At 51.6% G+C, this 99,093-nt stretch carries 91 protein-coding genes, 6 tRNA genes, 1 rRNA gene and 2 other annotated features; of the genes, 34 read left to right on the top strand and 64 right to left on the bottom strand.

What is annotated here, in order from left to right; all coding sequences use genetic code 11:
- Positions 1-106 precede the first annotated feature (106 nt).
- The 4 genes from hemG to pepQ are packed head-to-tail and all read right to left on the bottom strand — an operon-like array spanning position 107 to position 4,099.
- Positions 107-652, bottom strand: coding sequence for a menaquinone-dependent protoporphyrinogen IX dehydrogenase (hemG, locus tag A31E_RS03205; protein ID WP_000853977.1), 546 nt, complete (start codon positions 650-652; stop codon positions 107-109).
- Positions 653-663: 11 nt separating this feature from the next.
- Positions 664-2,115, bottom strand: a complete 1,452-nt coding sequence (gene trkH / locus A31E_RS03210) for a Trk system potassium transporter TrkH (protein WP_016249458.1) — start codon at positions 2,113-2,115, stop codon at positions 664-666.
- A gap of 38 nt (positions 2,116-2,153) precedes the next feature.
- Positions 2,154-2,768 carry an IMPACT family protein gene (locus A31E_RS03215; RefSeq protein ID WP_001517360.1) on the bottom strand — a complete coding sequence of 205 codons (615 nt, stop codon included), beginning with the start codon at positions 2,766-2,768 and terminating at the stop codon, positions 2,154-2,156.
- On the bottom strand, positions 2,768-4,099 hold the full coding sequence (gene pepQ / locus A31E_RS03220; protein WP_001517361.1) for a Xaa-Pro dipeptidase: 1,332 nt from the start codon (positions 4,097-4,099) through the stop codon (positions 2,768-2,770). The genes A31E_RS03215 and pepQ overlap by 1 nt, the downstream gene beginning before the upstream one ends.
- 188 nt (positions 4,100-4,287) lie before the next feature.
- Here pepQ and fadB point away from each other — a divergent pair, with 188 nt between their 5' ends.
- Positions 4,288-6,477 carry a fatty acid oxidation complex subunit alpha FadB gene (gene fadB, locus A31E_RS03225; protein WP_016249457.1) on the top strand — a complete coding sequence of 730 codons (2,190 nt, stop codon included), beginning with the start codon at positions 4,288-4,290 and terminating at the stop codon, positions 6,475-6,477.
- 9 nt (positions 6,478-6,486) lie between these two features.
- The gene (gene fadA, locus A31E_RS03230; protein ID WP_000438693.1) at positions 6,487-7,650 is read left to right on the top strand and encodes an acetyl-CoA C-acyltransferase FadA; all 1,164 of its coding nucleotides are present in this window, start codon (positions 6,487-6,489) and stop codon (positions 7,648-7,650) included.
- 148 nt (positions 7,651-7,798) lie between these two features.
- Here the strand turns inward: fadA and fre are convergent, their stop codons facing one another.
- Both fre and ubiD read right to left on the bottom strand, forming a co-directional pair.
- A complete protein-coding gene (fre, locus tag A31E_RS03235) occupies positions 7,799-8,500 on the bottom strand; it encodes an NAD(P)H-flavin reductase (protein WP_001517365.1) in 702 nt (233 codons plus the stop codon).
- Between the two features lie 45 nt (positions 8,501-8,545).
- Positions 8,546-10,039 carry a 4-hydroxy-3-polyprenylbenzoate decarboxylase gene (ubiD, locus tag A31E_RS03240; RefSeq protein ID WP_000339824.1) on the bottom strand — a complete coding sequence of 498 codons (1,494 nt, stop codon included), beginning with the start codon at positions 10,037-10,039 and terminating at the stop codon, positions 8,546-8,548.
- A gap of 166 nt (positions 10,040-10,205) precedes the next feature.
- Between ubiD and rfaH the strand changes: the two genes are divergently transcribed.
- Positions 10,206-10,694: a transcription/translation regulatory transformer protein RfaH gene (gene rfaH, locus A31E_RS03245; protein WP_001192396.1), complete on the top strand. Its 489-nt coding sequence runs from the start codon at positions 10,206-10,208 to the stop codon at positions 10,692-10,694.
- Here rfaH and tatD read toward each other — a convergent pair.
- The 9 genes from tatD to udp all read right to left on the bottom strand — a co-directional run bounded on the left by tatD (position 10,691) and on the right by udp (position 18,599).
- The gene (gene tatD / locus A31E_RS03250) at positions 10,691-11,473 is read right to left on the bottom strand and encodes a 3'-5' ssDNA/RNA exonuclease TatD (RefSeq protein ID WP_016249456.1); all 783 of its coding nucleotides are present in this window, start codon (positions 11,471-11,473) and stop codon (positions 10,691-10,693) included. The two genes, rfaH and tatD, sit on opposite strands and share 4 nt — an antisense overlap.
- 41 nt (positions 11,474-11,514) lie before the next feature.
- Positions 11,515-12,291 carry a Sec-independent protein translocase subunit TatC gene (gene tatC / locus A31E_RS03255; RefSeq protein ID WP_000109943.1) on the bottom strand — a complete coding sequence of 259 codons (777 nt, stop codon included), beginning with the start codon at positions 12,289-12,291 and terminating at the stop codon, positions 11,515-11,517.
- Between the two features lie 2 nt (positions 12,292-12,293).
- A complete protein-coding gene (tatB, locus tag A31E_RS03260) occupies positions 12,294-12,809 on the bottom strand; it encodes a Sec-independent protein translocase protein TatB (protein WP_000459603.1) in 516 nt (171 codons plus the stop codon).
- Between the two features lie 3 nt (positions 12,810-12,812).
- Positions 12,813-13,082 (bottom strand): Sec-independent protein translocase subunit TatA, encoded by a 270-nt coding sequence (gene tatA, locus A31E_RS03265; protein WP_016249455.1) that lies wholly within the window; start codon positions 13,080-13,082, stop codon positions 12,813-12,815.
- A 78-nt stretch (positions 13,083-13,160) separates the two neighbouring features.
- Positions 13,161-14,801 (bottom strand): ubiquinone biosynthesis regulatory protein kinase UbiB, encoded by a 1,641-nt coding sequence (gene ubiB, locus A31E_RS03270; protein ID WP_016249454.1) that lies wholly within the window; start codon positions 14,799-14,801, stop codon positions 13,161-13,163.
- Complete coding sequence (ubiJ, locus tag A31E_RS03275; RefSeq protein WP_001116105.1) at positions 14,801-15,406, bottom strand: ubiquinone biosynthesis protein UbiJ; 606 nt, start codon at positions 15,404-15,406, stop codon at positions 14,801-14,803. Before ubiJ ends, ubiB begins: the two co-directional genes overlap by 1 nt.
- Positions 15,407-15,419: 13 nt before the next feature.
- Entirely contained in the window at positions 15,420-16,175 is a 756-nt protein-coding gene (gene ubiE / locus A31E_RS03280; protein WP_000227958.1) for a bifunctional demethylmenaquinone methyltransferase/2-methoxy-6-polyprenyl-1,4-benzoquinol methylase UbiE, read from the bottom strand.
- A gap of 94 nt (positions 16,176-16,269) precedes the next feature.
- The gene (gene rmuC / locus A31E_RS03285; protein ID WP_000347690.1) at positions 16,270-17,697 is read right to left on the bottom strand and encodes a DNA recombination protein RmuC; all 1,428 of its coding nucleotides are present in this window, start codon (positions 17,695-17,697) and stop codon (positions 16,270-16,272) included.
- A gap of 140 nt (positions 17,698-17,837) precedes the next feature.
- Complete coding sequence (gene udp, locus A31E_RS03290; protein WP_000045177.1) at positions 17,838-18,599, bottom strand: uridine phosphorylase; 762 nt, start codon at positions 18,597-18,599, stop codon at positions 17,838-17,840.
- A 261-nt stretch (positions 18,600-18,860) separates the two neighbouring features.
- On the opposite strand from udp, the gene A31E_RS03295 reads away from it, so the two are divergent.
- From A31E_RS03295 to A31E_RS03335, 9 genes are all read left to right on the top strand, one after another.
- Positions 18,861-19,670 (top strand): dienelactone hydrolase family protein, encoded by an 810-nt coding sequence (locus tag A31E_RS03295; RefSeq protein WP_016249453.1) that lies wholly within the window; start codon positions 18,861-18,863, stop codon positions 19,668-19,670.
- A 256-nt stretch (positions 19,671-19,926) separates the two neighbouring features.
- Positions 19,927-20,595 (top strand): cysteine hydrolase family protein, encoded by a 669-nt coding sequence (locus A31E_RS03300; RefSeq protein WP_001517370.1) that lies wholly within the window; start codon positions 19,927-19,929, stop codon positions 20,593-20,595.
- 5 nt (positions 20,596-20,600) lie between these two features.
- Positions 20,601-21,461, top strand: a complete 861-nt coding sequence (locus tag A31E_RS03305) for an oxamate carbamoyltransferase subunit AllH family protein (protein ID WP_016249452.1) — start codon at positions 20,601-20,603, stop codon at positions 21,459-21,461.
- A 94-nt stretch (positions 21,462-21,555) separates the two neighbouring features.
- On the top strand, positions 21,556-23,115 hold the full coding sequence (fdrA, locus tag A31E_RS03310; protein WP_016249451.1) for an acyl-CoA synthetase FdrA: 1,560 nt from the start codon (positions 21,556-21,558) through the stop codon (positions 23,113-23,115).
- Positions 23,112-24,536 carry a YlbE family protein gene (locus A31E_RS03315; RefSeq protein ID WP_024193619.1) on the top strand — a complete coding sequence of 475 codons (1,425 nt, stop codon included), beginning with the start codon at positions 23,112-23,114 and terminating at the stop codon, positions 24,534-24,536. Before fdrA ends, A31E_RS03315 begins: the two co-directional genes overlap by 4 nt.
- The gene (arcC, locus tag A31E_RS03320; protein ID WP_000240541.1) at positions 24,529-25,485 is read left to right on the top strand and encodes a carbamate kinase; all 957 of its coding nucleotides are present in this window, start codon (positions 24,529-24,531) and stop codon (positions 25,483-25,485) included. The genes A31E_RS03315 and arcC overlap by 8 nt, the downstream gene beginning before the upstream one ends.
- A gap of 16 nt (positions 25,486-25,501) precedes the next feature.
- Positions 25,502-25,891 carry an allophanate hydrolase-related protein gene (locus A31E_RS03325; protein WP_000214035.1) on the top strand — a complete coding sequence of 130 codons (390 nt, stop codon included), beginning with the start codon at positions 25,502-25,504 and terminating at the stop codon, positions 25,889-25,891.
- 25 nt (positions 25,892-25,916) lie between these two features.
- The gene (locus A31E_RS03330; protein ID WP_016249449.1) at positions 25,917-27,140 is read left to right on the top strand and encodes a cytosine permease; all 1,224 of its coding nucleotides are present in this window, start codon (positions 25,917-25,919) and stop codon (positions 27,138-27,140) included.
- Between the two features lie 77 nt (positions 27,141-27,217).
- Positions 27,218-28,114, top strand: a complete 897-nt coding sequence (locus A31E_RS03335; RefSeq protein ID WP_000470721.1) for a LysR substrate-binding domain-containing protein — start codon at positions 27,218-27,220, stop codon at positions 28,112-28,114.
- Between the two features lie 93 nt (positions 28,115-28,207).
- On the opposite strand, the gene metE is transcribed toward A31E_RS03335, so the two are convergent.
- Entirely contained in the window at positions 28,208-30,469 is a 2,262-nt protein-coding gene (gene metE, locus A31E_RS03340; protein ID WP_016249448.1) for a 5-methyltetrahydropteroyltriglutamate--homocysteine S-methyltransferase, read from the bottom strand.
- A gap of 117 nt (positions 30,470-30,586) precedes the next feature.
- On the opposite strand from metE, the gene metR reads away from it, so the two are divergent.
- Entirely contained in the window at positions 30,587-31,540 is a 954-nt protein-coding gene (gene metR / locus A31E_RS03345) for an HTH-type transcriptional regulator MetR (protein WP_000573631.1), read from the top strand.
- Here metR and bioP read toward each other — a convergent pair.
- From bioP to pldB, 3 genes are all read right to left on the bottom strand, one after another.
- Positions 31,428-32,327 carry a biotin transporter gene (gene bioP / locus A31E_RS03350; protein WP_001196250.1) on the bottom strand — a complete coding sequence of 300 codons (900 nt, stop codon included), beginning with the start codon at positions 32,325-32,327 and terminating at the stop codon, positions 31,428-31,430. The genes metR and bioP overlap by 113 nt on opposite strands.
- A 75-nt stretch (positions 32,328-32,402) precedes the next feature.
- Positions 32,403-33,203, bottom strand: a complete 801-nt coding sequence (yigL, locus tag A31E_RS03355) for a sugar/pyridoxal phosphate phosphatase YigL (RefSeq protein WP_000285344.1) — start codon at positions 33,201-33,203, stop codon at positions 32,403-32,405.
- 15 nt (positions 33,204-33,218) lie between these two features.
- Entirely contained in the window at positions 33,219-34,235 is a 1,017-nt protein-coding gene (gene pldB, locus A31E_RS03360; RefSeq protein ID WP_016249447.1) for a lysophospholipase L2, read from the bottom strand.
- Positions 34,236-34,345: 110 nt separating this feature from the next.
- On the opposite strand from pldB, the gene rhtB reads away from it, so the two are divergent.
- Positions 34,346-34,966, top strand: a complete 621-nt coding sequence (gene rhtB, locus A31E_RS03365) for a homoserine/homoserine lactone efflux protein (RefSeq protein ID WP_000142511.1) — start codon at positions 34,346-34,348, stop codon at positions 34,964-34,966.
- Positions 34,967-35,025: 59 nt separating this feature from the next.
- Here rhtB and rhtC read toward each other — a convergent pair whose 3' ends face one another.
- From rhtC to pldA, 3 genes are all read right to left on the bottom strand, one after another.
- Positions 35,026-35,646: a threonine export protein RhtC gene (gene rhtC / locus A31E_RS03370; RefSeq protein ID WP_000928833.1), complete on the bottom strand. Its 621-nt coding sequence runs from the start codon at positions 35,644-35,646 to the stop codon at positions 35,026-35,028.
- 63 nt (positions 35,647-35,709) lie between these two features.
- Positions 35,710-37,539 carry an ATP-dependent DNA helicase RecQ gene (gene recQ, locus A31E_RS03375; RefSeq protein ID WP_024191924.1) on the bottom strand — a complete coding sequence of 610 codons (1,830 nt, stop codon included), beginning with the start codon at positions 37,537-37,539 and terminating at the stop codon, positions 35,710-35,712.
- A 131-nt stretch (positions 37,540-37,670) separates the two neighbouring features.
- A complete protein-coding gene (pldA, locus tag A31E_RS03380; protein ID WP_001259597.1) occupies positions 37,671-38,540 on the bottom strand; it encodes a phospholipase A in 870 nt (289 codons plus the stop codon).
- 165 nt (positions 38,541-38,705) lie between these two features.
- Here pldA and yigI point away from each other — a divergent pair, with 165 nt between their 5' ends.
- The 4 genes from yigI (at position 38,706) to A31E_RS03400 (ending at position 41,151) form a co-directional block, all read left to right on the top strand.
- The gene (gene yigI / locus A31E_RS03385) at positions 38,706-39,173 is read left to right on the top strand and encodes an acyl-CoA thioesterase YigI (protein WP_001277134.1); all 468 of its coding nucleotides are present in this window, start codon (positions 38,706-38,708) and stop codon (positions 39,171-39,173) included.
- A 217-nt stretch (positions 39,174-39,390) separates the two neighbouring features.
- Positions 39,391-40,281, top strand: a complete 891-nt coding sequence (gene rarD, locus A31E_RS03390; RefSeq protein ID WP_001517379.1) for an EamA family transporter RarD — start codon at positions 39,391-39,393, stop codon at positions 40,279-40,281.
- A 94-nt stretch (positions 40,282-40,375) separates the two neighbouring features.
- Positions 40,376-40,756, top strand: a complete 381-nt coding sequence (locus A31E_RS03395; protein ID WP_001517380.1) for a hypothetical protein — start codon at positions 40,376-40,378, stop codon at positions 40,754-40,756.
- 14 nt (positions 40,757-40,770) lie between these two features.
- Positions 40,771-41,151 (top strand): DUF2628 domain-containing protein, encoded by a 381-nt coding sequence (locus A31E_RS03400; RefSeq protein WP_016249446.1) that lies wholly within the window; start codon positions 40,771-40,773, stop codon positions 41,149-41,151.
- 42 nt (positions 41,152-41,193) lie between these two features.
- On the opposite strand, the gene corA is transcribed toward A31E_RS03400, so the two are convergent.
- Positions 41,194-42,144, bottom strand: coding sequence for a magnesium/cobalt transporter CorA (corA, locus tag A31E_RS03405; protein WP_000947160.1), 951 nt, complete (start codon positions 42,142-42,144; stop codon positions 41,194-41,196).
- Positions 42,145-42,295: 151 nt separating this feature from the next.
- Positions 42,296-42,352, bottom strand: a complete 57-nt coding sequence (ysgD, locus tag A31E_RS26280) for a protein YsgD (RefSeq protein WP_211180520.1) — start codon at positions 42,350-42,352, stop codon at positions 42,296-42,298.
- A gap of 191 nt (positions 42,353-42,543) precedes the next feature.
- Here ysgD and A31E_RS03415 point away from each other — a divergent pair, with 191 nt between their 5' ends.
- Entirely contained in the window at positions 42,544-43,278 is a 735-nt protein-coding gene (locus A31E_RS03415) for a phosphodiester glycosidase family protein (RefSeq protein ID WP_228943746.1), read from the top strand.
- A 156-nt stretch (positions 43,279-43,434) separates the two neighbouring features.
- On the opposite strand, the gene uvrD is transcribed toward A31E_RS03415, so the two are convergent.
- The 6 genes from uvrD to lptM form a co-directional block, all read right to left on the bottom strand.
- Positions 43,435-45,597 carry a DNA helicase II gene (gene uvrD / locus A31E_RS03420; RefSeq protein ID WP_001517382.1) on the bottom strand — a complete coding sequence of 721 codons (2,163 nt, stop codon included), beginning with the start codon at positions 45,595-45,597 and terminating at the stop codon, positions 43,435-43,437.
- Between the two features lie 82 nt (positions 45,598-45,679).
- Positions 45,680-46,396, bottom strand: coding sequence for a 5-amino-6-(5-phospho-D-ribitylamino)uracil phosphatase YigB (yigB, locus tag A31E_RS03425; RefSeq protein WP_001213593.1), 717 nt, complete (start codon positions 46,394-46,396; stop codon positions 45,680-45,682).
- Positions 46,396-47,292 (bottom strand): tyrosine recombinase XerC, encoded by an 897-nt coding sequence (gene xerC, locus A31E_RS03430; protein ID WP_000566225.1) that lies wholly within the window; start codon positions 47,290-47,292, stop codon positions 46,396-46,398. The genes yigB and xerC overlap by 1 nt, the downstream gene beginning before the upstream one ends.
- A complete protein-coding gene (locus A31E_RS03435) occupies positions 47,289-47,996 on the bottom strand; it encodes a DUF484 domain-containing protein (protein WP_001517383.1) in 708 nt (235 codons plus the stop codon). Before A31E_RS03435 ends, xerC begins: the two co-directional genes overlap by 4 nt.
- On the bottom strand, positions 47,993-48,817 hold the full coding sequence (dapF, locus tag A31E_RS03440; protein ID WP_001160644.1) for a diaminopimelate epimerase: 825 nt from the start codon (positions 48,815-48,817) through the stop codon (positions 47,993-47,995). Before dapF ends, A31E_RS03435 begins: the two co-directional genes overlap by 4 nt.
- 36 nt (positions 48,818-48,853) lie before the next feature.
- A complete protein-coding gene (gene lptM, locus A31E_RS03445; RefSeq protein ID WP_000799886.1) occupies positions 48,854-49,057 on the bottom strand; it encodes an LPS translocon maturation chaperone LptM in 204 nt (67 codons plus the stop codon).
- Positions 49,058-49,245: 188 nt separating this feature from the next.
- On the opposite strand from lptM, the gene A31E_RS03450 reads away from it, so the two are divergent.
- The 4 genes from A31E_RS03450 to cyaY all read left to right on the top strand — a co-directional run bounded on the left by A31E_RS03450 (position 49,246) and on the right by cyaY (position 52,811).
- Complete coding sequence (locus A31E_RS03450) at positions 49,246-50,715, top strand: hypothetical protein (RefSeq protein ID WP_016249444.1); 1,470 nt, start codon at positions 49,246-49,248, stop codon at positions 50,713-50,715.
- Positions 50,712-51,995, top strand: coding sequence for a hypothetical protein (locus A31E_RS03455; protein WP_016249443.1), 1,284 nt, complete (start codon positions 50,712-50,714; stop codon positions 51,993-51,995). Before A31E_RS03450 ends, A31E_RS03455 begins: the two co-directional genes overlap by 4 nt.
- Complete coding sequence (locus A31E_RS03460) at positions 51,983-52,408, top strand: hypothetical protein (RefSeq protein WP_001517387.1); 426 nt, start codon at positions 51,983-51,985, stop codon at positions 52,406-52,408. The genes A31E_RS03455 and A31E_RS03460 overlap by 13 nt, the downstream gene beginning before the upstream one ends.
- An 82-nt stretch (positions 52,409-52,490) precedes the next feature.
- On the top strand, positions 52,491-52,811 hold the full coding sequence (gene cyaY, locus A31E_RS03465; protein ID WP_001517388.1) for an iron donor protein CyaY: 321 nt from the start codon (positions 52,491-52,493) through the stop codon (positions 52,809-52,811).
- Positions 52,812-52,918: 107 nt separating this feature from the next.
- On the opposite strand, the gene A31E_RS03470 is transcribed toward cyaY, so the two are convergent.
- Entirely contained in the window at positions 52,919-53,287 is a 369-nt protein-coding gene (locus tag A31E_RS03470) for a hypothetical protein (RefSeq protein WP_001517389.1), read from the bottom strand.
- Positions 53,288-53,387: 100 nt separating this feature from the next.
- A complete protein-coding gene (gene cyaA, locus A31E_RS03475; RefSeq protein ID WP_001517390.1) occupies positions 53,388-55,934 on the bottom strand; it encodes a class I adenylate cyclase in 2,547 nt (848 codons plus the stop codon).
- A 385-nt stretch (positions 55,935-56,319) separates the two neighbouring features.
- Between cyaA and hemC the strand changes: the two genes are divergently transcribed.
- From hemC to aslA, 5 genes are all read left to right on the top strand, one after another.
- Positions 56,320-57,261, top strand: coding sequence for a hydroxymethylbilane synthase (hemC, locus tag A31E_RS03480; RefSeq protein ID WP_010377386.1), 942 nt, complete (start codon positions 56,320-56,322; stop codon positions 57,259-57,261).
- Positions 57,258-57,998, top strand: coding sequence for a uroporphyrinogen-III synthase (gene hemD / locus A31E_RS03485; protein WP_016249442.1), 741 nt, complete (start codon positions 57,258-57,260; stop codon positions 57,996-57,998). Before hemC ends, hemD begins: the two co-directional genes overlap by 4 nt.
- A gap of 21 nt (positions 57,999-58,019) precedes the next feature.
- A complete protein-coding gene (hemX, locus tag A31E_RS03490) occupies positions 58,020-59,213 on the top strand; it encodes a uroporphyrinogen-III C-methyltransferase (protein WP_016249441.1) in 1,194 nt (397 codons plus the stop codon).
- 2 nt (positions 59,214-59,215) lie between these two features.
- Positions 59,216-60,412: a protoheme IX biogenesis protein HemY gene (hemY, locus tag A31E_RS03495; protein WP_001517394.1), complete on the top strand. Its 1,197-nt coding sequence runs from the start codon at positions 59,216-59,218 to the stop codon at positions 60,410-60,412.
- Positions 60,413-61,091: 679 nt separating this feature from the next.
- On the top strand, positions 61,092-62,747 hold the full coding sequence (gene aslA / locus A31E_RS03500) for an arylsulfatase AslA (RefSeq protein ID WP_016249440.1): 1,656 nt from the start codon (positions 61,092-61,094) through the stop codon (positions 62,745-62,747).
- A 177-nt stretch (positions 62,748-62,924) separates the two neighbouring features.
- Here aslA and A31E_RS03505 read toward each other — a convergent pair whose 3' ends face one another.
- From A31E_RS03505 to trxA, 19 genes are all read right to left on the bottom strand, one after another.
- Positions 62,925-64,160: an anaerobic sulfatase maturase gene (locus tag A31E_RS03505; protein WP_001517397.1), complete on the bottom strand. Its 1,236-nt coding sequence runs from the start codon at positions 64,158-64,160 to the stop codon at positions 62,925-62,927.
- A 146-nt stretch (positions 64,161-64,306) separates the two neighbouring features.
- Positions 64,307-64,383: transfer RNA gene (locus tag A31E_RS03510), tRNA-Pro, on the bottom strand.
- Between the two features lie 42 nt (positions 64,384-64,425).
- Positions 64,426-64,512: transfer RNA gene (locus tag A31E_RS03515), tRNA-Leu, on the bottom strand.
- Positions 64,513-64,532: 20 nt separating this feature from the next.
- Positions 64,533-64,608: transfer RNA gene (locus A31E_RS03520), tRNA-His, on the bottom strand.
- A 58-nt stretch (positions 64,609-64,666) separates the two neighbouring features.
- Positions 64,667-64,743 (bottom strand) — tRNA-Arg (locus tag A31E_RS03525).
- A gap of 102 nt (positions 64,744-64,845) precedes the next feature.
- Positions 64,846-66,231, bottom strand: coding sequence for a bifunctional threonine/serine APC transporter ThrP (thrP, locus tag A31E_RS03530; protein WP_000774725.1), 1,386 nt, complete (start codon positions 66,229-66,231; stop codon positions 64,846-64,848).
- Between the two features lie 202 nt (positions 66,232-66,433).
- Entirely contained in the window at positions 66,434-67,174 is a 741-nt protein-coding gene (gene wecG / locus A31E_RS03535; protein ID WP_016249439.1) for a lipopolysaccharide N-acetylmannosaminouronosyltransferase, read from the bottom strand.
- Between the two features lie 2 nt (positions 67,175-67,176).
- Positions 67,177-68,529, bottom strand: coding sequence for an ECA oligosaccharide polymerase (gene wzyE / locus A31E_RS03540; protein WP_000055110.1), 1,353 nt, complete (start codon positions 68,527-68,529; stop codon positions 67,177-67,179).
- A complete protein-coding gene (rffT, locus tag A31E_RS03545) occupies positions 68,526-69,605 on the bottom strand; it encodes a TDP-N-acetylfucosamine:lipid II N-acetylfucosaminyltransferase (protein WP_001517399.1) in 1,080 nt (359 codons plus the stop codon). The genes wzyE and rffT overlap by 4 nt, the downstream gene beginning before the upstream one ends.
- The gene (wzxE, locus tag A31E_RS03550; protein ID WP_016249438.1) at positions 69,602-70,852 is read right to left on the bottom strand and encodes a lipid III flippase WzxE; all 1,251 of its coding nucleotides are present in this window, start codon (positions 70,850-70,852) and stop codon (positions 69,602-69,604) included. The genes rffT and wzxE overlap by 4 nt, the downstream gene beginning before the upstream one ends.
- A 1-nt stretch (position 70,853) precedes the next feature.
- Positions 70,854-71,984, bottom strand: coding sequence for a dTDP-4-amino-4,6-dideoxygalactose transaminase (rffA, locus tag A31E_RS03555; protein ID WP_016249437.1), 1,131 nt, complete (start codon positions 71,982-71,984; stop codon positions 70,854-70,856).
- Positions 71,985-71,988: 4 nt separating this feature from the next.
- Complete coding sequence (gene rffC, locus A31E_RS03560) at positions 71,989-72,663, bottom strand: dTDP-4-amino-4,6-dideoxy-D-galactose acyltransferase (protein ID WP_001517401.1); 675 nt, start codon at positions 72,661-72,663, stop codon at positions 71,989-71,991.
- Positions 72,664-72,703: 40 nt separating this feature from the next.
- The gene (gene wecC, locus A31E_RS03565) at positions 72,704-73,966 is read right to left on the bottom strand and encodes a UDP-N-acetyl-D-mannosamine dehydrogenase (RefSeq protein WP_000006637.1); all 1,263 of its coding nucleotides are present in this window, start codon (positions 73,964-73,966) and stop codon (positions 72,704-72,706) included.
- Complete coding sequence (gene wecB / locus A31E_RS03570; RefSeq protein ID WP_001517404.1) at positions 73,963-75,093, bottom strand: non-hydrolyzing UDP-N-acetylglucosamine 2-epimerase; 1,131 nt, start codon at positions 75,091-75,093, stop codon at positions 73,963-73,965. The genes wecC and wecB overlap by 4 nt, the downstream gene beginning before the upstream one ends.
- A 55-nt stretch (positions 75,094-75,148) precedes the next feature.
- A complete protein-coding gene (wzzE, locus tag A31E_RS03575; RefSeq protein WP_000193465.1) occupies positions 75,149-76,195 on the bottom strand; it encodes an ECA polysaccharide chain length modulation protein in 1,047 nt (348 codons plus the stop codon).
- Between the two features lie 11 nt (positions 76,196-76,206).
- A complete protein-coding gene (gene wecA, locus A31E_RS03580) occupies positions 76,207-77,310 on the bottom strand; it encodes a UDP-N-acetylglucosamine--undecaprenyl-phosphate N-acetylglucosaminephosphotransferase (protein ID WP_001050950.1) in 1,104 nt (367 codons plus the stop codon).
- 239 nt (positions 77,311-77,549) lie between these two features.
- Positions 77,550-78,809 carry a transcription termination factor Rho gene (gene rho, locus A31E_RS03585; protein WP_001517407.1) on the bottom strand — a complete coding sequence of 420 codons (1,260 nt, stop codon included), beginning with the start codon at positions 78,807-78,809 and terminating at the stop codon, positions 77,550-77,552.
- An 84-nt stretch (positions 78,810-78,893) separates the two neighbouring features.
- Positions 78,894-78,995, bottom strand: a complete 102-nt coding sequence (gene rhoL / locus A31E_RS0123230; protein WP_001445787.1) for a rho operon leader peptide RhoL — start codon at positions 78,993-78,995, stop codon at positions 78,894-78,896.
- A gap of 139 nt (positions 78,996-79,134) precedes the next feature.
- On the bottom strand, positions 79,135-79,464 hold the full coding sequence (trxA, locus tag A31E_RS03590) for a thioredoxin TrxA (protein WP_001280776.1): 330 nt from the start codon (positions 79,462-79,464) through the stop codon (positions 79,135-79,137).
- 130 nt (positions 79,465-79,594) lie between these two features.
- Here trxA and rhlB point away from each other — a divergent pair, with 130 nt between their 5' ends.
- Together rhlB and gppA are read left to right on the top strand one after the other, a co-directional pair.
- Positions 79,595-80,860, top strand: coding sequence for an ATP-dependent RNA helicase RhlB (rhlB, locus tag A31E_RS03595; RefSeq protein ID WP_000047512.1), 1,266 nt, complete (start codon positions 79,595-79,597; stop codon positions 80,858-80,860).
- Between the two features lie 135 nt (positions 80,861-80,995).
- Complete coding sequence (gene gppA / locus A31E_RS03600) at positions 80,996-82,480, top strand: guanosine-5'-triphosphate,3'-diphosphate diphosphatase (RefSeq protein WP_001517408.1); 1,485 nt, start codon at positions 80,996-80,998, stop codon at positions 82,478-82,480.
- A 62-nt stretch (positions 82,481-82,542) separates the two neighbouring features.
- On the opposite strand, the gene rep is transcribed toward gppA, so the two are convergent.
- Positions 82,543-84,564: a DNA helicase Rep gene (rep, locus tag A31E_RS03605; RefSeq protein ID WP_001238901.1), complete on the bottom strand. Its 2,022-nt coding sequence runs from the start codon at positions 84,562-84,564 to the stop codon at positions 82,543-82,545.
- 86 nt (positions 84,565-84,650) lie between these two features.
- Between rep and ppiC the strand changes: the two genes are divergently transcribed.
- Positions 84,651-84,932: a peptidylprolyl isomerase PpiC gene (ppiC, locus tag A31E_RS03610; protein WP_001140258.1), complete on the top strand. Its 282-nt coding sequence runs from the start codon at positions 84,651-84,653 to the stop codon at positions 84,930-84,932.
- A 131-nt stretch (positions 84,933-85,063) separates the two neighbouring features.
- Here the strand turns inward: ppiC and ilvC are convergent, their stop codons facing one another.
- The gene (gene ilvC / locus A31E_RS03615) at positions 85,064-86,539 is read right to left on the bottom strand and encodes a ketol-acid reductoisomerase (protein WP_001517409.1); all 1,476 of its coding nucleotides are present in this window, start codon (positions 86,537-86,539) and stop codon (positions 85,064-85,066) included.
- A gap of 149 nt (positions 86,540-86,688) precedes the next feature.
- On the opposite strand from ilvC, the gene ilvY reads away from it, so the two are divergent.
- Entirely contained in the window at positions 86,689-87,582 is an 894-nt protein-coding gene (ilvY, locus tag A31E_RS03620) for an HTH-type transcriptional activator IlvY (RefSeq protein ID WP_000365754.1), read from the top strand.
- 51 nt (positions 87,583-87,633) lie between these two features.
- On the opposite strand, the gene ilvA is transcribed toward ilvY, so the two are convergent.
- The 7 genes from ilvA to ilvL form a co-directional block, all read right to left on the bottom strand.
- On the bottom strand, positions 87,634-89,178 hold the full coding sequence (gene ilvA / locus A31E_RS03625) for a threonine ammonia-lyase, biosynthetic (protein WP_000785507.1): 1,545 nt from the start codon (positions 89,176-89,178) through the stop codon (positions 87,634-87,636).
- 2 nt (positions 89,179-89,180) lie between these two features.
- Positions 89,181-91,031: a dihydroxy-acid dehydratase gene (gene ilvD / locus A31E_RS03630; protein WP_001127407.1), complete on the bottom strand. Its 1,851-nt coding sequence runs from the start codon at positions 91,029-91,031 to the stop codon at positions 89,181-89,183.
- Between the two features lie 63 nt (positions 91,032-91,094).
- The gene (gene ilvE, locus A31E_RS03635; protein WP_000208520.1) at positions 91,095-92,024 is read right to left on the bottom strand and encodes a branched-chain-amino-acid transaminase; all 930 of its coding nucleotides are present in this window, start codon (positions 92,022-92,024) and stop codon (positions 91,095-91,097) included.
- 19 nt (positions 92,025-92,043) lie between these two features.
- A complete protein-coding gene (gene ilvM, locus A31E_RS03640) occupies positions 92,044-92,307 on the bottom strand; it encodes an acetolactate synthase 2 small subunit (RefSeq protein WP_000983255.1) in 264 nt (87 codons plus the stop codon).
- Positions 92,304-93,950 carry an acetolactate synthase 2 catalytic subunit gene (ilvG, locus tag A31E_RS03645; RefSeq protein ID WP_016249436.1) on the bottom strand — a complete coding sequence of 549 codons (1,647 nt, stop codon included), beginning with the start codon at positions 93,948-93,950 and terminating at the stop codon, positions 92,304-92,306. Before ilvG ends, ilvM begins: the two co-directional genes overlap by 4 nt.
- A gap of 2 nt (positions 93,951-93,952) precedes the next feature.
- On the bottom strand, positions 93,953-94,003 hold the full coding sequence (gene ilvX / locus A31E_RS25900) for a peptide IlvX (protein ID WP_001387183.1): 51 nt from the start codon (positions 94,001-94,003) through the stop codon (positions 93,953-93,955).
- 86 nt (positions 94,004-94,089) lie between these two features.
- Positions 94,090-94,188, bottom strand: a complete 99-nt coding sequence (gene ilvL, locus A31E_RS0123225; RefSeq protein WP_001311244.1) for an ilv operon leader peptide — start codon at positions 94,186-94,188, stop codon at positions 94,090-94,092.
- A gap of 350 nt (positions 94,189-94,538) precedes the next feature.
- Between ilvL and A31E_RS03650 the strand changes: the two genes are divergently transcribed.
- Positions 94,539-96,059, top strand: coding sequence for a YifB family Mg chelatase-like AAA ATPase (locus A31E_RS03650; RefSeq protein ID WP_000059010.1), 1,521 nt, complete (start codon positions 94,539-94,541; stop codon positions 96,057-96,059).
- A 25-nt stretch (positions 96,060-96,084) separates the two neighbouring features.
- Here A31E_RS03650 and maoP read toward each other — a convergent pair whose 3' ends face one another.
- A complete protein-coding gene (gene maoP, locus A31E_RS03655) occupies positions 96,085-96,423 on the bottom strand; it encodes a macrodomain Ori organization protein MaoP (protein ID WP_000841001.1) in 339 nt (112 codons plus the stop codon).
- Between the two features lie 118 nt (positions 96,424-96,541).
- Here maoP and hdfR point away from each other — a divergent pair, with 118 nt between their 5' ends.
- The gene (gene hdfR / locus A31E_RS03660; protein ID WP_000379233.1) at positions 96,542-97,381 is read left to right on the top strand and encodes an HTH-type transcriptional regulator HdfR; all 840 of its coding nucleotides are present in this window, start codon (positions 96,542-96,544) and stop codon (positions 97,379-97,381) included.
- Positions 97,382-97,476: 95 nt separating this feature from the next.
- On the opposite strand, the gene A31E_RS03665 is transcribed toward hdfR, so the two are convergent.
- The 3 genes from A31E_RS03665 to rrf all read right to left on the bottom strand — a co-directional run bounded on the left by A31E_RS03665 (position 97,477) and on the right by rrf (position 97,807).
- Positions 97,477-97,552, bottom strand: a tRNA-Trp gene (locus tag A31E_RS03665).
- Between the two features lie 8 nt (positions 97,553-97,560).
- Positions 97,561-97,637: transfer RNA gene (locus tag A31E_RS03670), tRNA-Asp, on the bottom strand.
- A gap of 54 nt (positions 97,638-97,691) precedes the next feature.
- Positions 97,692-97,807, bottom strand: a 5S ribosomal RNA gene (gene rrf, locus A31E_RS03675).
- 107 nt (positions 97,808-97,914) lie between these two features.
- Positions 97,915-98,787 (bottom strand) — a sequence feature (23S ribosomal RNA rRNA prediction is too short).
- Positions 98,788-98,817: 30 nt separating this feature from the next.
- Positions 98,818-99,051, bottom strand: a sequence feature (23S ribosomal RNA rRNA prediction is too short).
- Positions 99,052-99,093 lie beyond the last annotated feature (42 nt).

The following is a 99,093-nucleotide window of genomic DNA, read 5'->3' as shown; positions in this document are numbered from 1 at the left end:
TTGCCGTTGTTCCGTGTCAGTGGTGGCGCATTATAGGGAGTTATTCCGGCCTGACAAGAGGAAATTTAAAATAATTTTCCGAATGCGTGTTTTTTATTCTTTATGCTTATTTCATCATCGGTTTGTTGGTTAAATGGGCGATTTCTCGGGCAAAATTCGCTACCTGTTCCCAATCGGTATAGACAACTTCTTTGCGCGTATCCGTTTCTCCGCCAGACATCTTCATAATCAGCTTGATCATAAAGCGGTCGTACCAACGGTAGCGTGGATAACGCAGCGCCCCAGCGATAACCGCGCAGCGATCGGGACGCCATTGTGAATTCATCAAAAACTTCCGCGCGTAGCTGTTGGTCTGCACAGTACGCTTCTCCGGTTTGCGCGCCACCAGGTTCACCGAGTAAAAGGCGCTCGGCATGGAGTTCAGGCGTGTGGCATGCGTTTTGACAAACTCCTGGAACGCAGAATGGTAATGACCGTAGCGAATAGATGCACCAATTACCACGCAGTCGTAGTTTTCCCATTCTGGTTCTTCGGTGCGATGCAAGTTGACAACATCCGCCTGGCTCCCCAGTTCTTTCAATTCCGAAGCCAGATACGAGGCAATCTCGCGCGTTTGTCCATCCCTTGTTGAGAAAAGAATTAATGTTTTCACGTATTACTCCATCATTCACGCCAGAAAGTCGGGGTAAAGAGCACCAGCAATGTAAAGACCTCGAGACGACCAAATAGCATATTGGCAATCAGGATCCATTTAGCCACCGGATTCATGCTGGTAAAGTTATCAGCAACCACACCAAGCCCTGGCCCCAGGTTATTCAATGTCGCAACAACCGACGCAAAGGCAGAAAAGTCATCCACGCCAGTGGCGATAATCGCCAGCATACTGACAATAAAAACTAACGCATAAGCAGAGAAGAATCCCCACACGGCTTCAAGGATGCGTTCCGGCAATGCGCGGTTCCCTAGCTTAATGCTATAAACAGCATTCGGATGCACCAGACGTTTCAGCTCACGGTTCCCCTGTTTGAACAACAGCAGAATGCGGATCACTTTCAGGCCACCGCCCGTTGACCCGGCGCAACCACCGATAAATGCAGAGCACAACAGTAGTACCGGCAAAAAGAGCGGCCAGCGGGCAATGCTGTCGGTCGTAAACCCGGCGGTCGTCGCCATCGACACTACCTGGAAAAATGCCTGGTTAATCGTCATCAGCGCCGAACTGTAGACATTATGAAACCACAGTACGAGTGTACAAATAACCACCAGCGTAAACTGTACGCCGATAAACATGCGAAATTCCGGATCGCGCCAGTAAACCTTCAGACTACGCCCACTTAACAGCGAGAAGTGCAGACCGTAGTTACAGCCGGAGATCAGCAAGAAAATAGCAATAATAGTGTTAATGGTCGGGCTATCGAAATAGCCAACACTAGCATCATGTGTCGAGAAACCACCAATAGAGATTGTCGCAAAGCTATGACCGATGGCATCAAAGGCATCCATTCCAGCAAACCACAGCGCCAGCGCACAGGCGACGGTCAACAGAACATAAATCAACCACAAAGTTTTTGCCGTTTCCGCAATACGCGGGCGCATTTTGTTATCTTTCAGCGGGCCGGGCATTTCCGCGCGATAGAGCTGCATTCCACCTACACCGAGAATAGGCAGTATCGCGACTGCTAACACGATGATCCCCATCCCGCCAAACCATTGCAGCATCTGGCGATAAAAGAGGATGGCATGAGGGAGTGAGTCCAACCCCACCAGCGTCGTTGCGCCTGTGGTGGTCAGACCGGAGAAGGATTCAAAAAACGCATCTGTAATGGTGAGGTTCGGGCTTTCCGAGAAGATAAAAGGGAGCGCACCGACACTACCCAGCACGGTCCAGAACAGCACCACAATCAGAAACCCTTCGCGGGATTTCAGCTCGCCCTTCTCTTTACGGTTCGGCCACCACAGCATGGAGCCAATCGCGAGGGCGACAAAAAAGGTCTGGGTAAATGCGCGGCCCGCCCCATCCCGGTAGATGAGCGCTACCAGCCCAGGGATAATCATGGTCCCTGAAAATAAGATGACCAGTAGTCCAACGATTCGGGTTATAGCGCGAAAATGCATCTCTGCCGCTTCCTTAGTTCTGCAAAATGAAGTGGGGATTATTCTTCAATCGCTAACAATTGCAATGAACCACGGCTAAAATCCGCCAGCTTTGCGGAAAATTCAGCCACTTTCGCCGCCGGAAGCGCCACCCGCAGCAGAACGAATGCCTGATAATCGCTGGTAATAACTTTGCCGTCACACTGCCCCAGCAACGCTTCAATACCGGTTAACTGACTATATTCACATTGCAAAGTATATTCGGTTAATGGCGTCTTGCGTTGGGTCGTTAGCTGGCGCAGTGCCTGATTCACGCCGCCGCCATAAGCTTTCACTAACCCACCGGTGCCCAGCAATATGCCGCCGTAGTAGCGCACCACCACGGCGGTAATTTCCCCGACGCCGCTGCCCATCAGTTGGGCGAGCATCGGTTTACCTGCCGTTCCCGCCGGTTCACCGTCATCGGAGAAGCCCAGTTGTTGTGAATCGTCAGGCGCCCCCGCCACCCACGCCACGCAATGGTGGCGAGCATCGGGGTGTTCTGCCCGTACTGATTCAACAAACGCTTTCGCCGCCTCGACGCCATCGGTATGTGCCAACAGCGTAATGAAGCGGCTTTTTTTGATCTCTTCAACGACCGTGACCGGTGCCGCAGGAATTAACCAGCTTTCCATCACGCCAGCTTCAAATCCCGGGTCATGTTTTCCACGTTATTTTCGTGGATCACCACGTTGTCTTCGATACGAATGCCGCCGAACGGTTTCAGTGCTTCAATTTTCTGCCAGTTGAAGTGTTTGCTGAACTGCCCTTCACGCCACGGAGCCAGCAGCGATTCGATGAAGTAGATACCCGGTTCGATGGTTAACACCATCCCCGGCTGGAGAATACGAGTGCAGCGCAGGTACGGATATTTTGCCGGTGCCGCGAGATGCGTACCACTATCATCCTGCATAAAACCGGCTACGTCATGCACCTGCAGGCCAAGCGGATGCCCGATACCGTGCGGCATAAACGGCCCGGTAAGATCGTTTTCGACCATCGCTTCTTCACTCATATCAGTGATGATTTGGTGTTTACGCAACAGTTTAGCGATGCGCTGATGGAACTGGATGTGGTAATCCACATAGCTGACACCCGCCTTCATGGTGGCGATCAGCGCCAGTTGTTCATCATTAACGTCTTTCACCAGTTGCGCATAGTCATTGTCGCTTTTTGCCGACCAGGTACGAGTCAGGTCAGCCGCATAGCCGTTATATTCGGCCCCGGCGTCCAGCAGGAAGCTGCGCATCTCTTCCGGCGCCTGATGATCCAGTTTGGTGTAATGCAACACCGCAGCATGTTCGTTAAGCGCCACAATGTTGCTGTAAGGTACGTCGGTATCACGATGGCCGGTCGCGGTCAGGTAGGCGATGTTGATATCGAACTCGCTCATACCGGAACGGAAGGCTTCTTCTGCCGCGCGATGACCATTGACCGCCATTTTCTGCGCTTCACGCATACAGGTCAGTTCGTACTCGGTTTTGAAAGAACGGTAGTAATGCAGGTAGTCAATGACCCCTTTCGGGTTGATGTTGCTGGCCTCAATGCCCAGTTGCAGCGCACGTTCCGGCACCGGACCAATATAACCGATATTGCCGCGCGCGGCAGGCAGTTGGCTACCAATACCATCAGCTTTCGGCAGCGCGATCACTTCCACATCTTCAGTCCAGAAGGAGGTCGGCAGCGGTTCAACGTTGTGCCAGTAATCAACCGGCAGATAAAACCACAGTTTCGGTTTGTTCACGCCATCCACCAGCAACCAGCAGTTTGGCACCTGAGTTACCGGCACCCATGCTTTGAATTGCGGGTTCACTTTAAACGGATAGGGATGATCGTCGAGAAAAACGTTGAACAGCTCGCCAGAGTGAATAAGTAATGCATCCAGCTTGAAGCGCGCCAGCGCATCGCGAGTCCGTTCTTGCAAGGTAGCTATATGATTTTTATAAAGCGAGGCCAGTGATTCCATTTTTTACCCTTCTGTTTTTTGACCTTAAGTCTCCGCATCTTAGCACAACGTTCATACAGAGCGTGATTTCTGCCGAGCGTGATCAGAACGGCATTTCTTTAATCTTTTATTTGCATATTTTTAACATAAAACACACACTTCAAGCCATCTGGTACGACCAGATCACCTTGCGGATTCAGGAGACTGACATGCTTTACAAAGGCGACACCCTGTACCTTGACTGGCTGGAAGATGGCATTGCCGAACTGGTGTTCGATGCCCCAGGCTCAGTTAATAAACTCGACACTGCAACCGTCGCCAGCCTCGGTGAGGCCATCGGCGTGCTGGAACAACAATCAGATTTAAAAGGGCTGCTGCTGCGTTCGAACAAAGCAGCCTTTATTGTCGGTGCCGATATCACCGAATTTTTATCGCTGTTTCTCGTTCCGGAAGAACAGTTAAGCCAGTGGCTGCATTTTGCCAATAGCGTGTTTAATCGACTGGAAGATCTGCCGGTGCCGACCATTGCCGCGGTCAACGGCTACGCGCTGGGCGGTGGCTGCGAATGCGTGCTGGCGACCGATTATCGTCTGGCGACGCCGGATCTGCGTATCGGGTTGCCGGAAACCAAACTTGGCATCATGCCGGGCTTTGGCGGCTCCGTGCGTATGCCACGAATGCTGGGCGCTGACAGTGCGCTGGAAATCATTGCCGCCGGTAAAGATGTCGGGGCCGAACAGGCGCTGAAAATCGGTCTGGTTGATGGCGTAGTCAAAGCAGAAAAACTACTTGAAGGCGCGATGGCAATTTTACGCCAGGCCATTAACGGCGACCTCGACTGGAAAGCGAAACGTCAGCCGAAGCTGGAACCGCTGAAACTTAGCAAGATTGAAGCCACCATGAGCTTCACCATCGCTAAAGGGATGGTCGCACAAACAGCGGGGAAACATTACCCGGCCCCCATCACCGCAGTAAAAACCATTGAAGCCGCCGCCCGTTTTGGTCGTGAAGAAGCCTTAAACCTGGAAAACAAAAGCTTTGTTCCGCTGGCGCACACCAAAGAAGCCCGCGCACTGGTCGGCATTTTCCTTAACGATCAATATGTAAAAGGCAAAGCGAAAAAACTTACCCAAGACGTTGAAACACCGAAACAGGCCGCTGTACTGGGCGCGGGCATTATGGGGGGCGGCATTGCTTATCAGTCCGCGTGGAAAGGCGTGCCGGTTGTCATGAAAGATATCAACGACAAGTCGTTAACCCTCGGCATGACCGAAGCCGCGAAACTGCTGAACAAGCAGCTTGAGCGCGGCAAGATCGATGGTCTGAAACTGGCTGGCGTGATCTCCACGATTCACCCAACGCTCGACTACGCCGGGTTTGACCGCGTGGATATTGTGGTAGAAGCGGTTGTTGAAAACCCGAAAGTGAAAAAAGCCGTGCTGGCAGAAACTGAGCAGAAAGTACGTCCGGATACCGTGCTGGCTTCTAACACTTCAACCATTCCTATCAGCGAACTGGCCAACGCGCTGGAACGCCCGGAAAATTTCTGCGGGATGCACTTCTTTAACCCGGTGCACCGGATGCCGTTGGTAGAAATTATTCGCGGTGAGAAAAGCTCCGACGAAACCATCGCAAAAGTTGTCGCCTGGGCAAGCAAGATGGGCAAGACGCCGATCGTAGTTAACGACTGCCCGGGCTTCTTCGTTAACCGCGTGCTGTTCCCGTACTTCGCTGGTTTCAGCCAGTTACTACGTGACGGCGCGGATTTCCGCAAGATCGACAAGGTGATGGAAAAACAGTTTGGCTGGCCGATGGGTCCGGCATACCTGCTGGATGTCGTGGGGATTGATACCGCGCATCACGCCCAGGCAGTGATGGCAGCGGGCTTCCCGCAGCGGATGCAAAAAGATTATCGCGACGCCATCGATTCATTGTTTGATGCCAACCGCTTTGGTCAGAAGAATTGTCTCGGTTTCTGGCGCTATAAAGAAGACAGCAAAGGCAAGCCGAAGAAAGAAGAAGATTCCGCCGTTGACGGCCTGCTGGCAGAAGTCAGCCAGCCAAAGCGTGATTTCAGCGAGGAAGAGATTATCGCCCGCATGATGATCCCGATGGTCAACGAAGTGGTGCGCTGCCTGGAAGAAGGCATTATCGCCACTCCGGCAGAAGCGGATATGGCGCTGGTCTACGGCCTGGGCTTCCCTCCGTTCCACGGCGGCGCGTTCCGCTGGCTGGACACCCTCGGCAGCGCGAAATATCTCGATATGGCGCAGCAATATCAGCACCTCGGCCCACTGTATGAAGTGCCGGAAGGTCTGCGTAATAAAGCGCGCCATAACGAACCATACTATCCCCCGGTTGAGCCAGCCCGTCCGGTTGGCGACCTGAAAACGGCTTAAGGAGTCACAATGGAACAGGTTGTCATTGTCGATGCAATTCGCACCCCGATGGGCCGTTCGAAGGGCGGTGCTTTTCGTCACGTGCGCGCGGAAGACCTCTCCGCTCATTTAATGCGTAGTCTACTGGCGCGTAATCCGGCGCTGGAAGCAGCGGCTCTCGACGATATTTACTGGGGTTGTGTGCAGCAAACGCTGGAGCAGGGTTTCAACATCGCCCGTAACGCGGCGCTGTTGGCAGAAGTGCCGCATTCCGTCCCGGCGGTTACCGTCAATCGCTTGTGTGGTTCATCCATGCAGGCATTGCACGACGCGGCACGAATGATCATGACTGGCGATGCGCAGGCATGTCTGGTCGGCGGTGTGGAACATATGGGTCATGTACCAATGAGCCACGGTGTCGATTTTCACCCGGGTCTTAGCCGCAATGTTGCCAAAGCGGCGGGCCTGATGGGCTTAACGGCAGAAATGCTGGCGCGTATGCACGGTATCAGCCGTGAAATGCAGGATGCCTTTGCCGCACGGTCACACGCTCGTGCCTGGGCCGCCACGCAGTCGGGCGCATTTAAAAATGAAATCATCCCGACAGGTGGTCACGATGCCGACGGTGTACTGAAGCAGTTTAATTACGACGAAGTGATTCGCCCGGAAACCACCGTGGAAGCCCTCGCCACGCTACGTCCGGCGTTCGATCCGGTCAGCGGTACGGTAACGGCGGGCACGTCTTCTGCGCTTTCCGATGGTGCTGCAGCCATGCTGGTGATGAGTGAAAGCCGCGCCCGTGAATTAGGTCTTAAGCCACGCGCCCGCGTGCGTTCGATGGCGGTTGTCGGTTGTGACCCGTCGATTATGGGTTACGGCCCGGTTCCGGCCTCGAAGCTGGCGCTGAAAAAAGCGGGGCTTTCTGCCAGCGATATCGGCGTGTTTGAAATGAATGAAGCCTTTGCCGCGCAGATCCTGCCGTGTATTAAAGATCTGGGGCTGATGGAGCAGATTGACGAGAAGATCAACCTCAACGGTGGCGCGATCGCACTGGGTCATCCGCTGGGCTGTTCCGGTGCGCGTATCAGCACCACGCTGCTGAATCTGATGGAACGCAAAGATGCCCAGTTTGGTCTGGCGACGATGTGTATCGGTCTGGGTCAGGGCATTGCGACGGTGTTTGAGCGGGTTTAAACACTTGCCGGATGCGGCGTGAACGCCTTATCCGGCCTACGGTTCAGGACTCTTTGTAGGCCGGATAAGACGCGACATAGAGTAATGCCACTGAATAAAGCTTTAGTTGCCGTTTTTCCCGCCTGTCAGGGGCGGGTTTTTTTAACCCTTAGATAAACGCAAACGCATCGCCAAACAGGCGATCTTCCCGCGCATTACGCTCATTGCAGAACAGGTCTCGGGCGATTTTCGCCATCTCAAAACGTCCAGCGATATAGATATCATGCTCTGCTAACGTACCGTGATCCTGCAACACCGCCGTTAATACCGTACCGGTACGCCCTCGCCAACCCGCTTCCGGCTGTTCAACCACCGGCACCACTTGTAAACCAGGATGCTTAAGCGAAAGCGCCTCAAGCTCAGAAAGATCGTACAGATGTTGCTGCTCACGCCCGCCCCAGTAAATAGTGATATTACGATTGGGATTACGCGCCAGCGCCGTCAGCAAAATAGAACGGGCATAAGAGAAGCCCGTGCCGCCGGCAATAAGAATCATTGGACGCTCTTCATCATCGCGCAGCCAGGCTTCACCGTGGGGGATATCGACTACGATTTGATGATCTTTAAGGATGCGGTCCATGACAGCTTTCGCGTAAAGATTGATTTCAGAAGCACCGATATGCAACTCGATAAATCCTTTTTCATCAGGCGTTGAGGCCATTGAAAATGGGCGTTTATCGCGCTCGTCCATCACTACCATCAAATACTGACCTGCACGGAATGAAAAGGCCGCATCTGGCACGATTCGAACACGGTATACGGTATCCGTGATAGCTTCTACCGAGGTCACTTTACAGCTTAAGGTTGTCATGCGCTTTCTCTGTCGGATCAATAAATAGGGCAAAACAAACGCGCATCAGGCGCTTTTACCGTTGTTAAAGATGGCCAGTTCATCCCAGATTGCGTCAATATGCGCAACAACATCCGGATCTTTTTTGATAGGACGCCCCCACTCACGCTGGGTTTCCCCTGGCCATTTATTCGTGGCATCCAGCCCCATTTTTGAACCCAGCCCGGAAACAGGCGAGGCAAAGTCCAGATAATCAATAGGCGTATTTTCAACCAGCACCGTATCCCGCGCCGGGTCCATGCGGGTAGTAATCGCCCAAATCACATCGTTCCAGTCGCGTGCGTTGACATCATCATCGCAGACGATCACAAATTTAGTGTACATAAACTGACGTAAGAACGACCAGACGCCCATCATGACGCGCTTTGCGTGTCCAGCGTACTGTTTTTTGATCGTCACTACCGCCAGTCGATAAGAGCAGCCTTCCGGCGGCAGATAAAAATCAACAATTTCCGGGAACTGTTTTTGCAGAATCGGCACGAACACTTCGTTCAGCGCCACGCCCAACACCGCAGGTTCATCTGGCGGACGACCGGTATAGGTGGAGTGGTAAATCGCATCTTCACGCTGGGTAATGTGCGTTACGGTAAAGACAGGGAAGCTATCAACTTCATTATAGTAACCCGTGTGGTCACCATATGGGCCTTCTGCAGCCATCTCACCCGGGTCGATATACCCTTCCAGCACGATTTCTGCACTGGCAGGTACTTCGAGGTCATTAGAAATGCACTTCACCACTTCGGTTTTGGTGCCACGTAACAATCCGGCAAAGGCGTATTCCGACAACGTATCCGGCACTGGCGTCACCGCGCCGAGAATCGTCGCAGGATCAGCCCCCAGAGCAACAGAGATCGGAAAACGTTCACCCGGATGCGCCGCGCACCACTCCTGATAATCCAGCGCACCGCCGCGGTGCGACAGCCAGCGCATAATCAGCTTGTTTTTACCAATCAACTGCTGGCGATAAATGCCAAGATTTTGCCGCTCTTTGTGCGGCCCCCGCGTCACCGTCAACCCCCAGGTAATCAACGGAGCAGCATCTTCCGGCCAGCAGGTCATAATGGGAATGCGGTTGAGATCGACATCATCACCAGAAACAATTTTTTGCTGACAGGGCGCACCACGTAACCGTTTCGTCGGCATGTTCAACACCTGCTTAAACTGCGGCAGCTTATCAAACAGATCGCGAAAGCCTTTTGGCGGCTCCGGTTCTTTCAGAAACGCTAATAATTTACCGACTTCCCGCAACGCCGAAACATCCTCTTGCCCCATACCCATAGCGACACGTTTCGGCGTACCAAACAGGTTGCACAGCACCGGCATTGAATAACCTTTAGGATTTTCAAACAACAGCGCAGGTCCACCGGCACGCAATGTGCGGTCGGCTATTTCAGTCATTTCCAGATGCGGATCCACCGGGAGCGTGATACGTTTTAGCTCACCCTGCTGTTCAAGCAAGGTCAGGAAGTCGCGTAAATCGTTATATTTCATGGCGTCCATTGTAGCCTCTTAATCTGCGCACATTATACGGCGTTCATCTTTACGATGCTGTAAATTTGTTAAATTAGCGTGAACTCAGGCGGTATAACGCAAACCCGGGAATATAATTAACTTAACGCATCGCTTTTGCTATTCTTGCGCCCCGATTAAACGGATAAGAGTCATTATGCAATCCTGGTATTTACTGTACTGCAAGCGCGGGCAACTCCAACGTGCCCAGGAACACCTCGAAAGACAGGCGGTTAATTGCCTGGCGCCGATGATCACCCTGGAAAAAATCGTACGAGGCAAACGTACTGCAGTCAGTGAGCCATTGTTCCCCAACTACCTGTTTGTGGAATTTGATCCAGAAGTGATTCATACCACCACCATCAACGCCACTCGGGGTGTCAGCCACTTTGTCCGTTTTGGCGCATCGCCAGCGATAGTCCCATCGGCGGTGATTCATCAGTTATCGGTGTATAAACCGAAAGACATTGTCGATCCGGCAACGCCATATCCAGGTGATAAGGTGATTATTACCGAAGGTGCTTTCGAAGGTTTTCAGGCCATTTTCACCGAACCCGACGGTGAGGCACGCTCTATGCTCTTGCTTAATCTTATCAATAAAGAGATTAAGCACAGTGTGAAGAACACCGAGTTCCGCAAACTCTAGAACGCAATCCCAAATAACTTTTTGACATTGGCATCCGTGGTGGCAGCCAGCCATGCGGCATCTTCCCCACGCCAGTGCGCAATACGTTGCAAAATATGGGGCAAACAGGCTGGCTCGTTGCGCCGGGAGGATGGCTTCGGCGTGAGATCGCGTGGGAGCAAATACGGTGCATCAGTTTCAATCAGTAGTTTATCTGCCGGAATCAACGGCAACAGTTCTCGCAGTTCCAGTCCGCGTCGTTCATCGCAAACCCAACCAGTAATGCCAATATAAATGCCTCGCGCCACACATGCCTGCATCTCTTCGCGTGTGCCAGTAAAACAGTGCAACACCGCGCCAGGTAGTTTATCCAGCCACGGCTCCAGCAATGTAATAAACCGCTCATGGGCATCGCGACAGTGCATAAACACCGGCATGTTTAATTCTGCGGCAATACGCAACTGGGCAACAAAGGCACGTTCCTGTTCTTCTGGCGTAGAAAAGTTGCGGTTAAAGTCGAGGCCACACTCACCCATCGCCACCACTTCTGGCTGCGAGGCCAGCTCCACAAGCACTTCTTCTGTTGCATCTTGCCACTGGCTGCTGTCGTGAGGATGCACGCCTGCCGTTGACCAACAGTGCAGATACTGACGCGCCAGTTTTTGCGCCTGTTGGCTTTCGTGCAGGTTAGTGCCGGTGACGAGTAGCCCATCAACACCCGCAGCAAAAGCGCGTGCCACAACATCATCGCGGTCTTTCGCAAATTGCGAACTGGTCAAATTAACGCCGATATCAAACATCCTGCTCTCCATATGACAACCGCCCTGACGGGCGGTTGAATTTATTCTTCAGTTTTTTCGCTTTCTGCTTCAGCGTCGTTTTCTTCTTCCCGGTTTCGGCCTTTACCAACGTAAAAGCGTGAGAAGAAGACACCGATTTCAAACAGGCAGTACATCGGGATCGCCAGCAGCGTTTGCGAGAAGACATCCGGCGGCGTCAGTAGCATCCCGACAACAAATGCGCCAACCAGCACATACGGGCGTTTTTTGCGTAAGTCTTCTGGAGAGGTAATCCCCATCCAGCACAGCAGCACAATTGCCACCGGTACTTCGAAGGAGACGCCAAACGCCATAAACAACGCCATAACGAAGCTTAAGTAGCTGGCGATGTCGGTGGACACCTGTACCCCTTCTGGCGCGGTATTGGCAAGGAAGCCAAATGCCAGCGGGAAGACCACAAAATAGGCAAACGCCATACCGATATAAAACAGCAGAGAGCTGGAAACCAGCAACGGCACCACCAGACGACGTTCGTGCTTATACAGCGCGGGAGCGATAAACGCCCACACCTGATAGAGAATCACCGGCGCTGACAGAATCAGCGACACCATAAAGGTCAACTTGATCGGCGTAAAGAACGGCGAGGCCACGTCGGTGGCGATCATCGTTGAACCTTGCGGCAACTGCTTGATCAACGGCGCGGATACCAGGTGATAGATATCATTGGCGAAATAGACCAGGCACAGAAATATCACGATCACCGCGATAATGCAGTTCAGCAGACGCTTACGCAGCTCAATCAGATGCGTGATAAGCGGTTGAGTATCTTCTACAGACATGTTTACGGTTTATCACTCGATGAAGGGGAAGATGCAGCGGTTTTCGGTTCAGCGTCCGCAGCAGGTTTTACCACCGGCTCTGGCGTGGCTTCTGGCTTCTGTTCCGGCGAGCTGGCCTGAGTTTCCGCAGCGGCAGGCGTGACGCCTTCATGCGCAGCCTCATTGTCTTTCACCACCGGGTTATGGATGGTGTGCGCTTCATCACTCACCTTTTCAGGATCGTTTGCGACGTAGGAACGTTTCATCGACTCCGCGGCCTGGCGCAGTTCATCCATCGACGCTTTCAGTTCGGGCGTCAGGTTAGTGAGACTCGCCTTTTCAACCTTTTTCAGGCTGTCCTGAAACTCCTGGAGTTTTAACTCCTGGGTCAGTTCGTTCTGCACCGTTGTCGCCAGTGAACGCAACGCACGAATCCAGCCCGCTACCGTTTTTACCGCCACAGGCAGTCGTTGCGGCCCCAGAACGACGAGGCCGATGATGAATACCAATAGCAGTTCGCTAAAACCGATATCAAACACGGATTACACCTGCTCTTTATCGTGGCGCTTCGCGTCTTCTGTTTTAGCCTGTTCCTGGTTCGTATCCGCCTTCTTATCGACGATAGTTTTCGCAGTAAAATCAGCATCCTGACTGGTTTTATCCTGCTTTGGTTCATCATCGCTCATTGCTTTTTTAAAGCCTTTGATCGACGCACCAAGATCGGAACCGATGGAGCCGAGCTTTTTGGTGCCAAAAAGCAGTACAACGATGACGGCAATAATCAATAACTGCCAAATACTGATACCACCCATACATGTTCCTCTGTGGTAGATGATGATTAAACAAGGCCGCATTATACGTTACACGGCCCGCCTTGAGCGATGAAAAAATCAGCGTGTTTTGCGCCAACCGACAAACCAGGCGCTCAGCCCCCCCGCCATTAACCAGGCGGGCATCAACCCAAATTCAGGTCGGCTGACCAACAAGAATGTGCCACTTAATACTAATGTCGCACCAATTCCGAGAAAATAACGGGATTGTCCCTGACGCACATGATTCGACTGTAACTCGCGCGCAATCTTATCAACACTGTGCTGTAAATACTTGCCCTGGCGCAAACTGTCATAAACCAATTCAGGCAGTTCTGGCATTTTTTCGATCCAGAACGGCGCTTTTTCCTTAAAGGCTCTCACCAGCGCAGGAATACCAACCTGATCTTTAATCCACGATTCAAGGAAGGGTTTTGCAGTTTTCCATAAATCGAGCTGTGGATAAAGTTGCCGTCCAACGCCTTCGATATAGAGCAACGTTTTCTGAAGTAACACCAGTTGCGGCTGCACTTCCATGTTGAATCGACGCGCCGTATTAAACAGATTTAACAGCACATGTCCAAACGAAATTTCCGCCAGCGGTTTTTCAAAGATAGGCTCGCACACGGTACGAATGGCAAATTCAAAATCTTCCACGTTGGTATCTGGCGGCACCCAGCCTGAATCAACGTGCAACTCCGCCACTTTGCGATAGTCACGGTTAAAGAAGGCGATAAAGTTTTCCGCCAGATAGCGTTTATCTTCTTTGTTTAGCGAGCCAACAATCCCGCAATCAATACCGATATACTTCGGGTTTTCCGGGTGTTCGAAGCTTACGAAGATGTTGCCTGGGTGCATGTCGGCATGGAAAAAACTGTCACGGAAGACCTGAGTAAAAAACACCTGCACGCCGCGTTCCGCCAGCAATTTCATGTTGGTGCCGTTTTTCTCCAGCGCCGCGACATCAGAAACCGGAATGCCGTAGATGCGCTCCATCACCATCATCCCTTCGCTGCAATAGTCAGGGTAAACTTCCGGAATGTAGAGCATCGGGCTGTTTTCAAAATTGCGCCGCAACTGGATTGCGTTAGCGGACTCCCGCAACAAATTCAGTTCGTCGATCAACGTTTTCTCGTACTCGCGAACCACTTCAGTTGGGCGCAGACGACGTCCATCCGGCAGTAAGCGCGGCACCCAGCGGGCGAGACGATAAATAAGTTTCAGATCCGCTTTAATAACCGGCAAAATATCCGGGCGGATAACTTTAATCACCACCTCTTTGCCATTCGATTTCAGCCGCGCAGTATGTACCTGCGCAACGGAAGCCGATGCCAGGGGCGTAATGTCAAAATCATCAAACCACGCTTCCACCGGCAAGCCGCCCATCGCCGCTTCAATTTGTGCTTTCGCCAGTTTGCCATCAAACGGTGCGACTTTGTCCTGCAATAACGCCAGTTGGTCGGCAATATTCGGCGGGAAAAGATCGCGGCGGGTCGATAACATCTGCCCAAACTTGATCCATACAGGACCCAGTTCTTGCAGCGCCAGTCGTAGCCGCTCGCCTAATGGTTTATCTTTATGCCGATTCGGCATCCAGAACAATGAGTATCGCCATAACCGCAGCAGCAAAGTGATACGCATTTTAGGAATCAGTTCATCAAGTCCGTAGCTTAAAAAAGTGCGAATGATGAAATACAGGCGCCGTACTTCACCTGGCGTCATTAAACTGCCTCCAGTTTTTCCAGCCGTTTGGTTAGCGCATCAACGGCACGTTCAACGGCGGCTGTCTCTTCCGCAAACCAGGCCACTTCAAGCGGACCTGGCGCCATACGCCACTCTTCGGTAATTGCTTCAGCCACATAACGTTGCTGGCGTTTAATACCGTGATGCAGGAACTTCGCGCCACCACGCAGGGCTTTGCTGATGCCTTCGGCAGCGATATCACCAGTATAAGGAGCCAGCAGCTCCGCTGGGTCAAACTCCGCGAGATCTGCCAGTGCAACGAAGTTCTGTACTACCTGAATATCGCCCTGCACTTCCAGCTCGCCGCTGCGGATTAACGCGGCAAGCTGCTGGCGATCGCGGAGTTTCGGTAACACGCTGGCATAAGCAATGACGGTGCAATCAGCATCACCCGCCCATTCTCCCAGAACATCGACCTGACGTTCGCTAAATACCAAAATCAGCGAGGTCGAAAAGCCTTTTACCTCTATGCGCAATACTTTGCCCAACAGACGCGAGCGGGCAGTTTTCAGCGCGGGTGAGCGATACAGGAAGGTGTTGAGCAGACTTTCTATTCCTGCCGTCACTAAAGGTTTAAAAGGCATAGTCGTACTCCTGTCAGAACTTATAACCACGGTGCAGCGCCACAACGCCAGCCGTCAGGTTGTAATAATCGACACTTTCGAATCCGGCATCTTGCATCATGGCTTTCAGGGTATCCTGATCGGGATGCATACGGATGGATTCTGCCAGATAACGGTAGCTGTCGGCGTCATTCGCCACCAGCGAGCCAATACGCGGCAACACATGGAAGGAGTAAGCGTCATAAGCTTTGCTTAGCGGCTCGATAATCGGCTTCGAGAACTCAAGCACCAGCAGACGACCGCCGGGTTTCAGCACGCGATACATCGAACGCAGCGCTTTATCTTTGTCAGTGACGTTACGCAGACCAAACGAAATGGTGATGCAATCAAAGGTGTTATCCGGGAACGGTAGAGCCTCGGCATTTGCCTGAACATACTCAACGTTGCCAATCACGCCGATATTACGCAGCTTCTCGCGCCCCATTTTGAGCATGGATTCATTGATATCAGCGAGGACCACTTTGCCAGTTTCACCGACCAGGCGGGAGAATTTCGCCGTCAGATCGCCAGTGCCGCCAGCCAGATCCAGCACGGTCTGCCCACGGCGTACGCCGCTACAATCGATCGTGAATCGCTTCCACAAACGATGAATACCAAAGGACATCAAATCGTTCATGACATCGTATTTCGATGCCACGGAATGGAAAACGTGGGCGACCATGTCCGCTTTTTGTTCCTTCGCGACGGTCTGAAAACCAAAGTGCGTCGTTTCTTGTGACTTATCCACCATCTCAATGCCTGCTCATCAAAAAATTGTTCCAGAAGTGTAACAGATTGGGCGTCGTTGCCCTAGATTTCTACCCGGCTTAGCTACCCCTAATGGGCTAACGCGATTGCTGATTATATTCATCATCACGTTGATAAGCTTCACCATTCGGCTGCTCCGGAACCGACCGCAATCGGTACTCTTCGTCCTGGCTTACCGCCTGATCGGCCAAATCCGGATTAATCTCGCGTTTAATTTCTACCCCTAAACCACGAAACGCTTCTGCCTGCGCCAGCACATTTCCGCGACCTGAAGAAAGTTTTTTCATCGCCTGCCGATAGTTATCCTGCGCTTTATCCAGACTTTGACCAATCGCAGACATATCATCAACAAACAGGCGCATTTTGTCGTACAGCTTGCTGGCACGATCAGCGATTTGCTGAGCGTTACGGCTTTGATGCTCATAACGCCACAGGTTGGCGATAGTACGCAACGCCACCAGCAGCGTGGTGGGGCTAACCAGCATAATATTGTTTTTCAACGCTTCGGTGATTAGCTCCGGCTGCCTGTCCAGCGCCAGTAAGAATGCCGGTTCGACGGGGATAAACATCAGCACGTAATCCAGGGTTCTTAGCCCCGGAAGCTGCTGATAATCTTTACGCCCCAACAAGCGGATATGGTTACGCACCGACGCGATATGTTCCTGCAATGCGCTTTCGCGGGTGTAGTCGTCTTCCGCATTGAAGTAGCGTTCATAAGCGACCAGCGTCATTTTGGCGTCGATAACCACATCTTTCCCCTGTGGTAAGCGCACGATGACATCTGGTTGCATCCGCGAGCGGGCGTCATTTTCGATGCTGACCTGGGTTTCATATTCATACCCCTCACGCAACCCGGAAGCCTCCAGTACTCGCGTTAATACCACTTCGCCCCAGTTACCCTGGGTTTTATTGTCGCCTTTTAGCGCCCGTGTCAGGTTGATTGCTTCCTGGGCCATTTGGGCGTTGAGTTGTTGGAGATTGCGAATTTCGTGGGTCAGGGTATGGCGTTCTTGTGCTTCTTTACCAAAACTGTCCTGAACCTGACGGCGAAAACCATCCAGTTGTTCACGCAGCGGCGACAAAAGGCTGTTCAGACTCTGGCGATTTTGTTCATCAACCCGGCGATTGCTGTGTTCAAAAATACGGTTAGCGAGGTTTTCAAACTGCTCGCTTAAACGCTGTTCGCTGTTGATCATCTGGCGAATTTTATCGTCAGCATGTTGCTGTGCGGCTTCCATCCGCGTGGTCACTTCACGCAGATCGGCCTCCAGCGAGGTGTTAATACTTTGCAGGCTGCGCACTTCGTTATTGAGTAGTTCACACTCTTCACGCCAGTGCTCACTTTGGGTAATTTGTTGTTTTGCCGCACTTAACTCCGCAACCATCTCTTCACGTTCGGCTAGTTGCTCGGCTTTTTGCTGTGCATGTTGATAACTGGCAAACAGCCAGCCGATGGCCACACTGACCAGTGCAATAATGGCATAAACAATGATTGAGAAATCCACAAAGCCTCCTGACGCAACAACTTACCCGCACAAAATAGAATTGTGCTGTACAAACGTCCAGTTGGAAAGGCATTTCCTGCGAGGCGCTACGCAAAAATACAAAAGGCCGAACGTATCGGCCTTCAGACAGGAGAAGAGAATTACAGCAGACGACGCGCCGCTTCCACCACGATTTTCACCGCATGGCTTTCGGTTTGTTTCATCGTCTCAGCATTCGGGATCTCTTGCTGGGTGCGGTTAACAATAACGCCAGCTACCATACCGGCACGCAGACCCTGGCTTGCACACATGGTCAGCAGAGTTGCAGATTCCATCTCATAATTCATTACGCCCATCGCCTGCCACTCTTCCATAGAGCCTTTAAAGTGACGGACTACACGGCCAGAATAAGTGTCGTAACGTTCCTGGCCCGGGTAGAAAGTGTCAGAAGAGGCAGTCACACCCACGTGAGTGGTTGCACCAATAGACTTCGCTGCTTCAACCAGCGCGGTAGTACATTCGAAATCAGCCACTGCCGGGAATTCCAGCGGTGCGAAATGCAGGCTCGCGCCATCCAGACGAACAGACGCCGTAGTAACCAGTACATCACCAACATTAATATGCGGCTGAATAGCGCCAGTCGTACCGATACGCAGGAAAGTGCGAATGCCAAGCTGTGCCAGTTCTTCAACGGCAATAGAAGTCGACGGACCACCGATACCGGTAGAACAAACGATAACAGGTTTACCATCCAGCTCTGCACGCCAGGTGGTGAATTCGCGGTGAGATGCCAGTTTAACCGGCTTATCCATTAGCGCGGCGATCTTTTCCACACGATCCGGGTCGCCAGGAACGATGGCTAGCGTAGCCCCTTGTAAATCGTTTTTAGTGAGGCCGAGATGAAAAACATCAGACTTGGACATATACAACTCCTCTGTGAATCGGTTTAGTCAGAAGAAGCAAAAAGATACTTTACCGAAGGGATTAACATTTTTTCGTGATAATCATCACTATGATGCAAATGTGTTGCATACATTTACTCATCAAAGGTGACTTAAATCACATAATTTGCTCTTAAGTCAGTAAGGCTGCTTAAAAGATGAGCCATTTGAGGCAATGTGAATTGTTGCACGCTGACTATAGTTAACATTGCGCAAAATTTTCATAAGGGTACGGAGAATCCCATGACAACAACACAACAATCCGGATTTGCACCTGCTGCATCACCCCTCGCCTCAACAATTGTTCATACCCCGGACGATACGATTGTGGCAGGGTTCACCTCTATCCCTTCACAAGGGGATAACATGCCTGCTTATCATGCTCGTCCAAAGCAGAGCGATGGCCCACTACCTGTGGTCATTGTAGTGCAGGAAATTTTTGGTGTGCATGAACATATCCGCGACATTTGTCGCCGTCTGGCGCTGGAGGGGTATCTGGCTATCGCACCAGAACTTTACTTCCGCGAAGGCGATCCGAATGATTTCACCGACATCCCGACGCTATTAAGTGGTCTGGTAGCAAAAGTACCTGACTCACAGGTGCTTGCCGATCTCGATCACGTCGCCAGTTGGGCGTCACGCAATGGCGGTGATGTGCATCGCTTAATGATCACTGGATTTTGCTGGGGTGGGCGAATGGCCTGGCTGTATGCCGCGCATAACCCGCAACTGAAAGCGGCAGTAGCGTGGTATGGCAAACTGACGGGCGACAAAACATTAAATTCACCGAAACAGCCTGTTGATATCGCGACTGACCTTAATGCCCCGGTTCTCGGGTTGTACGGCGGTCAGGATAACAGCATTCCGCAGGAGAGCGTTGAAACCATGCGCCAGGCGCTGCGGGCAGCGAACGCGAAAGCGGAGATTATCGTTTACCCGGATGCCGGACATGCATTCAACGCCGATTATCGCCCGAGCTATCATGCCGAGTCTGCGCAAGACGGCTGGCAGCGAATGCTGGAATGGTTTACGCAGTATGGTGTTAAAAAGTAACGCCATTGCCGCTAAATCTGATGATTAAGCTCACACAATTTCAACGATTTTTTTAATCTCAAAAACATACAGCATCAAAAAATTTGTTGCTGTATGCCACTATTTGACCCCCTTCACATTCGTCATCACACCACCTGCTGAATGCAAAAATTTCGTTGCTGTGCGGCAAACTTTTTTCCTGTTTTATACCGCTTTTCTCCTGAATACTCGCTCTCAGAACAACCGGATCGTTTAAACATCAGACAGGAGATTTACCATGACGCAATCCATTTTTCAGGCCCAACCCTTTGAATTACCTTTTGATCCGTGTACGACTGCACTGGTCATGATCGACATGCAGCGTGACTTTGTCGAGGCAGGAGGCTTCGGTGAGGCATTGGGTAATGATGTTTCGCTGGTTCGCACGGCTATCGCGCCATGTACAGAGGTGCTGGCAGCCGCACGTCAGAAAGGAATTATGGTTATTCATACCCGTGAAGGCCATCGCGCTGACTTAAGCGACTGCCCACCAGCCAAACTGACACGCGGTGGTAAAACCTTTATTGGTGAACCAGGACCGATGGGACGCATTCTGGTCAGAGGTGAAGCAGGTCATGACATCATTCCTGAACTGTACCCGGTAGCAGGCGAACCGGTGATTGATAAACCTGGCAAAGGCGCTTTTTATCAAACCGACTTACATCTGATTTTGCAAAACCACGGTATCAAGACGCTGATTGTTTGTGGTGTGACTACCGAAGTTTGCGTAACCACCACCGTGCGCGAAGCAAATGACCGTGGCTATGAATGCATCATCCCGGAAGATTGTGTTGGCTCCTATTTCCCGGAATTCCAGAAATACGCCCTGGAAATGATCAAAGCACAAGGTGCCATTTTCGGTTGGGTAACTGATTCCAAAGCCATTATTGCAGGTCTGGAAGGCTAACACCGATGGTACAGGTTACGCTTTGCGCATCGTCGTTGGGGTATCTTTTTCCGCGGAATGAAACGCAAAATTTACGTCTGCATAGTGCTTTTAAGCATGCGGTAAATCTGTCTTCAGAAGCGGGAACATTCATCACCCTGCTGTGTGCGCAAACGTATCTGAATCTCCCTGATGCCGCCAGAGTCATCCTGCCTGAGCGTTGGGACTGGCGAAGAGAGATCGCCCGTTCAGATCCTGTTCAGTTAACCCCTGGCTTGCTACAAACACCTCGCTTTTACGTGGTGCTTCATAACACAACACTCTGGCAGCCGCCATTTGTGGGGGGGATGTTGACACTTGAGGCGTTCCCTTTGGTTTTACAGCACTACCCAACAATGGCATCGCAACGGCTTTTATTTTGTCTGGAGCATAACGTTCAAAGCACATTGCACCTGCCGGATAGCCTCATGCACGAGGGATTAGAGATTATGGAACATCCAGATGCGCTGGAACGCCAGGTGCCACAACTGATCGGCTTTGGCAAAGGCTTAACGCCCGATGGTGATGACTATTTGCTGGGCTATCTGGCGGCGCTCTGGTTATGGCAACTACCTGCACCACTTGCCGATCATCAATACCGGTTGCAGCAGGCAATTAACCAACATGCACACAACACCACGGATATTAGTCGTCATTATCTGGAGCGTGCACTTCAGGGACATTTTTCAGAACCGATTTGCCAGTTACTCGCACAACTGGTTGGGGGCGCATCGGCAATGACCATCGCATCTTGTGCTGAACGGGTCATGCAATTTGGCGCAACGTCAGGAGTGGACTGCCTTGCAGGAATGCTGCATGGCTTTCGAACCCTGAACACCATGAATTGATTTCAACCTTTTCTCCCGTAGCCCGTTTATGGCGCTACACGGGGATGCTTTGCCCGAATTTTGCTATCGGGCGGAATGAAACAGGCATAACAGCATGAAAGTTAAATATAAAGTTTTCAGCAATCTTTATCAGGACTCAGTGTCTCTGATGCAGATTTCCGCGCAAATCAGCAAGTTGCCCGGTATTCAACAGGCCTCGGTCGTCATGGGAACGCCCAATAATCTCGAACAATTGCGCGATGCGGGTCTGGGCGACGAAATCAACGCCAGCCCCAATGATTTAGTGATCGCGGTTATGGGTGAAGAAGAGATTTGCAATGAAGCACTGGTGCTGGCCCAACAACGTCTGACCAGCAAGCCTGATGATGAAACGGATAGTGGCATTAAAACACCGGAAAAGGTCAGTCTGGAAATGGCACTGGAAGCCGAACCCGAAGCCAACCTGGCACTCATTTCTGTACCGGGAGACTACGCCGCCGCCGAAGCGATTAAAGCGTTAAACCTCGGAATGAACGTGATGATGTTCAGCGATAACGTCAGTATCGAGCAGGAAAAATCCATCAAAACTCTAGCCCGGGAACGTCAGCGCATCGTAATGGGGCCGGACTGTGGAACCGCCATTGTTAACGGAATTCCGTTAGGCTTCGCCAATGTGGTGAAACGCGGAGCAATTGGTGTTATCGGTGCATCCGGCACCGGGTTACAGGAAGTGACTTGCCGAATCGACCGGCTCGGAGCAGGCATTTCTCAGGCTCTGGGAACAGGTGGGCATGATCTCCGTGAAGAGATTGGTGGAATATCGATGCTCTTTGCTTTAGATGCACTGGCGCAAGATGATGAAACGCGCGTGATTGTGCTGATTTCAAAACCGCCGTCACCCATCGTTGCCCAAAATATTCTGGAGCGTGCCGAGGCTTGTGGAAAACCCGTGGTAGTGAATTTCCTCGGTGCAAATCCGCACGATCTGGCACGCCCCAATATCACCGCTGCCACCACGCTGGCCAGCGCTGCGGATATCGCCGTGGCGTTGCTAAATGCTCAGCCTCTTCCGGCTGTTGAGACAGAGGTTTCCTCTGCCGATCTCGCAATGTTAGAACACGCCAGCCAACATCTGTCAGCCCATCGCCAGGCGATACGCGGAGTTTTCGCCGGAGGAACCTTCTGTTACGAAGCGCAACTTATCTGCCAACAAAAGGGATTCAGCGCAGCCTCCAATACGCCAGTTGCGGGTAATCGCACACTGGCAAATATCTGGCAAAGCGAAGAACACACGCTGATCGATATGGGCGACGATGATTTCACCCGTGGCAAACCGCATCCAATGATCGACCCGACTCTGCGCAATCAACGTCTGCTCAACGAACTCAACGACTCACACACTGCCGTCGTGTTATTCGACCTGGTACTTGGTTATGGCGCTTCCGCTATGCCTGCCAGCGAATTACTGGAGCAACTTTCACACATCAACATGAATAACGCACCGTTGCTGATTGCGCACGTTTGCGGAACAGAAGCTGATCCACAAGTACGCAGCCAACAGATAAGTGCGCTGCAAAACGCAGGCGTCATCATCGCCAGCAGTAATGCACAGGCGGCGCTATGGGCCAGCACCGTTGCGCAGACTCAGTTGCAGAAAAAGGGGCTAAACGCATGAACACCTTATTTAATCAGCCTTTGAAGGTCGTGAACGCGGGACTACACAGTTTTGCTGACAATATTCAACACGCCGGGGGAAGCGCAATTGCCCTCAACTGGCAGCCACCAGCACAAGGCGATATTGACGCTGGATTGGATCTGGCATCGTTGCTACGTCATCCACTGGTAGAAAATGCCAACCAAATCGCCATGACACGTTATCTCGAAGCACAACCTGTGCTGGTGGATGTCATGCTCGCTAAAGAGGCCATTCCAGCAATGGCTGAACAAAAACGTATTTTGCACTCTGGTCCGCCGATTGCCTGGGAAGAGATGTGTGGTCCGGTAAAAGGAGCGATTATTGGTGCCATGCTGTACGAAGGTTGGGCCACCAACCAGCAAGATGCAGAAAACCAGATAACCGCAGGCGATATCGACCTTGCCCCTTGTCATCATTATCACGCGGTTGGCCCAATGGCAGGCATCATCAGCCCGTCAATGCCGTTATGGGTGGTAGAAAACAAAACCAACGGCCACCGTACTTTTAGCAATTTCAATGAAGGTCTGGGTAAGGTTCTCCGTTTTGGTGCCAATAACGACGAAGTTCTCAATCGTCTGGCCTGGATGCGCGATGAGCTGGCTCCGGCAATGAAAGCAGCAATCGCACAACACGGCGAGCTGGAACTCAAGCCATTAATGGCGCAGGCGCTGCATATGGGGGATGAAGTTCATAATCGCAATGCCGCTGCTACCGGTTTGCTGATTAAGCGTCTTCTTCCGGCATTGCTGGCCAGCTCTCTTCCACAAGAACATATCCAGCGCGCCGTGGCATTTATCACCAGTAACGATCACTTCTTCCTTAATCTGTCGATGGCTGCCTGCAAAGCGATGATGGATGCCGCCGCCAATGTACCGTTCAGTTCAATGGTTACGGTAATGGCGCGTAACGGGGTGAATTTTGGTATTCGGCTTTCCGGTACTGGCGATCGCTGGTTCCAGGCTCCCGCCAATGCAGTTGAAGGTCTGTTCTTCCCCGGATTTGGCGTTGACGACGCCGCTGCTGACCTGGGCGATAGCGCAATTACCGAAACCGCAGGTGTGGGTGGCTTCGCGATGGCGTCATCTCCGGCGATCGTCAAATTTGTGGGAGGCACCCCTGCCGATGCCACCAATAACAGCCGCCGGATGCAGGCAATCACCCTCGGCGGCAATCCCGCATTTACACTTCCGGCTCTCAATTTTGCCCCCACCGCAGCAGGGATTGATGCGCGTAAAGTGACCGACCGCGGCATTTTACCGGTCATCAATACGGGTATCGCCCACAAACAAGCGGGGGTCGGGCAAATTGGTGCCGGGATCACCACTGCGCCAATGGCCTGTTTTGTCGCCGCTGTACGTGCACTGGCTGAGATCGTCGCAAAGGAGAATCATCATGGTTAAGCCTCTGGCTGTTGTCGCGGTTGGCGGCAATGCGCTCATCCAAGACGATCAGCACAATAGTATCCCCGATCAATATGTTGCAGTGATGGAAAGCGTGCAGCATATCGTTGATATGGTTGAAGCCGGATGGGATCTGGTGCTAACCCACGGTAATGGGCCGCAGGTGGGCTTTATTCTGCGCCGCTCAGAACTTGCCAGTAACGAAGTTTCTCCGGTTCCGCTTGATTACGCCGTGGGTGATACACAAGGTGCTATTGGCTACATGTTCCAGAAGGCACTGCATAACGAACTGGCTCGCCGTGGCATAAACAAACCGGTAATTGCGCTGGTGACACAAACGCGAGTCAACCCACATGACGATGCTTTCACCAGCCCCAGTAAACCGATTGGCGCATTTCTCGATGAAGTAACGGCTCAACAACGCCAACAACAACTCGGCTGGACTCTGATGGAGGATGCCGGGCGCGGATGGCGGCGTACGGTTCCCTCTCCTGCGCCACTGGAAATTATTGAACATGGCACCATCGCTCATCTGGTGCGCCAGGGATATCTGGTCATTGCCTGCGGCGGTGGTGGTATTCCGGTGGTGCGAGACGGGCAACAACTGAAAGGTGTGGAAGCTGTGATCGATAAAGATCTGGCCTCCGCGCTGCTCGCCAGTCAGTTGGCCGCGGATCTACTGGTGATCCCCACCGGTGTAGAAAAAGTGGCGATTAACTTTGGTACACCACAACAACAGTGGCTCGATGCTATCAGCGTTGCCGAAGCACAAACGCTGTTGCGGGAAGGTCAATTTGGTATCGGCAGTATGCAACCAAAAGTGGAAGCCATTGTTGATTTCATCAATACCAGCCTGCAACAAGGCAAACAGGCCAGCGGCCTGATTACTTCACCGCAAACCATAAAAGCAGCCCTTTCGCATCAGAGCGGCACATGGATAACCCTTTAATTCTCTGGAGAACTCAATGACTACAACACTTTTAGCCGTTAACGGAACGCTGATGCGCGGCCTGGAACTCAACCCAAATATGCAAAAAGCGGGCGGCATTTTTGTCCGTGAAGACCGAACTGACGCCCATTACCGGTTGTGGAGTATTAACGATCGCCATCCGGGAATGATTCGCGTGAATGAAGGGGGAACACACGTCGACGTAGAAATTTGGCAACTGCCACTGGCCAGTTTTGCCGCTCTATTAATGAGTGAACCTGCCGGACTGGCAATTGGCAAAATCAAACTTGCCGATGGTAGCGAAGTGCTGGGCGTACTGGCAGAAAACTGGCTGACGGAAGGCCAACGGGAAATTACAGAACTGGGTAGCTGGCGCAAATACACCGGGCATTTTCATACTGTGTAACGCGCATTTATAAAGGGAACATACTATGCGTAAAAAAGAAGAGAATCTGAATACGGCATCAGGATTGCGTATTGCCATGATTTTGCTGGGTATTGCCGTCACACCTGTGCTGTTGTCATCCTCAAGCCTCGGCAATCAACTTTCCAGCGGCAGTTTAATTAGCGTCGTATTGTTAGGCGGCGTCATTCTGACCTTACTTTCTACCATCACCATTAGCGTTGGAGAAAAAGCCCGCCTGCCAACGTATGGCATTGTGAAATATTCGTTTGGCGAAAAAGGGGCCATTGCCATTAACATGTTGATGGCGATAAGTCTGTTCGGCTGGATTGCCGTTACCGCCAATATGTTTGGTCATTCGGTACATGACTTACTGGCCCAGCATGGGCTGGAAGTTCCACTGGCACTGTTAGTGGCGCTTGGTTGTGTCATTTTTGTCGCCTCTACGGCATTTGGTTTTGCCGTTCTGGGAAAAATTGCCCAGATTGCCGTGCCAGTTATCGCGCTGGTGCTGTGTTACATCCTCTATGTGGCAACCCATACCGAAGTAGCAGCACCAGCAGCGATAGTGGAGATGAATACGGGTGTCGCCGTTTCCACCGTTGTTGGTACGATTATTGTACTGGTTGCCACACTGCCTGATTTCGGTAGCTTTGTGCATAACCGCAAACATGCGCTGATTGCCGCAGGCGTGACGTTTCTGGTTGCCTACCCTCTGCTCTACTGGGCGGGTGCAACGCCGAGCGCCATTAGCGGTCAGGGATCTTTACTGGGTGCAATGGCGGTATTCGGTGCGGTTCTGCCCGCGGCGCTGTTATTGATTTTCGCCTGCGTCACCGGTAACGCGGGCAATATGTTCCAGGGCACGCTGGTGGTTTCCACGCTGCTTACCCGCTTTCCAAAATGGCAGATTACCGTGGCGCTGGGTATCCTTTCCGCCATCGTAGGCAGTCTGGATATTATGGCGTGGTTTATTCCGTTTCTACTGTTCCTCGGTATCGCCACGCCACCCGTTGCCGGAATTTATATCGCTGACTTTTTCCTTTATCGCCGTAATGGCTATCAAGAGTCAGTATTAGCCCAGGAGTCACAGATTAAAGTGCTGACATTCGCAGCCTGGATCATAGGCGCTGCGGTTGGCTTTATGACGGTAAAAGGCTTATTCACCCTGACGACGATCCCTTCGGTGGACTCTATTCTGGTGGCATGCATCGCGTATGCGATTCTCAGTCGGGTAAGTCAACACCGCTAATTCCTGGGTATACTCAAGCAATGATTACGGCTGAATCTGGAGTGATTCAGCCACTTTACCACTGACCAGGGAGCCTTATGTTCATCTCAGACGAAACGCTTCGTGTTATTCATCTGGTCGCCAGACACCAGAGCATTACCACCGCAGCCGAGCAGTTAAATAAAGTTCCTTCCGCCATCAGCTACACCATTAAGAAAGCAGAAGAGAGTCTGGGCGTTGAACTGTTCATTCGTAAGGGACGCTATATTGAATTATCTCCGGCTGGGAGTTACTTCATCGAACATAGCAAAACTATTCTGGGCGACCTGGAAGCATTAAAGCGCAACACAGTGCTGATTCACGATGGTATTGAACGTGAACTGACAATTGCGGTGAACAATATTATTCCTGGTGATTTGCTGGTGGCATTCATTCGAGATTTTGAACGGCAATTCACATCAACAACACTGACGGTAGATCTTGAGGTATACAACGGCTGCTGGGATGCGCTGTACAGTAAGCGTGCCGATCTGGTCTACGGTGCTCCTCATGCAGTGCCAAGCAGTGAAGGCATCATTAGCGAACCGGTCGGACAAATGGAATGGGATTTTGTCGTCAGCCCACTCCACCCACTGGCAGCGAAGCGGCATCCATTAGAAAACAGTGAATTGCGTCATTATCCGGCGGTTTGTATCCGCGATACCTCCGTTAATTTCCCCCCGATGCAAGCCTGGCTACTGGAAGGACAAAAACCCATTTTTGTTCCTGACTTCACTACGGCAATCGCCTTAATAGAACAAAACGTCGGTATTGGTTATATTCCACATCATCTGGCATTGCCGTTATTAAATAGCGGTAAATTACTGAAAAAGCCGATGCGCGAACATAAACACGCCACCAAGTTATTTCTTGCCGCTCGTTCCGATGGTATGGGCAAAGCCTGTCAGTGGTGCATTGAGTATTTAAGAAATCCGCAATTAATTTTCTGCTCCTGAAGATCCACTTAATACCAAGCACACATAGCAAAATGGCTTCCAGTGCTGGAAGCCATCATCGTACTGCAATTTACAGTGACTCGTTAATACTCATCACCCCCGACGCAAGTTCTGCGCCGCCTGCACCATGTTCGCCAGTGCCGCGCGGGTTTCTGGCCAACCACGCGTTTTCAGGCCGCAGTCCGGGTTGACCCACAGGCGCTCTGCCGGAATACGTTGTGCCGCTTTCTTCAGCAGGGATTCAATCCATTCCACGCTCGGTACGTTTGGCGAGTGAATGTCATAAACGCCAGGACCGATTTCATTCGGATAATCAAACTCTTCAAACGACTCCAGCAACTCCATGTCGGAACGCGAGGTTTCAATGGTAATGACGTCTGCGTCCAGCGCCGCAATCGAATCCATGATGTCGTTGAACTCGCAATAACACATGTGGGTGTGAATTTGCGTTTCATCCTTCGCCACGGCGGCGTTGATACGGAAGGCCTCTACGCCCCACTGGAGATAGGCATCCCAGTCGCTGCGACGCAGCGGTAAACCTTCGCGCAGTGCCGGTTCGTCAATCTGGATGATGCCAATTCCAGCGGCTTCCAGATCCGCCACTTCATCACGCAGCGCCAAAGCGATCTGTTTAGCGATGGTTTCACGGCTGACATCTTCACGCGGGAACGACCAGCAGAGAATCGTCACCGGCCCCGTCAGCATCCCTTTCACCGGTTTGTCAGTCAGCGATTGCGCATACTTTGCCCACTCAACGGTAATCGGCGCCGGACGGCTAACGTCACCAATGACAATCGGCGGCTTAACGCAGCGGGAACCGTAGCTCTGTACCCAACCGTTTTGTGTGAAGACAAAACCGTCGAGATGCTCGCCAAAGTATTCCACCATGTCGTTACGTTCAGCTTCGCCGTGCACCAGCACATCCAATCCCAAACGTTCCTGCTCAACAATGGCCTGCTTGATATGTTCCGCAATACCCGTGCGGTAGTTGTTGGCGTCAAGATTGCCCTTTTTGAAATCCAGACGCAGGGTACGAATTTCCGTGGTTTGCGGGAAGGAACCAATCGTGGTGGTCGGCCATGCGGGCAGTTTAAAACGCGCACGCTGGGCTTCAGCACGCACTTCATAGACATTCGCACGCTGACTGTCCTGGGCGGTAATGGCTGCCAGACGTTTTTCTACCGCCGGATTATGTACGCGGGTTGAGTGACGGCGCGCCTGAATCGGTGCGCTCCACTCTGCCAGAGCTGCCGTGTCACCACTGTTCAACGCATCGCGTAGCAGTGCCAGTTCATGACATTTTTGCAGGGCGAAGGCAAACCAGCTTTTCACTTCTGCATCAAGGCGCGTTTCCACGCTCAGGTCGATAGGGCTATGAAGCAGTGAGCAGGAAGATGCCACCCATAAATCACGTTTACCGACAATGTCCTTAATTTGCGCATATTTCTCGGTGAGATCGGCGCGCCAGACGTTACGACCATTGACCAGTCCGGCAGACAGCAGCCAGTCAGAAGGCAGGCGCTTGTGTAGTTCTGCTACATCATCTTTGCCATGTACGAGGTCGACATGCAGACCCTGAACAGGCAGCGCAGTAATCGTGTCGAGGTTCGGTGTTACGCCTTCAAAATAGGTGGTCAACAGCAGTTTCACCTGCCCCTGCAGTGCATCGTAAGCAGGTTTATACGCGTCCAGCCACGCCTGCGGCAGTTCCAGTACCAGCGCCGGTTCGTCGATCTGTACCCACTCAATGCCACGTTTTGCCAGTTCCGCCAGAACTTGTTGATAAACCGGCAGAATGTCATTCAGCAGACTCAGGCGATCAAACTGTTCACCTTTCACTTTACCCAGCCACAGGTAGGTGACCGGTCCCAGTAGCACAGGTTTCACCTTGTGACCCAGCGCCTGCGCCTCATCCACTTCATCCAGCAACTGCGTCCAGGTCAGTTTGAATTGCTGCCCTTTAACGAACTCCGGCACCATGTAGTGATAGTTGGTGTTAAACCATTTGGTCATTTCCGCCGCCGCCGCAGGTTCGCCAGTTGGCGCACGTCCACGACCAATACGGAAAAGGGTGTCGATATCTACAGAACCATCTTTGTTCTGATGACGCGCCGGAACGTTACCCAGCAACAGGCTGGTGGTCAGAACATGATCGTACCAGGCAAAGTCGCCCACCGGCAGCAAGTCGATACCGGCCTGCTTTTGTTGATCCCAGTGACGGGCACGCAATTCACGCCCCACCGTCAGTAATTCTTCACGCGTGGAGTTCCCCGCCCAATAACTTTCTTGTGCTTTTTTCAGCTCGCGACGCAGGCCAACGCGAGGAAAACCGAGGGTGTGATTAAGAATTGTCATTATATGCCCCTTATGGAATTTTTAGTATTTAGACGTCCAGATGTTTACACATCCATAATTGGCGGTTACTGTATATTCCTCAAGCGCAAATTATTCATGCCGAAGTGAAGGACTTTCATGATCGAAGTAAAACACCTGAAAACGCTACAAGCGTTGCGGAACTGCGGCTCGCTCGCAGCCGCTGCGGCGACGTTGCATCAGACGCAATCCGCCCTGTCTCACCAGTTTAGCGATCTGGAACAACGTCTTGGCTTCCGGCTATTTGTGCGTAAAAGCCAGCCGCTACGCTTTACGCCGCAGGGAGAAATCCTGTTACAACTGGCAAACCAGGTACTGCCGCAAATCAGTCAGGCACTGCAAGCCTGCAATGAACCGCAGCAGACTCGCCTGCGTATCGCCATCGAATGTCATAGCTGTATTCAGTGGCTGACGCCCGCGTTAGAAAACTTTCATAAGAACTGGCCGCAGGTCGAGACGGATTTTAAATCGGGCGTAACCTTTGACCCGCAGCCCGCGTTGCAACAGGGCGAGCTGGATCTGGTGATGACATCCGATATTCTGCCGCGCAGTGGCCTGCATTACTCGCCAATGTTCGATTATGAAGTGCGTCTGGTGTTAGCACCTGACCATCCACTGGCTGCGAAAACGCGGATCACGCCGGAAGATCTCGCCAGCGAGACGCTGTTAATTTATCCGGTGCAGCGTAGCCGACTGGATGTCTGGCGGCATTTTCTTCAGCCCGCAGGCGTCAGTCCGTCACTGAAAAGCGTCGATAACACCTTATTGTTGATTCAGATGGTTGCCGCGCGGATGGGTATTGCCGCCCTGCCGCATTGGGTGGTGGAGAGCTTTGAACGCCAGGGTTTGGTAGTGACTAAAACCCTTGGCGAAGGATTGTGGAGCCGACTGTACGCCGCCGTTCGCGATGGCGAGCAGCGTCAGCCGGTTACGGAAGCGTTTATTCGCTCAACGCGCAATCACGCCTGCGATCATCTGCCGTTTGTGAAGAGCGCGGAGCGACCCACTTACGATGCACCCACAGTGAGGCCAGGATCACCAGCGCGCCTGTAATAAACGTTGGCCAGTGCGGCTGTTGGTGCCAGATTGCCAGGTTAACCAGCAGCCCTGCCGGAACATGCATATTATTCATAATACCCAGCGTTCCGGCGTCCACCTGAGTCGCGCCGTAGTTCCACATAAAGTAACCAATCCCGGAGGCCACCACGCCAAGAAACACCAGAATGCTCCATTGCAGCGTAGTTTCCGGCATTTTCTGCGTATTGCCCAGCAAGAACCATGCAATCACCGCCACCAGGAACGCGCCGAGATAGAACCACGCAAAGGCGTTATGCTGCGGCATCGGGCGGGTTTCCATCAGGCGTTTATAGCCCACCATACCAATCGCGAAAGTGATATTGGAGAGTTGCACCAGCAGCAGGCCAGTCCAGAAATGGTCAGTGACCTGATCGTAACGAATAATACCGGCACCAATAACTGCAAGCAAGGCGCTAAAAGCGTAGCCCCAGCGCAGACGGCGCTTACTCATGATGTCATAAATCAGCGTGATGTAGAGCGGCGTCAGGACGGTAAATAACAGCAGTTCAGAGACAGTCAGGTAAAGATAGGCACGGAAACTAAGCATATACATAATGCCAAGCTGCATCGCGCCCACCAGCATATACAGGCCAATGGTTTTCAGGCTATTGCCTCGGGTACGCAGGAACGGCAGGAAAACGAGCGCCGCCAGGCCAACGCGTACCAGCACCGAAAAATAGCTGTCGACGTGCCCCGCAAGGTACTCGCCGTAAAAGCTAAAGGAGAAGGCCCACAGAATAGTGGTGATGATTAGTAGCGCCACAATGGAAAACTCTTTGATTAACGAGTATCCATTGTAGCGAAGTATCAGGTTGACAACTGAACAAATAAAGAACGATTACGATAAATAGAGCTTACGCAGATAATGCGGCACCGCGTCTTCGGCATTAGTCCCAATGACTTCCAGTTCCGGATGCAGATCTTTCAGACGCTGGTGCGCGCTGCCCATAATGCAACCTTTCCCCGCCATCGACAGCATTTCGGCGTCGTTCATCCCGTCGCCAAAGGCAATGCAATCCTTCAGACTGTAACCCAGTTTCTTCGCCACCGCTTCCAGCGCATGGCCTTTAGAAACACCGCCAGCCATCACTTCCAGACAGGTGAGCGTGGAGAAGCTGACGTTGACGCGATCGCCCCAGCGAGCATTGATTGCTTGCTCAAGTGGTAACAATTTTTCATGAGAATCGCAGGTGAAGAATACTTTGCTGACGCCTTCCGGCTCCAGCAATCCCGGCTCATACAGAGCATATTTGAATACCGCTTCTTTAAAAAAGCGCATCTCTTCCGGGCGGTGGCGGTTCATAAACCATTCATCATCACGATAAACGTTAGTAATGATGTCCGGGTTGTCGTTGACCACGCCAAACAGATCGCTGGCAATGTCATGATCCAGGTTATGAGCAAAAATCAGATTGCCATCGAGGTCGTGAACGCGCGCGCCATTGGAGGTGATCATGTACGACTTAATCTCCAGATTATCGCGAATTTGCCCCACATCGACGTGGTGGCGACCGGTCGCAAACACAAAGTTGATACCGCGCGCAGTGAGCAATTTCAGCGTTTCTTTGGCGTAAGGGGACAACGTATGGTCGGGGGAAAGTAACGTACCATCTAAATCAGACGCAACAACCTGATACATAAGAAATTTAAACCTCTATAACGAGCGACTTCCGCTGGATGTGTTATGCCGGTCGAAAAATTCGACGATGGCGTGGAGCGCGACTGAGCGCATTGCGTCCTTTTCAAAAAGGATCTCGTGGTACGCACCTTTAATTACCAGCGGTCGCTCCCCTTCTACAGGATGACCCGCTGCGGCGCGGAGTTCACAAAAACGGTCGTGCATACGGTTATCTACCACACGTTCTTCTTCGGCCTGCAAGAGAAGCGTTGGTGTGGCGTCATCACCCGCACCGGCTAACACCTGTTCGCCAGCCAGAATACTTTCGCGTACCCAATGGTAGGTCGGCCCACCGACGCGAATCGTTGGATCATCAGCATAGAAGCGTAAATTACGTCGATATCGCTGTCTGCTGTGGGTCAGTACATTGATGGCAAACGGCAGCGCGCGCCAGCGACCGGTGCCTATTGCATAGCCATCACGAAAACGTGGGTGCGCTTCAGCCCAGTTAAGGATTTTCCGCGCCATAAATGACGGCATACGAATCACAATACCGAACATTGGTGCAGTTAGCGCAATGGCGTCACATACACCTGGATGGCGTTGCAGAAATAATGTGGAGATCGCGCCGCCCATCGAATGTGCCAGTATATAGCGTTTACGCCACGGGCCTGGCTGGATCTCTTGTTGCCAGAATGCCGCCAGGTCATCGACATAATCATTAAACTGGTTCACGTGTCCGAGATGCGGATCGGCTAACAGACGACCGGAGCGTCCCTGCCCTCGATGGTCGATGATTAACACATCAAACCCCAGATGGAACAGGTCATAGGCTAGTTCGGCATACTTTACATAGCTCTCAATGCGCCCCGGACAAACGACGACTACCCGGTCATGTTGCGGAGCGCAAAAACGGACATAGCGCACCGGAATATCATCCACGCCAATAAACTCTGCCTCGTCCCGCTGACGCCAGAAGTCAGTCAGTGGCCCCATCGTAAAAGCAGCAAACGCTTTTTCTCTTGTTTCCCAGTCTTTTTGCTGCTGAAACATCGGGTAATCTGCCTCTTAAACCACGTAAAATCGTTTTTTTAAGCGTGTCTGACACAACGCCGCGACAGTAGCGTATTGTGGCACAAAAATAGACTATCCGGGAGATTCCCATGACCTTTGAATGGTGGTTCGCCTACTTGCTGACATCGATCATTTTAAGCCTCTCGCCAGGCTCTGGCGCAATCAACACCATGACGACCTCACTTAACCACGGTTATCGCGGTGCGTTAGCGTCTATCGCTGGACTGCAAACCGGACTGGCGATTCATATTGTATTGGTTGGTGTGGGTTTGGGTACGCTATTTTCACGCTCGGTTATTGCTTTTGAAATATTAAAATGGGCAGGTGCCGCCTACCTGATTTGGCTGGGAATTCAGCAATGGCGCGCCGCCGGAGCTATCGACCTCAAGTCGCTGTCCCCAACCCAATCTCGCCGTCATCTGTTTCAGCGAGCCGTGTTTGTGAATCTTACTAATCCCAAAAGTATTGTGTTTCTGGCGGCGCTATTTCCACAATTCATCATGCCCCAGCAGCCACAACTGATGCAGTATATCGTGCTCGGCGTCACCACCATTGTGGTCGATATTATTGTGATGATCGGTTACGCCACCCTCGCCCAACGGATTGCACTCTGGATTAAAGGGCCAAAACAAATGAAGGCGTTGAATAAGATTTTCGGCTCGTTGTTTATGCTGGTGGGAGCACTGTTGGCATCGGCCAGACATGCCTGAAAATCATGTCGGATACGGCGAAACGCCTTATCCGACTTACTCTGATGACGCGTCAGGTATCAACGCGAAATAATCAAATGTATGCCAAATCCGGCAAATAACGCTCCGGCAAAACCATCGATCCACTTCGACAGGCGCTGATAACCACGGCGCATCTTCGGCAAGGCAAACAGGCTGGCAACGACGGTAAACCACGCCAGCGTTTCGATAATGATCAGCGCGAAAATGCCCCAACGAGCGGTGGTGCCGACGTTATCACCGACAAACAGCGAGAACACCGAACCAAAGTAGATAATCGCTTTAGGATTGGCGAGATTCGTCAGCAAACCTTTCAGGAAACTGCGTCCACTTTTCGCCAGTTCCACCTGTGGTGCAGGCGCAGAAACCGTCTCTTTTTTCAGTGCGCCGCGCAGCATCTGGTAACCCATCCAGCAGAGATACAGCCCACCGCCAACCATAATCAGCGTATGCAGCCAGGCCATTTTTTCGATAATCAGATGCAAGCCAAGCAGCGCGATCCCTGCCCAAACCATTACACCACAGGTAATACCCAACACGCCCATCATCGCTTCTTTACGGGAACGACTAACGGCAGTCTGAGAGACAAAAAAGAAATCGGGACCGGGACTCATAAGCGCCACAATATGCACCATGGCAACGGTGAGGAATAACATCAACATACATTTGACTCGTGGGGAAAACGTTTACGGAATATTCATCCTGGCACTTTTTTATGCCGATGACTACTCTTCGTCATCGCCGTCGACATGCGCGCGGATCAGCGTCATAAACGGTTTGCCAAAGCGTTCCAGCTTACGCATCCCGACACCGTTAACGCTCAACATTTCGCTGGCGGTGATCGGCATCTGCTCTGCCATCTCAATCAGCGTTGCATCGTTAAACACGACATATGGCGGAACATTGCTTTCATCAGCAATAGACTTCCGCAGTTTGCGTAATTTAGCGAACAGCTTGCGGTCATAATTGCCGCCGAATGATTTCTGCATCACCTTCGGTTTAAGCGCCACAATACGCGGCACGGCGAGTTGCAGAGGGGATTCGCCACGCAGCACCGGGCGCGCGGCTTCTGTCAGTTGTAGGGCAGAATGCTGGGCGATGTTTTGTGTCACCAGACCGAGGTGAATCAGTTGGCGAATTACGCTCACCCAGTGCTCATGGCTTTTCTCACGCCCCATGCCATAGACTTTCAGTTTGTCGTGACCGTAGTCGCGGATACGCTGGTTATTGGCACCGCGAATCACTTCCACCACATAGCCCATACCAAAACGCTGATTCACCCGGCCAATGGTGGAAAGCGCAATCTGCGCATCGGTTGAACCGTCGTATTGTTTCGGCGGATCGAGGCAGATATCGCAGTTACCGCACGGCTCCTGACGACCTTCGCCAAAATAGTTCAGCAACACCAGACGGCGACAGGTTTGCGCTTCGGCAAATGCGCCCATCGCATTGAGTTTATGGCGCTCGATATCCTGCAACTGCCCTTGTGGCTTTTCTTCCAGACAACGACGCAGCCACGCCATATCGGCCGGATCGTAAAACAGCATCGCTTCCGCTGGCAGGCCATCACGCCCGGCGCGACCGGTTTCCTGATAATAGGATTCAATGTTGCGCGGAATATCAAAATGCACCACGAAGCGAACGTTAGGCTTGTTGATGCCCATGCCAAACGCCACGGTCGCCACGACAATTTGCAGATCATCGCGCTGGAATTTCTCCTGCACATCGGCGCGGACATCGTTTTCCAGTCCGGCGTGATACGCTGCTGCGCTAATCCCCTTGCTTTGCAGACGCGCGGCGGTGTCTTCCACTTTCGCCCGACTGTTGCAGTAAATAATGCCGGACTTACCCCGCTGTTCCTGCACGTAACGCATCAGTTGATCGAGTGGTTTGAACTTCTCCATCAACATGTAGCGAATATTCGGGCGGTCAAAACTGCTGATTTGAATCAGCGGATCGTTCAACCCGAGCAGGCGCACAATATCTTGTCGCGTGGTGTCGTCGGCGGTGGCTGTCAGCGCCATAAATGGCAGCATCGGGAAACGCTGGCGCAGTTGACCAAGCGCGGCATATTCCGGGCGGAAATCGTGTCCCCATTGGGAAATACAGTGCGCTTCATCAACGGCTAATAAGACAGGATTCCAGTGCGCCAGATGCTCAAGGAAGTTATCCAGCATCAGGCGTTCTGGTGCGATATACAGCAGGCGAATTTGCCCGGTACGGCAGCCAGTCATCACTTCAAGCTGCTGCTCGCGGGTTTGCGTTGAGTTAAGGCACGCCGCCGCCACACCGTTGGCTTGCAGTTGATCCACTTGGTCTTTCATCAACGAAATCAGTGGTGAAACAACAACGGTCAGGCCGTTCAATAACAACGCAGGAATTTGATAACACAGAGATTTGCCGCCGCCGGTTGGCATAACGACGAGGCAATCGCGACCGGAAAGTACGGTGTCGATAATTTCTTCCTGGCCTGGGCGAAACTGTTGGTAGCCAAAGGTTTCTTGTAAAACCTGTTTAGCTCCGGACTCCAGATTCAACACTTCCGCCTGCGCCACATTCACCCCGATTGCCTGAAATAAAAACAGGCGCTATTTTCAGCGCCTGAGCGAGAAACTGCAATGCTTTTAGCGCCAGGATGGATAACGTTGGAAGTAAGATTCCAGTTTTGCCTGCCGCTCAACTCGCATTAGAACAGGTCGTTTAGCATAACCCCCACACCGACGCGGGTCTGGTTAAAGTTATAGTCGATAAGTGATTCGCCGTAACCACTGTAGACCTGAGTATAAAGACGCACATGTTTGGTGATTGGGTAACTTAAGCCTAACTCTGCGCCGCCGTAACCGGTGTTCCAGTTATACTGCCCTTTCGCGCTCAATACCGCATCACCGAGGTGATAGCCGATTTTAAGCTGGTAGTAACCCATATATTTGGTGATATCCGGGTTATCGTCCGTATTACCCACCACATACCACGGCTTCACTTCTACCAGCCAGTTACCATTTTCTGCCATCAGGCGGGTATAAAGGCGGTTCCAGCTACGGGACGTTGGGTCAGAACGCCCGTTCGAGTCATGGTTGTAGCCCATCTCCACATCGCGCAGTGTCCAGCCTGCAAAACGGTAATCGGTAGCAAAACCGAGGAACAATTGCGGTTCATAGTTGGTTTCACGAAACGGCGATGACTCTTCGCTATTAGAAAGCTGCCACCAGGATTTCTGGGTGTAGGAAGCGCCCAGTACAGAGTTTGGTCCCAAAATCCCCCGCCACAGCGGAAACGCCAGACTCAACTGGAATTTCACTTCATCCTTACGCGCGTTTTCTGCCCAGTCGTAGCTGGCAATCGCTTCTTTATTCAGATCGCTGGTCTGGGTATAGATGATGTAGTTGGTGTCATAAGGATAAAGGGTGAAAGGATTATCATGCTCCTGCAACATATTGGCGATAATGCTGCCACGTACTGCAGGCGCATCATGCACATCTTTCACCGTTGCCTCTTGCGCATTTGCCACTATCGGCAGCATACACACCGGCAACAAGCAGCCCAGTAGAGTCCGCATCGATCGTGTTCTCCGTAACGAATTATTGATTAGATGAATATTTTTTCTGCGGGCTATTTTACATACTTAACTCAATTGCCGTTAGTTATCCCTTCCTAAAGTAGAAACCAACAACAAAGAAGCATAAAATCAACATTTCATTAACCACTGAAGTGTAAGGATGATATGTCTGCCGTACTGACTGCCGAAAAAGCCCTGAAATTAGTGGGTGAGATGTTTGTTTATCACATGCCGTTTAATCGGGCATTGGGGATGGAACTGGAGCGTTACGAGAAAGAATTTGCGCAACTGGCCTTTAACAATCAGCCAATGATGGTTGGTAACTGGGCACAAAGCATTTTGCACGGCGGGGTGATTGCGTCGGCGCTGGATGTCGCCGCTGGCCTGGTATGTGTAGGTAGTACCTTAACCCGCCACGAAACCATCAGTGAAGATGAACTGCGCCAGCGGTTATCGCGGATGGGAACCATTGATCTTCGCGTCGATTATCTGCGCCCAGGCAGAGGCGAGCGTTTTACAGCCACCAGCAGCCTGTTACGTGCGGGTAATAAAGTCGCCGTCGCCCGCGTTGAACTGCACAATGAAGAACAACTTTATATTGCCAGTGCTACCGCCACCTATATGGTGGGTTGAAAATCTAAAAGCAGGTAAACTGCTGAGACTGATAACAAACGCAAATTGCCTGATGCGCTACGCTTATCAGGCCTACCAGAGAAATGCAATATATTGAGTTTGCATGATTTTGTAGGCCAGATAAGGCGTTAACACCGCATCCAGCATGGGCAAAGCGCACTTTGTCAGCAATCTGAGCAGATAAGCTGCCGTTAACAATTAAAAATGAGTTTTTCCAATGGATACCAAACAAACGCGGCAGGGCGTATTACTCGCTCTTGCCGCTTATTTTATTTGGGGTATTGCTCCTGCGTACTTCAAGCTGATTTATTACGTACCTGCTGATGAGATCCTGACGCATCGTGTAATCTGGTCGTTTTTCTTTATGGTGGTGCTGATGAGCATCAGCCGCCAGTGGTCCTATTTAAAAACCCTGATTCAGACGCCACAGAAAATCTTTATGCTGGCAGTCTCTGCTGTGCTGATTGGTGGCAACTGGCTACTGTTTATCTGGGCAGTGAACAATCACCATATGCTGGAGGCGAGTCTCGGTTACTTTATTAACCCGTTGGTGAACATTGTGCTGGGAATGATTTTCCTCGGTGAGCGGTTCCGCCGGATGCAGTGGCTGGCGGTAATTCTGGCGGTGTGTGGTGTGCTGGTCCAGCTCTGGACTTTTGGTTCGCTGCCAATCATCGCGCTGGGTCTGGCATTTAGCTTTGCCTTCTATGGTCTGGTGCGTAAGAAGATAGCGGTAGAAGCACAAACTGGCATGTTAATCGAAACCATGTGGCTGCTGCCCGTGGCGGCGATTTATCTGTTTGCTATTGCTGACAGTTCTACCAGCCATATGGTGCAAAACCCAATGTCGCTGAATTTACTGCTGATCGCTGCTGGAGTTGTCACCACCGTTCCGCTGTTGTGCTTTACCGCCGCCGCCACGCGCCTGCGTCTCTCCACTCTGGGCTTTTTCCAGTATATTGGCCCGACGCTAATGTTCCTGCTGGCAGTAACGTTTTATGGTGAAAAACCGGGTGCCGATAAAATGGTGACATTTGCCTTTATTTGGGTGGCGCTGGCGATTTTTGTGATGGATGCGATTTATACGCAGCGTAGAACGACCAAATAAAAAATAAATATATTCTGAAAAAATATGCCTGCTCTTGCACGAGAGTGGGCGTATTGTCATGCTGGCAGGAGATTAAGACAAGGATGTAAAATTAATGTTACGTGTATTTATTCCAACATCTGATGGTAGGATTTCAAGACGCCATTATATATTGTCATTTACTTTGACAAACCTAATCTGCACCTTTCTTATTGTCTTCTTTGCAAATGTGGAAGCAAATTTTCTTGTTATAGCCTCTACTCTCTTACTCCATTATCTCGTCATCAACATGAGTTGCCAACGACTCCGTGATAGTGGGTTCACGTATATAAAAACTTATATTTTTGGTACATTAGCAGTCTATATCGTCTCTTTCATCACAATGATTGCCGAACATTTTGACTGTTCAGGCACTGGTTCGATGATTTTCTTAATTTGCTACTTTTCCACTTTCAGTATGCTAATGCTTGCACCTACTGATTCATCAAAACAATAGTTAAGGGAGTATTTATGAGTAAGGAATATATGAACGATGGTTCATTAACTGAAAAATGGAAATTTCGATTTAATTTTTATGAAAAACATGGTTTTCCTGGATTCTGGGGAGCAACACCTGAATATAAAACAGCATATAAAGAATTAAAAATAAGACAACGATTAACTATTCAAATGAATTTTATTGCTTTCTTCTTTTCCTGGATGTATTTATTTGTTCTCGGGTTATGGAAAAAAGCGATTATAGTTCTATTACTTGGCATTTTATCTCTATTTGTCGGTGCATTAATTGGCGTTAACATTCTGGGAATTGTTGTAGTAGCCTATGTTGCTGTTAACACGAATAAATGGTTCTATGAGAAAGAGGTAAAAGGATTAAATACCTGGAGCCTTTGAATGACCGGTGGCTTAGCCTGGCTAAACCACCATTCTCGTTTTTTACAACCAGTTCTTCCGCTTAAAGTACAGATACGGCGCCAGGCCCGCGAGGATCATAAAGATAATTGCGCCCGGGTAGCCGAAAGTCCACTTCAGTTCCGGCATAAACTCGAAGTTCATCCCGTAGCTGGAAGCGACCAGCGTCGGCGGCAGGAACACAACGGATACCACCGAGAAGATCTTGATGATGCGGTTCTGCTCGATGTTGATAAAGCCCATCGCCGCCTGCATCAGGAAGTTCACCTTCTGGAACAGAGACTCGTTATGTGGCAACAGGGATTCGATATCTCGCAGGATCTCGCGCGCCTGCTCCAGTTGCCCACCCGGTAAGCGCGCTTTGCGCACCAGGAAGTTGAGCGCACGCTGGGTATCCATCAGACACAGGCGAACTTTCCAACCGATATCTTCCAGTTCTGCCAACGTGGAGAGCGCCTCGTCGTACTCATCGCCCTGACGCCCTTCCATAATCACCCGGCTCAGTTGCTCCAGATCGCTGTAGATGTTTTCAATTTCATCTGCCAACTGTTCAATTTTGGTTTCGAACAAATCCAGCAGTAACTCGTAGGCGTTACCGTCAACCATCGACTGGCTACGGGCGCGCATACGATACAGACGGAATGCAGGCAACTCACGCTCACGCAGGGTAAACAGGCGGCCATCACGGATGGTAAATGCCACGGTGGAGTTACCGGCGTGATCTTCCGCATCTTCAAAGAAGAAGAAGGAGTGAATATGCAGGCCGTCATCGTCTTCAAAGAAACGTGCCGATGCTTCGATGTCTTCCAGTTCCGGGCGAGTTGCCAGGCTCTGGCCAAGTTCAGATTGTACGCGCAGTCGCTCGTCGTCATCCGGTTCGACAAGATCAATCCATACTGCATTGACAAGGGGTTGTGACTCTTCGACTTCCAGCCGGGTCAGTCGGTTATTTTCCAGTTGAAATGCGCTCAGCATGACCGGGACTCCCAATGCTTAAAATATCGGACAGTTCGGTGGGCACACAGAAACATATTGGGTTTCAGACCATTAAACAGCCTGACTCAGCGCGACGGGAAAAATTGAGGTCGCTGACAACCGCTAAGGCTATCAGCAAAAGGGGATAGCCTTAGGAGTTGATCCTGGATGACAGGATAGTGAGCCAGTATCTACTGGGTGTGTCCAAGGCGAATGTCCTCTTAGAGTGATCGTGCGCGCATGTTACGCCAGCAAAATTTTGCCGTCAACACGCAACGGAACACCACAGAACAATAGTTGAACTTCGCGCTTTTCGGTACTCGTCAAGGTCATTAACAGGATAAAAAAATCCCACATCCAGAACCTATAATGGCGCATTGACTACTCATTGGTAAAGGAATGATCACCTTGAATCTCAAACGGATTTTTCTCACTCTCACCTTACTCCCCTTGTTTGCTGTTGCCGCTGATGACTGCACGCTCTCCGATCCGACGCTGACCGTACAAGCGTATACCGTCAATCCCCAGACAGAACGGGTGAAAATGTACTGGCAAAAAACTAATGGCGAAGCGTGGGGAACATTTCATGCGCTGCTGGCTGATGTTGACAGCCTGGGGCAAGTGCAGATGGTGATGAACGGAGGTATTTATGATGAAGGTTATGCGCCTCTCGGTTTGTACATCGAAAACGGTCAACAGAAGGTAGCGTTAAATCTCACCTCGGGGGAAGGTAATTTCTTTATTCGTCCTGGCGGCGTGTTTTATGTTACGGGAGATAAAGCCGCTATCGTTCCGCTGCAGGCATTTAAAGCCAGTAAAGATATTCAGTTTGCGGTGCAGTCGGGGCCGATGTTGCTGGAGAATGGCGTGATAAATTCGCGTATTCACCCCAACGTCGCGTCGCGCAAAATCCGTAACGGTGTAGGGATTAATAAACAAGGTAACGCAGTATTTTTGCTCAGTCAGCAGGCGACAAACTTTTATGATTTTGCCTGCTATGCCAAAGCGAAACTGGATGTCGGGCAGTTGCTTTATCTTGATGGCACTATCTCACATATGTATGTGAAAGGCGGCACGATCCCCTGGCAACGTTATCCCTTCGTCACCATGATTTCCGTCGAGCGGAAAAGTTAGAACGATAGTTTTATGTCAGATACTGAATATGGTGCAGATGCCGGATGCGGCGTAAACGCCTTATCCGGCCTACATGACGTTGCAATTTATTGAATCTGCATGATTTTGTAGGCCGGATAAGGTGCGCAGCACCGCATCCGGCAACGGAATCGTAAATTACACCGTCTCCAGCCGGGCGTAAGCCGCCACCAGCCATTTAATACCCTGGCCCTGGAACGCCACCTGCAGGCGGCTATGCTCGCCGCTGCCTTCCATATTGACGATAGTCCCTTCACCAAACTTGGCATGGCGCACACGCTGGCCGAGTTTGTAACCGCTGTCGTTCTCAGCCAGTGGCGTACCCATACGCTGATGACTGACCGGACGACTCACCGTAGCGCGTAATCGCACCTCTTCCACACATTCTTCCGGCAGCTCACCAATAAAGCGCGACGGGCGATGGTAAACCTCTTTGCCATACAGACGGCGAGTTTCCGCATAGGTCAGCGTCAGTTTCTGCATCGCACGGGTTACCCCAACGTAGGCCAGACGACGTTCTTCTTCCAGACGCCCGCCTTCATCCAGCGACATCTGGCTGGGGAACATTCCCTCTTCCATACCGACGATAAATACCTGCGGGAACTCCAGCCCTTTCGCTGAGTGCAAAGTCATCAACTGCACCGCATCCTGCCAGGTATCCGCCTGCCCTTCACCCGCTTCCAGTGCCGCATGCGAGAGGAAAGCCTGCAGCGGCATTAAATCTTCATCTTCTTCGTTGTAGCTGAACTGGCGCGTTGCTGTCACCAGTTCCTCTAAGTTTTCAATACGCGTCTGGCCTTTTTCGCCTTTCTCCTGTTCATACATGGTACGCAGGCCAGAGTCTTTAATTACCCGGTCAGTCTGTACATGCAGCGGCATATCGGCAGTTTCTTGCGCTAAGGCGTCAATCAGTTCCATAAACCGTTGCAAGGCGCTGGCAGCGCGCCCAGCGAGGGCTTTTTCCTGTAACAGTTCACGACACGCCTGCCAGAGAGTTAGCTGGCGATCGCGCGATGTCTGGCGAACTACGTCCAGCGTCCGATCACCAATACCCCGCGTTGGCGTATTCACCACGCGCTCAAATGCCGCGTCATCGTTACGGTTGGCAATCAGGCGCAGATACGAGAGCGCATCTTTGATTTCCTGGCGTTCGAAGAAGCGCATACCGCCATAAATACGGTACGGCATACTGGCCTGCAATAAGGCCTCTTCCAGCACACGCGACTGGGCGTTGCTACGGTAGAGAATGGCGCACTCAGCGAGCGCCCCGCCATTGTCCTGCCAGGTTTTGATGCGGTTAACCACAAAACGCGCTTCATCGAGTTCGTTAAAGGCACAATAAAGGGAAATCGGCTCACCGTCCGCGCCATCGGTCCACAATTTTTTACCTAAGCGTCCATTGTTGTTTTCAATCAGGGCGTTGGCGGCGCTCAGAATGTTACTGGTGGAGCGATAGTTCTGCTCCAGACGAATAGTTTCGGCACCAGGGAAATCATTGAGGAAACGCTGAATATTCTCGACCTGCGCGCCGCGCCAGCCATAAATTGACTGGTCATCATCACCGACGATCATCACTTTGCCGGTATCACCCGCCAGCAGGCGGATCCACGCGTACTGAATGTTGTTGGTATCCTGGAATTCGTCCACAAGGATATTGGTAAAACGTTCGCGGTAGTGTTGCAGGATATGCGGCTTGTTAAGCCACAGTTCGTGGGCGCGCAGCAGCAGTTCAGCGAAGTCCACCAGGCCCGCGCGGTCACACGCTTCCTGATACGCCTGATAAACCTTCTGCCAGGTTTGCTCTACCGGGTTACCGTAGCTCTGAATATGATGCGGCCGCAGGCCTTCGTCTTTCTGGCTGTTGATGTACCACATTGCCTGGCGCGGCGGCCACTGCTTCTCGTCGAGGTTCATCGCTTTGATCAAACGCTTGAGCAGGCGCAGTTGGTCTTCGCTATCGAGGATCTGGAAATCCTGCGGTAGGTTAGCGTCCATATGGTGCGCACGCAGCAGGCGGTGCGCCAGCCCGTGGAAGGTGCCAACCCACATGCCGCCCTGGCTGGTGCCCATCAATTGCCCGATGCGATGGCGCATTTCCGCCGCCGCTTTGTTGGTAAACGTCACCGCCATAATCGAGTACGGCGAGCAGTTTTCCACGCTCATCAGCCACGCAATACGATGCACCAGAACGCGCGTCTTACCACTGCCCGCGCCCGCCAGCACCAGAAGATTGCTGCGTGGCGCGGCCACCGCTTCGCGCTGTTTGTCATTAAGGCTTTCGAGCAGGTAAGAAACGTCCATTGGCACCGCCGCGTAAAAATGTTGGGGCGGAGAAGCGCAACGCCCTCCGCCAAAAAGCTGGGTATATATACAGAGTTGCTGATTATATCAGCGAGGTCAGAGATGCCAACCGGGAAATTTCCAGATGCGGCAGTAAACGGCTGTCCCAGGTTTGCATCAGATCGCCATTTTCCGGTTTGATCCAGCACGCCTGCATTCCGCTGCGAATTGCCCCACCAACGTCGGTGGTGAGATCATCGCCAACATGCAGGATCTCACCGATCGGCACATTGAGTTTTTCTGCCGCCAGAAAGTACATATCGCTGAACGGTTTCGAGCGCCCGTGCGGGCCAGCACGCAGCACGAACTCAAAGTAATCGCCCAGGCCAAACAATTCAGGCTGGGCATTACCGTTGGTGATCGCCACCAGCGGCCATTTCTTCGCCAGTTGTTTTAAGGTGTCGTGAGTTTGCTGCGGCACATCAATACGGCTGCGCCATTTAGCAAAGTTGATCATCGCCGCGTGTGCGCCTGCACTGGCCTCTTCGGCACTCAGCCCGGCGTCGAGCATGGCTTGTTCGATAGAACGAAAACGCCAGCGCGTCACATCATGATAAATCTCTGGTTCCGCTTCCCGTACCGCCTGGCGCAGACGTTGCAGATCTTCATTCTGGAAGCTACGCAGCGCCGGATGATAATTTTGCACAAAGATAAGTGCTTCTTGCTCGGTACGTTGGATCACCGGACGGTTATCGTAAAGGGTATCATCCAGGTCAAAAGTGAGCGCCGAGATGCGCCCCAAAGGCCGGTAAAAACGCATTATTTCCCCCGTTTAGCGCGTGGATGCGCCGCATCGTACACCGAGGCAAGGTGTTGAAAATCAAGATGAGTATAGATTTGCGTGGTGGAGAGGTTGGCATGGCCCAGCAGCTCCTGCACACCACGAAGATCGCCGCTCGACTCCAGCATATGCGTGGCGAACGAGTGACGTAATTTATGCGGGTGAACGTGATTATTCAGCCCTTGTTTTATGCCCCATTCGGCAAAGCGTTTTTGCACATTACGCGCGGATATGCGTTTCCCCTGTTTCGACAGGAAAAGCGCATCGTCTTCGCAACCAAACAGGTCACGCAAATCAAGCCAGTGCTCAATCCACGCCACCGCGTTGCGACCAATCGGCAAACGACGTTCTTTGCTGCCTTTACCCATCACCCATACTTCACCGGACTCCAGGTCGAGGTGTTTGATGTCCAGCCCCACCAGTTCGGAAAGACGCAGACCTGCACCGTACATCACTTCCAGCATTGCCCGGTCGCGCACGGCGAGGGGATCATTGATATCAATATCCAGCAGCCGATTCATATCATCGACATCGATATTTTTTGGCAGATGGCGTGCCGCTTTCGGTGCCGAAACACCTTTCGCCGGGTTGGCTTTGAGTTCGTTCTGGCTGACCAGCCAGTCAAAAAAGCTACGTAGCGCAGAGAGGCGTAATGCGAGGCTTGCTGCTCCCAGCCCTTTACGACGACTGCGTACAGCAAAATTACGCACCATCGTCACATCACATTGTTGCCAGCTTTGCAGGTCGTTTTCACTGGCAAAATTGATGATCGCCTCAAGCTGGCGTCGGTAGTTAAGCAGAGTTATCGGGCTAAGTTGACGCTCCACGCTCAGATAGCGTAGATAGCGTTCCACATCGGTATGTAAATCGATCATACGCGTTCAATCCAACGCTCCAGAAGCTCCGGCATCATCAGCGCAATTTCATGGAGTAACTGCGTTCCTTGCCCTTGTTGATAGTGACTGGCATCCCGGCTGGTGAACAGTACGACACCTAAATCAGCATCACTTCCCAACATCGACATCGCTACTGATCCCACCGCTTTCGCTTCCGGCAGCACCACCAGCAGTTCAGGCCCGTTAAGCGGCCCCAGATAATGCTGTTCCTGCCCCAGACGCTGAATACGCAGTGGTTCAAAAGCCTGACGACTCAATGCCAGATAGGTATAGTTCGACGGCGCGCCTAAACGCCAGCGATCCGGGAACAGACGCAGACTCGCGCCCGCCAGACCGAGATCGCGTGCCCAACGGTGAAAGCGCATTAGCATATCGTCGAGACTGCTGGCAGCAGTGAGAGTGCGCTGCAGATAAAGTAAGCGATAAAACAGGCCTTCGTTGGCGGTAGCCTGTTCCATCAACAGCGCCATATTCTCTTCCAGAACATGAATATGGTTACGCGCGCGGGCCATATGCCATTCGACGAGCGAAACGGTGCCACGTACCGGATGCGGCACCCGAATTGCCTCTACTGCGTGCGCATTGCGGATAAAAAACTCAGGATTTTTAATCAGATAATCGACAACCGCTCGGTCATCAAGCTCCGTGAGTGTTTCCTGTAGTTCTTCCCCTGGTTGCTTCATAGATGAATAAATCCGTCGTAAACATGTACTGCCGGACCCGTCATATATAACGGATGACCCGGACCTTTCCAGGCGATATCAAGGCGACCGCCAGGGAGTTCCACACGTACTTCTTCGGCCAGCAAACCTTGCTGAATCCCTACCGCTACTGCCGCACACGCGCCGCTGCCACAGGCCTGAGTTTCTCCTGCCCCACGTTCATAGACTCGTAAACGAATATGCTCGCGCTTAACCACTTGCATAAAACCGATATTGGCACGTTCCGGGAAGCGTTCGTGGTTTTCCAGAACAGGGCCTAGTGTTTCTACCGCCGCAGTATCGACATCATCGACCTGAATCACGCAGTGTGGATTACCCATTGACACCACGCCGCATAAGATTGTCTGCTCGGCGGCGCGCATAATATAGGTCTTTTCCGCTTTGTTGGCGCGAAACGGCACGGCGGAAGGTTCGAAATTTGGTTCGCCCATATTTACCCGCACCAGATCATCATCGGTGACGGTCAGCACCATCCGACCATTGGCGGTGCTAACGCGAATATCACGCTTATTGGTCAGCCCTTTCAGGCGTACAAAGCGGGCAAAGCAGCGTGCGCCGTTGCCGCACTGCGCCACTTCACTACCGTCAGCATTAAAAATACGATAGTGGAAATCGAGTTCTGGATCGTAAGGCGGCTCGACCACCAATAGCTGATCAAAACCCACACCCAGGTGCCGATCCGCCAGACGACGAATCAGATCCGGTGAAAAAAAGACATTCTGCGTTACCGCGTCGACGACCATAAAATCGTTGCCAAGGCCATGCATTTTCGAGAACTGCATTATCTACTCCATTCACGCGGGTACAGAAACTGACTTTTAGTAATTCACCTGAGATGGGCCATCGCCAGTGGCGCGGTCGTTTTTATCCGGCAACGTGGATTGCGTTTGCGTATCTACCGGTTTGGTCGGCGGTGGCGCGTTTTTATCTGCGGGCGGGAAATAGAGCGGACCTTTCAGACCGCAGCCCGTCAGGCTGAAAAGAGTCAGTAATACAGTGAGTGCCTTAAACACGTTTTTCATTATGGATTGCCTGTAAAGTTCATCGCTTTCTGCTTTCTATCATCGCAGGAGAAGACGTAAAAGCAAGCGTTTAGCGACTCTTTATGAAGTCTGAAAAGTGAGGAATTGCTGCGAGTATAACGCTTACACGCAGGGATTTATGTTTTGCTGGTGGTTTCGTGATCGACACCTCGCGCCAGGATGGCTTTATGCACTATCGCAATGTGGTTTGTTTGTTGTCTTGTTCGCTGTTCTTATCGTCAGCATGGGGATGTCGGCTTGATGAGCCTGAACATAATATTTACCAGCAACAGGAAAAAGGCGTGGTGTACTTGCGCCCTTATGAAAAGACCAATCTTTCGCTACCGCAGATTAACTACAAGCGTCTGCATCTGTTACCGAATTTGTTAATTGACCCAACAAAACTGGAAGATTGGGAAACGGTGCCCCCGGCAACCGATCTCACGACAGACGTTGTCTACAGCGGCGTAAACGCAACATTTCCCCATTACTCTTACTATAGCGATGGTCGCGCTATTCTCTACGCTGGTGAGGTGGTGCAAAACCCTCCAGGCACGCCGCCAGTCGATATCTCGTCATTTCAGGCATGGGGGGATTTTGCCGCAGATAAGTACAGCCTCTATTACGAAGGCAAACGCACCGATAGCAACCAGCAACTAAACCGCCGAACGTTGCGTCAGGTAGAATTTAACCCGCAATGGAAACCAGACTGGCTAGGTTTGATTCTCCGTGACAAGCACTATCTTTACGCAAATGGTCAGCGCCTTGATGATCCCAACACCTTTACGGTACTGGCACAAAAGTCATGGGATCAGCGCGGTAAATTCTCTACAGCATTCAATCCCTGCCTTCCTGCCCCATTTGGCCCCTGGGATACCCTTGCCCGAACACGGACCAAAATCCTGATCAACGGCGAACAACTGGATGCCGACCCGGACACCTTTTCCGTCGTGCGCTGGATGCCCGGCTCACTCTTGACCTGGCGTGATAAAAACGGGCTGCAGCGTAAGGTCCTCGACAAGGAAAATCTGGCCTGGTATGAGGATTTAACAAAGCACTGTCTGGATTTTTCTCTGCTGGAAAAGAAAGTGTTCTGGCGTAAAGGGCCTGCTTGTAAACAGGAAGAATTACCCGGACTCGATCCTGAACAGTTCCACCCCATCAGTGATGCTGTCGCCCAGTATCAGGACTCGCTTTATACCATCATCGAAACAGAGTCTGGTGACCGCAAGCTGGAGATCGTGAAACTTGATGATCCCAATCTTATTATCAACAAACGTTTCAACGCCGGGAAGCGCCACGGCTATTTACTTACGCGTGCCGAAGGGTGGCCAAACCATTCCAGTTTACACGTGTTTGAATCTGACGGACCGCTGATCTTACTGGATAACCGCTCTCCGGATGAACGCGAAGCCCATCTTAATGACCATCCCTTTTTACGCAGATGGTATGCCCGCGATAACCGCTACGTTTACAGCTTTGATGGCGCGCAGCTCTGGCGATACCGCACCGCTGATCCGAAACAAGTTCGCTTAATCTGGAAGGAACAACATTCGGGATATGGCTATGGCGTAGATTACAAAACGGGATATCTGGACGGAAAAATTACCGATGACGGCGAATTTATTCCTGCCCCGCGCAATGAGGCGACAAAATGAATAGTCAAATAATCACACTTGCACTCATCCTGTTGGGGCACGTATTTCTGACACCTGCCGTACAGGCCATAGGGTTCGACTATTACAATGATCACGGTGTCATGTCTTACGGTAAAGGTAATTGGGAGGATAAGAAAATCATTGCCCAATTTCCGGAGATGAACAGGGCCGATTTGCGCCTTGTGAAAAATATATCCGGGGAGACGGGTTATATACCTTCCGATGAAATAAGCATAGAAAATGAGGAATACCACTGGGTGACAGATGGCCGCGTTATTCTCTGGCGTGGCAAAATTGTTAGCAACCCACCGGGAACACCTACTGTCGATATTGCCAGCTTTCAGGCTATGGGCCGCTTTGCGGTCGATAAATATAGCCTCTATTTTGACGGACAACGCACCGAAAGTAATAGCGGCGCGTCACGTGTTGATCTGGCGACGCTAAAATCTATCGAAGGTAACACTACCACGTTGGTGGATAGTAAAAATCTCTATTTGTCTGGTCGACGTCAGGGAAGCAGCAGTGATGTTACTGTATTAGAAAAAAGATGGTGGGGTATTAATCCACGTCTTATGGGTGTAAACAGAGAAATGTATTCCAATGGTCTGCTTATCCGCAGTGGGCAGAACATTTATTTAAATGGTGTTCGCCTTGCAGCGAATGCAGACTCATTTGAGATAATTCGCTGGATACCTCATTCACTGCTGGTTTTTCGCGACAACAATGGTTTGCATCGTTATCCCTTTGGTCAATTATCAGGCAAGGCAATACCCGTAGATGATGACGTCTCTTTTGAAGTAGGGGAAAGTCGCGTTCGCTGGCGTAAACAGCTCACGCCCGACCGTCAGTGGAGCCAGTGGATAGACCTACCAGGTATTGAACCTGAACAATTTCATCTGATTACTGGCAATATTGCGCAGTATAAAGATCGGCTGTATGTAACAAAATTATCGACATTTGGTGAAGACCAGCTTGAGATAATCCCGCTGGATACGCCAGACCTGGTCATTGATCGCTCATTTAATAGCGGCAAACAACATGCTTATTTTATCCGCCAATTACGGTCAAAAAGCGTGCAAATTATTCCAGTTAACGGTCCGCTAACTAAAAACGAGCGCTTTGCTTATGACGATCGCAATGTTTATACATGGACCGATACAGAGGTAAGGATTACACCCTCCCCCTGCCCGGCGAAAACACGCGTCAGAGAAGAGAATGTCCGTGAAATTCATAACAACGACATTATGATTATTACAGAGGAACCAGGATGCAAAAAATAGCCTTACGGATTGGCATAGCTCTAAGCATAATGGCCGCAAGCAGCTTCAATTACGCGGCCACAAGCAAGATACAAAAACTAAACGTCATCCTGGATGCAACGACATTAAGCACTGACAGCGATGAGATTAGCCGTCCCCTCGACATTAATGATGATGGCATTTCCGAAACGCTTAACTGCACGTATTCACCTTCCACGCCTCCCGCTGCCTGCGGGAAAGATGATTGTGGATATACCGCGAGTGACGCACCAACTATGGCTTGCAGTATTATGACCCCAGATAACTCCAGAATTAACATTGATTATTTTTGTAGCAAAATTAGCCTGATGAAAGAAAAGAATCATGGCCTACACGACCTGTTATGCGACGAGGATACAATCTTGCGTTGGAATGGGACGAGGTATGAAGGTTAAGTTTTATAGCCGAACCATGTTGATTTCACTGTTAGACGAAACAACTTATACTGCCGCCATCACTTAAAAACAGGATACAACAATGAACGACAGTGAATTTCATCGCCTGGCAGATCAACTGTGGCTGACCATTGAAGAACGCCTGGACGACTGGGATGGCGACAGCGATATCGACTGCGAAATCAACGGCGGCGTGCTGACCATTACCTTTGAAAACGGCAGCAAAATCATTATCAACCGCCAGGAACCGCTGCACCAGGTGTGGCTGGCAACCAAACAGGGCGGCTACCATTTTGACCTGAAAGGCGATGAGTGGATTTGCGACCGTAGCGGCGAAACCTTCTGGGATTTGCTGGAACAGGCCGCGACGCAGCAGGCAGGAGAAGCGGTGAGCTTCCGCTAAAATTCTTTGCCGGATGCGGCGTAAACGCCTTATCCGGCCTACAAATCCTGCAAAATTATAGAGTTGGGTGAAAAGCGCATTTAGCGGATCATATAGGGAGTTTGCCGCTATACATCAGCTTCGCCATCTGGAATAACCACTCGCCACCGCGAAAATCCCCCCCCAACAAGAGCCACTATAAAAAAAAGAAAACCTGCTCCATATAACCACCAACTCAATTCATACAAAACGTGGTAGTTATCACAGGAAATCAGCACGTCGGGGCACTCAACACCGTACTTACCGCCATCACCCCATCGTTCATAATAAGACTCTCGCCATACCAGAATACTTACTCCACTCGCTACGAGCGATAACAAACAACCCGCCCATAACTTACGAAATATTGGGTAACTAAACATAAAGATGACGCTGAGCAGCGCCTCTATGACACCCCAAATAATAGACAGGCTCGTCATTCCCCAGTCACTGTGCATAATGTCCTCTCCCTGATGTAATTTCAGGGAGCAACTTTAGTGAGGGAAAATGAAATCAGCGTGAAGTCAGAGGCGGAAATTGAATTATCCGGCACGCTCATCACGAAAAATACTGCTGTAACAGCGGCGTATCGTTGTCCTGATTGGCTGGCGGCATGTTGCCAATAGATTTGGTACGGAACGGAATGACCTGTTCGCGACCATCGACCTTCACAATCTGGTAAAACTGCGGCAGGTTAAAGTTGATGAAACTGGAGCCGTAAGTGAAACGATCGTGCGATGACGAGTAGAAGCGACTGACATCACGCACCAACTCCTCTTTGCTACCCTCGCAGTGATGATACACCTCAACGCGGTTACTTTCGTCGAGAATGTAGATATTAAAGCCGTTCTCATCGTGTGTTTCTTCGAAGAAGAACTGGATGATCCCTTCGCTGGCGAAGCCGTCCACCACCGCCGGTAATTTAACGTGATTAGTCTCAACCTGCACTGACAAACCATGCAGTTTGTTATGCGAGATCGCGCCATAAAACTCGATGGCATTTTCCAGTTTCTGTACCGATACATTCAGGCGTTCGAAGAACAAACCCCAGGTCTGGCCAGAAACGCGCAACGCTTTAAAGCGCCCGGTTTCCTGGCGGGTGCTGGAAAGACGCAGTTCAATGCACTCAGAAACCAGTTGCTGCACGCGAGTACGGATTAATCCACGCAAATGCTGGCTATAACAGAACACTTCCACGCTATCAGGGGGTGCAGCGTCCTGATGCATTTTGCCGAGGATGGTTTTCAGGGCTTCAATCATCGACTGCTCGCCGTTGAAATGCAGCGTGCGCACTTCATTCCATGAGTTGCGATACAGCAGGTCAACACTACCCACCAGACATTTTTGCTCTTCGCCAAAGCTGAAGACGTCCAGCTTACGGAAATCGAAATGTACTACCTGATTACGAAACGCTGTCGTCGGGTCATATTCCAGGTTGACGATAATCGCCAGATGGCGGATCTCACAAGGACTGTAGAGCGCTTTCGGTGTCGGCGCAGGTAAGCGCAACGGGAAATGGTGCGACACATCAGCCACCATCTCTTGCAGCTTAGGCAGATCGACAATGCCGTTGCCTTTAATGTACAAACGGGTGCGCGAGGTCAGCAGTCCGTTAAACCATGCCCACGCCACCAATTTGTTCAGGTAACGGTTATATTCCAGCGGTTGATGGCTGATGATCGACTCAATTGTCGGCGCACGGTTATACAAATACCAGCCAGAGCGATTAGCACGCCCCGGCGGTACATAAATAAAGGTCAGATTTGGCTCGGAAAGATCCGGTGAAATCTGCGGGTTTACCAGCGTCACTTTCCCCGGTAATGCTTCAAACGCAGCGTACAGTTTACGCGTCAGCACACCGATATCCTGCGGGCTGGCAGAAACGCTAAGGTTATTGCGACGCGCAAAGCGGATCAGATTACGGTAACTCTGCATCATCGCATCGAGCAGTTCGTTGTGCGCTTCACGCACCTGATCAATCTTCCAGTTAGCGCGGTTATCCAGCATCGTCAGGCGAGATTCGTCCCAACTCCACTCTTTCACCAGTTGGCTTAACACTTCACGACGCCAGCCCACGCAGGCGCGTTCGCGGCTTAATTTTTCGCACACTTTTAAATAAAAGCAGCGGCGCACCAAATCCAGACGGGTGAAATCTTCAATCGCCGTCAAATATTCGGTAACGCGCTCCAGCATCATGCAGTACGGATCGAGGCCAAATGACACTATCTCGCCGTCGTGCAAACGCTGTTTGATATCTTTCGCCAGCAGGCGTGGATTAGGGTATTCCCAGGAATAGGCTTCCAGCAGCAGTGTTTTCAGCACCGCTTTGTACGGGGAGTCGATACTTTTGTAGAGCTGCCAAAGGCTGGCACCGAAGTACTCTTCAGCAGAAAGCGAGCTTAAACCACCGAGATCCAGCCATTCATTTGGCGTCAGTACGCCCTGCGCGTAAAGCGTCATTACATAATCATCGTAATGCTCTTCTTCGTCGCACGGCACCATATTCCACAGAATACGCTTACCGGCGAGACGCACGGCGGTACGGTAAAATTCATCAAGTAGCAGTATATGCTGGGTGGAGCCACAATCTTCGCCCCCCAGACTGCCACTTTCGTTGTGGCGGAAACGGTTTTCATCAATCAGGAAGAAGCTAACTTCCACCCCCAATGAGGCGGCCCAGCTTTCCAGCAAGCTGCATTTACGTTGCAGTAACTGACGCTCTTCGCTATCCAGCCACGATTGATGGCAGACCCAGATATCCAGATCAGAGGAACAACTTTGCCCTATGGACGAGGTGCTGCCCATTGTGTATACGCCAGTAATTGGAAGCTCGCCTTTTGGCGGGTCCTGTACTGACATTCCACGATACAGTTCCAGTTCGTTCAGGTAGTGGCGTTGGGTTTCATCAGGCGTATAAAGGCAAATGCCCTTGGGAACGTTACCATCAAGGTAACCCGGCATTAGCGGATGGTGATAGTGCAACAATGTCGGCAGCAGACTGTAGACCTGTTGGAATGCAGGCCCCATAGCAGCAAGCGCGCGATCCACGCGCAATTGATTTATGGCATCCAGTCTCTGTTTCAGAGTCTCAATATAGAGGTACAAGACGTATCGCCTGATTTGCTACCCGTCATGTCTGTGATTCCGGCAACATCAACGGAAACACGCGGCATTCGGGATATTTCGTATGTCAAAGGTAACCGTACCACTTTCCGCGCCTGGTTTTTTTAGTTTCACGACGAAAAAATGGTCTAAAACGTGATCAATTTAACACCTTGCTGGTTGACCGTAAAGAAAGATGCGCTACATACAAGTGTAGCACTGTTTATTCTCTGTAAATTCCTTATTACGACGGCTTGAAGCGCCTGTCAGGATCCACCGCCTGGCTATATTTTACGTTTTGCTCAGGCATCTACGTTTCACCACAACACTGACATCGCTCCGGCAAGGATGTTAGGATGGACCATGGATGATAATGACGGTAACAAGCATGTTAGACAATGTTTTAAGAATTGCCACACGCCAAAGCCCACTTGCACTCTGGCAGGCACATTATGTCAAAGACAAGTTGATGGCGAGCCATCCAGGGCTGGTGGTTGAACTGGTGCCGATGGTGACGCGCGGCGATGTGATTCTTGATACGCCGCTGGCGAAGGTAGGCGGGAAAGGCTTATTTGTGAAAGAGCTGGAAGTCGCGCTCCTGGAAAACCGTGCCGATATCGCCGTACATTCAATGAAAGATGTGCCGGTTGAATTTCCGCAAGGTCTTGGGCTGGTCACCATTTGCGAGCGTGAAGATCCTCGCGATGCCTTTGTCTCCAATAACTATGACAGTCTGGATGCGTTACCTGCGGGCAGCATCGTCGGAACTTCCAGCTTACGCCGTCAGTGCCAACTGGCTGAACGCCGTCCGGATCTCATTATCCGTTCTCTGCGCGGCAATGTCGGTACTCGTCTGAGTAAACTGGATAATGGCGAATACGATGCCATTATTCTTGCCGTGGCTGGCTTAAAACGTTTAGGGCTGGAGTCACGCATTCGCGCCGCGCTGCCGCCAGAAGTTTCTCTTCCGGCTGTAGGACAAGGTGCGGTGGGCATTGAATGCCGCCTTGATGATACGCGCACCCGCGAGCTTCTTGCCGCGCTCAATCACCACGAAACTGCACTGCGCGTCACCGCCGAACGCGCCATGAATACCCGTCTTGAAGGCGGTTGCCAGGTGCCGATTGGTAGCTACGCCGAACTTATTGATGGCGAAATCTGGCTGCGTGCACTGGTCGGCGCACCGGACGGTTCGCAGATTATTCGCGGTGAACGCCGTGGTGCGCCGCAAGATGCCGGGCAAATGGGCATTTCGCTGGCAGAAGAGCTATTGAATAACGGCGCACGTGAAATCCTTGCTGAAGTCTATAACGGAGACGCTCCGGCATGAGTATCCTGGTCACCCGCCCGTCTCCCGCTGGAGAAGAGTTAGTGAGCCGTCTGCGCACACTGGGGCAGGTGGCCTGGCATTTTCCGCTGATTGAGTTTTCCCCTGGTCGGCAATTGCCACAACTTGCCGACCGGCTGGCGGAGCTGAGCGAAGGCGATCTGTTGTTTGCCCTTTCGCAACATGCCGTTGCTTTTGCCCAGTCACAGCTACATCAGCAAGGTCTTAAGTGGCCCACCCTACCCACTTATTTCGCTATTGGCCGTACCACGGCGCTGGTGCTGCATACCGTGAGCGGACATGAAGTTCGTTATCCGCATGATCGGGAAATCAGCGAAGTCTTGCTACAATTACCTGAATTACAAAATATTGCGGGAAAACGTGCGCTAATTTTACGTGGCAACGGCGGTCGTGAGCTGATTGGGGAAACCCTGACGGCACGCGAGGCTGAAGTTACTTTTTGCGAATGTTATCAACGATGCGCCATTCATTACGATGGTGCAGAAGAAGCGATGCGCTGGCAGTCCCGCGAAGTGACAACGGTCGTTGTTACCAGCGGTGAAATGTTGCAACAGCTCTGGTCGCTGATTCCACGATGGTATCGTGAGCACTGGTTACTACGCTGTCGACTACTGGTCGTCAGCGAGCGTCTGGCGAAACTCGCCCGGGAACTGGGTTGGCAAGACATTCAGGTCGCTGATAACGCTGACAACGATGCGCTTTTACGGGCATTACAATAACTCTCATAACAGGAAGCCATAATGACGGAACAAGAAAAAACCTCCGCCGTGGTTGAAGAGACCAGGGAGGCCGTGGACACCACGCCACAATCTGTCACAGTAGAAAAAAAGAGTAATAACAGTACTGCTCTGATTTTAAGTGCGGTGGCTATCGCTATTGCTCTGGCTGCAGGTGTCGGTTTGTATGGCTGGGGTAAACAACAGGCCGTCAATCAGACGGCCACCAGCGATGTCCTCGCTAACCAGCTCACTGCGCTACAAAAAGCCCAGGAGAGCCAAAAAGCAGAACTGGAAGGTATCATCAAACAACAGGCTACGCAGTTAGAGCAGGCAAACCGTCAGCAAGAAGCGTTAGCAAAACAACTGGATGAAGTTCAACAAAAGGTCGCCACCATTTCCGGAAGCGATGCTAAAACCTGGCTGCTGGCGCAGGCAGATTTTCTGGTGAAGCTCGCCGGACGTAAGCTGTGGAGCGATCAGGACGTCACCACCGCCGCTGCGCTACTGAAAAGCGCAGATGCCAGCCTGGCCGATATGAATGACCCAAGTCTTATTACCGTTCGCCGGGCAATTACCGATGACATCGCCAGCCTTTCTGCGGTATCACAGGTCGATTATGACGGTATCATCCTCAAGTTGAATCAACTTTCTAATCAGGTAGATAACCTGCGTCTGGCCGACAATGACAGTGACGGTTCACCAATGGATTCCAATGGTGAAGAGCTTTCCAGCTCCATCAGCGAATGGCGTATCAATCTGCAAAAGAGCTGGCAGAACTTTATGGATAACTTCATTACGATTCGGCGTCGTGATGACACCGCCGTACCCCTGTTAGCGCCGAATCAAGATATCTACCTGCGCGAAAATATTCGTTCCCGTCTGCTGGTCGCAGCACAAGCTGTACCGCGTCATCAGGAAGAAACCTACCGCCAGGCGCTGGAAAACGTCTCTACCTGGGTACGTGCTTATTACGACACTGACGATGCCACTACCAAAGCGTTTCTCGACGAAGTGGATCAGCTAAGTCAGCAGAATATTTCGATGGATCTCCCGGAAACCCTGCAAAGCCAGGCAATGCTGGAAAAGCTGATGCAAACCCGCGTGCGTAATCTGTTGGCACAGCCTGTAGCACCAGCAACGGAAGCTAAATCTGCACCTGCACCTGCACCTGCACCGCAAGCTGATACTCCGGCAGCCGCGCCGCAAGGAGAATAACCATGCTAAAAGTGTTGTTACTCTTTGTTCTGCTTATTGCGGGGATCGTGGTTGGTCCGATGATTGCCGGGCATCAGGGTTACGTACTGATTCAAACCGACAACTACAATATCGAAACCAGCGTCACGGGTCTGGCGATCATTTTTATACTGGCAATGGTGGTGCTGTTTGCTATCGAGTGGCTACTGCGACGGATTTTCCGCACCGGCGCGCACACCCGCGGTTGGTTTGTCGGGCGTAAACGCCGCCGCGCACGTAAGCAGACCGAACAGGCGCTGCTGAAACTGGCGGAAGGTGATTACCAGCAGGTTGAAAAGCTGATGGCGAAAAATGCCGATCACGCTGAACAACCGGTAGTGAACTACCTGCTGGCTGCTGAAGCCGCACAACAACGCGGCGATGAAGCGCGCGCCAATCAGCATCTGGAACGCGCAGCAGAACTTGCAGGCAATGACACCATTCCGGTAGAAATTGCCCGCGTGCGCCTGCAACTGGCACGCAATGAAAATCATGCTGCACGCCACGGCGTAGATAAGTTGCTGGAAGTCACGCCACGCCATCCTGAAGTGCTGCGTCTGGCGGAACAAGCTTATATCCGCACCGGTGCGTGGAGTTCGCTGCTGGACATCATCCCGTCAATGGCAAAAGCTCACGTTGGTGATGAAGAACATCGCGCAATGCTGGAACAACAGGCATGGATTGGCCTGATGGATCAGGCTCGTGCTGATGACGGTAGTGAAGGTTTGCGAAACTGGTGGAAAAATCAAAGCCGGAAAACGCGTCATCAGGTGGCGTTGCAGGTGGCAATGGCAGAACATCTTATTGAGTGTGACGATCATGACACCGCCCAGCAAATTATCATTGACGGCCTGAAACGCCAGTATGACGATCGCCTGCTGCTGCCGATCCCACGACTGAAAACCAACAATCCGGAACAGCTTGAAAAAGTGCTACGCCAGCAAATCAAAAGCGTCGGTGATCGCCCACTGTTGTGGAGCACATTGGGCCAGTCACTGATGAAGCACGGCGAATGGCAGGAAGCATCCCTCGCCTTCCGCGCGGCGCTGAAACAACGTCCGGACGCCTACGATTACGCATGGCTTGCCGATGCGCTGGACAGACTGCACAAGCCGGAAGAAGCCGCTGCAATGCGCCGCGACGGTTTGATGCTGACGTTACAGAACAACCCACCGCAGTAATCCTTTCTCACCTGGAGGCGCAGAGCCTCCGGGCCTTTCCTGAATAGATAAAAAAACGCCTGCTCTTATTACGGAGCAGGCGTTAAAACAGGTCTGTATGACAACAAGTGGGTGCTTCACTCAACGTTGTGTCCATGGTGTCTGATGAGGCAAAAGCGACATCTGTCAGTGGACGATAAGCACCGTAAACGGCTCTGCGTCATTCCTGAGTTTATGAGGCACTAAGGCGAACATAAGAGATGGAATGAGCATCTACTCAGTTATTATGCCACAGAGGATGGGGTAATAACATCCCCTAATACTTGTTATGAGAAAAATCTGTAACCCTTTTTTCTTCATATTTAATAAATTACCGAGTAAATCCTTCCCTTAGCCTGATGCTTTTTATATGTGATATGAATGATTAAATATAAGCAATTAATGACACGCATATTAATTACAAACAAAACTAAAAACAGCATCAATAATCAACGCGATATAATAAACACGCCTTACATATCGCATGCACGGGGGGTAGGATTGAAAACGCTCTCCTGATATTTCAATTTATTCTTAAGATAAATAGATAATTTATTTTCATCATCATTATTTATGAAATCATCCTGTCAGGGAGAGGGACCTCAATTATCAATGCTTAACTACGCCATCATTTTGATGACATTAAATCGGAGCATTTTGCATGGAATTTTCGTTCTCACCCAAGCTTCTTGTTGTCGCTGTCGCCGCCGCTCTTCCATTAATGGCCAGCGCTGCAGATACCCCGTCAACCGCCACCGCACGCAAAGGATTTGCTGGTTACGATCACCCAAATCAATACCTGGTTAAACCGGCAACCACCATTGCCGATAATATGATGCCGGTAATGCAGCATCCGGCGCAGGATAAAGAAACTCAGCAGAAGCTGGCAGAATTAGAGAAAAAAACCGGTAAGAAACCGAATGTGGTTATTTTCTTGCTGGATGACGTGGGCTGGATGGATGTTGGCTTTAATGGTGGCGGTGTGGCGGTGGGTAACCCAACACCAGATATTGACGCCGTTGCCAGCCAGGGGCTGATTTTAACCTCCGCGTATTCTCAACCCAGTTCTTCACCAACCCGCGCGACGATTCTCACCGGACAGTATTCTATCCACCACGGCATTTTGATGCCGCCGATGTACGGACAACCAGGTGGTCTGCAAGGGTTAACTACCCTGCCGCAATTATTGCATGATCAAGGTTACGTCACTCAGGCCATCGGTAAATGGCATATGGGAGAAAACAAAGAGTCGCAGCCACAGAACGTCGGCTTTGATGATTTCCGCGGCTTTAACTCGGTGTCTGATATGTATACCGAATGGCGCGATGTTCACGTCAATCCGGAAGTCGCCCTGAGTCCGGACCGTTCTGAGTACATCAAGCAATTACCGTTCAGCAAAGATGACGTTCATGCGGTGCGCGGCGGTGAGCAGCAAGCCATTGCCGATATTACGCCGAAGTATATGGAAGATCTTGATCAACGCTGGATGGAATATGGCGTTAAGTTCCTCGACAAAATGGCGAAGAGCGATAAACCATTCTTCTTGTATTACGGTACGCGCGGCTGCCACTTCGATAACTACCCGAATGCCAAATATGCCGGTAGTTCTCCGGCACGCACCTCTTACGGCGACTGCATGGTAGAAATGAACGATGTGTTCGCTAATCTCTATAAAGCACTGGAGAAAAATGGTCAGCTTGATAACACGCTGATTGTCTTTACCTCCGATAACGGTCCGGAAGCCGAAGTGCCACCGCACGGTCGCACACCGTTCCGTGGCGCGAAAGGTTCTACCTGGGAAGGCGGCGTTCGCGTACCCACCTTCGTGTACTGGAAAGGCATGATCCAACCGCGTAAATCCGACGGTATTGTCGATCTGGCCGATCCCTTCCCAACCTCGCTGGATCTGGCAGGGCATCCTGGAGCGAAAGTGGCGAATTTAGTGCCGAAAACGACCTTTATCGATGGCGTAGACCAGACCTCTTTCTTCCTCGGAACAAACGGTCAGTCTAACCGCAAGGCTGAACACTACTTCCTCAACGGCAAACTCGCCGCTGTACGTATGGATGAGTTCAAATATCATGTTCTCATTCAGCAACCATACGCGTATACACAGAGCGGGTATCAGGGTGGATTCACCGGTACGATAATGCAAACGGCCGGATCGTCGGTGTTTAACTTGTACACCGATCCGCAGGAAAGCGACTCTATCGGCGTGCGGCATATTCCGATGGGAGTACCGCTACAGACCGAAATGCATGCGTATATGGAGATCCTGAAAAAATATCCGCCACGCGCACAGATTAAATCTGACTAAGCCGGCGCTATCGCTAAATCGGGCTGCACTGCTCTTGCCGGATGCGGCGTGAACGCCTTATCCGGCCTACGAAATCGTGCAAATTCAATAAATTGCAGCGTCCTGTAGGCCGGATAAGATGCGTCAGCATCGCATCCGGCAATCAACCGCAGGCGGCCACAAAATGGCCGCCGATTTTTACTTATTCACCACCATCAAATGCGCCTGCATAATGTCGCTGGCCGGGCGGCCGTGCGCCAGCAAATCAGCCATTGCTTTAAGATATGGCGGTAGATGGCGGAAATAACACTGATAACCAACGCACAAATAATTCAGCCCCGGTTTGCCGCTGGCATCGAGCATAAAGCGGTGTTTCGGGCAACCTCCCCAGCACGCTTTTAACACGTTGCAACTGCGACACTGCGCCGGTAACTGCTTAAATTTATCTTCACCAAACGCCTGCTGTTGCGGGGAATCTACCATTTCTGCAATCGTCTGCTGAAGCATATTCCCCAGTCGATATTGCGGATAGACAAAGTGATCACAGGTGTAAACATCGCCGTTGTGCTCAACAATCACCGAACGCCCGCAGGTTGGCTGATGATGGCAAACCGCGCCAGGCGCGCCGACAAAATTGGCAAATGCCCATTCGATATTCATCACGAAAATCTTACCGACGTCGCGTTTGATCCAGTGATCGAAAATCGTCACCAGAAATTCACCGAACTCTTGCGGGCGCACCGACCATTCCGTCAGTTCCCCCTGAATATCGCCAGGCGCTCGTAATTTCAGTCCGTCGTGGGCTGCTGTTTCATCTGCCAGACGTTCCACCACCGGAATAAACTGGATGAACTCAACGCCCGCATCACGCAAAAATTCATAGACCTGCAACGGTTGCAGCACGCTGGTGCGATTGACGCACGCCAGAACGTTATAATCAACGTGATATTTTTGCAGTAGTTTAAGCGCGCGCATTACCAGTTTATGCGTTGGTCTGCCGCCTTTGGTAACGCGGTATTGATTATGGATCTCTGCCGGGCCGTCCAGCGATAAGCCAACCAGAAAATGATTTTCTGCCAGAAACGCACACCATTCGTCATCCAGCAGCACGCCGTTAGTCTGGAAGCTGTTACTTACCCGCCTGCCTGCACCATATTTTGCCTGTAGTGCCACAGCGCGGCGGTAAAATTCCAACCCCGGCAGCGTTGGCTCTCCGCCTTGCCAGGTAAAAGCAACTTCGTTTTGTGGTTCACTGGCAGCGATATAGTGGCGGACATACGCTTCCAGCGTGTCATCGTCCATATGTGTGACAGGATGTTCGCGGTAGAGAGAGTGTTTTTCGAGATAAAAACAGTAGTCACAGTTCAGATTACAATCGGAACCGCTCGGTTTCGCCATCACATGAAAAGCACGCGTTGGAACCTGTTGCAGCATAGTCGCTCCTTGCCTGAAATCGTCCTTCAATAAGTTAAGGGCGAAATCATACCGTGTGGCAATGAGTTACTACGGGCGTTTATTGCGAAGGGAGAGTGATGGAATACACAGAAAACAAAAAACCCCGCCGAAGCGGGGTTCAAAATTGGTCGGCGAGAGAGGATTCGAACCTCCGACCCACTGGTCCCAAACCAGTTGCGCTACCAAGCTGCGCTACTCGCCGAAATACTGCTTTTTGAATTTTTAGTTCAATTCTTTAAAGTCGTGGTGCGAGGGGGGGGACTTGAACCCCCACGTCCGTAAGGACACTAACACCTGAAGCTAGCGCGTCTACCAATTCCGCCACCTTCGCATTTTCACAACTTCTAATAATGGGGTGGCTAATGGGATTCGAACCCACGACAACTGGAATCACAATCCAGGGCTCTACCAACTGAGCTATAGCCACCACTACAAATCTTGTTACGCGGTATTACTACCACCGCAGCTCAAGCGCCGGGACTAAATGGCGCGCCCGACAGGATTCGAACCTGAGACCTCTGCCTCCGGAGGGCAGCGCTCTATCCAGCTGAGCTACGGGCGCTTAGCGCCGTTGCGGGGGTGGATAATACGGACTTCCCACCCCTCTGTCTAGTCCCTTTTTAAATAAAATGCGCGTTTGGTTACGCTTTGCGCATTTTGCTGCTTATTCCTCCAGTTTATGCGCTTTACCGTGGCGATTAAGCCCAAAAACTTTGTAAATCGCCGTCACCGCCAGCATGAAGATGATGCCGACAAACAGCGACATACGAGTATCTTCATTAAAGTACATGCCGATCAAAACGCAAATAAGGAACGCCATTGTCACATAATTTGCCCACGGGAACAGAATGGAGCGGAACGGATGGCTGGCAATCGCCGCTTTGTGCGCACGACGAAAACGCAGTTGGCTTATCAGGATCACAAACCACGGCACCATCCCCGGCAGCACGCTGGCGCTGTAGACGTAAACAAACACACGCTGCGGATTGGGAATGATGTAGTTCAGGCACGAGCCAATTAACAGGATGGCAATGGATACCGCTACTCCCGCAACCGGCACGCCGTGACGAGAAACTTTTGCCATCGCCGCCGGTAACTGACGGTTTTTCGCCAGTGCATAAAGCATACGTCCGCAACTGTACATACCGCTGTTACAGCCAGAAAGCGCCGCCGTCAGTACCACAAAGTTGATAATACCCGCGGCTGCGGTAATGCCAATTTTGGCGAAAGTCAGTACAAACGGGCTGCCATTGCTGCCAATTTCATTCCACGGGAAGATGGTGACGATAACGAAGATCGCGCCTACGTAGAAAATAAGGATTCGCCACAGCACTTTGCCTACCGCACTGCGCAACGTCACCTGCGGATTTTTCGCTTCACCGGCAGTAATACCAATCAGCTCCACACCCTGGTAGGACGCCACCACGATACACAGCGCCGTCAGGAACCCTTTCCAGCCACCCGCAAAGAAACCGCCATGCTCAGTGAGATTGCCAAAACCAATCGACTGCCCGCCATTGCCAAAGCCAAAGAAAATCACGCCCAGGCCAATGACTATCATAACGATGATCGTGGTGACTTTGATCATCGCGAACCAAAACTCGATTTCACCATACAGTCTGACCGCCGCCAGATTCGCCAGCGCCACCAGCGCCACCGCGATCAATGCAGGTATCCACTGTGCCATCTCCGGGAACCAGAACTGGACGTAGACGCCAATGGCAGTGATTTCCGAGATCCCCACCGCCATCCACATGAACCAGTAAGACCAGGCAGTGAGATAGCCAAAAAACGGGCTCATATAACGATGTGCGTAAACGGCGAACGAACCGGTAACCGGCTCAAGGAATAACATTTCGCCCATTGAGCGCATGATGAAAAAGACGAACAGCCCGGCGATGATATAGGCCAACAATACAGATGGCCCAGCCCATTTTAGGGTGCTGGCGGCCCCCATAAACAGACCAACGCCAATGGTGCCCCCCAGGGCGATGAGTTCGATATGTCGAGCTTCCAGCCCACGCTGTAGCTCTGGTTTATTATCTGCCATAAATCCTCGTGTTGTGTTTGCATGTTTTTCCGGTGTTACCGGTTATCGTTATGGGTACATCGAGTGTTGCGAATGTTTTCGTAATTCAGGAGAAATGGCAAATGAAGCATTAAAAATTTGAATGCTTTGTGTAATAAAACAGCAGGAAGGTGAAGAACAGGCGACATTGTGAACACTTATGCCGCCAGCAAGAGAGGGAAAATCAGAGGTTGCCGGTGTAATGCCAGCGTAAATAGCGCAGTAAACGGAGCTGACGCTTAATGCGACTCGGCTGCGAAAGCAGGCGATAGAGCCACTCCAACCCCAGTTTTTGCCAGATTTTCGGCGCGCGTTTCACATGGCCAGTAAAAACATCGTACGTTCCGCCAATGCCCATATAAAGCGCATCAGGATGCACCTGACGGCAGTCGCGCATGAAGATTTCCTGTTTTGGCGATCCCATTGCGACAGTGACGATTTGCGCGCCACTGGCATGGATACGCTCAAACAGCGCCTGACGCTGCTCGGGTTTGAAATAACCATCCTGGCTGCCAACGATATTCACATTCCACTGGCCGCGCAGTTTAGTTTCGGTCTGCGTCAGTACTTCAGGTTTGCCGCCAACAAGAAAAACGGGCGTCCCTTCTTTTCCTGCGCGAGCCATCAGCTCTTCCCAGAGATCGGCTCCAGCTACGCGGGAAACCTGTGACTGAGGATATTTTTTACGTACCGAACGCACGACGCTAATGCCATCGGCATATTTAAATTCGGCAGCGTTAATTAACGCCCTGACCTCGGCGTTATCTTCAATGGTCAGCATTTTTTCGGCATTAATGGCAACCAGCGTTCCCTGCTTAAGCTGCCCATCAGCGAACAGATAATCGAGGGCATGCTGCATATCACGCCAACCGATCAACTGTAAGCCACGCAGCGTATAGGTCGGTGCTGTGGTGTTGTTATTCATTGTTATCCTTCAATCTGCGTCCGGAGCGATGATTTTATTCGTTTATGAATGAGTCCGGCGCTATCAAAAAGCCAGTACAGTAGTTTTGCAATCATCAGGCTTGCACCGAAGACCACGATAAAAAAGACCACCCGCGAGACAAATGAATCCAGTCCTTCGCGCGCCAGCACGATCATATTGAAGATCGCCCCAAAGCAGAAACTGTGCAAAATCGCTGCCTTATAGCGATTGGTTTCGCGGTTGCCCAGCTCATACAGCCAGTCGAACCATTTTATAATCAGGCCAACCACAATCGCCCCAAGCGGAATAAACAACACACCGCCCATCACCACCAGTGAGCCGATAAGCGTAGGTGAGATAGCCAGCCCGGAGTGATTATTCAGCACTTCCCAGGTGAAATAGTTGGCGGAGTTCAGCACCATACTGGGCCGACCCGGCCACAGCCAGGAAGGAATAAAGACATAGAAATCACGGACAATCGGTGCCAGCCCCTGGAAGTCGATGTTGTCGTAGTTCTGCAATAGCAACGCCAGATTCTCCCACGGCGAGAAAGTGTCGCGGGTGAGATAGAGAAACGTGTAGAAAGCTTCATCACCGCTCACGTTCATTCCGTAGCGTTTTAGCGCCAGCCAGAACATACCGACAATCCCCAGCACGCCTGCCGCTGCCAGCATCCACAGTGAAATCCAACCGCGAATAATGCCGATAAACAGGAAGATAGCGAACGCGATAATGATATTGGCGCGAGTGCCACCGACAATCATGTAGGTCAGCAATCCAAAGGCAACGGTACTGACGAGGAAAAACAGCCACGCTTTGCTGTCCTGGCGCAGAAAATAGACCACCAGCATCGCCGGGATAAAAAAGTAAAAGAAGCGCTTTAACGCCACGCCGGAGACTTCACTGGAAAAGATCTGACTGTAGGAGTTAAGTCGGAACAACAAAAAGCCGTTGTGCATGAAGAAGATGCCGACACTGACCAACGCGATGCCCATCAGGAGAAACCAGGTAAGATTGGTTTCCACGCGATTCATGGTAAACACTGGACGGCGCGGTGCATCGGCAACACTTTTGCGTAAGCGGGTTTTGTAGGTGACGTAATAAACCGCGTAAAAGCAGCCCGCAGAAAGCAACGCCTGCAACAAGATTTCTGGCGGCGCGACACCAACATCAAAGCGGAATACCAGTACGCTGGTCAGCGGAAATCCGAAGAAAAACGTCAGCAAAAAAAGCAATGAAAAGAAGATATTGAAGTTAAACCGCACGCGGCGAAACTCAAACCAGGTCAGCGTGGCGATAAACAGCGTACAGAGCAGCCAGACAACAAACAGGCCGCTGAATTGCAGCAGGCTCATGCGACCTCCCCAGCGGCAATTGCCAGCGCCCGATGCCAGCCTTGCAGATAGTTTGGACTAAAGAAGGCAATGTGGTTTTTATCTACCGACGCCAACTGGCGCTGCGCTTCACGCACAATATCCTCGTTGAGATCGTCAGTGGTAAACAGCACCGGCAAATGTTGCTCCGTCATATCCTGCCAGAACGGGTTTTCCCGATTAAGTACGCAGGGAATACCAGCCTGAATCAACAAGCACAGCGTACCGATACCCTGCTGACGGGCAAAAATAAAGTAGCCGAGATCGCACTGGCGAAGTAGTGCCAGATAAGCGTCAAAATCCATTTTTTCGCTCAGAATTTGCAGATTTTCTTCGCTGAATAATTCCAGCCCCGCCTGACGAACTTCGTTGATATACGCATCGTTGTTGGCCGGATATCCCATCGGCACCACCACTTTCACCGTATCGCCAAACTGCCGATGCACAGCGCGTAAGGCAGCGATGTGTTCATTACTGCGATCGCCGGAGTTCCCCACCAGAATAGTCATTTTCCCTTCACGTTGCCGATCGTTAGCCATCGTATTGAGAGAAGGATCCATCCGGGTTGGGAAGTAAATCAGTTCGCCTCGCACCTTTGGATGCGTTCTGGCAAAAAAGCTCAAGTCTCCCCGAGTGGCAAATACACAGCCCACCCGCTTTTGTGCCAGGCGGCGCAGCGGATAAAAGAGCTTATATCTCAAGCCACTGGAAAGTTCATACAAATCAGCGCCCCATATATGCCAGTAAAACTGGCTGGGCTTGATTCCGCCGCTAAGCAGCGCCAGCCATAGTTTTGGATTGAACTGGCCATGGAAGAAAAACCGCTGTTGACGGTTAGCTTTCGCTTTCGCGATAACCGCTTCAGCCAGTGATTTTTTGTCTGCAAAAAAGCGGATAGTGAGCGCCGGACAGCTATCACTTAAGCCGTCGTCCTTGCCTGCAACCATAAACTCGCGCGCGTGCTCGCTTGTCGCAGCCAGCGCGTCGTTGAAAAAACGCAAAACGGTTTGGTTATGGTGAGGGATATCCGATCCCAAAACGTGAATCAGTACAGTCATGCCCGCCTACGCCAGAGTAAAAACACGCCACAACAAAGAGAAAAATAGACGATATAGGTTGCCATATATGCCTGCGCCGCGCCCAGCGCGCCATGCGCGGGGATCAACCCGTGGGCAAATACCATCAACAACGTGAACTGACTGACTTCCGCCAGAATATAAAACCGGAGCGACGCTTTGGCGATCACCAGATAACCAAAGACATAAGCGCCCACTTTTAACACATCGCCAACCAACTGCCAGGCAAAGAGATCGCGCATGGCGGTAAATTTGTTCGATAAAAGTAGCCAGATGGCAAAGTCACGCAGCAACCAGACTGTAAAACTCGCCGCTGCCACCGCCGGTAGAACGAATTTCAGAGACTTCACCACTTCGCGGGTGATATCGCGCTTTTCCGTTAGCCGTGACAGAGTGGGCAGTAAATACACGCTAAAAGAGGCGGTAATGAATTGCAGGTAGGCGTCGGAAATACTACTTACGCCTTGCCAGATCCCCACCTCATCCCAGCTATACTGCGCCGCCAGTAACTTACGCATCATGATGTAAGCAACGGGCAAGGTCACCGAAGTAATCAGCGCCATTAACGTGAACTTACTCAACTGCCCCGCCAGACCGCTATCCCAACTGGGTTTCAGATAGCTTAACGGGATAGCGCCACGTTTGATCAACATGATGGCAGCCGGAATCACCACCAACGCAGGAATCAGCGCCAGCCCAAGCAACGCGCCTTCATAGCCACCAAAACGGTAACTGACGTAGTAAGCGATAACACCAATCAGGCTGCCAACAATCAGCGATAACGCATTACCCGCGGCATCGCGAAAGCCTTTCATCAGCGCCAGCAACAGGTTGCCCCAGGCGATACCCATTTGCACCAGCGCCACTAAACGTACCAGCCCCTGGTAGTCAGTATTCCCGAACAATCCCTGGCTGATCGGAGCGGCTGCCAGCACAAAAATCAGCGCCATCAGCGTGGAGAAACCAAGCACCATCGCTGATGATGTACCCACCACACGACGTAGCTGCTGCGGATTATCATGATACTGGGCAACGTATTTGGTTACGCCGTTAAAAATGCCCGCCCCGGCAAGCACGCCGAGTACGGTAATCAACTGACGGAAGTTAGCCGCCAGCCCCAGCCCTGCCGGACCAAATGATACCGCCAGCAGCTTACCGACCAGTAACCCGGCACCAATCTTGACCAGCGTACTGGCCGCCGTCCATAAGGACGCTTTCGCCAGCGACATATCAGGAGAAGTAGTTCAGCAAGGTCGCAATTACCGTGCGTTGATTGACGGGCGACAGATTGTAGAACAGCGGCAGACGCAGTAAGCGCTCGCTCTCTTTGGTGGTGTAGCGATCTTCACCGTGGAACTCACCAAACCGTTCACCCGCCGGGCTTGCGTGCAGCGGAATGTAATGGAACACCGCCATGATTTCTGCTTCTTTCAGGAAGTTAATCAACGCATTCCGGTCATCAATATCACGCAGCTTAATGTAGAACATATGCGCGTTCTGCACGCAGCTATCCGGAATCGACGGTAGTTCGATACGCCCGGCTTTCGCCAGTGGTGCCAGTGCATCGTAATAGTTTTGCCACAGCGCCAGACGCTGCTGGTTGATACGATCCGCTGCTTCCAGTTGCGCCCACAGATATGCGGCTTGCAGATCGGACATCAAATAGCTGGAGCCGATATCGCGCCAGGTGTATTTATCCACCTGACCACGGAAGAACTGGCTACGATTAGTGCCTTTTTCACGGATGATCTCGGCGCGCTCAATCAATTTTTTATCATTAATCAACGTAGCGCCGCCTTCACCACCCGCGGTGTAGTTTTTGGTTTCATGGAAGCTAAAGCAGCCAATATGACCAATGGTTCCCAGCGCACGCCCTTTGTAAGTGGACATCACCCCCTGAGCGGCATCTTCCACCACAAACAGGTTATATTTTTTCGCCAACGCCATAATGGTGTCCATTTCACAGGCCACGCCCGCGTAATGCACCGGCACGATAACGCGCGTTTTGTCGGTGATCGCCGCTTCAATCAGCGTTTCGTCGATGTTCATAGTGTCCGGGCGAACATCCACAAAAACGATTTTCGCTCCACGCAGCACGAAGGCGTTGGCGGTGGAGACAAAGGTATAACTCGGCATGATCACTTCATCGCCAGGCTGGATATCCAACAACAGCGCCGCCATCTCCAGAGAAGCGGTGCAGGACGGCGTCAACAGCGCTTTGGCGCTGCCAAAACGTTGCTCCAGCCACTGCTGGCAGCGACGGGTAAAACCACCATCGCCACACAGTTTTCCGCTACCCATTGCCGACTGCATATAATCGAGTTCGGTTCCCACCACCGGCGGTGCGTTAAATGGAATCATGTGATCACCTGTATAACCAGTACGCGGTGCTTTCTACATTTGCACCACTTTTTATGTATCGTTTAAGCGCGGCGGTGTTGCCCATCTGGGTCGCCACCCGCAATGTTGTTTTACCGCGAGCATACGCCCAGTTTAGCGCCGTTTGCATCAGCTCTGCACCTGCACCGCGTCCTGCCAGCAGGCCAATACGCACGTCTGTCGCATTGAGCTCACGTAAAGAGACATAGCCACGAATATCGCCGGATGGCGTGCGTAAGATCAGACATTGATGATCAAAGGTGCCGTGCACGGCGTTTTCAATCCACTGCGCATAAAAGCGCCCACTGGCTTCAGGCGCATACCACGGTGCACGAAAACGGCTTTGCGCAAATGCCTCACTCGCTAACTGGCGTAGTACTGGAATATCTGTCTCTTGTGCCACTTCTGCGCCGCTATCACTGGCTCTGGTCACGGGTAGCGCCAAATCAACTTCACCTTCTACCAGTGAGAATCCCAACTGTTGCAGGGCATCCAGTTCACCGATATTTGATGCGACTATTTTGGCCTGCACCCGTGACCACGGCGCTAAAGCGTCTGGTGTCAGGAGTGGCGCGTCAGGGTTAATACGCACGATGGCGCTATTAACACCAAAGAAGGCATTTTCCCAGGTGAGTGGCTCAATACTGGCGCGGACGGGCATAGTGTGGCTCCCTCAAAACAGTCATTCACTGCAATCTGTATCAGCGCCAGACCCCTTTGGTATCGACTACATACTGCTGCTTAACATGATCGCCGCTGATGGCTTTGAACTGACTGTGATCGACCAACATCACCAGCACGTCTGCCGTCGCCAGCGCTTCGTCAAGCTGCGCCAGCGTGCAAAGCCCGGCCAGTTTTTTCGGCAACTGGTGAATGTTCGGTTCAACGACCAGCGTCTCGCCGCTATGCCACTGGGCGATCAGTTCAGCGATTTCCATCGCCGGGCTTTCGCGCAGGTCATCAATATTCGGTTTAAATGCCAGCCCAAAGCAGGCAATTTTCACTTCGCTGGCGCGTTTATCGGTAGCGGCCAGGCAATCGGCAACCGCCGCTTTCACCTGATCAATTACCCAAAAAGGTTTGTGATCGTTCACTTCCCTGGCTGTACGGATAAGCCGCGCCTGCTGCGGGTTCTGCGCTACGATAAACCACGGATCAACGGCAATACAGTGACCGCCCACGCCAGGGCCTGGCTGAAGAATATTGACGCGAGGGTGGCGATTCGCCAGACGAATCAGCTCCCAGACGTTAATTCCCTGCCCGGCGCAAATCAGCGACAGTTCGTTAGCAAACGCGATATTCACATCGCGGAAGCTATTTTCGGTGAGCTTACACATTTCCGCCGTCCGGGAGTTAGTGACAACACACTCACCTTCGAGGAAAATTTTGTACAGTTCACTGGCGCGCGCCGAGCAAACCGGTGTCATGCCACCTATTACACGGTCATTTTTAATCAGCTCGACCATCACCTGCCCCGGTAACACGCGTTCCGGGCAATAGGCAATATTCACGTCGGCCTGTTCGCCCACCTGCTGCGGGAAAGTCAGGTCCGGACGCATTTCTGCTAACCATTCTGCCATTTTCTCGGTTGAACCCACCGGAGAGGTGGACTCAAGGATCACCAGCGCACCTTTTTTCAGCACTGGCGCAATGGAGCGGGCAGCCGATTCGACGTAAGCCATATCCGGCTCATGATCGCCTTTAAACGGCGTTGGTACCGCAATCAGCCAGGCATCAGCCTCAACGGGCGTTGTGCTCGCTCGCAAAAAGCCACCTTCTACGGCAGTTTTTACTACACTCGCCAAATCAGGCTCGACGATATGGATTTCGCCACGATTGATAGTATCAACCGTTTGTTGGTTGATATCGACACCAATCACCTGTTTTTGCCGTGAGGCAAACGCAGCGGCTGTCGGCAGCCCAATGTAACCCAGTCCGATGACAGAAATGGTCGCAAAACTCATAGTGATATCCGATTATTTTTTAACGCTTCCAGAATGCGAGAGCATGCCTGACCATCACCATAGGGGTTATGGGCGCGGCTCATCATTTGATATTCGTTGTCGTCGTTGAGAAGACGTGTCACTTCCTCAACGATCCGTTGTTTATCCGTCCCCACCAGACGCACCGTTCCAGCGGTAACAGCTTCCGGGCGCTCGGTGGTGTCACGCATCACCAGCACCGGTTTACCCAGCGAAGGCGCTTCTTCCTGAATACCGCCAGAGTCAGTCAAAATCAACCATGCGTGATTCATCAGCCAGACAAACGGTAAATACTCCTGGGGATCGATCAGAATGACGTTTTTTACGTGCCCCAGAATGCGACTAACCGGTTCTCTGACATTCGGGTTGAGATGTACCGGATAAACAATCTGGATGTCCTGATGAGTGGTGGCTATTTCTGCCAGCGCATGGCAAATCTCCTCAAAGCCACGACCGAAGCTTTCACGCCTGTGACCGGTCACCAGAATCATCTTCTTATCAGGGTCGATAAACGGGTAATTTGCCGCCAGTTCTGAACGCAGCATCTCGCTGCTCATCACTTGATCGCGCACCCACAACAAAGCGTCGATAACTGTATTGCCGGTAATGAATATTCGGCTATCAGCGACGTTTTCACGTAGCAGGTTTTGCCGTGAGGTCTCAGTTGGGGAGAAATGGTACATTGCCAGATGACCGGTCAGCGTGCGGTTAGCTTCTTCCGGCCACGGCGAGTAAAGATCGCCCGTGCGTAGCCCGGCCTCAACGTGACCAACAGGAATGCGCTGATAAAACGCCGCCAGACTGGTGGCCAGCGTCGTGGTGGTATCGCCGTGTACCAGTACAACGTCTGGTTTGAACTCGGCAAGAATAGGTTTTAATCCCTCAAGAATTCGACAGGTTATCTCTGTCAGTCCCTGTCCTGGCTGCATTATGTTGAGATCGTAGTCAGGTACAATGGAAAAGAGTTTCAGCACCTGATCGAGCATCTCCCGATGCTGCGCAGTGACGCAAACTTTAGCCTCAAAAAAAGGATCTTTTGCCAACGCATGCACCAACGGCGCCATCTTGATGGCTTCCGGGCGCGTACCAAATACAGTCAGTACTTTCACATCGATTCTCTTTGAATAAGCGGCGAGCGCCTTTGTGCTCACCGCAACTGTGTTGCTATTTCGAGCAACGGCGGGTTAATGCGACACCAGCCCCGATCAGCCCCCCGACAATGCCCCACATAATCATCAGGAAGGCACGGCGTGGGCTATCGCGTTTTACCGGTTCTTCCGGTGTACGCAAATAGCGATAGGTCTGAAAACGCGGATCCAGGGTTGGACCAACATTAAGGGTGTTTAACATGGCCCGATTCTGATCATAGTCGAGATCAAAGGCCGGGCCGACGGCCTGTAAATTTTCTAATCGCGCCTGCAGCATCGGGCGACCCAACAAAAACATTTCTGAATCAGGCAATTCATCCGCCGGGACATCTGTCGCGCTGCGAGAGATATTATGTTGCTCAGCGATTTTGAGTGCCTGCTCAATGCTGTTTACCCGGCGGTCGTAGATCGCTTTCGCGACTTCTTCCTGACGCTTCACCTGGGCTTTCATTTGGATAGTGCGCGCTGCCCATGCACCTTTCAGCTCATCATTCAGATGGCTGGCCGCGCGCTGACTGGCGAATGCGACATATTGACGCAGCAGATTATTGGCATCGGGGGCAGTTTCAGCAATCAATTTAACGTTATCGTTGATCGCTCGGGTGAAATCACCGGGAATAAACTGGATGTTGTTGATCATTTCATCCAGCAGAGCCGCATCGGCTTTGCTGTTGCCAACCATCCGCTGTTTGTAATAGTCGGTCTGCAACCAGAAATCACGGCGGGTGTCCCACGACGCCAGTTGCATAACAAACTCTTTATAGGCTTCGTCCATGACCGATGGTTGATCGGCAGAAGCCATGTTCGAACGAACATCCAGGTTACGTAGAAACTGCTGCTGCGAGTAGTATCCGCCCAGCATATTGACCGTTGGACGATCGGTAATCGCCGTCGCGCTCCACTCCTGACGGGCGAAAAATGTATACGCCAGCGCAATTAACGCAAACGCCAGCCCCATGCCAACAATCCACAGCTTCCCAGCCCACAAGGTACGAAACAACCCACGAATATCCAGTTCATTTTCAGCATTTTCGGCTGGTTTCCCAGGCATTGGTTGCGTCATTACATCCTCGTTTATTTGGTTAAGTTGGGGCTGCCACCACGATTTCTGCGCAGTCGGCGTTTCACACGCTTAATAAAGCGAGCAACCTTCCAGGCGCGCTTAATGCAATAGCCATAGAGGAAGAATGCTAGCAAAAAGAGCACCAGCATGACCCATTCAGGGACAAAATGAGAATATTCTGCCAGTACGCCAATGGAAGCAAGCAGTGCAGCAGCAAGGGTAATCAGCACAAATGCCTGACGAGAAGTAAAGCCGGCACGCATGATCAAATGATGAATATGCTGGCGATCAGGCGAGAATGGACTCATGCCTTTACGCAGGCGACGATACATAATCGCCACCATATCCATCAGCGGAATAGCGATAATCCATAATGCAGTCACCGGGCTAATCGGATGTGTTTTGCCCTGAGTAGTTTCAAGCAGGATCCAGATTACGGTAAAACCAATCAATGTACTGCCCGCATCGCCCATAAACACTTTGTAGCGACGCCCCAGAATACCGAGGTTGAGCATGATGTATGGCAGGATGGCGGCGATCATCGCAAAGCACCAGATAGCGAGGCTGGTTTGCCCGTCGAACCACAAAATCATGCCAATTGCCGCAAACGAGACGCAGGACAACCCACCCAGCAGACCATCAATGCCATCAACCATGTTGAAAGCATTAATTGCCGCCCAGACGGCAAACAACGTCAGGAAATAACCAAACGGCCCAAGCACCATCTCCCAGGAGCCAAAAATATAGCCCAGGCTACTGAGATAAAGTTTGCCAAACACCATCATAACGATGCCAACAGCAGCCTGTATGGTGGCACGGATTTTTACACTAATATCGAAACGGTCATCCAGTGCGCCGATGAACACCAGGACGCCCGCACAGGCGAGGTAGAGAGCTGCATGCGGAATGTAGTAATCAACAATTCCGAACGTAAAGCAAATCCCTGCGAAAACTGAAATACCCCCAACGAGCGGTATCAATCCCTGGTGACGTTTGCGGAAGTTAGGTTTATCCACTAAACCGACTTTTTTTGCCACCTTACGGGCAAAAAACAGAAACAGTGTCGTGAATAAAAAAATACTGATGAGATCAGTACTCACTGTCAGTAAATTCACAATGCATGCTCTCAGAGAAAATTATTAGCAGAAGTATACCCACGAAGACCTTTATTCAGAAGGGAAACTCCTTTCTGAACCTATCAGCCCTGTGCAAAAATTAATCATTCACCATAAAAATTGTATAAAATACCCGCAATAACCAGGAATTTTCCCACTATCACAGGCATGCCGCTAAGATTACAGATATAAAAGCAAAACGCCACGTAAACACGTGGCGTTTTTGGCATAAGACAAATTTATGAACGTTTCATCATATCGAAGAAATCGTCATTGGTCTTGGTCATTGCCAGTTTATTAATGAGGAATTCCATTGCATCGATTTCGCCCATCGGGTGAATGATTTTGCGCAGGATCCACATTTTCTGTAGCTCTTCCTGAGTGGTGAGCAACTCTTCTTTACGCGTACCGGAACGGTTGTAGTCGATAGCCGGGAAGACGCGTTTTTCTGCGATCTTACGAGAAAGGTGCAGTTCCATGTTACCTGTACCTTTAAACTCTTCGTAGATAACTTCGTCCATTTTGGAACCGGTGTCGATCAACGCCGTCGCGATGATGGTCAGGCTGCCGCCCTCTTCTACGTTACGCGCCGCACCGAAGAAGCGTTTCGGACGGTGCAGTGCGTTAGCATCCACACCACCGGTCAGCACTTTACCAGACGCAGGAACAACAGTGTTGTAGGCGCGCGCCAGACGGGTGATGGAGTCGAGCAGAATGATAACGTCTTTCTTGTGCTCAACCAGGCGTTTTGCCTTCTCGATCACCATTTCCGCAACCTGAACGTGGCGAGATGCCGGTTCGTCGAAGGTAGAAGCGACAACTTCACCTTTAACCAGACGCTGCATCTCGGTTACTTCTTCCGGACGTTCGTCGATCAGCAGAACCATCAGCACACAGTCTGGGTGGTTGTAAGCAATGCTCTGGGCGATGTTCTGCAGCAGCATGGTTTTACCCGCTTTCGGCGGTGCCACAATCAGACCACGTTGGCCACGCCCGATTGGTGAAGCCAGATCCAGCACGCGTGCGGTCAAATCTTCAGTAGAACCGTTACCACGTTCCATACGCAGACGAGAGTTTGCGTGCAGCGGGGTTAAGTTCTCAAAGAGGATTTTGTTGCGAGCGTTTTCAGGTTTGTCGAAGTTAACTTCATTAACTTTCAGCAGCGCAAAATAGCGTTCACCTTCTTTCGGCGGGCGAATCTTACCAGAGATGGTATCACCAGTGCGGAGGTTGAAACGGCGGATTTGGCTGGGAGAAACGTAGATGTCATCAGGACCGGCGAGGTAGGAGCTGTCTGCGGAACGGAGGAAACCAAATCCATCCTGCAATATCTCCAGTACGCCATCACCAAAGATATCTTCGCCACTCTTTGCGTGCTGCTTCAGGATGGCAAAAATAATGTCCTGCTTACGCATACGGGCCAGATTTTCCAGCCCCATATTTTCGCCGAGAGTGATCAGCTCAGAAACCGGCGTATTCTTTAATTCGGTAAGATTCATAGTGGTGTGAGTTCTTAAACTTGGGGTAAATCTCGAACTTAATGTTGTGAATGGTATGGCAGGATCATCCATGCCTGTTTACGGTCATCGACTCATGTCTTTTCGCTGTCTGGTCACAGGAGAGTACGCAGAACTGAAACGACAAGACGGATTGAGTGACAAACCAGAAATCTGTTCACTTCGCATTAGATAAAAACGGGAAGCGTTGGATATTACAAGATTCAAACTTAATAAGGTAAGTTTAATACGAAGTCAACATTAAGTTAGCATGGCTCACGCCGGGCGTCCAGTTTTTAGCGACGGGGCACCCGAACATGACGTTCCCTTATGCCAGGTTGGCGTCGAGGAACTCTTTCAACTGACCTTTGGACAGTGCACCCACTTTGGTTGCCGCGACTTCACCGTTTTTGAACAGCAACAGAGTCGGGATACCACGGATGCCATATTTCGGCGCAGTGCCAGGGTTTTGATCGATGTTCAGTTTTGCAACGGTCAGTTTACCCTGATATTCGTCAGCGATTTCATCCAGAATCGGGGCGATCATTTTGCACGGACCGCACCACTCTGCCCAGAAATCGACGAGGATCGCCCCGTCCGCTTTGAGTACATCCGTATCAAAACTGTCGTCAGTCAGGTGAATAATTTTATCGCTCATATATAACTCCACAGGAATAAGCCTGGCGTGTTGGTTTCGTTGTTGGTGTAACATTAACCAACTAAAGGTTGACTTTATTTCACCGGATACGCTTTCGTAAAGCAATAGTAAGCTGATATTCTATCACACTATGAGCAAAACACATTTAACAGAACAGAAGTTTTCCGACTTCGCCCTGCATCCGAAAGTTGTAGAAGCCCTTGAAAAAAAAGGGTTTCATAACTGTACGCCCATTCAGGCACTGGCCCTTCCGCTAACGCTGGAAGGTCGTGACGTAGCCGGGCAGGCGCAAACCGGTACTGGGAAAACGATGGCGTTCCTGACGTCAACGTTTCATTACCTTCTCTCTCATCCCACCATTGCCGATCGCAAGGTGAACCAGCCACGTGCCTTAATTATGGCACCGACGCGTGAACTTGCCGTGCAGATCCACGCCGACGCGGAGCCGCTGGCGCAAGCTACCGGTCTGAAGCTGGGCCTGGCTTATGGCGGCGACGGCTACGACAAACAGCTAAAAGTGCTGGAAAGCGGCGTTGACATCCTGATTGGCACCACGGGTCGTTTAATCGACTACGCCAAACAGAATCACATTAACCTTGGCGCTATTCAGGTCGTGGTGCTGGACGAAGCCGATCGTATGTACGATCTGGGCTTTATTAAAGATATTCGCTGGCTGTTTCGCCGTATGCCGCCAGCAAATCAGCGCCTCAACATGCTGTTCTCCGCCACGCTTTCGTACCGGGTACGTGAACTGGCGTTCGAGCAGATGAATAACGCCGAATACATCGAAGTGGAACCGGAACAGAAAACGGGCCACCGCATTAAAGAAGAGCTTTTCTACCCTTCTAACGAAGAAAAAATGCGTTTGCTGCAAACGCTGATCGAAGAAGAGTGGCCAGACAGAGCGATTATTTTCGCCAACACCAAACATCGTTGCGAAGAGATCTGGGGTCACCTGGCGGCAGATGGTCATCGTGTCGGGCTGTTGACGGGCGATGTGGCGCAGAAAAAACGTCTGCGTATTCTTGATGAATTTACCCGTGGCGATCTGGATATTCTGGTTGCTACCGACGTAGCCGCACGTGGTTTGCATATTCCGGCCGTAACCCACGTCTTTAACTACGATTTACCCGATGACTGTGAAGATTACGTTCACCGTATCGGCCGTACTGGCCGCGCTGGTGCAAGTGGTCATTCCATCAGCCTGGCGTGTGAAGAGTATGCATTGAATTTGCCTGCCATTGAGACCTATATTGGTCATTCTATTCCGGTAAGCAAATACAATCCGGACGCATTGATGACCGATCTGCCAAAACCGCTACGCTTGACGCGCCCGCGCACAGGCAACGGTCCGCGTCGTACAGGCGCTCCACGTAATCGTCGTCGTTCAGGTTAAATAAATAATGTCATACTCAAAATCATTCAAACTGCATCAAGATGGCAAGAGAATGAATCCCGATGAGCTTACTGTAGTAAGTGATTCGGGTGAAAGAACACAGCCAACGCAGAGACAGATTGAAGGATGAAGAGTATGAGTTCCACCTCGTCGCTTTATGCAGCCATTGATCTCGGTTCGAATAGTTTTCATATGCTGGTTGTGCGCGAGGTGGCTGGTAGTATCCAGACGCTGACGCGAATTAAACGCAAAGTACGTCTGGCTGCTGGTCTGAACAGCGAAAATGCCCTGTCTAATGAAGCAATGGAGCGCGGCTGGCAATGCCTGCGCCTGTTTGCTGAACGTCTGCAAGATATCCCTCCTTCGCAAATTCGCGTTGTTGCTACGGCGACGTTACGTCTTGCTGTCAACGCTGGTGATTTTATTGCCAAAGCGCAGGAAATTCTTGGTTGTCCGGTGCAGGTGATCAGCGGTGAAGAGGAAGCTCGTCTGATTTATCAGGGCGTTGCTCACACTACCGGTGGAGCCGATCAGCGCCTGGTGGTGGATATCGGGGGAGCCAGTACTGAACTGGTAACCGGCACGGGTGCACAAACCACCTCTCTGTTCAGTCTGTCGATGGGCTGCGTCACCTGGCTGGAACGCTATTTTGCCGATCGTAATCTGGGGCAGGAAAATTTTGATGCCGCAGAAAAAGCGGCACGCGAAGTGTTACGTCCGGTTGCCGATGAATTGCGTTATCACGGCTGGAAAGTGTGCGTTGGCGCTTCCGGAACCGTGCAGGCCTTGCAAGAAATCATGATGGCGCAGGGAATGGATGAACGCATTACCCTGGAAAAGTTGCAACAACTGAAACAGCGCGCCATTCATTGCGGTCGGCTGGAGGAGCTGGAGATCGACGGGCTGACGCTGGAACGCGCGTTAGTATTCCCGAGTGGTCTGGCGATCCTGATAGCCATTTTTACCGAACTGAATATTCAGTGTATGACGCTGGCTGGCGGCGCACTGCGTGAAGGCCTGGTTTACGGCATGTTGCATCTGGCCGTCGAGCAGGATATTCGCAGCCGTACGCTGCGTAATATTCAGCGCCGCTTTATGATCGATATTGATCAGGCACAGCGCGTAGCCAGCGTTGCGGCTAACTTCTTCGATCAGGTGGAAAATGCATGGCATCTTGAAGCAATTAGCCGCGATTTGCTAATCAGTGCCTGTCAACTTCATGAAATTGGCCTGAGCGTTGATTTCAAACAAGCGCCGCAACATGCTGCTTATCTGGTGCGAAACCTGGATCTTCCTGGTTTTACTCCCGCGCAGAAAAAGCTGCTGGCGACGCTGTTGCTCAACCAAACTAATCCGGTCGATCTCTCATCGCTGCATCAACAAAATGCCGTCCCTCCGCGCGTTGCGGAACAACTCTGTCGTTTACTGCGCCTGGCCATCATTTTTGCCAGCCGTCGCCGTGACGATTTAGTGCCGAAGATTCAATTACAGGCCAGCCATGAACAGTTGACCTTGACGCTGCCGCAAGGGTGGTTAGCCCAACATCCGCTGGGTAAAGAGATTATCGAGCAAGAAAGCCAATGGCAGAGTTATGTTCATTGGCCGCTGGAAGTATATTAACGAGTAATGTGCCGGATGCGATGCTAACGCATTCTATCCGGCGATAATTCCGTGCCCCTTAACTATTTCCCTCGTTTTGCTGCCATCATCGCTTTCAGATTTGCCAGATGGCTTTGCCCTTTCTGCATCCGTTCTTCCGCGCTGACCACTTTGCGCTCCTGCTCCCAAATCAGATCATCCTGCGGTAACTCTAACAGGAAGCGACTCGGCTCCGGGCGCACCAGTTCACCGTACTGACGACGCTCTTTACACAGCGTAAAGGTCAATTCCTTCTGGGCGCGGGTGATCCCTACATAGGCCAGCCGCCGCTCCTCATCAATATTGTCTTCATCGATGCTGCTCTGGTGCGGTAAAAATCCTTCTTCCATACCGACCATGAAAACATAGGGAAACTCCAGCCCTTTCGATGCGTGGAGAGTCATCAGTTGCACCTGATCCAGTTCTTCCTCGCTTTCACCTCGCTCCATCATGTCGCGCAGAGTAAAGCGCGTCACCACCTGGGTTAACGTCATCGGCTCATCCAGTTCGCTGCCTTCCAGCATCTCCGTCATCCAGCTAAACAGTTGGTTGACGTTCTTCATGCGCATTTCGGCGGCTTTCGGGCTGGGCGATGTTTCGTACAGCCAGGATTCATAATCCATGCCGTGGATCAGATCGCGCACCGCAGCAATCGGCTCCCGCTCCGCCAGACGCTGGATTTCCGCCAGCCAATGAGTAAAGCGAGTCAACGCTTCATAACCACGCCCACTCAGTGTTTGACTCAATCCCATATCAAAACTGGCGGTAAACATACTTTTATTGCGGGTCATCGCCCACTCGCCCAGCTTTTTCAGCGTTGCCGGGCCAATCTCTCGTTTCGGCGTGTTGACGATACGCAGGAACGCACTGTCATCGTCCGGGTTAGTCAGCACACGCAGATAAGCCAGCAAATCCTTGATTTCCGGGCGGGAGAAGAATGAAGTACCGCCGGAAATTTTGTACGGGATGCGGTTTTGCATCAGGAATTTTTCAAACACTCGCGACTGATGATTACCGCGATAGAGAATGGCGTAATCTTTGTACTGTGTTTTATTGACGAAGTGATGCGCAATCAGCTCGCCAGTAACGCGCTCGGCTTCATGTTCTTCATTATTCGCGCTTAATACTTTTAGCTCCGCGCCGTAGCCCAGTTCGGAGAACAGGCGCTTTTCAAAGACGTGCGGGTTATTAGCGATAAGGATGTTGGCCGCTTTCAGAATACGTCCGGAAGAGCGGTAGTTCTGCTCCAGCTTAATCACCTTCAACGCCGGGAAATCCTGGCTCAACAGCACCAGATTTTGCGGACGGGCACCACGCCATGAGTAGATTGACTGATCGTCATCGCCCACCACGGTAAAGCGCGCGCGGCTACCCACCAGCAGTTTCACCAGTTCATACTGGCTGGTGTTGGTGTCCTGATACTCATCCACCAGCAGGTAGCGAATTTTGTTCTGCCAGCGTTCGCGTACTTCTTCATTGCGTTGCAACAACAACGTTGGCAGCAAAATCAGGTCATCGAAGTCGAGAACGTTGCACGCTTTCAGGTGCGCATCATACAGTCCATAACAATGGGCAAAAATACGATCCCGCTCGCCCTTTGCCTCTGCCGCCGCCTGCGCCGGAGTTTTCAGATCGTTCTTCCAGTTAGAGATGGTCGAAATCAACTGTTGCAGGAGAACTTTGTCATCTTCAATCAGACCCTCGGTCAGCTCTTTGAGCAACGCCATCTGATCGGTATCGTCAAACAGCGAAAAGTTCGCTTTCATTCCCAGCGCCGCATATTCGCGCTTGATGATATCCAGCCCTAATGTATGGAAGGTGGAGATCATCAACCCACGCGCCTCTTTGCGCCCCAGCGTCTGCCCAACACGCTCTTTCATCTCGCGTGCCGCCTTATTGGTAAAGGTCACCGCTGCAATATGTCGCGCCTGGTAACCGCAACCGCGGATCAGATGGGCGATTTTATTGGTGATAACACGAGTTTTACCGGAACCCGCGCCCGCCAGCACCAAGCAGGGGCCGGTAACGAATTCGACAGCTTGTTGTTGGCCGGGGTTTAGACGCATAGAAAAATCGCTCAATGAAAGTCGGGAGGGGAAAATAACAGCGTGGTAGTATAGCCAGCCTCATCCATACCACTCAAGGCACGATCATGGCAAAAACGGCAGCAGCACTGCATATCCTTGTAAAAGAAGAGAAACTGGCTCTGGAACTTCTGGAACAGATTAAGAACGGCGCTGATTTCGGCAAGCTGGCGAAGAAGCACTCCATTTGCCCGTCAGGCAAACGCGGCGGTGATTTAGGTGAGTTCCGCCAGGGTCAGATGGTTCCGGCATTCGATAAAGTGGTTTTCTCTTGTCCGGTACTGGAGCCAACCGGCCCGCTGCACACCCAGTTCGGCTATCACATCATTAAGGTGCTGTACCGTAACTAACAAAAAAACCCGGTGCATTTGAACACCGGGTTTTTGCCTGATGGCGCTGCGCTTATCAGGCCTACAGAACGTGCACTTTTTGTAGGCCGGATAAGGCGTTTACGCCGCCATCCGGCACCGTATGTAGCCGCTTAGCCTGCAACCGCAATACGTTTCATATCCGTCATATAGCCACGCAGTTTCTTACCTACCTGCTCGATAGCATGGCTGCGAATGGCTTCATTCACATCACGCAGTTGCGCGTTATCAACGGCACCTTCCGGAATAGCTTTACCCAGATCGCCCGGTTGCAGCTCTGCCATAAACGGTTTCAGCAGCGGCACGCAGGCGTAAGAGAACAAGTAGTTACCATACTCGGCGGTATCAGAGATAACGACGTTCATTTCGTACAGACGCTTACGGGCGATGGTGTTGGCAATCAGCGGCAGTTCGTGCAGTGATTCGTAGTAAGCCGACTCTTCAATGATGCCGGAATCAACCATGGTTTCGAACGCCAGTTCAACGCCTGCTTTTACCATCGCGATCATCAGTACGCCTTTATCGAAGTACTCCTGCTCACCGATTTTGCCTTCAAACTGCGGCGCGGTTTCGAACGCGGTTTTGCCGGTCTCTTCACGCCAGGTCAGCAGTTTCTTATCATCATTGGCCCAGTCAGCCATCATGCCGGAGGAGAATTCGCCGGAGATGATGTCGTCCATATGTTTCTGGAACAGCGGTGCCATGATCTCTTTCAGTTGTTCAGAGAGCGCATAAGCACGCAGTTTTGCCGGGTTAGAGAGCCTGTCCATCATCAGGGTGATGCCACCCTGCTTCAGAGCTTCGGTGATGGTTTCCCAACCGAACTGAATCAGTTTTTCTGCATATGCCGGGTCGGTGCCTTCTTCCACCAGCTTGTCGAAGCACAGCAGAGAACCAGCCTGCAACATACCGCACAGTATGGTTTGTTCGCCCATCAGGTCAGATTTCACTTCCGCAACGAAGGAGGATTCCAGCACGCCCGCACGGTGACCACCGGTAGCCGCAGCCCAGGCTTTGGCAATCGCCATACCTTCGCCTTTCGGATCGTTTTCCGGGTGAACGGCAATCAGCGTCGGTACGCCAAACCCACGTTTGTACTCTTCACGCACTTCAGTGCCCGGGCATTTCGGTGCAACCATCACCACAGTGATGTCTTTACGGATCTGCTCACCCACTTCTACGATGTTGAAGCCATGGGAGTAACCCAGCGCCGCACCGTCTTTCATCAGCGGCTGAACAGAACGCACTACGTCGGAGTGCTGCTTATCCGGCGTCAGGTTAACCACCAGATCCGCCTGCGGGATCAGCTCTTCGTAAGTGCCGACTTTAAAACCGTTTTCGGTCGCTTTACGCCAGGAAGCGCGTTTCTCAGCGATCGCCTCTTTACGCAGGGCATAAGAGATGTCCAGACCAGAATCACGCATGTTCAGGCCCTGGTTCAGACCCTGTGCACCACAACCGACGATGACCACTTTTTTACCCTGAAGGTAGCTCGCGCCGTCAGCGAATTCTTCGCGGCCCATAAAGCGACATTTACCCAACTGCGCCAGTTGCTGGCGCAGATTCAGTGTATTGAAGTAGTTAGCCATGGTGATTCCTCATGATGTTGTGCTTCTTATTGTTCGGTTCGCATTTGCGAGATTAAATTCACTATATGTCAGGAAACTTATTGCGGAAATTGATATATTCACAACGTCATATTGCAATTTCTGCAACGTCAAAATCGAGGGCTGTGCCTGTGGATTTACGCGATCTGAAAATGTTTCTACATCTGGCGGAAAGCCGTCATTTTGGGCGCAGCGCGCGGGCGATGCACGTCAGCCCATCGACACTTTCACGGCAGATTCAGCGCCTGGAAGAAGATCTCGGCCAACCGCTATTTATACGCGATAACCGGACGGTAACGCTGACCGAAGCGGGCGAAGAGCTGCGTGTTTTCGCCCAGCAAACGCTGTTGCAATATCAGCAACTGCGCCACACCATCGACCAGCAAGGGCCGTCGCTCTCTGGCGAGTTACATATTTTCTGCTCGGTGACCGCTGCTTACAGCCATCTTCCGCCGATTCTTGATCGCTTCCGCGCGGAACACCCGTCGGTGGAGATCAAGCTCACCACCGGTGATGCGGCGGATGCGATGGAAAAAGTTGTCACCGGCGAAGCGGATTTGGCGATTGCCGGTAAGCCAGAGACGTTACCCGGTGCAGTGGCATTTTCGATGCTGGAGAATCTGGCGGTAGTGCTGATCGCACCTGCGCTGCCCTGCCCGGTTCGTAATCAGGTATCTGTAGAGAAGCCGGACTGGTCGACGGTGCCGTTTATCATGGCCGATCAGGGACCAGTGCGCCGCCGCATTGAACTGTGGTTCCGACGCAATAAAATCAGCAACCCGATGATTTACGCCACGGTCGGCGGGCATGAAGCGATGGTATCGATGGTGGCGCTAGGCTGTGGCGTGGCATTGTTACCGGAAGTTGTGTTGGATAATAGTCCTGAACCTGTACGCAACCGTGTGATGATTCTTGATCGCAGCGATGAGAAAACACCGTTTGAACTGGGCGTTTGCGCACAAAAAAAGCGGCTACATGAGCCGCTGATTGAGGCGTTCTGGAAGATTTTACCCAACCACAAATAACGTTGACGCGTGGGTAGGCCTGATAAGCGAAGCGCCATCAGGCATTTTTCCCTAACCCGCCAAAAAGAACCTGAACGCCGGGTTATTGGTTTCGTCGTGACAATCGTAGCCCAGCTCATTCAGCCGGGTTTCGAAATCCGGTTCATGGTCGCCAAGTTCGAACGCCGCCAGTACGCGCCCGTAGTCGGTGCCATGACTGCGATAGTGGAACAAAGAGATATTCCAGTGCGTACCCAGCGTGTTAAGAAAGCGCAGCAGCGCGCCCGGTGATTCCGGGAATTCGAAGCTGTAGAGGCGTTCCTGCAACGGATGCGATGGACGCCCGCCGACCATATAGCGCACATGTAGCTTCGCCATTTCGTCATCGGAGAGATCAACCACGCTGTAGCCGCCTTCGTTGAGCATCTGCAAAATTTCTTTGCGCTCCTCAAGGCCGCGGCTTAAGCGCACGCCGACAAAAATGCAGGCATTTTTGGCATCTGCAAAGCGATAGTTGAACTCTGTGACCGAGCGCCCACCGAGTAGCTGGCAAAATTTAAGGAAACTGCCTTTTTCTTCCGGAATGGTCACCGCCAGCAATGCTTCGCGCTGTTCACCCAGTTCGCAACGTTCCGAGACGTAGCGCAGGCCGTGGAAATTGACGTTAGCTCCCGAGAGCACATGCGCCAGGCGCTCACCACGAATGTTGTGCTGGGCGATATATTTTTTCATTCCCGCCAGCGCCAACGCGCCAGACGGCTCCGCCACCGCGCGCACATCTTCGAACAGGTCTTTCATCGCCGCACAGATGGCATCGCTATCAACGGTGATGATGTCGTCGAGATACTCCTGACACAGACGGAACGTTTCGTCACCAATGCGCTTGACCGCGACCCCCTCAGCAAACAAACCTACGCGCGGCAGGTCAACAGGATGACCTGCATCCAGCGCCGCTTTCAGGCAGGCTGAATCTTCCGCTTCCACGGCTATCACTTTGATTTGCGGCATCAGTTGTTTGATCAGCACCGCCACACCCGCCGCCAGACCGCCGCCGCCGACCGGCACAAATACGCGATCAAGATGGGCGTCCTGCTGGAGCAATTCCAGCGCCAGCGTGCCCTGTCCGGCAATCACCATCGGATGATCAAATGGCGGAACCCAGGTGAAGCCCTGCTGCTGCGACAGTTCAATCGCTTTGGCTTTTGCTTCATCAAAGTTCGCACCGTGAAGCAACACTTCGCCGCCGAAGCCGCGTACCGCATCAACTTTGATATCAGCGGTGGCGGTTGGCATGACGATTAGCGCCTTCACGCCTAATCGTGCGGAGGAGAACGCAACGCCCTGCGCGTGGTTACCCGCAGAAGCAGTGATCACGCCGTGCGCTTTCTGTTCTTCCGTCAGGCCCGCCATCATGGCGTATGCGCCGCGCAGCTTAAAGCTGTGCACTGGCTGGCGGTCTTCGCGCTTTACCAGAATGACGTTATCAAGACGCGACGAGAGTTTTTCCATTTTCTGCAGCGGCGTGACCTGCGCCGCTTCATAGACCGGCGCGCGTAGCACCGCCCGTAAATACTCAGCGCCTTCCGGTGCGCCAGACAGGGGTAGTGAGTCTGCCATTATTAACCCCCCAGTTTCGATTTATCGCGTACCGCACCTTTGTCGGCACTGGTCGCCAGGCTGGCGTAAGCGCGCAGAGCAAAGGAGACCTGACGTTCACGGTTTTTCGGCGTCCAGGCTTTATCACCACGGGCTTCCTGCGCTTCACGACGTGCCGCCAGTTCTGCATCACTTACTTGTAACTGAATGCTGCGGTTCGGAATGTCGATGGCGATCAGGTCACCGTCTTCAATCAGGCCAATGCTGCCGCCACTTGCCGCTTCCGGTGAGACGTGACCGATGGAAAGACCAGAGGTGCCGCCAGAGAAGCGACCGTCGGTGATCAGTGCACAGGCTTTACCGAGGCCCATCGATTTCAGGAAGCTGGTTGGGTAGAGCATTTCTTGCATCCCCGGACCGCCTTTCGGCCCTTCGTAGCGGATCACGACTACGTCGCCTGCCACAACTTTGCCACCGAGGATCGCTTCTACCGCGTCGTCCTGACTTTCATACACTTTCGCCGGACCGGTAAATTTCAGGATGCTGTCATCGACGCCCGCGGTTTTAACAATACAGCCGTTTTCCGCGAAGTTACCGTAAAGTACAGCCAGACCACCGTCCTGGCTGTAGGCGTGTTCCAGTGAGCGGATACAACCGTTAGCACGGTCGTCATCGAGGGAGTCCCAACGGCAATCCTGCGAGAACGCCTGGGTGGTACGGATACCCGCCGGGCCTGCACGAAACATATTTTTTACCGCATCATCCTGGGTCAACATGACGTCGTAGTGTTCCAGCGTTTGCGGCAACGTCAGACCGAGCACGTTTTTCACATTGCGATTCAGTAATCCCGCGCGATCCAGTTCCCCGAGGATACCGATAACGCCACCAGCACGGTGAACATCTTCCATATGGTATTTCTGAGTGCTCGGCGCAACTTTGCACAACTGCGGGACTTTGCGTGAAAGTTTATCGATATCACTCATCGTGAAATCGATTTCTGCTTCCTGCGCCGCTGCCAGCAGATGGAGAACGGTGTTAGTGGAACCACCCATCGCGATATCCAGCGTCATGGCGTTTTCAAATGCCGCTTTGCTGGCAATATTACGCGGCAGGGCGCTTTCATCGTTTTGCTCGTAGTAACGTTTGGTCAGCTCGACAATGCGTTTACCGGCGTTAAGGAACAATTGCTTACGGTCAGCGTGGGTTGCCAGCAGTGAGCCGTTACCCGGCTGCGACAAGCCCAGCGCTTCGGTCAGGCAGTTCATCGAGTTGGCGGTGAACATCCCGGAGCAGGAGCCGCAAGTTGGGCAGGCTGAACGCTCAACCTGATCGCTCTGGGAGTCAGAGACTTTCGGATCTGCCCCCTGGATCATCGCATCAACCAGATCAAGTTTGATGATCTGATCGGACAGTTTGGTTTTTCCGGCCTCCATCGGACCACCGGAAACAAAGATCACCGGAATATTCAGGCGTAGGGAGGCCATCAGCATCCCTGGGGTGATTTTGTCGCAGTTGGAGATACAGACCATCGCGTCGGCGCAGTGGGCGTTCACCATATACTCAACGGAATCAGCGATCAGTTCGCGAGATGGCAGTGAATAAAGCATGCCCCCGTGGCCCATGGCGATCCCATCATCCACCGCAATGGTGTTGAACTCTTTGGCAACACCGCCAGCCGCTTCAATTTGTTCAGCGACCAGTTTACCGAGATCGCGCAGATGGACGTGGCCCGGTACAAATTGGGTGAACGAGTTCACAACCGCGATAATCGGTTTGCCAAAATCGGCGTCGGTCATTCCGGTGGCGCGCCACAGCGCACGAGCCCCCGCCATATTACGGCCATGAGTGGTGGTGGCGGAACGGTACTTAGGCATACTTTATTTACTCCCAGTGTCTGTCTCGTAAATGGGACGGTGCGTGCCATCCCATTTTTGTATTTATTGATTAACTTGATCCAACCAGCCCCATTTATCTTCGGTTTCGCCGGTGAAGAGGCCAAAGAAGGCTTGCTGAATACGTTTGGTAACCGGGCCACAACGACCTTCGCCTACCTGAATACCGTCTACACTGCGCACTGGCGTGATTTCAGCCGCAGTACCGGACATAAAGACTTCATCTGCCAGATAGAGTGATTCGCGCGACAGAACTTGCTCACGCACTTCAATTCCCAGCTCTTTCGCCAGTTTGATGATGGCGTCACGGGTAATGCCCGGTAATGCGGATGAGGTAAACGGCGGGGTGAACAGCACGCCATCTTTCACTTCAAACAGGTTTTCGCCTGCACCTTCAGAGATGTAACCATTCACATCCAGCGCGATACCTTCCTGATAGCCATGGCGGCGCGCTTCGCTACCCACCAGCAGGGAAGAGAGGTAATTACCACCCGCTTTCGCCGCAGTTGGGATGGTGTTTGGTGCTGCGCGGTTCCAGGAGGAAACCATCGCATCGATCCCCTGCTCCAGCGCTTCTGCGCCCAGATACGCTCCCCACGGGAAAGCGGCGATAATCACGTCGGTGGAGTATCCCGCTGGCGGGTTTACGCCCATGCCAACGTCACCGACAAAAATCAGCGGACGGATATAGGCACTGGTGAGATTATTTTTGCGGATTACGTCGCGGCAGGCTTCCATCAGCTCATCAATACTCTGTGAAACCGGGAAGCGATAGATTTTTGCGGAGTCATGCAGACGCTGCATATGCTCACGATGACGGAATACAACCGGTCCTTTATGTGAGTCGTAGCAACGGATACCTTCAAAAACCGAGGTGCCATAGTGCAGCGCGTGCGACATTACATGCACCTTCGCGTCTTCCCAGCGAACCATCTCCCCATTGAACCAAATGTAATCAGCTTTCTTCGTGGTCATTTTTATATTCCTTTTGCGCTCAGGCGCGGATTTGTTGTGATGTTGTTGTGCTCTGGCAGATGGCAACGTGTGCGACGTCCACCAGTTTATTTAACTGACTAAACAGTAAGTCGACCGACCGTGGGCTGGCAACGGTCAATTCGATATTTATATTTTGTGCATCACTGGCGGCGGCCATATTCATTGAGCAAACATGGAAACCACGATGGCGCACCACGCGTAAAACACGTTCTAAGGTTTCCGGATTGAAGCGAGCCGATACATTAACCTGATGTTGCATCATGATAATTTCTCCAACATTTCTGAATTACTGGCACCAGGCGGCACCAGTGGCCAGACGTTCTCAAGTTCGTCGATTGAGACATGAAGCAGGTATGGCCCATCACTGTTCAGCATGGTGTCGAGTGCCGCTTCAACCTGGTCTTTACGGGTGATGTGTTGGCCAGGGATACCGAAGGCTCTGGCTAACATGAGGAAATCGGGGTTATCGGTAAGGGTGGTTTCGCTGTATCTTTCCTGGAAAAACAGTTGCTGCCATTGTCGAACCATCCCTAACCGTTGGTTATCGAGTAAGACGATTTTCAACGGTAATTGCTTGCGTTTTACGGTGCCCAACTCTTGCACATTCATCATGAAAGAGCCGTCACCGGAGATACAAACAACGGTATCGTTCGGTCGCGCGACTTGCGCGCCAACCGCCGCTGGTAAACCGAAACCCATGGTGCCTAACCCACTGGATGTGATGAAATTTTCCGGACGAGTATGGGCAATGTGCTGCGCGGCCCACATCTGATGCTGTCCCACATCCGTGGTCACAACACAATCCGCAGCCTTACGATCCGACAGTTGTTTTAACAACAACGGCGCGTAGATAGCCTCTCCGGGGTGATCGTAGCGCCAGGCATGTTCATCACGCAGTTGTGCGCAATATTGCTGCCAGCCATTGATATTTAACGACTGCTGTAATGCCGGTAACAAAGCATTCAAATCGCCCTGTAATGCCACATGCGCCTGACGCAGTTTGTTCATTTCTGCTGGGTCGATATCCATATGGATCACGCAGGCATGTGGTGCGAAGGTATTCAGTTTGCCGGTAACCCGGTCATCAAAACGTGCACCCACGGCGATCAGCAGATCACACTCCTGTACCGCGAAGTTCGCCGCTTTGGTGCCGTGCATCCCCAACATTCCCAGATAGTACGGATAATCCGTCTCGACTGCGCCCAGCCCTTTCAACGTACAGGTGACAGGCATTTTTGTGGTCGTGAGAAACTCACGCAGAGCAGGAACAGCCTGCGCCATACCGACACCGCCGCCGACATACAACATCGGCTTTTGCGCTTTAGTCAGCATCTGTCGCGCTTGCTCAACTTCTGCATGTGGAAAAGTCACTTCGTTTTCAACGGTGGTGAACCACGGTTCCAGATCGCCACTGGCTAACTGAATATCTTTTGGGATATCAACCAGAACCGGGCCGGGACGACCTGAGCTGGCGACATCAAACGCTTCCGCCATGATGCGTGGTAATTCTTCCAGCGACTGCACCAGGAAGCTGTGTTTGGTACAGGCTAACGACAATCCCAGTACATCCACTTCCTGAAATGCGTCGGTGCCGATAAACGGTGTGGACACCTGACCGGTGATGGCAACAACCGGAACAGAATCTAACAGCGCATCCGCCAGTCCGGTGATCAGATTGGTTGCACCAGGGCCAGACGTGGCAATGCATACACCGGTTTTGCCGGTAGCACGAGCATAGCCGATAGCTGCCATTGCCGCCCCTTGCTCATGTCGGCACAACAAGTGCTCCACGCCGCCGTCATACAATGCATCATAAACCGGCATAATTGCGCCACCCGGATAACCAAAAACGGTATTCACCCCCTGTGCCCGCAACGCATGTACCACCCATTGTGCGCCATTCATAGTTAGTTCCCCGTCCTGAATCTTGAGAAACAGAATTTTGTGCTGTTATTCATTGTCTGCTTCTCGGTTATGTTTTTAAGGTCAAAAAAAACCCCCGGACCTTTCGGTGCGGGGGTCTTAGTTCGTTAAGGCTTGATCTCTAAGCCTTTCCTCGTCCAAGTGCAGCCCCGCACGGTGGGATAATAATCACCACCACGCTAATCACGACCAGGCTAATCACTCGTAGAAGGGCTGTCATTTTGTCTTTTCTTGCATCTTGTTCGAAGGAATACCTAAAGAGTTACCATAGATTTTGCGAATGGCACAAGATATTTTTTGGTCGCTTTTTATGACAAATATAATAATTTCTATAAAAACCATTGTTTTTTATATAAAAAATAGTGAATGAAAAAAATTCAATTTCCGTATAATTCTTGCCCTTTCTTAAAGACTAATTCTTGCACGCCTCATTTTTGCGAGCGTTAATCCATCGCTAATACAACTCAAATCACTTTGCATAAATAAACAGGAATCTACCGCCAAATAACACAATTTAGCAGGCTACAGCAGCGATCTCTTATGTTCATAATGGTGACTTAAGGAGGACTTATGTCACTGTCAATTGTTCATACCCGTGCCGCGCTGGGAGTAAACGCTCCGCCGATCACTGTTGAGGTACATATCAGTAAAGGTCTACCCGGATTAACGATGGTGGGCTTACCAGAAACAACGGTAAAAGAAGCACGCGATCGCGTGCGTAGCGCCATTATCAATAGCGGATATGAATATCCGTCGAAAAAAATCACCATAAATCTTGCGCCTGCCGATCTACCGAAAGAAGGTGGAAGATATGATTTACCTATCGCCATTGCGTTGCTGGCTGCCTCTGAACAGCTTACAGCCAATAAGTTGGATGAATATGAATTAGTTGGGGAACTGGCGCTTACAGGCGCTTTGCGTGGCGTTCCCGGCGCAATCTCCAGTGCAACTGAAGCTATTAAGTCGGGCAGAAAGATTATCGTCGCGAAAGACAATGAAGCGGAAGTAGGGCTAATTAACGGTGAAGGATGCCTGATAGCCGATCATCTACAAGCGGTCTGTGCATTTCTGGAAGGTAAACATGCTCTCGAACGCCCAAAACCAACAGATGCGGAATCCTGGGTATTACAACATGATCTCAGTGATGTTGTCGGTCAGGAGCAAGGAAAGCGAGGGCTGGAAATTACCGCCGCTGGCGGGCACAACCTTTTACTGATTGGGCCGCCGGGAACGGGTAAAACAATGCTCGCCAGCCGTATTAATGGTCTGTTGCCAGATTTAAGTAATGAAGAGGCACTGGAGAGTGCTGCGATATTAAGTCTGGTAAATGCCGAATCGGTACAAAAACAGTGGCGGCAACGCCCGTTCCGTTCACCACATCACAGTGCGTCGTTAACTGCGATGGTTGGCGGTGGTGCAATTCCCGGGCCTGGTGAAATTTCGCTGGCGCATAACGGCGTGCTTTTTCTTGATGAGCTACCTGAATTTGAACGGCGTACATTGGATGCCTTGCGGGAGCCCATAGAGTCAGGCCAGATCCATCTTTCACGCACGCGAGCGAAAATAACCTATCCGGCACGTTTCCAGCTTGTCGCGGCGATGAATCCCAGCCCTACCGGACATTATCAGGGGAACCATAACCGCTGTACGCCAGAACAAACATTACGTTATCTCAACCGACTCTCAGGTCCCTTTCTCGACCGCTTTGATCTCTCACTGGAGATCCCTCTCCCACCGCCCGGTATTCTGAGTAAAGCGGTAGTTCTGGGGGAAAACAGCGCCACCGTTAAACAACGCGTAATAGCTGCCAGAGAGCGCCAATTTAAGCGGCAGAATAAACTGAATGCCTGGCTGGATAGCCCAGAAATACGACAATTCTGCAAGCTTGAGAGTGAAGACGCACAGTGGCTGGAAGAAACGCTGATCCATCTGGGATTATCTATTCGTGCCTGGCAGCGGTTACTGAAAGTATCAAGAACCATTGCGGATATTGATCAGTCTGAGACCATCACACGCCCGCATCTGCAGGAGGCGGTTAGCTATCGAGCTATCGACCGCTTGTTAATCCATTTGCAAAAACTACTGGCATAAAAAAAGGGCATTTCGCCCTTTTTTATTAATCGTCGGAATCGGTGTAGTCTTCAGCACCTTCGACCTGCGGTTTACCGCCGGAAAGAGTGTGAAAACGTTTTGGACGCTTGATACGCGTCATATATTTAGACCACACGCGTTCTGCTTCTGTCACTGGCTCACGTTCGCCACGGCATACTGCTACGAAGAGTTTCTCTTCTTCGGTCACCGGCTCGCGTTTACCGAGATCCAGCTCATTGAAGGCATAACCATGACGTTCAAGCAGTTGTGCCTCTTTGATGGTGAAATCACCATGACGAGAGAACCCACGTGGATAATGTTTATTGTCGAAATATCGATTAGTCGTCGTAAAGCTTTCCGCCATCCTGCACGCTCCTAATTCTTTGACCGAGCTAGTTATGGCGCGGAGTATTAGTTACGCTTGACAGAGTGTAAAACAAAACATTTAAATCATAACGACAAATAATTTTGCGGAGAGCACTGTGGATACGGAATTGTTAAAAACTTTCCTGGAAGTTAGCCGAACACGTCACTTTGGTCGAGCGGCTGAATCGCTCTATCTGACCCAATCAGCTGTGAGTTTTCGGATCAGGCAACTGGAAAATCAACTGGGTGTGAACCTTTTCACCCGCCACAGGAATAATATCCGTTTGACCGCTGCAGGAGAAAAGCTCCTGCCTTATGCAGAAACGCTCATGAGTACCTGGCAGGCCGCCCGTAAGGAAGTGGCACATACCTCACGACATAATGAGTTCTCCATCGGTGCCAGCGCCTCGTTGTGGGAATGTATGCTTAATCAGTGGCTGGGACGTTTGTATCAAAATCAGGATGCCCACACAGGGTTGCAGTTCGAAGCGCGGATCGCCCAACGGCAGTCACTGGTAAAACAACTGCATGAACGTCAGCTTGATCTTCTTATTACCACTGAAGCGCCCAAAATGGACGAGTTTAGTAGCCAGTTGCTGGGGCATTTTACTTTGGCACTTTATGCCAGCACCCCTTCTAAATTAAAAGGAGATCTTAACTATCTGCGACTGGAATGGGGGCCAGATTTTCAACAACATGAGGCCGGTTTAATCGGTGCTGATGAAGTTCCAATCCTGACAACCAGTTCTGCCGAACTGGCACAGCAACAGATTGCAATGCTTAATTGTTGTACCTGGCTACCAGTAAGTTGGGCTCGCAAAAAAGGCGGATTGCATACTGTTGTCGACAGCACAACGCTTTCACGTCCTCTCTATGCTATATGGCTGCAAAATAGTGATAAACACGCGTTGATTCGCGATCTATTGAAAATTAACGTTCTGGATGATGTGTATTAATTAAAATAGCTGGCAAGGATGCCGGAAGAAGGTTTTACTTTGGATGAATTTATTACAGATAAAAAAAATCCTTAGCTTTCGCTAAGGATGATTTCTGGCAGGGGCGGAGAGACTCGAACTCCCAACACCCGGTTTTGGAGACCGGTGCTCTACCAATTGAACTACGCCCCTAATTAGGGTGGCGGAACGGACGGGACTCGAACCCGCGACCCCCTGCGTGACAGGCAGGTATTCTAACCGACTGAACTACCGCTCCACCGAATTCTTTTACAACCACCAGTTTTATGACCGGCTTACTGCTAAATTTGATGCCTGGCAGTTCCCTACTCTCGCATGGGGAGACCCCACACTACCATCGGCGCTACGGCGTTTCACTTCTGAGTTCGGCATGGGGTCAGGTGGGACCACCGCGCTACTGCCGCCAGGCAAATTCTGTTTATTAACCCGCTTATCGCCGGCTAATCTAATCTGTATCAGGCTGAAAATCTTCTCTCATCCGCCAAAACATCTTCGGCGTTGTAAGGTTAAGCCTCACGGTTCATTAGTACCGGTTAGCTCAACGCATCGCTGCGCTTACACACCCGGCCTATCAACGTCGTCGTCTTCAACGTTCCTTCAGGAGACTTAAAGTCTCAGGGAGAACTCATCTCGGGGCAAGTTTCGTGCTTAGATGCTTTCAGCACTTATCTCTTCCGCATTTAGCTACCGGGCAGTGCCATTGGCATGACAACCCGAACACCAGTGATGCGTCCACTCCGGTCCTCTCGTACTAGGAGCAGCCCCCCTCAGTTCTCCAGCGCCCACGGCAGATAGGGACCGAACTGTCTCACGACGTTCTAAACCCAGCTCGCGTACCACTTTAAATGGCGAACAGCCATACCCTTGGGACCTACTTCAGCCCCAGGATGTGATGAGCCGACATCGAGGTGCCAAACACCGCCGTCGATATGAACTCTTGGGCGGTATCAGCCTGTTATCCCCGGAGTACCTTTTATCCGTTGAGCGATGGCCCTTCCATTCAGAACCACCGGATCACTATGACCTGCTTTCGCACCTGCTCGCGCCGTCACGCTCGCAGTCAAGCTGGCTTATGCCATTGCACTAACCTCCTGATGTCCGACCAGGATTAGCCAACCTTCGTGCTCCTCCGTTACTCTTTAGGAGGAGACCGCCCCAGTCAAACTACCCACCAGACACTGTCCGCAACCCGGATCACGGGTCCACGTTAGAACATCAAACATTAAAGGGTGGTATTTCAAGGTCGGCTCCATGCAGACTGGCGTCCACACTTCAAAGCCTCCCACCTATCCTACACATCAAGGCTCAATGTTCAGTGTCAAGCTATAGTAAAGGTTCACGGGGTCTTTCCGTCTTGCCGCGGGTACACTGCATCTTCACAGCGAGTTCAATTTCACTGAGTCTCGGGTGGAGACAGCCTGGCCATCATTACGCCATTCGTGCAGGTCGGAACTTACCCGACAAGGAATTTCGCTACCTTAGGACCGTTATAGTTACGGCCGCCGTTTACCGGGGCTTCGATCAAGAGCTTCGCCTTGCGGCTGACCCCATCAATTAACCTTCCGGCACCGGGCAGGCGTCACACCGTATACGTCCACTTTCGTGTTTGCACAGTGCTGTGTTTTTAATAAACAGTTGCAGCCAGCTGGTATCTTCGACTGATTTCAGCTCCACGAGCAAGTCGCTTCACCTAC

It is taken from the genome of Escherichia sp. KTE159 (genome assembly GCF_000408805.1).
In the GTDB taxonomy this organism is placed as follows: domain Bacteria; phylum Pseudomonadota; class Gammaproteobacteria; order Enterobacterales; family Enterobacteriaceae; genus Escherichia; species Escherichia marmotae.
Note: the sequence above shows the minus strand (reverse complement) of the source record. Positions and strands in the feature narration are given on the sequence as shown.

Excerpts from the sequence above, each read along its gene's own strand:
- rep (WP_001238901.1), bottom strand. The coding sequence starts at position 84,564 with ATGCGTCTAAACCCCGGCCAACAACAAGCTGTCGAATTCGTTACCGGC.
- wecG (WP_016249439.1), bottom strand. The coding sequence starts at position 67,174 with ATGAATAACAACACCACAGCACCGACCTATACGCTGCGTGGCTTACAG.
- trkH (WP_016249458.1), bottom strand. The coding sequence starts at position 2,115 with ATGCATTTTCGCGCTATAACCCGAATCGTTGGACTACTGGTCATCTTA.
- ilvG (WP_016249436.1), bottom strand. The coding sequence starts at position 93,950 with ATGAATGGCGCACAATGGGTGGTACATGCGTTGCGGGCACAGGGGGTG.
- tatC (WP_000109943.1), bottom strand. The coding sequence starts at position 12,291 with ATGTCTGTAGAAGATACTCAACCGCTTATCACGCATCTGATTGAGCTG.
- ilvM (WP_000983255.1), bottom strand. The coding sequence starts at position 92,307 with ATGATGCAACATCAGGTTAATGTATCGGCTCGCTTCAATCCGGAAACC.
- tatA (WP_016249455.1), bottom strand. The coding sequence starts at position 13,082 with ATGGGTGGTATCAGTATTTGGCAGTTATTGATTATTGCCGTCATCGTT.
- A31E_RS03460 (WP_001517387.1), top strand. The coding sequence starts at position 51,983 with ATGCAAAAAATAGCCTTACGGATTGGCATAGCTCTAAGCATAATGGCC.
- metE (WP_016249448.1), bottom strand. The coding sequence starts at position 30,469 with ATGACAATTCTTAATCACACCCTCGGTTTTCCTCGCGTTGGCCTGCGT.
- A31E_RS03455 (WP_016249443.1), top strand. The coding sequence starts at position 50,712 with ATGAATAGTCAAATAATCACACTTGCACTCATCCTGTTGGGGCACGTA.
- dapF (WP_001160644.1), bottom strand. The coding sequence starts at position 48,817 with ATGCAGTTCTCGAAAATGCATGGCCTTGGCAACGATTTTATGGTCGTC.
- pldA (WP_001259597.1), bottom strand. The coding sequence starts at position 38,540 with ATGCGGACTCTACTGGGCTGCTTGTTGCCGGTGTGTATGCTGCCGATA.
- tatD (WP_016249456.1), bottom strand. The coding sequence starts at position 11,473 with ATGTTTGATATCGGCGTTAATTTGACCAGTTCGCAATTTGCGAAAGAC.
- rhtC (WP_000928833.1), bottom strand. The coding sequence starts at position 35,646 with ATGTTGATGTTATTCCTCACCGTTGCCATGGTGCATATTGTGGCGCTT.
- rho (WP_001517407.1), bottom strand. The coding sequence starts at position 78,809 with ATGAATCTTACCGAATTAAAGAATACGCCGGTTTCTGAGCTGATCACT.
- hemD (WP_016249442.1), top strand. The coding sequence starts at position 57,258 with ATGAGTATCCTGGTCACCCGCCCGTCTCCCGCTGGAGAAGAGTTAGTG.
- arcC (WP_000240541.1), top strand. The coding sequence starts at position 24,529 with ATGGTTAAGCCTCTGGCTGTTGTCGCGGTTGGCGGCAATGCGCTCATC.
- maoP (WP_000841001.1), bottom strand. The coding sequence starts at position 96,423 with ATGGCGGAAAGCTTTACGACGACTAATCGATATTTCGACAATAAACAT.
- A31E_RS03300 (WP_001517370.1), top strand. The coding sequence starts at position 19,927 with ATGACGCAATCCATTTTTCAGGCCCAACCCTTTGAATTACCTTTTGAT.
- wzyE (WP_000055110.1), bottom strand. The coding sequence starts at position 68,529 with ATGAGCCTGCTGCAATTCAGCGGCCTGTTTGTTGTCTGGCTGCTCTGT.
- A31E_RS03215 (WP_001517360.1), bottom strand. The coding sequence starts at position 2,768 with ATGGAAAGCTGGTTAATTCCTGCGGCACCGGTCACGGTCGTTGAAGAG.
- ilvD (WP_001127407.1), bottom strand. The coding sequence starts at position 91,031 with ATGCCTAAGTACCGTTCCGCCACCACCACTCATGGCCGTAATATGGCG.
- A31E_RS03395 (WP_001517380.1), top strand. The coding sequence starts at position 40,376 with ATGTTACGTGTATTTATTCCAACATCTGATGGTAGGATTTCAAGACGC.
- A31E_RS03305 (WP_016249452.1), top strand. The coding sequence starts at position 20,601 with ATGGTACAGGTTACGCTTTGCGCATCGTCGTTGGGGTATCTTTTTCCG.
- ilvL (WP_001311244.1), bottom strand. The coding sequence starts at position 94,188 with ATGACAGCCCTTCTACGAGTGATTAGCCTGGTCGTGATTAGCGTGGTG.
- ilvE (WP_000208520.1), bottom strand. The coding sequence starts at position 92,024 with ATGACCACGAAGAAAGCTGATTACATTTGGTTCAATGGGGAGATGGTT.
- gppA (WP_001517408.1), top strand. The coding sequence starts at position 80,996 with ATGAGTTCCACCTCGTCGCTTTATGCAGCCATTGATCTCGGTTCGAAT.
- ubiE (WP_000227958.1), bottom strand. The coding sequence starts at position 16,175 with ATGGTGGATAAGTCACAAGAAACGACGCACTTTGGTTTTCAGACCGTC.
- aslA (WP_016249440.1), top strand. The coding sequence starts at position 61,092 with ATGGAATTTTCGTTCTCACCCAAGCTTCTTGTTGTCGCTGTCGCCGCC.
- rarD (WP_001517379.1), top strand. The coding sequence starts at position 39,391 with ATGGATACCAAACAAACGCGGCAGGGCGTATTACTCGCTCTTGCCGCT.
- xerC (WP_000566225.1), bottom strand. The coding sequence starts at position 47,292 with ATGATCGATTTACATACCGATGTGGAACGCTATCTACGCTATCTGAGC.
- A31E_RS03415 (WP_228943746.1), top strand. The coding sequence starts at position 42,544 with ATGATCACCTTGAATCTCAAACGGATTTTTCTCACTCTCACCTTACTC.
- yigL (WP_000285344.1), bottom strand. The coding sequence starts at position 33,203 with ATGTATCAGGTTGTTGCGTCTGATTTAGATGGTACGTTACTTTCCCCC.
- wzxE (WP_016249438.1), bottom strand. The coding sequence starts at position 70,852 with ATGTCGCTGGCGAAAGCGTCCTTATGGACGGCGGCCAGTACGCTGGTC.
- fdrA (WP_016249451.1), top strand. The coding sequence starts at position 21,556 with ATGAAAGTTAAATATAAAGTTTTCAGCAATCTTTATCAGGACTCAGTG.
- ilvA (WP_000785507.1), bottom strand. The coding sequence starts at position 89,178 with ATGGCAGACTCACTACCCCTGTCTGGCGCACCGGAAGGCGCTGAGTAT.
- pepQ (WP_001517361.1), bottom strand. The coding sequence starts at position 4,099 with ATGGAATCACTGGCCTCGCTTTATAAAAATCATATAGCTACCTTGCAA.
- thrP (WP_000774725.1), bottom strand. The coding sequence starts at position 66,231 with ATGGCAGATAATAAACCAGAGCTACAGCGTGGGCTGGAAGCTCGACAT.
- yigB (WP_001213593.1), bottom strand. The coding sequence starts at position 46,396 with ATGCGTTTTTACCGGCCTTTGGGGCGCATCTCGGCGCTCACTTTTGAC.
- cyaY (WP_001517388.1), top strand. The coding sequence starts at position 52,491 with ATGAACGACAGTGAATTTCATCGCCTGGCAGATCAACTGTGGCTGACC.
- rfaH (WP_001192396.1), top strand. The coding sequence starts at position 10,206 with ATGCAATCCTGGTATTTACTGTACTGCAAGCGCGGGCAACTCCAACGT.
- fadA (WP_000438693.1), top strand. The coding sequence starts at position 6,487 with ATGGAACAGGTTGTCATTGTCGATGCAATTCGCACCCCGATGGGCCGT.
- fre (WP_001517365.1), bottom strand. The coding sequence starts at position 8,500 with ATGACAACCTTAAGCTGTAAAGTGACCTCGGTAGAAGCTATCACGGAT.
- ilvC (WP_001517409.1), bottom strand. The coding sequence starts at position 86,539 with ATGGCTAACTACTTCAATACACTGAATCTGCGCCAGCAACTGGCGCAG.
- ppiC (WP_001140258.1), top strand. The coding sequence starts at position 84,651 with ATGGCAAAAACGGCAGCAGCACTGCATATCCTTGTAAAAGAAGAGAAA.
- rffA (WP_016249437.1), bottom strand. The coding sequence starts at position 71,984 with ATGATTCCATTTAACGCACCGCCGGTGGTGGGAACCGAACTCGATTAT.
- wzzE (WP_000193465.1), bottom strand. The coding sequence starts at position 76,195 with ATGACGCAACCAATGCCTGGGAAACCAGCCGAAAATGCTGAAAATGAA.
- A31E_RS03315 (WP_024193619.1), top strand. The coding sequence starts at position 23,112 with ATGAACACCTTATTTAATCAGCCTTTGAAGGTCGTGAACGCGGGACTA.
- uvrD (WP_001517382.1), bottom strand. The coding sequence starts at position 45,597 with ATGGACGTTTCTTACCTGCTCGAAAGCCTTAATGACAAACAGCGCGAA.
- A31E_RS03505 (WP_001517397.1), bottom strand. The coding sequence starts at position 64,160 with ATGCTGCAACAGGTTCCAACGCGTGCTTTTCATGTGATGGCGAAACCG.
- trxA (WP_001280776.1), bottom strand. The coding sequence starts at position 79,464 with ATGAGCGATAAAATTATTCACCTGACTGACGACAGTTTTGATACGGAT.
- metR (WP_000573631.1), top strand. The coding sequence starts at position 30,587 with ATGATCGAAGTAAAACACCTGAAAACGCTACAAGCGTTGCGGAACTGC.
- A31E_RS03650 (WP_000059010.1), top strand. The coding sequence starts at position 94,539 with ATGTCACTGTCAATTGTTCATACCCGTGCCGCGCTGGGAGTAAACGCT.
- A31E_RS03400 (WP_016249446.1), top strand. The coding sequence starts at position 40,771 with ATGAGTAAGGAATATATGAACGATGGTTCATTAACTGAAAAATGGAAA.
- lptM (WP_000799886.1), bottom strand. The coding sequence starts at position 49,057 with ATGAAAAACGTGTTTAAGGCACTCACTGTATTACTGACTCTTTTCAGC.
- A31E_RS03330 (WP_016249449.1), top strand. The coding sequence starts at position 25,917 with ATGCGTAAAAAAGAAGAGAATCTGAATACGGCATCAGGATTGCGTATT.
- rhtB (WP_000142511.1), top strand. The coding sequence starts at position 34,346 with ATGACCTTTGAATGGTGGTTCGCCTACTTGCTGACATCGATCATTTTA.
- hemX (WP_016249441.1), top strand. The coding sequence starts at position 58,020 with ATGACGGAACAAGAAAAAACCTCCGCCGTGGTTGAAGAGACCAGGGAG.
- rffT (WP_001517399.1), bottom strand. The coding sequence starts at position 69,605 with ATGACTGTACTGATTCACGTTTTGGGATCGGATATCCCTCACCATAAC.
- hemY (WP_001517394.1), top strand. The coding sequence starts at position 59,216 with ATGCTAAAAGTGTTGTTACTCTTTGTTCTGCTTATTGCGGGGATCGTG.
- wecC (WP_000006637.1), bottom strand. The coding sequence starts at position 73,966 with ATGAGTTTTGCGACCATTTCTGTCATCGGACTGGGTTACATTGGGCTG.
- rffC (WP_001517401.1), bottom strand. The coding sequence starts at position 72,663 with ATGCCCGTCCGCGCCAGTATTGAGCCACTCACCTGGGAAAATGCCTTC.
- A31E_RS03335 (WP_000470721.1), top strand. The coding sequence starts at position 27,218 with ATGTTCATCTCAGACGAAACGCTTCGTGTTATTCATCTGGTCGCCAGA.
- A31E_RS03450 (WP_016249444.1), top strand. The coding sequence starts at position 49,246 with ATGCACTATCGCAATGTGGTTTGTTTGTTGTCTTGTTCGCTGTTCTTA.
- A31E_RS03325 (WP_000214035.1), top strand. The coding sequence starts at position 25,502 with ATGACTACAACACTTTTAGCCGTTAACGGAACGCTGATGCGCGGCCTG.
- A31E_RS03435 (WP_001517383.1), bottom strand. The coding sequence starts at position 47,996 with ATGAAGCAACCAGGGGAAGAACTACAGGAAACACTCACGGAGCTTGAT.
- pldB (WP_016249447.1), bottom strand. The coding sequence starts at position 34,235 with ATGTTTCAGCAGCAAAAAGACTGGGAAACAAGAGAAAAAGCGTTTGCT.
- fadB (WP_016249457.1), top strand. The coding sequence starts at position 4,288 with ATGCTTTACAAAGGCGACACCCTGTACCTTGACTGGCTGGAAGATGGC.
- udp (WP_000045177.1), bottom strand. The coding sequence starts at position 18,599 with ATGTCCAAGTCTGATGTTTTTCATCTCGGCCTCACTAAAAACGATTTA.
- ubiJ (WP_001116105.1), bottom strand. The coding sequence starts at position 15,406 with ATGCCTTTTAAACCTTTAGTGACGGCAGGAATAGAAAGTCTGCTCAAC.
- A31E_RS03295 (WP_016249453.1), top strand. The coding sequence starts at position 18,861 with ATGACAACAACACAACAATCCGGATTTGCACCTGCTGCATCACCCCTC.
- A31E_RS03470 (WP_001517389.1), bottom strand. The coding sequence starts at position 53,287 with ATGCACAGTGACTGGGGAATGACGAGCCTGTCTATTATTTGGGGTGTC.
- ubiD (WP_000339824.1), bottom strand. The coding sequence starts at position 10,039 with ATGGACGCCATGAAATATAACGATTTACGCGACTTCCTGACCTTGCTT.
- corA (WP_000947160.1), bottom strand. The coding sequence starts at position 42,144 with ATGCTGAGCGCATTTCAACTGGAAAATAACCGACTGACCCGGCTGGAA.
- yigI (WP_001277134.1), top strand. The coding sequence starts at position 38,706 with ATGTCTGCCGTACTGACTGCCGAAAAAGCCCTGAAATTAGTGGGTGAG.
- rhlB (WP_000047512.1), top strand. The coding sequence starts at position 79,595 with ATGAGCAAAACACATTTAACAGAACAGAAGTTTTCCGACTTCGCCCTG.
- rhoL (WP_001445787.1), bottom strand. The coding sequence starts at position 78,995 with ATGCGAAGTGAACAGATTTCTGGTTTGTCACTCAATCCGTCTTGTCGT.
- hemC (WP_010377386.1), top strand. The coding sequence starts at position 56,320 with ATGTTAGACAATGTTTTAAGAATTGCCACACGCCAAAGCCCACTTGCA.
- ubiB (WP_016249454.1), bottom strand. The coding sequence starts at position 14,801 with ATGACGCCAGGTGAAGTACGGCGCCTGTATTTCATCATTCGCACTTTT.